The organism is Acidovorax sp. GW821-FHT10E03 (genome assembly GCF_059415205.1).
This window is the reverse complement of sequence record NZ_JBWKMU010000017.1, coordinates 56618-164553: the sequence shown is the minus strand read 5'-3', so window position 1 is coordinate 164553 and position 107936 is coordinate 56618. Positions and strand designations below refer to the sequence as shown.

Sequence of the window (107936 nt, the reverse complement as noted above, 5' to 3'; positions counted from 1 at the left end):
AGTAGATATGACATGGGGGCCTTTTTGCTCCGACCAAAAAGTGAGGAGGTAGGTTCGTGAGTGGCAGCTTCTGGCCGAATGACGACAATGAAAAAAGGCCCCGACATCACTGCCGGGGCCGTTCGTTTTTCAGCGCCAGGGCACGCGCCCGGCTGCGTTCATCGCGACATCAGGCGGCCGCGTCTGCCTCCGCCCGCTGCAACTGAAGCGCCTGCACCGGCGTGAGGTACGCGCGCCCCGCGAACGCCCCCAGCTCCAGCACGCCCAGCGCCTCCACCTCGGGCTGCTGCTGCGCCTCCGGTCGCTCCAGTGCCACGGCCGACAGACGCTGCCAGATGAACTTCATGCGGTAGGCCCGCGCATCGTCCGAACGACGGTCAACACCCAAGGGGTCGGGTACATGCACCATCAGCGCCATGGCCCGCGTGAGCGCCTCCTCGCACTCTGCCAGGGCCTTGCAGGCCTCCAGCCGAGCATAGGCCGCGTAGGCCGCATCGTGGGTATTCGCATACCGCTCCGCAGCGCGGGCTGCGGCGGCCTGAATGGGCAGCGCCGTGCGCTCCGAATCGGCCAGCGCCTCGCGCAATTCCTCGGCGATGGCCAGCGCATCGTTCTTCGCGAACAGCGCCTCCTTGACCGCCTTGGTCTTCCGGCGCGGCTGGGGGCATATCCGTGCCGAACTGGGGGCACATCGGGCCGCAGCGTGGTGGGTTCGATGGGTTTCAGGGGCCTGTTTTCGCCCGCTGGCGCGCGGAAAACCGCCCTGGGGCCGTCCTTGGCCATGGGGGCATCTGGCCCCCGGGTGGGGGCATAAAAGAAATGTGCCCCCACTTTTGAAAAATGTGCCCCCAAATGTGCCCCCAATTCGCGCGGATGGGGGTGGACGGGTCTGGACGGGTGCGGACAGCTAAGATGCTGATTTCAAAGGAGAAATAAAAAAGTCCGGAAGAGTTTGGACTCTTACGGACTGGTCACTGGTCCCCTCGACAGGAATCGAACCTGTATCTAGCGCTTAGGAGGCACTCGTTCTATCCATTGAACTACGAGGAGGCAGCCGCGCATTGTAGTGGGGCCGCGCGTGCCTTCCCGGAGGTGGGGTCTCAGTCGTACTTCACCGTGTAGATGATGTCCACCGCGCTCTTCTCGCCGGTCTGCCCGCGCAGCGTGAGGCGGCGCGAGAGGTCGTAGAAGATGTACAGCGTGCCCAGCGTGCCCGACAGGCTGCGTTCGTAGGTCACGTACAGGTCCTTGGACAGGCGCTTGCCGAAGGTGAGGGCGGCGGCGCTGGCGTCTTCGCCGGAGCCGGGGCCCTTGAAGCCGATCTCGTCCAGGCCGACCCGGCTGGCCATGTTGGCCGCCGTGTTGTTGTTGCCGCCCCTCCCCAGCAGCGCCAGCGCGGCCTGCTGCAGCACGGCGGCCTCGGCGCCGCCCGCGGCTGCGTTGCGACCCAGCACCACCCACGAGAGTTTTTCCGCGTCGGGCAGTTCGGGGTCGGAATACAGGCGCACGCGGGGGGCCTGGGCGCTGCCCGTGACCTGCACGCCCGCGCGCACGCTGATGTTGGGGCGCAGCGCGAGGATGTCCAGCGACGGGTTGTTGTACGGGCCGTTGAAGCGGATGAGCCCGGTCTCCACGTCCAGCATCTGTCCCCAGGCCCGGTAGCGGCCTTCCTCGGTGCGCACCTCGCCCGTCACGCGGGGTGGGGCGCCGGGCACGGCGCTGCTGCGGATGTCCACCTCGCCCGTCAGCCGGGTGGTGATGCCATGGCCGCTCAGCGCGAAGTCGCGGCCCAGGTTGAGAGTGACCGCGATGTCGGGTGGCTTGGCGGTTTCTGCCTGCGCCGCCACCTGGCTGGCCTTCGCGGCGGCCTGCGCCCTGGCCTGGTCCTCGCGGTCCTTGGCGGCCGAGCGCACGACGACGTCCGAGCCCAGGCTGGGGGCGTTTTCGTCGGGCAGGATGATGGTGGCCCGGTCGGTGGTGAGCTTGCCGCGCAGGCTGATCTGGCCCTGCTGCAGCTGGGCCTGCAGCTGGCCCGACACGCTGATCTGCCGGTCTGCGCGCACGAGCACCTGCAGGGCCTTGGCCTCCGCCTGAAATCCCATGGCAATGCCCGAGAGGCCGTTGGCGGCATCGCCCCAGGTGATGCGGCCCGTGCCGGTGAGGGTGCCGCCGTCCTGCGGCGCGGCCGTGCGGTTGCCGCTGAAGCCCGCGATGCGCGCGCCGCTGCCGCGCCCGCCCTGCAGGCGGAACTCGGTGATGTCGAGCTGGTTGCCTTGCAGCGTGGCACGCAGGCGGCCGCCCTGCAGGTCCACGCCGTCCACGGCGGACCGCACCGCCAGGTCGTCCGCGCCCAGGGTTCCCGACCAGCGCGGCGCGTTGCGGGTGCCCGACAGGGTGGCGCTCGCGTCCAGCGTGCCGCGCACGCGCCAGCCGGGCGGGGCCAGGGCCGACCACATGCCCACGTCGGGCAGGCGCGCGCGCAGCGTGCCAGCCAGTGGCGCATCCGGTGCCCAGGCAAGGCTTGCGGTGCCGGTGCGCTGTGGTGCGTCTGCCGCGCCCGGCCGTGCGGGTGCGGGGACCGAGGCGGCCGCGGCGGGGGTGCCCGCGGGCCCCGCGAGCGACAGGCGGGTGTTCACGTTGGCGTCGATCTCTCCGGCGCGCTCGCTCATCCACCGCACACGCGCTCGCAGGGCTTCGCCGTCCAGATCGAGGGTGGCCTCCGCCTCGCGCACACCCGCTGCCGTGCCCGCTCCCGCCGGTGCTGCCGAGGCCTCGGTGGCGATCGCGGTGGCGGCGCCCGCGCCCTTGCCCTGGCCGCTGCTCTGCACGGCCGTCACGGCGGTGGGGTCTCCGGCCAGGATGCGCAGGTCGCCGCTGGCCCTGCGCAGGCTGGCGCTGGCGCGTGGGTTGGCTGTGGTGGTGTCCACGTTCCACTGGCCGTCCAGCACGATGCTGTTGGCCAGGCCCATGCGGGCCAGCAGGGGCTGGGCCGGGCGGCCCGCGGCGGCAGGGGTGTCCCCCGCGCCCAGCGCGTCGACCCAGGCCATGGGCAGGCCTTGCAGCGTGCCCTGGGTCTGCACCCGCAGCGCGGGCCCGGAGGCCACGCGCACGGGCTGCCAGCGCAGGACCACGGTGCCCGGCAGCGGGCCGTTCAGGCGGGCCTGGCCTGCGGAGGTTTCCACCGACAACGGGGCGGTGCCCGGGGTTCGCGCGGTGATGTGCAGTGGTTCGGACAGCTGCAGGGTCCATGGCCCGGGGCGCTGTGTGTCCTGCGCCTGCAGGCGCATCTCGCCGACCTGTACCTGCCACTGCGCGGGGGCGGCCAGCCCGCCGGTCAGGCGGGTCTGCAGTGCAACGCGGTGGGCCTGTGCACCCTGAGACGCATCCATGCGGGCCTCTCCTTGCAGCGACAGCGCGGCCTGTGCGAAGGTGCCGGAAAGCTCGGCCTTCACGGCGCGCAGCTGTACCGCGGTGGCGCCCCGGCCGGTACCTGGGGCGGGCGGCAGCGACAGTTCCATGTGCGCGGTGCCAAGGGTGGCCTGCAGCTCGAAGGTGTCCTTGCCCGCTGGCGGCGCACTGCCGCCGCCGGCCGCCTGCAGCTGGCGCACCAGCGTCTGCCAGCCACCTTTCCAGCGGGCGGTGAGCTGTCCCGCGCCCTTGGCGGAGATGCCCTGCATGGCGCCTTGCAGCGTGCCGCCCGCCAGCGGCAGGCTGGCCAGCCAGCGCTGGGTGGTGTCGATGTCGCTCCACTGCACCTGCAGGTCGCCGCCACCGGCGAGCGGCGCGGCATGGCCCTGGGCACGGGCGGTGGCGCCGGGCACTGTCAGCACCATCTGGCCCTGCACGGAAGGCGGCCCGCCGAGCGCGATGCGCAGGTCGGTGGCCTCGGCGCGCGCCTGCAGGGCGTCGAGCAGCAGGCGTTCGAGCCGCAACGTGCCGCCAGTGCCGGCCTGCGGGGGCGGGGCGGGCTGCCAGTGGCCTTGCGCGGTGAAGGTGTTGATGCGCAGGGCGGAAGCCCGGCCGCCCGCCGCCCGGCTGCCCGCCGCGGCGGCGCGGATGTCCGCCGTGAAGCGCACGGTGTCGCCCTGCGCCGTCTGCGCGCTGAGGCGGCCTGCCAAAGGGGCGGCCGCGAAGGCGGTGTGCAGTGCATCGGGGCGCAGGTTGCGCACCTGGGCCTCGCCTTCCATCGCGTGGGTGGCCGGGGTGTAGTGGCCCTGCAGCGTCACCGTGCCATCGCCGGCCGAGGCCGTGGCGGCAGGCACGGTCCAGCGGGTGCCGTCATAGCGGGCATCGGCCCGCAGGGCCGTCAAGGGCAGGCGGGCCTGGTCCCAGGGGCCTGGGAGCTCGTTGTGCAGCTGCGCTTGCACCGACCAGTGGGTGCCGCCGCCTGCCGGTCCTGGCCCCGCCTGCACGGTGCCGTGCAACTGGGTCGCCGGCGCCTGGGGCCAGAGCGCCGCGAGGTCGATGGCGTGCAGCGTGGCGCTGGCAGCCTGCAGGGGCTGGGTCGCCCAGGGCGCGAGCGTGGCCTGCACATCGGCCTGCATGGGTTGCGCTGGGGCGGGGGCGGGCGCCTTGGTGGGCGACGCTGGAGCCCGGGGCCCCCGCGTGCCCGGGGCTGGCGCGGGCGTGGAGGTGCCGGGGGAGGGGCTTACACGCGCTTGCAATTGCAATCGCGCCGCAGCGGTGGCCAATGTGCCCTGCAGCGTGGCGTGCGCCTGCACCTGCATGGCGGGTTCGCCGCCAGGCACGGCGGTGTGCACGGTGCCATCCACGCTGGCATCCAGTGCCATGGGGGGCTGTGCGCCCAGGGTGGCCCGCGCGCTGTAGCGGCCCTGGGCCAGCTCCACGCTGTCGATGTTCAGGCGGTGCTCGCGGCCGTCAAACCGGTAGTCGCCCGCCAGGCCCAGCGCTTGCACGGCGGGCGATCCGGCCCATTGCAGCTGGTCGACACGAAACGGCACGCCGATGTGCAGCGGCAGCACAAGCTGCGTGAGGGGTGTGGCGGGTTCGGCATCGGGCTGGCTGCCCTGCGGCGTGATCTGCACGCGCGCGGCATGCACTTCGCCCAGTTCCAGCCGCCGCTGCAGCAGGGGGGCCAGCTGCCAGCCCAGGCGGATGTCGGTGACCTCGACGGCCAGGGCCGGGCTGCTCCAGCGCAGCCAGCCGATGTGCCCGCCCTGGCGCAGCGATCCGGTGACCTCGCGGCTTTCCAGCTGCTGGCCGGCCGGCAGGTAGCGGGCCGCCCGCGCGAGCGCCGTGGCCAGCGAGGTGCCGCTGCCCGTCCACCACCACACCGCCGCCACGGCGGCGATCATCAACGCCACCAGGGCCACCAGAAGCCAGCCCGCGGCCCGCGCGGCGCGGCGCGCGCGCCGGGCTGGCGGGCGCGGCCCGGAAGACGACGCCCCGGCGCTGAAGTCCGAGGAGCGGGCGTGGGGCTTGGGGGTGTCGGGGTGCATCCGCCCGGCCATCAGAAGCTGAAACCCAGCCGCAGGTGCAGCCGCAGTTCCTTGGTTTTCACGCCGTAGGCCAGATCGGCCTGCAAGGGGCCCACGGGGCTGCGCCAGCGCACGCCGGCACCCACGCCCACGCGCGGGTCCAGGTCCCCCATGCGGTCCGCCACGGCGCCCGCGTCCACGAACAGGGTGCTTTCCCAGTCGGTCATGGCGCCGCCGTAGACGATGGGCCGCTGCCATTCGACGCTGCCCACGGCCAGGTAGCGGCCTCCATAGAGCTGGCCGTTGTCCGTGCGCGCACCGATGCTGCGGTACCCGTAGCCGCGCACGGTGGTGTCGCCACCGGTCAGGAAAAGCTGGGTGACGGGAATCTGCGCGCCATCGCGCGCCACCACGGCGCCGGCTTCCGCCCGCAGCGCCACACGGGCGCTGCGGGCCACGCCCGCCGCGTCCTGCACGCGCCCCGCCGGGAGGAACGATTGCCACCGCACCAGCGTGCGCACGAACGGGTCGCGCTCGGGCCGCAGCGTGGTGCCCAGTCCCAGTTCCACGGCAATCCCGTGGCCCCGCGTGGGGGCCGTGGGGTTGTTGAAGTAGCGGCCCGTCCACCCGTAGTTCACGCTGACGGCCGTGCCCGATGGCGGGGCGTTCAGGCCTTGGCTGTTGGCGTAGTCGTACTGCAGGAAGTAGTTGCGGTCGATGTGCTTCGTGCTCTTGCTGCGCCCCGAGCGCAGGCGCCCGCTGTTGACTTCGTAGTCGCCCGTCGATTCACGCTGCAGCTGGCCGCCCGCGAACCAGCGCCAGCCCCGGTTGTCTGGCAGGTCGGTCCATTCGGTGCCCGCGAGCTTGGTCTCCCGGTCCAGCGACAGCTTGCTCACGGCGCGCCATCCCAAGCCGGGCAGCTGGTTGTGGATGTGCTCCAGGGACAGGCGTGCGCCGCTGTCGGTGGAGAAGCCGGGCCCGAACACGAGCTTTTGCAGCGGGGCTTCGCGCACCTGGGCAACGATGGGCGCGGCCTGGGGGTCGGTGCCCTCGGTGTCGAGCGTGAGGAACACCGCGTCGTAGTAGCCGCTGCTGGCCAGGCGCAGCTGGGCGTCCAGCAGTTCGGCCTCGTCATAGACCGCGCCCGTGGGCAGCCGCGCCAGGCGCCGGGCGCCGTCAGGGTCGTAGCGCTGGCTGCCATCGACCCGCAGTGGGCCGAAGCGGTAGACCGGCCCGGGGTCGTAGGTCACGCTGAGCCTGGCTTCGTGCTTGTCGGCATCCACCTGCGCGCGGCTGCTGGCAATGCGCGCGGTGGGGTGGCGGCGGGCCTGAAGCTGGCGCAGGCCGTCGGTCTTCGCCGAATCCCAGGCCGATTGGGTGAATGGCTGGCCGGGCGAGAGGGACCAGTCGCGCTGCACGCGCTGCTGCTGGCGCAGGCTGGCTTTCGTGTCGGCAGCGTCGTTTTCCTGCGCCTGCGTGCCGGCGATGGCGGGGCTGGCGGCGCCCGCGAAGTCGATGTCCGCGCTGGCGATGCGGGTCTGGGGCCCTGGCTCCACGGTCACCGTCACGGTGCGCGGCGCGGTCTTGCTGTCGGGGGTGTCGGTCAGCTCCACCGTGATGGTCGGGGCGAAGTAGCCCATGGTGCCCAGCAGTTCGCGCGCATTGGCGTCGGCCGCGCCCAGCAGGCGCTGCAGCTCGTTGGCGTGCAGGTCGGGCAGATTGCGAAAGCGCTGCAGCTCCAGGTGGCGCTCCAGCGTCTCGCGCACGCTGTCCGGGGCCTTGACCTGCACGTTGAACGACGGCGCATCCGATGCGGCGATGACCGGCGCGGGCGCCGAGGCGTCGCGTTCCTCCGCGCGGGGCAGCAGGCTGCAGCCCTGCAGGGCCAGCGCTCCGAAAAGCAGCAACGCCGGCCACGGGGCCGGCGTTGGAGATGTGGCGGTAGGGCGCGGGATGCTGAAATGCACGACAGGACGGTATTGGAGTGGAACGTGGCCCGCAGGCCTTGCCCCGCCACTATGCACCGAAAATAAGACCGCCTGTGTCAGACAGTTACGCGCGATGGACCGGTGCGCGCCGCGGGCGCCCCTGCCTACTTGGACAGCAGCCGCATCGTCTCTTCGAGCCCCTTGAGCGACAGCGGGTGCATGCGGTTGCCGACGAGCTGCTGGATGATGCTGATGCTCTGCCGGTATTGCCACACGCCCTGGGGCTCGGGGTTGATCCACGCGTGCTTGGGGAAGGCGTGCGTGAGGCGCTGGATCCACTCCGCCCCCGCCTCCTCGTTGTTGTATTCCACGCTACCGCCGGGCTGCAGGATCTCGTAGGGGCTCATGGTCGCGTCGCCCACGAAGATCAGCTTGTAGTCCTTGTTGTACTTGCGGATGATGTCCCAGGTGGGAAACTTCTCCGCGAAGCGGCGGCGGTTGTTCTTCCACATGAAGTCGTACACGCAGTTGTGGAAGTAGTAGAACTCCAGGTGCTTGAACTCCGTCTTCACGGCGGAAAAGAGTTCCTCCACGCGCTGGATGTGCTCGTCCATGGTGCCGCCCACGTCCATCAGCAGCAGCACCTTCACGTTGTTGTGGCGCTCGGGCACCATCTTGATGTCGAGGTAGCCCGCGTTGGCGGCCGTGCTGCGGATGGTGTCGGGCAGGTCCAGCTCCAGCTCGTGCCCCTCGCGCGCGAACTTGCGCAGGCGGCGCAGGGCCACCTTGATGTTGCGCGTGCCCAGCTCCTGCTGGTCGTCGTAGTCCTTGTAGGCGCGCTGCTCCCACACCTTCACGGCGCTCTTGTTCTTGCCCGCGCCGCCAATGCGCACGCCCTGCGGGTTGTAGCCGCCGTGGCCAAACGGGCTGGTGCCGCCCGTGCCGATCCACTTGCTGCCGCCCTCGTGGCGTTCCTTCTGCTCTTCGAGCCGCTTCTTGAGCGTCTCCATGAGTTCGTCCCAGCCCATCTTCTCGATGGCTGCTTTCTGTTCAGGCGTGAGCTCGTTCTCCAGGATCTTGCGCAGCCAGTCGGCCGGGATCTCCTTGGTGAAGTCGGCCACCATCTCCACGCCCTTGAAGTAGGCGCCGAAGGCCCGGTCGAACTTGTCGTAGTGCTTCTCGTCCTTCACGAGCGTGAGGCGCGAGAGGTTGTAGAAGTCGTCCAGGCTCCAGGCATCGTCGGACTTGGGGCCCACCACGCCAGCCTGCAGGGCTTCGAGCAGGGTGAGGTATTCCTTGACCGATACCGGCAGCTTGGCCGAGCGCAGGGTGTAGAAGAAGTCGATGAGCATGGTTCTGGCCTCCAGCGTTTACTGGGAAAGCGTGTGGCGCTCTAAAAGGTATAGCAGCTGCGCCTTGGCTTCGGGCCATTCGCCCGAGCGCATGCTGTACATCACCGTGTCGCGGACGGTGCCGTCGCGGCGCAGGGCGTGGCCGCGGATCACGCCGTCCTTCCTGGCGCCCAGGCGCTCGATGGCTTTTTGCGAGGCGAAGTTGTAGTTGTCCGTGCGCCAGCCCACCACATGGCTGCCCAGCGTGTCGAAGGCGTGGCCCATCATCATCAGCTTGCACGTGGTGTTGACGTGGGTGCGCTGCACGCTCTGGCGGTACCAGGTGTAGCCGATCTCCACGCGCTTCACCGCGGGCAGGATGTCGTGGTAGCTCGTGGAGCCCAGGACCTTGCCGCTGGCATCCTCCACCACGGCGAACGCGAAGCGGTTGCCGTCCTCGCGCATCCTGAGCGCCGTCTCGATGTAGGCACGCGTGTCCTGGGGCTCGGGCACCGAGGTGACGCGCAGCTTCCACAGTTCGCCATCGGCGGCTGCGGCGGCCAGGCCGTGTTCGTGGGACAGCGCCAGGGGTTCCAGGCGGATGCCGCGGTCGCGCAGGGTGACGGGTTCTACAAAGGCCATGTGTCGTTGCCCTTCATCAGTCCTTGGAAGGCTTGTTGCGCCGGTGCGTCTGCCAGCGCCGTGCCGCATGCAGGCCCAGGCCGCCGCCTAGGCCCACGAGGGCGATGCCCCCCAGCGCCTTGTTGCCGTAGCCCGGCGCGAAGATGTCCAGGCCCAGCCACTGGCCGAGCCAGAAACCGGCGAGGGCGCCGCCGACAAAGCCGATGGCGTCGGCAATGCCGTCCATGAGGGAGGGGGTGGTGGGTGCGGCCATGGCGGGGGGACTACCGGTTCCGCTGGTTCATGAACACCAGCTTTTCGAAAAGGCTCACGTCCTGCTCGTTCTTGAGCAGCGCGCCCACCAGCGGCGGCACGGCCACCTTATTGTCGGCGCTTTGCAGCGCGGTCAGCGGAATGTCTTCGGCCACCAGCAGCTTGAGCCAGTCGAGCAGTTCGCTGGTCGAGGGCTTCTTCTTCAGGCCGGGCAGGTTGCGCACGTCGTAGAACGTCTTCATCGCCACGCCCAGCAGCTCGCTCTTGAGCGTGGGGAAGTGCACGTTGACGATCTGGCGCATCGTGTCGGCTTCGGGGAACTTGATGAAGTGGAAGAAGCAGCGGCGCAGGAACGCGTCGGGCAGCTCCTTCTCGTTGTTGGAGGTGATGAACACCAGCGGGCGGTGCTTGGCCTTGATGAGCTCGCGCGTCTCGTAGCAGTAGAACTCCATGCGGTCGATCTCGCGCAGCAGGTCGTTCGGGAATTCGATGTCGGCCTTGTCGATCTCGTCGATCAGCAGCGCCACGGGGCGGTCGGCCGTGAAGGCCTGCCACAGCACGCCCTGGATGATGTAGTTGCGGATGTCCTTGACGCGCTCGGCGCTGTCGCCATCGCCCAGCTGGCTGTCCCGCAGGCGACTGACCGCGTCATACTCATACAGGCCCTGCTGCGCCTTCGTGGTGGACTTGATGTGCCATTGCAGCAGCGGCATGTCGAGCGCCTGGGCCACTTCCTCGGCCAGCATCGTCTTGCCGGTGCCCGGCTCCCCCTTGATGAGCAGCGGGCGTTGCAGGGTGATGGCCGCATTCACGGCGAGCATCAGGTCTTGGGTGGCGACGTAGTTCTGGGAGCCTTGGAATTTCATGGGGGCGAATCACCGGATCGTTGATGAATGGGCTTGACAGGCGCTGGCTATAATCGGCGGTTGATCAGAGCCCAGAGCTGAACTTCCACGAGATTGTGCGCGCAAAATGAACAAAACGCTGACCACGCTATTTGCCCTGGCTGTCGCTTCCGTGACCGCCCTGTCCCATGCCCAGGAAGCCAAAGGCGACGTGGAAGCCGGCAAGCAGAAGATTGCCATGTGCATTGGCTGCCACGGCATTCCGGGCTACCAGGCCAGCTTTCCCGAAGTGCACAAGGTGCCCATGATCTCGGGCCAGAGCGCCAAGTACATTGCCTCGGCGCTCGTCGCCTACCAGAAGGGCGAGCGCAAGCATCCCACCATGCGCGGCATCGCGGATTCGCTGAGCGAAAAGGACATCGCCGACGTGGCCGCCTACTATGAGCAGCATGGCAAGACGGGGGCCGAACTGCCCGCCAAGCCCGGCCGCGAACCCAGCGTGCAGGTGGCCGAGCTTCTGAAGAAGGGCGCCTGCGTTTCGTGCCACGGCGACAACTTCGCCAAGCCCATCGACCCCTCGTACCCCAAGATCGCGGGCCAGCACGCGGACTACCTCTTCGTGGCCCTCAAGTCCTACAAGGCCGAGAAGAACCCCAACGTGGGCCGCAGCAACGCCATCATGGGCGGTGTGGCCAAGCAGTTCACCAATGCGGAGCTGAAGGCGCTGTCGGGCTACATCAGCGGCATCGACGGCGACCTGCACGTGGTGCCGCAATCGCGCTTCCGCTGAGCGCTGCGGTGTGCCACCAAGAAGACGCCCCTCCTGCGAGGGGCGTTTTTGTTGGTGGCGGGGCATGACGGGCGGCTGAGGGTCAGCTTCGGCACGGGACGCTGGTATTTTTGAACGGTTGCATCGATCCAGGCGGAGACACGATGGGCTATCTCGACTCGCATTCTTTGCACCGGCTGAGCCACGCGACGCTGCTGGTGCATTCGACACGGGACCCGAACGACCTGTCGAGCAACCTGCTCCAGGCGCTGCGCAGCGTCGTGGGCGGAGACATCTTCGTTGTCGACTGGCGCAACTGCACGCCGACGCTGCGCACCCTGTATGCGCCGGAGCGCGCCGTGTCGCGCGAAATCAACGAGGCCGTCCATCAGCACCTTGGCGACAATCCCGGCTACGGCAAGCGCCGCGTGCCGATGAGCATTTCCGACCAACTCTCGCCGACGGCGTGGAGCCGGTGTGCGCTGAACGCGGAGGCCTATGGCCGTGTCGGCCAGAAGGATGGGCTGGGCCTGGACATCGACCTTGGCGAAGGGCGCATGCTCACGCTCAATGTCACGCGCGCAACGCGCGGCTTCGGCGACCCCGAGCGCACGTCGCTCGCGCTGCTGGAGGGCCACATCCGCCAGACGCTGGGCCGCCTGCAGGCCCGCAGCAGGCGCCGCCACATCGCGCACCGGCTGCACGATCGCGCCTTGAGCGAGCGCCAGCGCGAAGTGCTCGTGGCGGTGGCCCATGGCGCGACCAACGCCGAAGTCGCGGCAAGGCTCGGCATCCGCCCGGGTACCGTCAAGCGCCATCTCGAGGACATCTACGTCAAGACAGGCGTCGGCAGCCGGCACCAGCTCGCCGGTTGGCTGGCTGACGAATAGGCGCGCGCGGTCGTGTGCCGTCGGCACATGACCTGTGAATTTTCCTCCCCTACGATCCATCGCGATGCTGCGGCGGGCCGTGATCCGCCGCCAAAACCGAAGACAGGGGATGAGATGGGCAGGAGTGTCTGGCACCTGACGGGCGCGTTGTGCCTGTTCGCCGCCGTGTGCGCGGCGCTGGTCCTGGGGGGCTGTGCCATTGTCGTGCAGACGCAATGGATCGAGGCGCCGCTGGTCGCGGACGCGAGTCTGCGGGGATCGGATTACGCACCGAGCAATCCCGATGGCCTGCGGATCAATGAACAGCAGCAGGCGGTCGTCCGCTTCTCGCTCGATACGCTTCCCAACGGCAACATGGTCCTGGTGTCGCGGGCGGGCTCCGGTCAGCCGCTCCAGGTGGGGCCGTCCGCCTATGCGCTGACCGCGGACAAGATCGCCAGGGCCAGGATCGTCGTCTATGTCCAGAACGTCCGGGTGGCCGGCAGCGTTGCGTTGGTTCCCCTCGAAGGCAATGGCTGCTGGCCGCAGGAAAGCGTGGCGCCTGCATGCGTGGAGGGCCCGCCGACGCCTGGCGTCGACCCGGACTACCAGGCCGGAAGCAGCGTGCGCAAGCCGGTGGCCATTCGCCAACCGGGCTTTCGGAGCTTCGACGCCACCGACATCGTCAAGTCGTGGGTGGACGGCAGCCGCGCCAACAACGGCATCAAGATCGTCAGCGTCCCAGGTGCCGATGCGTCCCATGCCGACTTCGATGTCGCGGCGAAGGAATCGAGCCCGGGCAAGACGCTGGTGCCGCATTCCGTCCAGTTGTTGATCACGCTGTCGGATTTGACGGGGGTGTCATCGAATGCCGCATCGTCGTCCCAGATCCAGGAGAGCGCTCCCGGTGCGGCGGATGCGGGCCGTGCCGATCTGCGGCTGAGCGGCACGGCCGGAAGCCGCGGCGTCGCGCTGCTCAAGACGCCGGAGCTTCCTTTTGTGGTCCGCAGCATCATGCAGTATTCCTCCACGCCGCTGCAGGCCAGCCTCGTGACCTATGCCAGCAGCGTTTCGCAACCGGCCACGCTGCGGCTCTCCCCGGCCGAGGACTTCGACGCGGGCACCGTCTCCTGGAACACCCAGCCCGCGTGGGACGACGCCCGGGCGGCGACGGCGCCTGTGGCGGGCCCGGGCGCGGTCAGCGTGTTCGATTTCAGCCGCAACTACGCGGAGCTGCTGGCGGACGAACAGAATGCGAACCCCGGCACGACGGATTCCGCGCTGCCAGGCTATGCGGCCGCACTCGAGCCGGACGCCGGCGCTCTCGCCACCGTCGATGGTGTGCCGAACAGCACCACTGCGCGCGCGCCGCGGGCAACACTGGTGTACAAGACCCCCGAGGCGCTCCAGGGTCCGCTGGCTATTTTTCAGGGCGTGAGACTCTTCGATCCCGACGACGCGGGCCCCTGGGGCTGGGAGACCGCCTACATGCCGGCCTCGCAGTCGTTCAGCATGCGCATCGGCCAGCCCTCCTCTCCGTTTGGAGTGCGGCCGCAAACGGTGTGGAGCGACACCCACGCCATCGGCTTTCTTTCTGTGCCCGTCAACGTTGCGGCGCCCGGCACGGGCGCGAGCGCGACCTTCCCTTCCGGGAGGAATACCTTCGAGACGATGGGCTCCGACAACTGGACCCCCGTCGTGCCCACGGCCAATCGTGTCGTCGGAAGCTACCTCGTGCACATCACGATGCCGGGGCACAACGCGCGCTTTGATCTGCAGTTTCACAACCTGCCGCTTCCGGTGCCCGCATTGCAAGGGCCGTCCACCGTGCTGCTGCCCGCGGGACAAACGGCGGTTTCGCTGCCTGCGACGGCCCCGGCCGATCCTGCCGCAGGATTCGTATTGGCGGTGGACGATGCCGTCGTCAACGCCCATATCGACAACACGACGAAATGGAGGATCACGAGCTCGGTGGCGGGCGACGTCCTGCCTGGCGTGATCGCGCAGAGCGATGGCAGCGTGGGCTGGCCCATCGGCTTTGCCGCGGCCGGGCCGCGGACGCTGACCGTGACGAGCCAGGGCGATGCCTCGGTCCGGGCATCGATGCAGACGACGGTGCAACAGCAGTCGAGCGTGCGCCTGGCTCAGCCGCTGGCCGGAGCCACGTTCGTCTACGGCCAGGCGATCACGCTCCTGGCCGAAGTGACGGGGGGAGCGGGGCCGCCGGCCGGCAGCGTGCACTTTTCCGATGGCGCGGCGACGGACCTTGGCGATGCGGGGCTTGATGCCTCCGCCAGGGCGGCTCTCGCGCGCCAGTTGCCCGTTGGACGGCACGACGTCCAGGCGGCCTATGCAGGCGACACCGCCAGCTTCACGCTGCCTTCGGTGTCCAATCCGGTGGCCATCGAGGTCCTGCCAGCTTCGACGGGTATCGCCCTGGGGGCGGTGGGACCGGTCGGTCTGGGCGGTTCGGTGACGGTGCGGGCGGCGCTGGCGGTGGCCGCGCCGGGGGGCGGCACGCCGACGGGAACGATCACGATCACGAACACCACCGACGGCCTGAGCTGCAGCTACGCGGCGGCCGCGGCGGCGCCAGGCTGCTCACTGCGGCCGAAGGGCTCTGGCACGAAGGCGCTGACCGCGAGCTACTCCGGCGACGGCAATTTCCTGGCAAGCAGCGCGGCGGGGACCCTGGTCGTGAGCGCATCGCCCACCCCGGTGCCGGTGCCCCTGTTCTCGCGGGAAGGGCTCGGGCTGCTGGTGCTGCTGCTGGCCGGCACCGCGCTGGCGCACAAGGCGCGCAAGCCTGGGCGCTGAGCGGGGAGGGTTCAGCGCCGCATGCGAATTTGCATGCAGCCGGGCAACCAGGCGGGAAGCCCAGGACAGGGCTGCAGCATGGCGAGGCGAACCAACGACGCCATGCGGTTGGAGGCCAATCCGTCTCAGTCCCGCGTGGCCCGCCGCTGCACGCAGGCGATGTAGGCCTCGCCGTCCGGCGGGCGGCCGGCGCGCTGGCTTTCCCACAGCATCTCGCCCAGGCAGTCCATGGCGGCGTGGTGCGCATCGTGCAGCGAGTCGAGCCGCGCGGTCAGCAGCTCCACCGCCTGGCGGATGCCGCGCGGCTGGTCGATGCTGCACTGCTCGCTGATCGACAGGTGCATGGACAGGTGCAGGAAGGGGTTGGTCTGGCCCGGCGTCTCGTCGTAGTTGCGCGCCACGGCGGCATCGGCGTCGGACAGGTCGGTGTGGTACTCGGGGTGCTCGGCGATCCACAGGCTGGCCAGCGTCTCGATGGCTTCCATGGGCGCGCCGGCCTGGGTCTTGGCGTGCACCCCGCAGAGAAAGCGGCGCACGTCGGCTTGGGAGGGGCTGAACATGGGGCGTGAGCGTAGCACGCAGCCCTGGCGCACAGGGCGTGCAGGGTTGCACGCGGCGCCGGAGTGCGGCTGGCGCGCCGGGGCGGGTGCGCGACGCGCGGCAGCGGCGGTGTCCTACGCGGGCGCGGCGGGAGCTGCCCTACATTGGCGATGCGCAGGGACAGGGAGCCGGGCCCGCTCTGCCGCAGTCCCTGAATACCCGGTGTTGGGAGATCTGTCATGAATGCAATGCGAATCGTTGGTGTGCTTTTGTTGGTGCTGGGCTTGGCAGGTTTTCTGACGGGGGGCTTCAGCTTCACCAAGGACACCACGCAGGCCAAGCTGGGCCCGCTGGAGCTGACGGTCAAGGAAAAAGAGTCCGTCAACATTCCCCAGTGGATGAGCCTGGGGGCGATGGTACTGGGCGGCGTGGTGCTGGTGCTGGGCTTTCGCAAGAACTGAGCCTTCACCACCCCAGCGTGGGCGCCCTGTGCGCGCAATGCGCTTGCCGGTGCCAGGCTGGCACCGGGGTGAAGCCGCCCGGCGGCCGCCGGGCCCTGGGCTTCACTCTCCCCGGCCGCGCGGCGCACCCATCATGCGCGAGATGGTCTTCGCGGCGCGCAGCAGCGCGGGCAGCAGGCTCTCCTGCATCATGGCCGCGCTGGTGCGGTTGGCCTGCCCGCTGATGTTGAGCGCCGCCACCGTCCGCCCCATGCGATCGGCCAGCGGCGCGGCGATCGAGATCAATCCTTCCTCCAGCTCCTGGTTCACCAGGCACCAGCCCTGCTGGCGTGCCTCGCGGATGCGCGACAGCAGCGCGGGCAGTTCGGTGGTGGTGTGCGCGGTGAAGCGCTCCAGCGGATGCTGCGCCAGGCGGGCCTCCAGCTCCTCATCGGGCAGCCCGGCCAGCAGCACGCGGCCCATCGAGGTCCAGGGCGCGGGCAGGCGCGAGCCCACGCCCAGGTTCGTGCGCATGATCTTGTGCGTGGGCACGCGCAGCACGTAGACGATGTCGAGGCCGTCGAGCACGGCGGCCGAGGACGACTCGCGCACTTCTTCCACCAGGTCCTCCATCACCGGCTCGGCCAGGTTCCAGATCGGCAGCGATGAAAGGTACGCAAATCCCAGGTCCAGGATGCGCGGGCTCAGCCGAAAGAGCTTGCCGTCCGTCTCCACATAGCCCAGCGTCTGCAGCGTGAGCAGGATGCGGCGCGCACCCGCGCGCGTGAGGCCCGCACGGGCCGCCACTTCGCTCAGCGTCTGCTGCGGCGTGGCCGCGCTGAACGAGCGGATCACCTCCAGCCCGCGCGCGAACGACTGCACATAGCTGTCGCTGGGCTTGGGGTCTTTGGCGTCAGGGGTTTGGATATTCATACGTGCGCCTACTATAATTCTTTATGCGAACATTTGTTCTATAAGCGAACAAATTGAAACCGAAGATCAAGCAAATCACGAAAGCGTTTCGATGATCAACAAACTGGCGGACTCGGTGGCCCAGGCCCTGCAAGGGGTGAAGGATGGTGCCACGGTGTTGATAGGCGGATTTGGCACGGCGGGCATTCCGGGTGAGCTCATCGACGGGCTCATCGCCCAGGGCGCCCGGGACCTGACGGTGGTGAACAACAACGCCGGCAATGCCGACCAGGGCCTGGCCGCGCTGCTCAAAGCGGGGCAGGTGCGCAAGATCATCTGCAGCTTTCCGCGCCAGGTCGACAGCTATGTGTTCGACGACCTGTACCGCAGCGGCAAGCTGGAGCTCGAGCTCGTGCCCCAGGGCAACCTGGCCGAGCGCCTGCGGGCGGCGGGGGCGGGCATCGGCGCCTTCTTCTGCCCCACGGCTTACGGCACCGAGCTGGCCGCCGGCAAGGAAACGCGCGAGATCAACGGCAGGCACTACGTGCTCGAATTCCCCATCCACGGCGACGTGGCGCTGATCAAGGCCGAGCAGGGCGACCGCTGGGGGAACCTCACCTACCGCATGTCGGCCCGCAACTTCGGGCCGGTGATGGCCACCGCCGCCAAGACCACCATCGCCACCGTGCACGAGGTGGTGGAGCTGGGCGCGCTGGACCCCGAGGCCATCGTCACCCCCGGCATCTACGTGAGCCATGTGGTCAAGATCGACCGCACGGCCACGCAGGCGGGTGGTTTCAAGAAATCGGCATGAAATCGGCCTCTACCGCACAAGGATAAAGCGTGAGCAGCTATCAAAAGCGTAGTAAAGAAGAACTGGCGAAACGGGTGGCGCAAGACATCCACGACGGCGCCTACGTCAACCTGGGCATCGGCCAGCCCACCCTGGTGGCCAACCACATTCCCGCGGGCCGCGAGGTCATCCTGCAAAGCGAGAACGGCATCCTGGGCATGGGCCCGGCACCCGCCGCAGGCCTGGAGGACTACGACCTCATCAACGCCGGCAAGCAGCCGGTGACGCTGCTGCCCGGTGGCGCGTACTTCCACCACGCCGACAGCTTCGCGATGATGCGCGGCGGGCACCTCGATATCTGCGTGCTGGGCGCCTTCCAGGTCAGCGCCACGGGCGACCTGGCCAACTGGAGCACCGGCGAGCCCGGTGCCATCCCGGCCGTGGGCGGCGCGATGGACCTGGCCATCGGCGCCAAGCAGACCTGGGTGATGATGGACCTGCTGACCAAGCAGGGCGCGAGCAAGATCGTCGAGCGCTGCAGCTACCCGCTCACCGGTGTCGCTTGCGTGAAGCGCATCTACACCGATCTGTGCACACTGGCCTGCACGCCCACGGGGCTGCAGCTCATCGACACCGTGCCGGGCCTTTCCCACGCCGAACTCGAAAGCCTGGTGGGCCAGCCCATCCGTCCGGCGGCCTGAGCACCCGCGGGCGCCCCGAATCCCTTCCCTTTTCAACGAGCCGATCCACCGAGATCCGAGGAGACAAAAAACATGACCACCCAAGCCTTCATCTGCGACGCCATCCGCACCCCCTTCGGCCGCTACGGCGGCGCATTGAGCAGCGTGCGCACCGACGACCTGGGCGCCATCCCCATCAAGGCGCTGATGGACCGCAACCCCGGCGTGGACTGGGCCGCGGTGACCGACGTGCTCTACGGCTGCGCCAACCAGGCCGGCGAGGACAACCGCAACGTGGCCCACATGAGCAGCCTGCTGGCGGGCCTGCCCATCGACGTGCCCGGCGCCACCATCAACCGCCTGTGCGGCTCGGGGCTGGACGCCGTGGGCACCGCCGCGCGCGCCATCAAGGCGGGCGAGGCGGGCCTGATGATCGCGGGCGGCGTGGAGAGCATGAGCCGCGCGCCCTTCGTCATGCCCAAGGCAGAAAGCGCCTTCAGCCGCAACAACGCGGTGTACGACACCACCATCGGCTGGCGCTTCATCAACAAGCTGATGAAGGAAAAGTACGGCGTGGACTCCATGCCCGAAACCGCCGAGAACGTGGCCACCGACTTCGGCATCGAGCGCGAGGCGCAGGACCGCATGGCGCTGCGCAGCCAGCTCAACGCCGTGGCGGCCATCAAGGACGGCCACCTGGCGCGCGAGATCGTGCCGGTGCACATCCCGCAAAAGAAGGGCGACGCCATCGTCGTCAGCCAGGACGAACACCCCCGCGAGACCAGCCTGGAAGCGCTGGCCAGGCTCAAGGGCGTGGTGCGGCCCGATGGCACGGTGACAGCGGGCAACGCGTCGGGCGTGAACGACGGCGCCTGCGCGCTGCTGCTGGCCGATGAAGCCCATGCCGCCAAGTACGGCCTCAAGCCCCGCGCCCGCGTGGTGGGCATGGCCGTGGCCGGTGTGGCGCCGCGCATCATGGGCTTTGGCCCCACGCCCGCCACGCAGAAGGTGCTGGCGCAGACGGGCCTGACCATCGACCACATGGACGTGATCGAACTCAACGAAGCCTTTGCCGCGCAGGGCCTGGCCGTGCTGCGCGCCCTGGGCCTCAAGGACGACGACGCGCGGGTGAACGCCTGGGGCGGCGCGATTGCGCTGGGCCACCCGCTGGGTGCCAGCGGCGCGCGGCTGGTCACCACCGCCGTGAACCGCCTGCACGAGCATGCGGGCCAGTACGCGCTGTGCACCATGTGCATCGGCGTGGGCCAGGGCATCGCCATCATCCTGGAGCGCGTGTGACAGTGGCCTCTGCAGTGACTTCCTACACCCCCGTCACCGTCGTCACCGGTGCCAGCAACGGCATCGGCCGCGCCATTGCCGAAGCCGTGCTCGCCCAGGGCCGCGCAGTGGTCAATCTGGACTACGCGCTGCCCACGTGGAGCCACCCGCTGCTCACCTCGTACCAGGGCGACCTGACCGACGAGGCATCGACCCGCGAGCGCGCGGCAGAGATCGCCGCCAGGCACAACGTGACCGCCCTGGTGAATAACGCGGGCGCCACGCGCCCCGGCACCATCGACACCGCCACCACCGCGCAGCTGGACGACGTGGTGGGCCTGCACCTGCGCGCGCCCATGCTGCTGGTGCAGGCCTTTCTGTCCACGCTGCGGGCCTGCGGCCAGGGCCGCATCGTCAACATGTCGTCGCGCGCCGCGCTGGGCAAGAGCGACCGCGTCGTCTACTCGGCCACCAAGGCCGGGATGATCGGCATGACGCGCACGCTGGCCATGGAACTGGGGCGCGACGGCATCACCGTCAACGCCATCGGCCCGGGGCCGATCGCCACCGAACTGTTCCGCCAGAGCAACCCCGAGGGCGCGCCGCAGACCGAGCGCATCCTGAACAGCATCGCGGTGGGCCGCATGGGCACGCCCGACGACGTGGCGCGCGCGGCGCTGTTCTTCCTCTCGCCCGACAACGGTTTCGTGACCGGGCAGGTGTTGTACGTGTGCGGTGGTACCACGCTCGGCGTGGCACCTGTCTAGCCACCTGAACGCATTTTCACTGCAGCCCTGAAAGGGGCGCACCCCCTGTTCTCGCCCGGAGGCCTTGGCGCCCGGTTGAGGCCATGGCGCGGCGGATGCCGCGCTCGTGACACCCATTTCATCCACCTTCCTGAAGGAGACAAACCATGACCCGTTCCATCCACACCACCCGCCGCTTTGCGCTGTCGGCCGCTGCCTGCGCGGGCATCGCCGCCATCGCCGTTGGTGGCCTGCTGGGCAGCAGCGCAGCCACGGCCCAGGCCTATCCCACCAAGCCCGTCACCATCGTCGTGCCCTTCGCGGCCGGCGGCACCACCGACATCCTGGCGCGCATCATCGGCCAGGCGCTGACCACGGAAATTGGCCAGTCGGTCATCGTGGACAACCGCGCGGGCGCGGGCGGCAACATCGGCGGCGCGCTGGCGGCCAAGGCCCCGGCGGACGGCTACACGCTCTTCATGGGCACGGTGGGCACGCATGCCATCAACGCCGCGCTGTACAAGAAGATGCCCTTCGATCCGATCAAGGACTTCGCGCCGCTCACGCGCGTGGCCAATGTGCCCAACCTGCTGGTGGCCAACCCCGCACAGCCCTACAAGAGCGTGAAGGAGCTGATCGCCTACGCCAAGGCCAACCCCGGCAAGGTGAACTTCGGTTCCTCGGGCAACGGCAGCTCCATCCACCTGTCGGGCGAGCTGTTCAAGAGCCTGGCCAAGGTGGACATGGTGCACGTGCCCTACAAGGGCAGCGCACCGGCGGTGACCGACCTGCTGGGCAACCAGATCGGCATCATGTTCGACAACATGCCCTCGGCCATCCAGCATGTGCGCAGCGGCAAGCTGGTACCCATCGCGGTGACCACGGCCAAGCGCTCGCCCGAGCTGCCCAACGTGCCCACCATCGCCGAAGCCGGCGTGCCCGGCTACGAGGCCACGTCGTGGTTCGGCATGTTCGCGCCCGCCGGCACGCCCGCGCCGGTGCTGGCCCGGCTCAACACCGCGCTGGCCAAGGTGCTGAACCAGGCCGAGGTGAAGAAGAAGATCAACGAGCAGGGCGCCGAGACGTACAGCGAAACGCCCGAGCAGTTTGCCGCCTTCATCCAGGCCGAGTCCGTGAAGTGGGGCAAGGTCGTCAAGGAATCCGGCGCGAGTCTGGACTGATCTGCGCCTTCGATCATTGATGCTACTAAATTGATAGCTTCTGCCGCTTGCTGGACAAGCGGCAGCAGCTATTTTCTTTTCATGCCCAGACGGGTAGGGTGCAGGTGGCCGTGATCATTGCACGCGGTACACCCGCCCCGTCTGCGCGCCTTCCACGCTGCGCTGGTAGCCGCGCGCGGCGCGCTCGGCAGACACCGTGTCGAAGCCGGGGAAGAACGGCCCGTACACGCCCACCGATTCGGTGAGGATGGTGGGGCTCACGGCGTTGATGCGCAGGCCGCGCGGCAGCTCGATGGCGGCGGCGGCCACGAAGCCCTCGATGGCGGCGTTCACCGCCGTGGCGCTGGCGCCGTTGCGGATGGGCTCGATGGACAGGATGCCTGCGGTCAGCGTGATGGAGCCGCCATCGGCCAGGTACTTCTGGCCGATCAAAGCCAATTGCACCTGGCCCAGCAGCTTGTCCTGCAGCCCCAGGTTGAACTGCTCGGGCGTCATGTCGGCCAGCGGGCCGAAGTGCAGGTTGCCGGCGGTGCTGATGATGGCATCGACCTGGCCCACCGCCTCGAACAGCCTGGCGACCGAGCCCGGCTGGGAAAAGTCTGCGCGGTGCGTGCCGCTGCTGCGGCCCACGGTGATCACGTCGTGGCGCGCGCCCAGGTTGGCCAGCACGGCCTGGCCGATGGTGCCGCTCGCGCCGATGAGAAGAATCTTGGACATGGTGTTTTCCTTTGCTTGAAAAAGAACGGGTGGAGGAACAGACAGGCCCCGATTCTTTTGCGAATCAATCAATGCATAAAGTACATTGAAGTTCTTCTTGTGCTAACCATTGATTAGGAATCAGCCCATGGACAAACTGCGCAACATGGAAGTCATGGTGGCCGTGGTCGAAGCCGGCAGCTTCGCCGCCGCCGCGCGCCAGCTGCAGGTGTCGGCCGTGATGGTGGGCAAGCACATCCAGCAGCTCGAAACCCACCTGGGCGCACGCCTGTTCCAGCGCAGCACGCGCCAGAACAGCCTGACCGAGGTGGGCGCCGCGTTCTACGAAGACAGCAAGCGCGTGCTGGAGCAGGTGCGCTGGGCCGAGTCCGCCGTGGAGCGCAGCCGCGCCGTGCCGCAGGGCCTGCTGCGCGTGAGCGCGCCGTTCACGCTGGGCAACCACGTCATCGCGCCGCTGGTGGCCGACTTCCTGCAGCGCCATGACCAGGTGCGCGTGGACCTGCAGCTCACCGACAGCGTGGTGGACCTCACGGGCGAGGGCTTCGACGTGGCCGTGCGCATCGGCCAGGTGGTGGATGAGGGCCTGGTGGCGCGCCCGCTGCGCCCCTACCGCATGGTGATCGCGGCCGCGCCGGCCTACCTGCAGCGCCATGGCACGCCCGGGCGCGCCGACGATCTGGCCCGCCACCAGTGCCTGAGCCATTCGGTATGGCAGCGCCGTGTGGAATGGACGCTGCGCGATGGCGACGCGGAGTTCTTCTGGCCCGAGAACGCGCGTTTTGTGTGCAACCAGGGCGACGGCCTGCGCCAGGCCGCGCTGCGCGGCCTGGGCCTGATCATGCAGCCCGAGGTGCTGCTGGCCGACGACCTGGCCAGTGGCGCCCTGGTGCCGGTGATGCAGCACTGCCTGCCGGTGGCCCGCGCCGTGCAACTGGTCTATGCGCCGGACCGGCGGCAGCTGCCCAAGCTCGCGCGGTTCGTGGAGCATGTGGTGGGAGTGATGGGCATCGCGGGCGATGCTGCCGCGCCGCGGGCGTAGCCCTTCCCCATGCCATGGGCGGCTACCCGGCGTGGTCTGGCGATGCGGCCATGGCGAGGCGCCCGTGTTCGCCGCGCGCCGCCGGGGCCGAGGGCCTGCGCACCTGCAGGCCGTGACAGCGGCCACCACGGCGGCCCTGGCCGCCGGGCGGGCTAGGCAGGGCCCGTGGGGCCTATCTTGAACACCCCGCTCACCCGCGCGCAGGGCACGCCATCGGCCGTCACCAGGCCCTGCGCGAACACCAGCGAGCGGGTGATGCGCAGCGGCTCGGCCTCGCCCTCCACCCAGGCGCCCAGCGGCGCGGGGGCCAGGTAGTCGATCTGCAGGCTGATGGTGGGCAGGAAACGGCCGGCCACCTCGGTGCTCTTGCGGTGCACCGACAACGGCAGCAGCATGTCGCAGAAGCTGGCCATCATGCCGCCGTGCAGGTTGTTCATGGGGTTCAGATGGCGGTGCTCCACGCGAAAGCCGAATTTCACCACCGCACCTTCGTGCCGCAGGTACAGCGGGCCGTTGTGCTCGATGAACGGGCCGCCCGAGGGCAGGGCCGCGAAGCCATCAGGGACCTGGGGCGCGGTGCCCGGTGCCGCCAGCGGGGCCTGCGTCATCGCGCCGCCTCCTGCTCCACGTCGCTCGCAAAGCTCGCGCCGTGCAGCGCGCTCGTGGTGCCGCCACCGAGCCAGCCGCCGTACACGGCCTGGAAGTCGGCCACGATCCGCGCCAGCGGCATGTCGTCGAAAGCGCCGCGCTGCAGCACGTATTCCATGTGGCGCTGGCCGGTCTTGTCGAACGGGTGGTAGATCGAATCGTTCTCGCCATCGAACTCCAGCGGCAGCAGGCCAAAGCGGTCGCACAGCTCGATGTTGAAGGCGGGCGTCGCCTTGCGCCACTGGCCGTCGAGCCAGATGTCGGTGTAGCCGTGCCAGATGAAGAGGTCGGTCTTCATGGTCTCGCGCATGCGCTCGGTGCTGAGGTGGTTGCGCACATCGGCAAAACCCATGCGCGCGGGAATGCCCGCCGCGCGGCACGCGGCGGTGAGCAGCGCGGCCTTGGGCACGCACCAGCCATGGCCCTGGGCCAGCACGGTGCTGGCCGCCATGCCGTGCGGCGACAGGTCGATGCGGTACGGGTCGTAGCGAAAGCCGTCGCGCACGGCCAGGTACAGGGCGACGGCGCGCTCGCGGTCGGTGGCGCCGCGCGCATGCTTGGCCGCGAAGGCCTGGATGGCGGGGGCGTCGCTGTCGATGAGCGCGGTGGCGCGCAGGGCGGCGGGGGTGGGGTGGTCCGGGGTCATGGTCTCGATACTCCTCGCGGCCCAGTGTGCAGGCCGCGCCGGTGCAGGGCTGTCACGGTGGTGCCACGCGGCACAGTGTGCCGGATCGGCGGCCGGGATGGCGGCCTCTGGTTTCTTGTCACACCCGCCAGGCGGGCAACTGCCAGTTGCGCCACAGCGCCAGCCCGCGCAGCCCGGCCGTGAGCAGCACGCAGGCCACGAGCGGAGCCCAGTCCGGCGCCTGCATCTGGCGCAGCGCCACGTCGGCCCAGCCGCCCGCGAAGGCGCACAGCGCGTAGGGGCGGTGGTCGCTGAAGGCCTGGGGCACCTCGTTGCACAGCACGTCGCGCAGCACGCCGCCAAACACGCCCGTGGTCACGCCCATCATCACGGCAATGATCGGCGGCATGCCGATGGCGGTGGCGATGTCCACGCCCACCGCCGCGAACAGGCCCAGGCCAATCGCGTCGGGCAGCAGCATGGCGCGCTCGGTGGGCTGAAAGTGGCGCTGGCGCATGAACAGCATCGCGCCCACGCACAGGGCCAGGATGCCCCAGACAAAACCGGTGTGGCGTATCCAGAAGAAGGGCCGCTGGTCCAGCAGCAGGTCGCGCAGCGTGCCCCCGCCGAAGGCCGCGACGAACGCCACCACACACACGCCCACGGCGTCGAGCCGCTTGCGCGCGGCGGCGATCACGCCCGAGAGGGCAAACGCGATGGTGGCGGCCACTTCCAGGAAGAAGCGCAGGGTGTGCACCCAGGGGGCGTCGAGCAGCTGATCCATGGGCGCGATTGTGCCGTGGCGCTGCAGGCGCTGGCGGCGGCGTGCGGCGCCTGCCTGTGTGGCCTTTTGCTATTGAATGTATAGCTATTGGCGCTTGTTGGCAAAGCGCCGGGGCCTGTTTTCATCTGAAAAAAACAATGCACCGGCGCCCCAGGGTGCCGCGCGCCGGGGCTTCAGGGCGCCGCACCCCACGCCCGAAGCAGCTGCCAGGCCAGCGCCAGCCCACAGCCCGTGGCGCCCAGCGCGCCCAGGCGGCGGCTCCAGCGCAGGCTTGCGGCGGGCCACTGGTTCATCGCCAGCACCAGCAGCCAGCCCAGCACCATCCATGCCGCCACCACCAGCGCCAGCCCCGCGGCCAGCCCGGCCGCCGCCGTGGCCGCCAGGGCCTGCAGCGCCAGCGTGCCCAGGGCCACGGCCCAGCTGCGCAGCGATGTCGGCGCGGCGGCCGCGCCGTCCCCCCAGGCGCGGGTGGGGACCGCGCGCGCCCAGGTGGTCAGCGCCGTCAGCGAGGCCAGCGCGGCACACACACCGGTGAGTTCGTTCATGCGGCCTCCGGAGGGCGGTGGTCTGGGGCCGGGGCGGGCGCGTGGCGTGCCCCATGGCCCGCCCGCCGCCAGCGCAGCGCCCGCCGCACGCGCAGCAGCAGCAGCGGCGCGCCCGCAGCCAGGGCGCACAGCACAGACGCCACCGCCCACTGCGCGAGCCCGGCCTTGGCCGCCAGGCCGCCATAGGCCAGCGCGGCCAGCGCCCACAGCAGCGCGGTGGCGCGGGGCGCCCAGTGGCGCAGCGTGGCGGCGGGCAGGGCCACGAAGAAGGCGAGCAGCAGGCCCAGCATGCCCGAGGACCGCGCGGGTTCGGTGGCCACGATGTGGGCCAGGCGGAACGATTCCAGCGCCAGCAGGCCGCTCAGCCAGAAGGGCAGGTGCGCAGGCACACCGCATCGGGGCCATCCGCGCGGATGCCAGCGCGGGCGGGGGGCGATGGGGTGCGCCGCCGTGCCCGAGGTGGCCACGGCGGTGTGGCGCGCGGGTTTGCGCCGGTGCGCCTGCACCCGCTGCGGCCCGATGAAGGCGGCGATGCCCGCACACGCCAGGCCCACGGCCACCAGGCTGGCGCCCATGCCCAGGGCCTGCGCGCTGCCCAGCACCAGCCCCACGGTGCCGGCCACGGCCAGCATCGCGCCCGCACCGCACAGCGCCACCCGCCACAGCGCGAGCGCGCGCAGGGCCCAGGCGGCGGCCACCGACATCAGCAGCCACGCCCCGACGAGTACCCACACCGCCCACACCGGGCGCTGCGCCAGCGACGGCAGGCCCGCCGGCCCCCACAGGTGCACGAACAACGCCACGGTGAGCGCGGCGGGCGTGGTGGCGTGCAGGGCCAGGAAGAAGCGTTGCATGGTGCGGGCGGGAGAAACCAGAAAAGAAGGGGGAAACGAGGCGGGGCTCATCCCGCCGCCGCGATCCCGCTGGCCGATGCGCCCTGCGCGGCCTCGGCCTCGCGCCGGCGCTGCTGGCGCGCATCGAGCCAGATCAAGGTGCCCGAGATCGACAGGAACGCGGGCGTCATGCCCAGGAAGAAATACAGCCACTTGAGCGCCAGCCCGCCGAAGTCGCCAAAGTGCAGCGGCTCCATGAGGCCGTTGACCAGCGACCAGAATCCCGCCGTGCGCGGGTCGTGCACCTTCCTGGGCACGCCGGTGGCGGCGTGGATGTCCACCCGCGCGGTGCTGGCCAGGTGGCCGCCCAGGTTGCCGGTGAAGCTGGCCTCGGCGGTGTCGGTGCCCCAGCGGCGCATCGACACGTAGCGCGCCTCCAGCCCCGGCACGGCCTGCTGCGCGGTGGCGTACAGGGCATCCAGCGACTGCATGCGCACGGGCTCGGCGGCATCGCCAGCGGCCTTGCGCGCGGGCTTGGCGGTGGCTGCGGCTTCGGTGCTGCTGGTGGTCACGTATTTGTAGCCCTGCTCGAACAGCGGCGCCAGGCCCATCCAGGCCCCCGTGGTGGCGATCAGGATGTGAAAGCCCAGGCCCCAGATGCCCGCGGACTTGTGCAGGTCGGACATCACCACGCGAAAGCTGCGGCCCCAGCGCTGGGTGAACAGCTCGGCCAGGATCTTGCGGTGGATGACGATGCCCGTGACGATGAGCACCAGCATCGCGGCGCCCAGAAAGCCCACGATCCAGCGCGGCCCGAAGAACAGGAACACGTGCAGCATGCGCAGGTACTGGCCGAGCTGGCTGTCCACCGGGCCCACCACCGTGCCCGTGTCCGAGCGCAGGGCCACCTTGGTGCGCGTGCTGGCCGGCGCGCCGCGCTCGCGCACGAAGGCGAAGTAGCTCGGGTTGACCGCGTCGGGCAGCGCGATGGTCTCCACCGTGGCGCCGGGGTAGCGGGTGTGCAGCTGCGTCAGCACCGCATCGAGCGACGCGGGCGTCGCAGAGCGCGGCAGCTGCGCCAGCGACGGGTTGGCCCACAGGTCGATCTCGTTCTTGAACACCACCACCGCGCCCGAGAAGCACACGATGAACATCAGCAGCCCCGTGACGATGCCCGCCCAGGAGTGCAGGACGAAAAGGCGGTTCAGGGTGCGCTGGCTGGTCATGGTCGGCTCGCGGTGGCGGGGTGATGGCGCGGCGTCAGAAGAAGTACGTCACGCCCAGGTTGAAGCTGCGCGGCAACGCGGGCGAGACCACGTTGGCGTTGATCGCGCCGTCGTAGTACGCCTTGTTGAACACGTTCTTCACCCCCGCCGTCACGCGGTAGTTGTCGCCCGCGTAGCTGATGGACGCATCGGCCACCACATACGACGGCAGCGTGAAGGGATACGAGCCGATCTGCTCGCTGACGTAGCGCCCGCCCATGCCCAGCGTGATGCGCTGGTGCTGCGGCAGCTTGTAGGTGGCCCAGGCCGTGAGCGTGTGGCGCGGCGTGAGGTTCAGCGGCAGGCCCACGATGGCGGCGTTGTTGTCGCGCGTGACCTTGGTTTGCGTGTAGGTGTAGGCGCTGGTCAGCTTCCAGCCGTTCTTCATGTCCGCGCCCAGCTCCACCTCCAGGCCGCGCGCGCGCTGCTGGCCGGTCTGCACGCTGAAGCCGGTGTTCACCGGGTCGGCGGTGGTCACGTTCTCGCGCACCAGGTCGAAGACCGCCAGCGCGCCGGTGATCTGGCCGCCCGGCGCCTCGTATTTCACACCGGCTTCCCACTGCTTGCCGGTCTCGGGCACGAAGGGCGTGCCGTTGAAGGCCAGCCCCGAGGTCGGCAAGAAGGACTCGCCGTAGCTGCCGTACGCGGCCCAGCCGGGCTTGAACTCATACACCAGGCCGGCGGACAGCGTGGTGGCGCTGTCCTTCTGGCGTGTCTGCGTGTTGGCCACGCGGTTGTTCGTGTCGTTGGTGGGCCAGTCGCGGCGCAGGCCCACCAGGGCCGTCCAGCCCTGGCCGAACTTGATCTGGTCCTGCGCATACAGCCCGGCCACGGTGAGCTTGGCGGGCGCGTCGCTGGTCAGCGCCGTGGGGCAGGTGGCCTGCATGCCGTAGACGGGCGCGAACAAGTCCAGCGCGCCGATGCGGCAGGTGCGGCTGGCCAGCAGGCTGTGGCCGCTGCGCACGTCCAGGCCCGTGACGAGCTGGTGCTTGGCGCCCAGCGCCTCGAAGCGCGTGAGCATCGAGGTGTCGGTGGCCAGCAGGTCATAGTCCATGTACTGGCGCGACGCCTGGCGGTTCTGCAGCCGCTGGTTGGCCTGCAGCGCCTGGTTGGAGACGAAGTTGCCCGTGCCCTTCTCGGTCTCGTAGCGCACGTTCTGGCGGAACGTCATCGCGTCGGACACCTTGTGCTCCAGCGCATAGCCCAGCGTGGTGCTCTCCACGTCGTACACGCCAAAGGCAGGATCGCCCGTGAACAGCGTGCGCGACAGGGTGCCGTTGCGGTTGGGCAGCAGCGTGCCGTAGGGCGTGATGCCCTGCTGGCGCATCCACTCGCTGCGGCTGTAGGTGGCGAACAGCACCAGGTCGGTCTGCGCGCCCAGGTCGATGGACAGCGACGGGGCGAACCACCGGTCCTTGCGGTAGACGAACTGCGTGGGGTCGTCGGCGTTGGACACCTGGGCATTGATGCGCAGCGCCGTCTTGCCCGATTCGGACAGCGGCTTGTTCACGTCGGCCTGCAGCGTGCGCTGGCCGAAGCTGCCCACCTCCACGCCCACTTCGTTGATCGCGTCTTTCTTGGGCCGCTTGCTCACCGCGTTGACGATGCCGCCGGGCTGCACCTGGCCGTAGAGCACCGAGGCCGAGCCCTTGAGCACCTCGAAGCGCTCGTAGCCGTAGGGCTGCAGCTTGGCCCACATGCCGGGGCTTTGTACCAGGCCGTCGACCAGGATGGATTCGGTGGAGCGAAAGCCCCGGATGTTGATGTCGTCAAAACCCCGGCGCCCGAAGTTGACGGGGCTCACGCCCGCCACGGTCTGCAGCGCCTGCTGCACGTTGGTGATCTGGCGCGACTCCATCTGCTCGCGCGTGACCACGCTCACGGACTGCGGGGTCTCCAGCCGGCGCATGGGCGCCTTGCCGGCGGTCTGGGCCTCGACGGGCGCAAAGCCCATGTCCTTCTCGGTGCTGGCATTGATGCGCACTTCCTGGAGCTGCGGCGCGGCCACCTGGGCGGCGGCCGCCGGTGCATCGGCGTCCTGCTGTGCCACGGCGGCTTGGGCGAGGCACAGGGCCAGCGGGGTCAGGGCAAACACCCCGGCCTTGCGGGCCCAGGGGTACGGGGAGGAAGAGGGGGCGAGCGAAGAGCGCGGCGAGAAACGGGCCGCGCGCGAGGGCTGAAAAGACATGGGAGTCCCGATGGAGAGAAAGCCGAGGGCGGACAAACGCTGAAGGCGCTGGCTCGCGTGGCTTTTCGGGACGCTGGCTGGCAGGAGGGGGTATTCTAATGCGAATAGTTATCGTTTGAGAGGTGGCCATGCAAGCGGCGCCGCAGTGCGCGTTGCGCGGTTCCGCCGGACGGCCAGGCACCGCCGCAAAGACCGACCGCTTGCGGGCGCGCACGACCGTGCTCCCTCCCGCGCGGCAATCGTCGGTCTTTTGCTATTGAATAGATAGCATATGGCGCTTGATACATCAGCGTCAAGGCCTGTTTTTGTCCACATCCTGGGCGCTGACCGCCCCGTCGGCGCTCTGCGGGCTCCCGGGCTCGCCATACCCGGGGTACGCGCCCCCCGCCGCCCCCAGCGCCGCGCTCTCCTGCCGCTCCTTGGCCATCTGCTCGGCGAACTGGTTGCGCCCCTCGCGCGCCACCGCGATGAACTTGGCGCGGTCCTTGTAGTGCGGGTACATGCGGTCGGCCAGGGCGATGTTGTGGGTGCGAAAGCGCCGGGTGATGGCCGTGGCCTCGGCGGGCGCCAGGCCCATCAGTTCCAGCACCGTGTGCGCGCTTTGCAGGCTGGACTCGAACAGTTCGCGCTGCACCAGCGTCACACCCAGGTCGCGCAGCTTGTTCCAGTGCGTGACGTCGCGCGCGCGGGCCACCACCTGCAGCTGGGGGAAGTGTTCGCGGGCAAGCTTGGCGATCTTGAGGGACTGCTCGGCATCGTCCACGGCGATGACCAGGATGCGGGCGTGTTCGGCGCCCGCGATGCGCAGCAGGTCGAGCCGCGTGGCGTCGCCATAGAACACGCGGTAGCCGAAGGTGCGCGCCACTTCCAGCATCTCCACGCTGTGGTCCAGCACGGTGGTGCGCAGGCCCTGGGCCAGCAGCACGCGCGAGACGATCTGCCCGTAGCGGCCGAAGCCCGCGATGATGATGGGCGCCTCCTGGGGCTCGGAGATTTCCTCGGCCCGGGGCTCGGACTTGAGCTGGGCGTAGCGGCGCAGCAGCACGCGGTCCAGCAGCACCAGCAGCAGCGGGCTGATCAGCATCGACAGCGCCACCGCGCCGATGAGCAGCGAGGCCGTCTCGGCCGGGAACACGCTGGCACCGGCGGCGGCCTGGAACACCACGAAAGCGAATTCGCCGCCCTGGGCCAGCAGCAGCGTGAACACCGGGCGCTCCTGGTACGGGATGTTGACCAGCTTGGCCAGCGTGTAGATCACGATGGCCTTGGCCGCGAGGAAGCCGACCAGGATGGCGGCCATGAGGCCCGGCGAGCGCAGGATCACGCCGAAGTCGATGCTCATGCCCACGGCGATGAAGAACAGCCCCAGCAGCAGGCCCTTGAAGGGCTCGATGTCGGCCTCCAGCTCGCGCCGGTACTCGCTGTCGGCCAGCAGCACGCCGGCCAGGAAGGCGCCCAGCGCCATCGACAGGCCCACCATCACCATTAGGTAGGCGATGCCCACCACCAGCAGCAGCGCGGCGGCGGTGAAAATCTCGGGCGTGTTGCTCTTGGCGATCCAGCGCAGCACGGGGCGCAGCAGCAGGCGCCCGCCCAGGATGATGGCGGCGATCACGCCCACGATCTTGAGAACCTCGAGCGCCATCTCGCCCGGCGTGTGGCCCGCGCCGTCGCCCGCAGCGGCGCCCAGCACCGGCAGCAGGGCCAGGATGGGGATGGCCGCCACGTCCTGGAACAGCAAAATCGAAAAGCCCGCCTGCCCGCTCTGGGTGCGCATGAGGTTGCGCTCGGCCAGCGACTGCAGCGCGATCGCCGTGGAGGACAGCGCCAGGCCCAAAGCGCCCACCAGGCTCACGCGCCACGGCAGGCCGGCGAGGGCGCCCAGCGCGAACAGCACGGCCGCGCAGCCCAGCACCTGCGCGGTGCCGGTGCCGAAGATGGGGCGGCGCAGCGCCCACAGGCGGCTCGGTTGCAGCTCCAGCCCCACGAGGAACAGCATCAGCACCACGCCGAATTCGGCGAAGTGCAGGATGTCCTGCACGTTGCTCACCAGCCCCAGGCCCCAGGGCCCGATGGCGATGCCCGCCGCGAGGTAGCCGATGATGGCCCCGAGGCCCAGCGCCTTGGCGATGGGCACGGCCAGCACCGCGGCGGTGAGGTACAGGAAGCCGTAGGTGAGCCAGGTGGGGGCGTGTTCCATAGAGGGGGATGCGGGCGATGGCGTGGGGGAAGGGGCGTCGCGGGGATGCGGGCGTGGGCGTGTCAGGATTCTGGCACCGTCCCGGCGATGTGGAGAGGCTTGCGAGGCATGTTGTTGCGGCGCTTCACTTTTAATAGCATCTGGCGGTGGTGGGACAAGTGCTGGAGGCGCTCTTCGTGCATGCCATGGCGGCGGCGCGGGCGCGTTGTTAAGATGCGTGCCCTTCTCGGATTACAGGCGCGGTGTTTCATGGACTTGCAGACTTGGCTGGCTTTTTTCGCGGCGTCGTGCCTGATCGCGGTGTCGCCGGGCTCGGGGGCCGTGCTGTCGATGAGCCATGGCCTGTCGTTCGGCGTGCGCAAGACGGGCGCCACCATCTTCGGCCTGCAGCTGGGCCTGCTGCTGATCCTGCTGATTGCCGGGGCGGGCGTGGGGTCGCTGCTGCTGGCGTCCGAGGTGGCCTTCAGCGTCGTCAAGGTGCTGGGCGCGTGCTACCTGATCTATGTGGGCTTCAACCAGTGGCGCGCGGGCGACGCATCGCCCGTGCAGGGCGATGAGGAAGCACCGGCGGGCACCTGGCAAAAGCGCTGCCTCACGGGCTTCCTGACCAACGCCACCAACCCCAAGGGCATCATCTTCATGGTGGCCGTGCTGCCCCAGTTCATGACCGACACGCGCCCGCTGTGGGCGCAGCTCCTGGTGATGGCCGCCACCACGGTGACGGTGGACGTGGTGGTGATGCACGGCTACGCTTTCGGGGCCAGCGCCCTGCGCCGCCTGATGCGCAGCGCGCGTGCGGTGCGCGCGCAGAACCGCGTGTTTGGCGGCCTGCTGATGGCGGTGGGCGCGGGGCTGTTCTTCGTCAAGCGTGGCGGCCAGCACGCCTGAGGTGGCCCCAGCGTGTTGCTGATGCTTTGATTTTGATAGCTGCTGGCGCTTGTCCATCAAGCGCCAGGGGCTGATTTGGCTTGTATTTTCATGGATGCGCGGATTCCAAGGAGGTTGTCATGCCAGTAGTTGTTGTCGCCAACCCGAAGGGCGGCGTGGGCAAGTCCACGCTGTCCACCAACATCGCGGGCTACTTTGCCAGCCAGGGGCATCCCGTGATCCTGGGCGACACCGACCGGCAGGAGTCCGCCAGGCTCTGGCTGGGCCTGCGCCCGCCGGCCGCGCGCCCCATCGGCGCCTGGGACGGCCTCAGCTCGGACGTGATCAGCCGCCCGCCCAAGGGCACCACGCACGCGGTGCTTGATACGCCCGCCGGCCTGCACGGCTGGCGCCTGAACGACGTGCTCAAGCTGGCCGACAAGATCATCGTGCCGCTGCAGCCCAGCGTGTTCGACATCTTCGCCACGCGCAGCTTCCTGGACCAGCTGGCCGAGCACCGCCACGCGGCGGGCGTGCCCGTGGGCATCGTGGGCATGCGCGTGGACGCGCGCACCAAGGCCGCCGAGCAACTGCACCACTTCGTGGACAACCTGGGGTTTCCGGTGCTGGGCTACCTGCGCGACACGCAGAACTACATCCACCTGGCGGCGCATGGCCTCACGCTGTTCGACGTGGCGCCGGGCCGTGTGGCGCGCGACCTGGAGCAATGGCAAGGAATCTGTACGTGGCTAGACACATGACCCCCCCTGAGGCGCTGCGCGCCGTCCCCCGAGAGGGACGCCACCCCTGGACTGGCAAAGCCAGATCCACGGTGGCACTGGCCTGGGGAGTGCCAGTTGCTAGCGTTGTGTGCCAGATGGGCGCACGGTGTCCCGTGCCAGACAAGGCGCGCACGGCTGCGGCGCTACATTGGGGTGATGAAAATCTTTCGCTCCTACTCCGAAGTCAGCGCCTGCGTGGGCCAGGAGGTCGCCGTGACCGACTGGATCACCATCACGCAGGAACAGGTCAACCTGTTCGCCCAGGCCACGGGCGACCACCAGTGGATCCACGTGGACCCCGAGCGTGCGAAAGCGGGGCCGTTTGGCGCGCCCATTGCCCACGGGTTTCTCACGCTGTCGCTGATTCCGCAGTTCTTCGAGGCGGGCCTGACCATCGAGGGTGCGCGCATGGGCGTGAACTACGGGCTCAACAAGGTGCGCTTCACCGCGCCGGTGCCGGTGGGCAGCCGCCTGCGCGCGCGCCTCACGCTGCAGGCGGCCGAGCCGGTGGCGCCCGATGGCATGCAGATGACGTGGCTGGTGACCGTGGAACGCGAGGGCAGCGACAAACCCGTGTGCGTGGCCGAATCGCTTGCGAGAAATTTCGGGGCACCCGCCTGAGCCTGGCCGCTCGCGGGCAGGAGGTCTGACCCATGGACCGCCTGCAAGCCATGAAGGTGTTCGAGCGCGTGGTGGAGGAGGGCGGCTTTGCCGCCGCCGCCCGGGCCATGGACATGTCGCCCCCCGTGGTCACCCGCATGGTGGCCGAACTGGAGCAGCACCTGGGCACGCGCCTGCTGCAGCGCACCACCCGCAAGCTGGCCCTCACCGATGCGGGCGATGCCTACCTGCAGCGTGTGCGCACCATCCTGCACGAGATCGATGACGCCGAGGCGGCCGCCGCCGCGAACACGCGCGACCTGCGCGGCACCATCCGCATCGTCGCGGCCCCGGTGCTGGCCACCAACTTCCTGGCGCCCATGGTGGCGCTGTGGCATGCGGAGTTCCCCAAGCTGCTGCTCGACATCGACCTGGACGCCTATGCCTCGGCGCGGGTGGACGAATACGACGTGACCATCATGGTGGCGGGCGAGGACTTCGACGCCAACATCGTGGCGCGCCCGCTGCTGAAGGGCGAGGCCATCGTGGTGGCGTCGCCCGACTACCTGGAACGCAAGGGTATTCCGCGCGAGCCGCAGGACCTGCTGCAGCACGACTACCTGCGCGACTCGGGCATGGCCGCCCGTTCCCAGACGGGGCCTGGCCGCAAGCTGCGCCTGCAATCCCTCTCCGGCAATCTGCCGGCCCAGGAAATCGACATGCCGGCGGTGCTGCAGTCCGTCAGCACCGAGCTGCTGCTGCGCGCGGCGGTGGACGGCGCGGGGGTGGCGGTCACGTCGCGCCTGCTGGCCGAAGAACACCTGGCCCGCGGAGAGCTGGTGCACATCCTGCCCGCGTGGATCTTTTCGCGCTACACCATCTATGCCGCGCTGCCCTCGGGCCGCATGCTGCCCGCGCGCACCAAGGTGTTCCTGGACTTCCTGAGCGAGCAGGTGCCCCTGGCCATGGCCGAACAGCGCGGGCAGGCAGGCTAGCGGGCTGGCTGGGGCGGCGGTTTCCGCTCTGGTGGCCGGGTCATGTTCCCCCGGTCGGCCGCAGGCGGCGATGAACGGCCTGCGTCAGCCCAGCTGGGCGAATCCGCTGATGATGGTGCCTTCTGGCTCGACGGTGATCTCGCCATCGGGCATCGCAAAACTGTTCTGGCGCCAGGCCTCGAACACCGTCACCGCCACGGCGTTGGACAGGTTCAGGCTGCGCTGGCCTGCCACCATCGGCAGCCGCAGGCGCTGCGCGGGTGGGAAGCTGTCGCGCAGCTCGGGTGGAAGACCCCGCGTCTCGGCGCCAAACACCAGCCAGTCGCCCGGCAGGAAACAGGTGGAGTGCACCGGCTGCGAGCCGTGGGTCGTCATGGCGAACATGCGGGAGGGGTCGGGCTGGGCATCGCGCAGGAAGGCGGTCCAGCCGGGGTGGATCTGCACCTGGGCGTACTCGTGGTAGTCGAGCCCCGCACGCCGCATCTGCCTGTCCTCCATCGTGAACCCCAGGGGCTCGATCAGGTGCAGGGTGCACCCGGTGTTGGCCGCCAGGCGAATCACATTCCCGGTGTTGGGCGGGATCTCGGGTTCGACGAGGACGATATGGAACATGCTGGCTATTGTCATCGCCCGGCGTGTGAGTTGAGCAACCGCTCGTAATCAAAAGTATCCCGCTAGTCCAGCCCCGTGCGCGCGAGGACTGCGCAGGTGACATGCGCCACGCCCGCCTCGCGCAGTGCCAGCGTGGCGGCCTGCATCGTGGCGCCCGTGGTCATCACATCGTCGACCAGCACCACGCGCTGGCCCCGCAGGGCCGCCGCATGCGCGGGCTCGATGGCAAACGCACCCCGCAGGTTGCGCAGGCGCTGCGCCCGAGGCAGTCCGCTCTGTGCCTCGCTGGCGTGCAGGCGCAGCAGGGTACGGGTGTCGCTCCTGGGGCCTGCCAGATGCCTTGCGAGGAGCGCGGACTGGTTGAAGCCCCGCTCGCGCAGGCGCTCGGCCGACAGCGGTATCGGCAGCACGCGGTCCGCCGCGTCCAGGGCCGGTTCCATCCAGGGCGTGCTGCGCATCAGCGTGGCCAGGGCCCTGGCCCACCCGGGGTCACCCCGGAACTTGAAGTGCGCGAGCGCGTCGGCCCATGGGTAGGCGTAGTCCACGGCGGCCACGCAGGCATCGAAGCTGGGCGGGCTGTGCACGCAGGCGCCGCAGACGGCGACCCCCGGGGGGACCCGCAGGGCGCAGCGCTGGCAGCGTGTGGCGGGCTGGGCAAAGCGCGCCGCGCAGGCATTGCAGATCCGCTGCGACGGCCATGCGTGGCAGACGGCGCACTGGCTGGGCACCTTGTCCGCCCAGGTGCGAAGAGGGCGCGAAATCCCTAGCAAGCCCGTGAAAAGCATGAATCAATATACTCGCCCGTCCTGCCATGCCCTCCGAGCGTCCCCCCACCATTGATCCCGTTGCTGCGGCCCGCTGGCATGCGGCGGCCCCTGCGTTGTCCCCCTGGCTCCATGAGGAGGTGGCGCGCCGCATGGAGGACCGCCTGCAGTGGATCCGCCAGGCTCCCGAATCGTGGTGCCATTGGGATGCGGTGCGCGGAGGGCTGCACGCACATACGCTGGTGAGCGCACGCTTTCCCAAGGCACGCTGCCAGATCTACGAGACGGCCGCGCATTGCCAGGAGGTGGCGCGGCAGGCCCTGGCCAGGCCCTGGTGGAGTCCCGCCCGCTGGGGCGCCGGCAACCCGCAGCTGGGTGCGCCGGCGGATGCGAGCGTGCAGATGCTCTGGGCCAACATGGCGCTGCACACGGCAGCGGACCCGCAGGCGCTGATCGCGCAATGGCACCGTGCCCTGGCCGTGGATGGCTACCTGATGTTCTCGTGCCTGGGCCCCGACACGCTGCGCGAGCTGCATGCGGTGTACGCCGAGCTGGGCTGGCCTCCTGCCGGGCATGCGTTCACGGACATGCACGACTGGGGGGACATGCTGGTGCACGCGGGCTTTGCCGAGCCTGTGATGGACATGGAGCGCATCACGCTGACCTTCGCCACCCCGCAGCGGCTGGTGCAGGAGTTGCAGGAACTGGGCTGCAACCTGCACCCCGCGCGTTTTGGCGCGCTGCGCGGGCGGCGCTGGCGCGAGCGGCTGTACGAAGCGCTGGCGCACCGGCTGGCGGACCCCGGCAACGCAGGGCAACTGGCGCTGACCTTCGAGATCATCTACGGGCATGCGTTCAAGCCCGCGCCGCGCGTGCGCGTGAGCCCCAGCAGCGCCGTGTCGCTGCAGGACATGCGCACCATGCTGCGACAGGGCGGCAAGGAGAGCTAGTCTGTAACTCCGTGTCAATGACATGGAACAAGGCACGCTACAATTCCGGGTTATTGAGATTTCGGGCATCTTCCCGCGCAACCTTGCAGGCTGCGCCTGTCGCGGCAACGCATGGCAGGCACCTTTCAGCCGGCAGTCTTGTGAGCACTTCTGGTGACGGGCTTGGTTTTTCGTTTTGCCACGGTGTCGGGTCAGCGCATCGACTGGCGTCTCGTTCGCAATTGCTCGGTCACGCCGGCGCAACTGGGTTGGACGTACCTGTCGCTGTGCCTGGTGTCGCTGGGTATCGCGGCTTTCTTCTGGATGCTCGGTGCCCGTCTGGTCATGCCCTTCGCATGGCTCGAAATCGTGGCTGTAGGAATTGCATTCGCCATGTACGGTCGCCATGCGGCGGATGGCGAGAGGATTTCACTGCAGGGCTCGCGCCTCGTGGTGGAACTGGAGACAGCAGGCAAGCTGGAGCGTGCCGAGTTTGACCGGAGCCGGGTTCGCGTAGAACCCAAGACCGGAGACCGTTCGCTGATCATGCTGTCTGCGCAGGGCCGTTCGGTCGAAGTGGGGCGCTACGTGCGCCCCGAGCTTCGGCCGGTCCTGGCATCGGAGATCCGCATGGCCTTGCGCGCCGCCTGACCCCACGCAGGCGCGCGAAAGGGATTGGTTAAATTGAGGCTTAGAAGTAAGTGAGAACTATGAAGAGCATTTCCAACAAGCTGGCTTCTCTGCTGCTGATTGCCGGTGCATGGGTGGGTTCCGCAGCCCATGCCGTTCAGGACCTGCCTGGCGGCCCCGCAGTCAACCAGCTGAACCTGGCGCCGCCCGTCACCAAGATTGCAGAAGAGCAGCATTTTCTGCACTGGATGATGCTGATCATCTGCACGGTGATCTTTGTTGCAGTGTTCTCCGTGATGTTCTACTCGATCTGGAAGCACCGCCGTTCCAAGGGCGCCAAATCGGCCAATTTCCATGAGTCCGTGACGGTGGAAGTGGTGTGGACCATTGTTCCGTTCATCATCGTGATCCTGATGGCCCTGCCCGCCACGAAGGTGCTGGTGGCCCAGAAGGACACGACCAATGCCGACCTCACCATCAAGACCACGGGCTACCAGTGGAAGTGGGGCTACGACTACATCACCGGCGAAGGCGAGGGCCTGGCCTTCATCTCGACGCTGGACAGCAGCCACCGCGTGATGTCCGACAGCGGCAACGTCAAGGACGCCCCTGCCAACTACCTGCTGAAGGTGGACAATCCGATGGTGGTGCCCGTGGGCAAGAAGGTCCGCATCATCACCACCGCCAACGACGTGATCCATGCCTTCATGGTGCCCGCCTTCGGCATCAAGCAGGACGCGATCCCCGGCTTCGTGCGCGACACCTGGTTCCGCGCCGAGAAGATCGGTGACTACTATGGCCAGTGCGCCGAACTGTGCGGCAAGGAACACGCCTACATGCCCATCCACGTGAAGGTCGTGTCCGCCGAGGACTACACCGCCTGGGTGGGCGAGCAAAAGAAGAAGGCCGCGGCCAAGCTGGACGACCCCACCAAGGTGTGGACCCTGGACGACATCATGAAGCGCGGCGAGAAGGTGTATGCGGCCAACTGCGCGGCCTGCCACCAGGCCAACGGCAAGGGCGCCGGTCCCATCAAGCCGCTGGACGGCTCGGCCATCGTGCTGGATGCGGACCATGCCAAGCAGATCCAGGTCGTGCTCAAGGGCGCGGCCAATGGCGCGATGCCTGCATGGGCTCAGCTGAGCGATACCGACATCGCCGCAGTGGTGAGCTACACGAAGAACTCCTGGTCCAACAAGACCGGCCAGCTGGTGCAGCCTGCTGAAATCGTGGCCCAGCGTGGCAAGTAATCATCGCCCTATCGTATTGAGGAATCCAAAATGAGCGCAGTTCTCGACAATCACGGGCACGCGGGCGATCACGCACACGACGGCCACGACCACCACCACGGCCCCACCGGCTGGCGCCGCTGGGTGTTCGCCACCAACCACAAGGACATCGGCACCCTGTACCTGCTGTTCGCCTTCGCCATGCTGATGGTCGGCGGCGTCCTGGCACTGCTGATCCGCGCCGAGCTGTTCCAGCCCGGCCTGCAGCTGGTGAACCCCGAGCTGTTCAACCAGCTCACCACCATGCACGGCCTCATCATGGTGTTCGGCGCCATCATGCCGGCCTTCGTGGGCTTCGCGAACTGGATGATCCCGCTGCAGATCGGCGCATCCGACATGGCCTTCGCGCGCATGAACAACTTCAGCTTCTGGCTGATGATCCCCGCGGCCATCATGCTGGTGAGCTCGTTCTTCATGCCCGGTGGCGCACCCGCCGCCGGCTGGACGCTGTACGCGCCGCTGACGCTGCAGATGGGCCCCTCCATGGACGCCGGCATCTTCGCGATGCACATCCTGGGTGCCTCGTCCATCATGGGCTCGATCAACATCATCGTGACCATCCTGAACATGCGCGCGCCCGGCATGACGCTGATGAAGATGCCCATGTTCGCCTGGACCTGGCTGATCACCGCCTACCTGCTGATCGCCGTGATGCCCGTGCTGGCTGGCGCCATCACCATGACGCTGACGGACCGCCACTTCGGCACCAGCTTCTTCAACCCCGCCGGCGGCGGTGACCCGGTGATGTACCAGCACATCTTCTGGTTCTTCGGCCACCCCGAGGTGTACATCATGATCTTGCCGGCCTTCGGCATCATCAGCCAGATCGTGCCCGCGTTCGCACGCAAGAAGCTCTTCGGCTACGCCTCCATGGTGTACGCGACCTCCTCCATCGCCATCCTGTCGTTCATCGTGTGGGCACACCACATGTTCACGACCGGCATGCCCGTGACGGGCCAGCTGTTCTTCATGTACGCCACCATGCTGATCTCCGTGCCCACGGCCGTGAAGATCTTCAACTGGATCGCCACCATGTGGCGCGGCTCCATGACGTTCGAGACCCCCATGCTGTTCGCCGTGGGCTTCATCTTCGTGTTCACCATGGGTGGTTTCACCGGCCTGATCCTGGCCATGGCGCCCATCGACATCCAGCTGCAGGACACCTACTACGTGGTGGCCCACTTCCACTACGTGCTGGTGGCCGGCTCGCTGTTCTCGATGTTCGCGGGCGTGTACTACTGGCTGCCCAAGTGGACCGGCGTGATGTACTCCGAAACGCGCGGCCAGATCCACTTCTGGTCCTCGCTGATCTTCTTCAACATCACCTTCTTCCCGATGCACTTCCTGGGCCTGGCCGGCATGCCACGCCGTTATGCCGACTACCCGATGCAGTTCGCCGACTTCAACGCCATCGCTTCGGTGGGCGCGCTGGGCTTCGGTCTCGCGCAGGTGTACTTCTTCGTGGCGGTGATCATTCCCGCCATGCGCGGCAAGGGCGAGAAGGCTGCGGCCAAGCCCTGGGACGGCGCCGAAGGCCTGGAATGGGAAGTCCCGTCGCCAGCACCTTTCCATACGTTCGAGAATCCCCCCAAGCTGGACGCCACGGCCACCCGCGTGATCGGCTGAACACCATGCCCATGACACCCGAACAGAAAAAGAGCAACCTGCGGATGGCGCTGATCCTGGCGTCCGTCGCGGTGGTGTTCTTCGTCGGGTTCATGGTCAAGGTCGTTCTGCTGTCCCGCTGAGCCCGCACCTGCCATGAGCCTGCACCGCGAAAACGCCAAGATGGTCGGCAAGCTGGTCGTGATCGCGGCCGGCATGTTCGCCTTCGGCTATGTGCTGATCCCCATCTACAAGCACATCTGCGAGATGACGGGCATCAACATCCTGTCGCTGTCCGAGCGGCAGGTGCCCGGCAACGGCGTGGCCGGCAAGGATGTCAAGGTACCGGGCAACACGCAGGTGGACAAGACCCGCACGATCACGGTGGAGTTCGACGCCAACGCGCGCGGCCCGTGGGATTTCAAGCCCGCCCAGCGTTCGGTGCAGGTGCACCCGGGCGAGCTGACGACCGTGATGTACGAGTTCCAGAACGTGCAGAACCGCCGCATGGCTGCGCAAGCCATACCGAGCTATGCACCGCGCCAGGCCGCGGCGCACTTCAACAAGCTGGAGTGCTTTTGCTTCAACCAGTACACGCTGGAGCCTGGAGAAAAAAAGGAATGGCCCGTGGCATTTGTGATTGATCCGCGTATTTCCAAGGACGTGACGACCATCACGCTGTCCTACACGTTCTTCGAGGTGGGTGGCAAGACGCCGGCAGCACCGCAGTCCACTGCCGCCGTGGGCCTGTCCGCGCCCCTGGTCTCTCCAGCGGCGGGAGCGGGTTCATGAATACGCCAGTGGAGCAGCCGGTGGTGAAGCCCCACGAGCGCAAGGGATCGCTGCTGCGCACGGTGCGGGCGGTGGCCTGGTCGCTGATAGGTCTGCGCAAGGGCAGCGAATACCAGCAGGATGTCGAAAAGCTCAACCCGCTGCATATCATCGTGGTGGGGCTGGTGGCCGTCTTTCTGCTGGTGATCGGCCTGATCGTGTTGGTGAACTGGGTCGTGTGAATGGGTTGCTGGAACCGTATCCGCAACAACAAAGCCGAAAACAAAGATTTTGAGAGTCAGGAGCTGAAATGAGTGCATCAACCCACGGCGGAACCCCGTACTACTATGTACCCGCAGAGTCGCGTCATCCGGTGATGGCGGCAACCGGTCTGTTCTTCGTCATTCTGGGCGCGGGCCAGTGGATCAATGGCCACGACTGGGGCAAGTATTCCCTGGCACTGGGCCTGGTGTGGTGGCTGTTCACGCTGTACCAGTGGTTCGGCGATGCGGTGCGCGAGAGCGAAGGCGGCCTGTACGGCCACAAGATCGACCTGTCGTACCGCTGGAGCATGAGCTGGTTCATCTTCTCGGAAGTGATGTTCTTCGGCGCGTTCTTCACGGCACTGTGGTGGGCGCGTTCGCACTCGGTGCCCGCTCTGGGCAGCCTGGACAACGCGCTGCTGTGGCCCGATTTCAAGGCGGTCTGGCCCAGCCTTGCCGCCGGTGCCACCGCCTCGCCGGCCGGCATCGTCGAACCCTTCCAGACCGTGGGCCCCTTCTGGCTGCCCACCATCAACACGGCGCTGCTGCTGACGTCGGGCGTGACGCTGACCATTGCCCACCATGCATTGCGCGAAAACCACCGTGGCAAGACCATCGGCTTCATGTGGGCCACGGTGCTGCTGGGCTTCGTGTTCCTGCTGGTGCAAGGCTACGAGTACTTCCATCTCTACACCGACCTGAACCTCAAGCTCAGCTCCGGCGTGTTCGGCTCCACGTTCTTCATGCTCACGGGTTTCCACGGTTTTCACGTGTTCCTGGGCATGCTGATGCTGCTGGTGATCACGCTGCGCCTGCAGAAGGGGCATTTCACCGCGGACAAGCACTTCGGCTTCGAAGGCGCCGCGTGGTACTGGCACTTCGTGGACGTGGTGTGGCTGGGCCTGTACGTGCTGGTCTACTGGATGTAACCAGGCACGCTGCCAACAAAAAAGCGCCTCGCGGCGCTTTTTTTGTTGGCAGGGCCAGGGCGGGATGAGAAGGGGGTATGCGGGGGCTTGGGCCACTGCCGCTTCATGGCCCCGGTCAACGGGAGGCCGGCAGGCCGGTGGGCTGGATGTAGCCCAGCTTCCACGCCACCAGGATGCACAGGAAGAGCACGATGGAGAGCCCCACGCGCACCGCGAGTGCCTTGGCCATGTGGCTGCCCTTGGCCTTGTCGTTGCGGCCATTGCGCATCATGAAGAACAGGGCGGAGGCCAGGCTGGCCAGAATGGCGATGAACGCCACCACTACGAGGTATTTCATGGAGAACATTATCCTGTGACAGTGTCACGTCGTCCCCTGGGCCTGCGTTTCTGGCTGATCACCCTTGCTGCGGTGGCCGGCATGCTGTCCACGGCCTCGCTCGGCCGCTGGCAGCTGTCGCGCGCCGCGGAGAAGGAGGCCCTGCAAGCCATGCTGGAGGAGCGTGGCCGCATGCCCGCCGTCGACGCCAGAACGCTGCTCGCGGCCGCGGCGCAGCCGGATGCGGCAGCGCTCGTGCACCGTGCCGTGGTGCTGGAAGGCCGGTGGCTGCCGGAGCACACCGTGTACCTTGACAACCGCCAGATGCACGGCCGCCCCGGGTTTTTCGTGCTGACACCGCTGCAGCTGGCCGAAGGCAGCGGCGCGGTGGTGCTGGTGCAGCGTGGCTGGGCCGCTCGCAACTTCCAGGATCGCACGCAGCTGCCGCGGGTGCAGACCGTGCAGGACCAGGTGGTGCGCGTGCAGGGCCGCGTGGCGCTCCCGCCTTCGCGCCTGTATGACTTCCAGGGGGCCGATAGCGCACAGGGGTCTTCCCGCATCCGGCAAAATCTCGACCTGGCAGCGTTCCGCACCGAAACCGGTCTTGCGCTCGCCAACCTCACGGTGTTGCAGACGGGCGAAGCAGGCGAGGGGCTGCAACGCGACTGGCCCGTGGTCGGCGCGGGCGTCGACAAGCATTACGGTTACGCATTTCAATGGTTCGGGCTCTGCGGCCTGATTGCACTTCTCTATGTCTGGTTCCAAATCGTCCGACGCTTCATTCGCCCGCGCAGCCAGCCTGCCGCCTGAGGCCCATGGGGACCACCCTCTGGGCCTCACCGTGCACACGCTGCCCCCGGCGGACGGCGCCGTGGCCACGGCCCAGCGTGCCCGCCATGGGCGATGGAAGATGTTCGGCGTCCTGCTCATCTGCGCGGCCCCGGTTATCGCCTCGTATTTCACCTACTACGTGGTTCGCCCCGAGGGCCGCCGCAACTACGGCGAACTGATCGACCCCCAGCGCACCATGCCGCAGGTCGACGCCACGTCGCTGGACGGCAATGCCGTCTCGCTGGCGTCTCTGAAGGGGCAGTGGCTCCTGGTCAGCGTGGCGGGCGGTGCCTGCGACGCGGACTGCCAGAAGCACCTGTACCTGCAGCGCCAGCTGCGTGAAAGCCTGGGCAAGGAAAAAGACCGGGTGGACTGGGTCTGGCTGGTGAATGATGCCGCCAGCGTGCCGGCCGAGCTCGCGCCCGCCCTGCAGAAGGCGACGGTGCTGCGGGTGGACGGCGCCGCGCTGGGCGCCTGGCTGGCCCCCGCCGAAGGCCATCGGTCCGCCGAGCACCTGTATGTCGTGGACCCGATGGGCAACTGGATGATGCGGTTTCCTGCGGCGATGGACACGGCCGGCGCGGCCAAGGCCAAGCGGGATCTTGAACGCCTGTTGCGCGCGTCGTCTTCCTGGGATGAAGCCGGACGCCCCGGAAAGCCGTGATGGACGCCCAGCCGCTCTACGATCTGGCGCCCATCGCCCGGCTCATGCTGCTGGGCGTGCTGATAGCGCTCGGCCCCCTGGCCTGGGTCGGTCTGCGCAACCGTGGCAGCTCTCCCATGCGGCGCCTGCAGGCGCTGACCGTGCTCACCCTGTTCCTGACCTTCGACCTGGTGCTGTTCGGCGCCTTCACGCGCCTGACCGATTCGGGCCTGGGCTGTCCTGACTGGCCCGGCTGCTACGGCAGCGCCAGCCCCGTGGGCGCGCACACCGAGATCTCCGCCGCCCAGCAGGCCATGCCCACCGGCCCCGTGACCCATGGCAAGGCCTGGGTCGAGATGATCCACCGCTACCTGGCCACCGGCGTGGGCGTGCTCATCATCGTGCTCACCGTGTCGGCCTGGGTGCAGCACCGCAAGGCCCGCCGCGACGGGGGCGAGGGGCCTCCCGTCAGCCCGTGGTGGCCCACCTTCACGCTGTTCTGGGTCTGCCTGCAGGGGGCCTTTGGCGCCTTGACGGTGACGATGAAGCTGTTTCCAGCCATCGTCACGCTGCACCTCATCGGGGGGCTGGTGCTGCTGGCGCTGCTGTGCGTGCAGGCGGTTCGCCATACCCACCGCGCCCAGGGCCGCACGCCCGTGCGCCTCTCGACGGGGCTGCGCTGGGGCCTGGTCGCCACCAGCGTGCTCGTGGCCCTGCAAGTGGTGCTGGGCGGATGGGTCAGCACCAACTACGCGGTGCTGGCGTGCACCACCTTTCCCACCTGCCAGGGGAGCTGGTGGCCCGAGATGGACTTTGGCCAGGGTTTCCAGGTCTGGCGCGCGCTGGGCATGCTGCAGGATGGCAGCCACATCAGCTTCGCGGGCCTCACGGCCATCCACTATGCGCACCGGTTGATGGCCTATGCAGTGCTCGCAGCGTTGGGCATCGTGTGGTGGGGCCTTCGGCGGGCGCACGTGTTGCCCGCCCAGTGCCGCTGGCTGGCGGGGCTTGCGCTGCTGCAGCTGGCCACGGGCCTGTCCAACGTGGTTCTGGACTGGCCGCTGGTGGCCGCCGTGCTGCACACCGGCGGCGCCGCGGCGCTGGTGGTGGTATTGACCTGGGCCCTGGTGTCCAGCCGCGCGGCATCCGCGCCCCAAGAGTTTTCCGCGCCATCGGGCGCATCGAGAGTGTCCGCATGAGTGCTGCTGCCCCCGCCGTTGTTTCCCCGCCCTCGCGCCTGTCGCAGTTCTATGCGCTGACCAAGCCCCGTGTGGTCCAGCTCATCGTCTTTTGTGCGCTCATCGGCATGGTGCTGGCCGTGCCTGGGCTTCCTTCCGCACCGCAGCTGGGGCTGATGGCCCTGGCCTGCGCGGGCGTGTGGCTGGTGGCCGGCGCGGCAGCCGCTTTCAACTGCATCGTGGAGCAGGGCATCGACGCCAAGATGAAGCGCACCGCCTGGCGCCCCACGGCCAAGGGGGAACTGTCCAACGCGCAGACGCTGCTGTTCTCGGCCGTGCTGTGCGCGGCGGGGTCCGCGCTGCTGTATTTCTGGGTGAACCCGCTCACGATGTGGCTCACGTTCGCCACCTTCGTGGGCTATGCGGTCGTCTACACGGTGATCCTCAAGCCCCTCACGCCGCAGAACATCGTGATTGGCGGCGCGTCCGGCGCCATGCCCCCCGTGCTGGGCTGGGCGGCCATGACGAACGATGTGGGCCCGGAAGCGCTCATCCTGTTCCTCATCATCTTCCTGTGGACGCCTCCCCACTTCTGGGCGCTGGCCCTGTACCGGGTGGAGGACTACCGCAAGTCCGGCCTGCCCATGCTGCCGGTGACGCATGGCAACGAGTTCACCCGCCTGCAGGTATTCCTGTACACCCTGATCCTGTTCGCGGGCTGCCTGATGCCCTTCGTCTACGGCATGAGTTCGTGGATCTACCTGGCCGCCGCCGTGGTGCTGAGCGCAGGCTTTTGCGGCTACGGCTTCGCGCTGTGGCGCAACTACTCGGACGCGCTGGCGCGCAAGACCTTCCGCTTTTCCCTCATTCACCTGAGCGCTCTGTTTGCAGCCCTCCTGGTGGACCATTACGTGCTGTGAACCCGACCATGCCCATGCTCAAAAGAAGTGCTCTTAAAACGATAGCTGTTGCCGCTTTATCCATAAGCGCTGCGGGCATTTTCAGTGCCTGTTCCGAGAAAAAGGCAGAGTTTCGCGGCGTGGACATCACCGGCGCGGACTATGCCCGCGACATCCCCTTGACCGACCACAACGGCCAGGCGCGCCACATCAAGGACTTCGCGGGCAAGGTGGTGGTGGTCTTCTTCGGCTTCACGCAGTGCCCCGACGTGTGTCCCACTTCCATGCAGGAGCTGGCCGAGGTCAAGAAGATGCTGGGCAAGGACGGCGACCGCCTGCAGGGTATCTTCGTGACGGTGGATCCCGAGCGCGACACGCCGGAGGTGCTCAAGGCCTACATGGCCAACTTCGACCCCAGCTTCCTGGCGCTGTACGGCTCGCCCGAGCAGCTGGCAGCCGTCGCCAAGGACTTCAAGATCTACTACAAGAAGGTCGACGGCAAGACACCCACCAGCTACACCATGGACCATTCGGCGGGCAGCTATGTCTATGACCCGGCAGGGCGCTTGCGCGTCTACAACCGCTATGGCAGCGGAGCGCAGGCCCTGGCGTCCGACGTGAAGGCGCTGCTGGCGGAAGCAGGCTGACCGGATGTGCCGCCGGGCGCTGCTGGCGCCTGCTCCGGCTTTTTGTCGTGGATTTGCCTCACGCCGGGGGGCAGGAACGCGACATACGTCACATTCGCGGCAAGTTGCAGGCCCTGGTCGGGGCCATCTGGATGCCAATGCCCGCGTGATTCTCTAGAGTGGCCCCAGGGCCTGTGCCGCCGCTGGCGGATGGCTCCATGCGATGCGCCTTGCCCCCGTGCGCGGCAAGGTGCTCTGGTGACATCCATTTTTCAAAGGAATCTGGCATCGATGCGCTTGTACGTAGACGCCACCCGGCGCAACCGCCTGTCATTGTGGCGGGGCGGCGGGGACGGGCCTGGCCGGGCCCGACGCGATGAAGGATGAAGAATGAAGAAGGACCTGGGGTGATGGCCGCGGCACCCCTTTCACCGGCCGACGAGGGCGCGCTGATCCTGGCCGCCACGAACGCGGCCCCCGACGGCATCCTGCTGGTGGACCGCGGCGGCCGCATCGTCATGGCCAACGCGGCCATGGAGTCCATCTCCGGCTATGCGGCCGATGAGTTGTGCGGCAGCCCCGTCAGCCTCCTGCTGCAGCCCGCCTTGCGGGAAGCGCATGGACGCCATCTGGACAGCTACTTCCAGTCGCCGTCGCGCCGGCCCATGGGGATGGGGCGGGATCTGTGGATCGCCCGCAAGGACGGCCGGTCCGTGCCGGTGGATATCGCCCTGGGCTACACCGACGCGCAGGGCGGCACGGCCGTGGCCTTCGTGCGCGACATCTCGGAGGTGCGCAGGCTGCAGGCCCAGATGCACTTCCAGGCCACGCACGACACCCTGACCGGCCTGGTCAACCGCTGGCAGTTCGGCCAGCGGCTGGAGCAGGCCATTGCCGAAGCGGCGCTTGGCGGCCATTCCTTTGCGCTGCTGGTGCTGGACCTGGACGACTTCAAGGCCGTCAACGATGGCTATGGACACGCCGCGGGGGACCGGGTGCTTGTGGAAGTGGCGCGCAGGCTCAAGAGTGTCCTGCGCGGCGGCGATACGCTGGCACGGCTGGGTGGGGACGAATTCACCGTGCTGCTGCCGCAGATCGCGCAGGTCCGCGATGTGGAACAGGTGGCCGCCCAGGTCCTCGCGGCGCTGTGCCAGCCCTTTCAGATGCATGGCTTTGAACTCGATTTCGGCGCGAGCCTGGGAATTGCCGTGTACCCGCGGGACGCGCAGGATGCCCCCACCCTCATGCGCTATGCCGACATGGCGATGTACCACGCCAAGGAGTCCGGCCGCGCGAACTACGCGTTCTACGAGCCGCCGCTGGGCGCCCGCATGGCGGAGAAGCTGCAACTGCACGAGCGCCTCAAGCTGGCCCTGGCCTACGGCGGGCTCCATCTGCACTACCAGCCGCAGGTGGAGGTGGGCAGCGGCCGCATCCAGGCGGTGGAGGCGTTGCTGCGGTGGACCGATCCTCAGCTGGGCGAGGTTCCCCCGGCCCGTTTCATTCCCGTGGCGGAGGCGACGGGCCTGATCCTTGCCGTGGGTGCGTGGGTGATCGGCACGGCGTGCCAGCAGATCGCCGAATGGGACCGGGCGGGCCTGCCGCTGCGCGTGGCGATCAACCTGTCCGCGCAGCAGCTGCGCCAGACCGACCTGGTGGAGCAGATCGAACGCAGCCTGGCCCTTCATGGCGCGCGGCCCGACCTGCTGGAGATCGAGGTGACCGAATCCGAGGCCATGGCGGACCCCGCGCAGGCCCGCGATGTGCTGTGCCGCCTGCAGGCGCTGGGCGTGTGCATCGCCCTGGACGACTTCGGCACGGGCCATTCATCCCTGGCGTACCTGAAGCACTTGCCGGTCTCCCGGATCAAGATCGATCGCGAGTTCATCCACCCTCTGCTGCACAGCAACGGCGATGCGGTCCTCGTGCAGGCCATCATCGTGCTGGCCAAGACACTGGGCTTGCACGTCGTGGCCGAAGGGGTCGAAACTGCGGAACAGCTGGGCCTGCTGGCGCAGTACGGCTGCGATGCCTACCAGGGGTGGCTGTACTCCCGGGCGGTGGCGCCAGCCCACGTCGCGCAGCTTCTGCTGGCGCAACGGGCGAGCGAGGATTCCGCCGTTCTGTAAGGGCTGCGCGCGCGGAGGCTAGGTGCCGGTTTGTTGCGCCGGGCCGCCCGCCAGCCCGATCAGGACATCGCGCTGGATTTCACAATGCCAGCGGTCGCGGCGCACCAGCCCATGGCGCAGCGCGAGCTGGCGCAGCGTGCGCGCAATGGTTTCCCGGGTGGTGGAGAGAAGATCGGCCAGCACCTGGTGGCTGGGCAGCCGCACCAGGGAGCTGCGCTGCAGGTTGGCCAGCTGGAGCAGGGTGGCCGCCAGCTGCCCCGTCACCCCACGGATGCGGGCGATGCGTGCCCAGTCGGCCAGGCGGGCGTTCGTGTGGGCGTAGCTTTGCGCAAGCCCCCGCAGCAACTCGGAATCCAGCAGCCCCTGCTGGAGGACCGCTTCCACGGGCACCTCGCAGATGCGCCCTGCGGTCAGCGCCCGGCAGGACACGGCTGCCGGTTCCTGCACGAGCGCCGTCGAGCCCAGGGGCTGCCCGGCGCCGAACAGGCCGATCGGCCGCTCCACGCCGTCCTCGCCGCTGCACAGCACCACGACGATGCCGGTCTTGACGATCTTGAACGTCTTCTGCCCCGATTGCCCCTGCCGCAACAGCAACTCGCCCTTGCGCACCGGACGCTCCACCAGAAGGGGCTTCCAGCCAGCGCGCCGTTTTTCGTCTTGCCGGCCCAGCAGGCACTGCTGCTGTCCTGCGCAGAGGCAGCACCCGCCACCGGAAGGCAGGGATGGGGTGGTACGGCGATGGGGCATGCGGGCGTGGGGTTCCGGGGCGGCAGGGCCCGGAACAAAAAACCCGGGCAGGATCCATGGACCTTACCCGGGTTCATGGCGCGCTGCAACAAAATGTATGCCGCCCGCCGATGGCCTGTGGGACTCTACTCCGCCTTGATCCCGCGCATCGCAATCACGCCGCCCAGCAGGCTGGTGTCGGCCTTGATGCGGTTGGCCAGCCCCTCGGGCGAGGTGCCTGCCACCTGCCATCCCTGCTGAAAGAGCTTGTTGCGCATGTCTTCGCTGCGGGCGATCTCGCTGATCACGGCGGCCAGCTTGGCCTGCAGTGGCTTGGGCATCGTGGCCGGCGCGGCAAACGCATTCCAGATTTCCAGGTTGAAGCCCCGGATACCGGCTTCCGACAGGCTCGGGATATCGGGTGCCAGCGGGCTGCGGCCCGCCGAGGTGACGCCGATGGCGCGCAGCTTGCCGGCGCGCACCTGGGCCTGGGCGAGCGCCGGGGGCAGCAGCGCCATCTGCAGCTGGCCGCCCAGCATGGCATTGGCGACTTGCGGGTAGCCCGGATACGGGACGTGCACGGGGTTGATGTTGCTGCGCGACTTCAGCAGCTCGGTGCCGATGTGGCCCACGGTGCCCACGCCCGGTGTGCCATAGCTCCATTTGTCGCCGCCGTTGCGCGCCGCCACGAAGAAGTCGCGCGCGTCGCTGTTGGCGGGTACGCCCGGCTGCGTGACGGGCGCGGTCAGCACCAGGGGCGACGTGCCGATGAGGCTGAGCGGCGCCAAGTCCTTGAGCGGATCGTAGGGCACGGCAGGGTTGATCATCTTGGCGATGGTCATGTTGCCGTTGATCATCAGGCCGATGGTGTGGTCATCGCGCGCCTTGGCCACCGCGTCGGCGCCGATGTTGCCGCCTGCCCCCACCTTGTTTTCCACGATCACCGGCTGGCCCAGGGCCTTGGACAGGGGTTCCGAGAAAGCGCGCGCGGTGAGGTCGGGCGAGGTGCCGGCCGGAAAGCCCACGATGATCTTCAGCGGCTTGTTCGGCCAGGCCTGCGCGGCCGCGGCGGGGGCCGAAGGCCTGGCGGTGTTCTGGGCGAGTGCCCAGGGGGATGCGGCGGCCAGGGCGATCAGCAGCGATGCGCGGCGGGAAACGGGGCGTGACATGGGGTGGGTCTCCTCCAAAAAAAGTTCGGGGCCATAACGACAAGGGGCCCCAGAACTGGGGCCCCTCGAGGCAACTTCTGCACAAGCGGGATATTAACGCGCCCCCGCGGGCATTCAGGCGTAGTCGGCCAGCGCCTTCTTCATCTTCTTCATGGCGGCCACCTCGATCTGGCGGATGCGCTCGGCGCTCACGCCATAGACCGCGGCCAGTTCATGCAGCGTCATGCCGCCCGTGCCGTCGTCGTTGACCTTGAGCCAGCGCTCTTCCACGATGCGGCGGCTGCGCGCGTCCAGGCTGTCCAGCGCCGTGGCGATGCCGTCGGTGGCGAGCGCATCGCGCTGGCGCGACTCGATCATGGCAGTGGGCTCATGCGAGGCATCGGCCAGGAATGCAATGGGGCCAAACGCCTGTTCGCCATCGTCCGAAGGTGCAGGGTCGAGCAGCACATCGCCACCGGACATGCGGGTTTCCATCTCGATGACTTCTTCACGCTTCACGTTGAGCTGCGCGGCCACGGTGTCGATTTCCTGCTCGGACAGCGTGTCCCGGTGCGTCGCGGCATCCGCGGCGGAAGCTTCGGCCTTGAAACCCTGCTTCATCGAGCGCAGGTTGAAGAACAGCTTGCGCTGGGCCTTGGTCGTCGCGACCTTGACCATGCGCCAGTTCTTCAGGATGTATTCGTGGATCTCGGCCTTGATCCAGTGCATGGCATAGCTCACGAGGCGCACGCCCTGGTCGGGGTCGAAACGCTTCACGGCCTTCATCAGGCCGACGTTGCCTTCCTGGATCAGGTCGCCATGCGGCAGGCCGTAGCCCAGGTACTGGCGCGCAATCGACACCACGAGGCGCAGGTGCGACATCACCAGCCGTCCGGCGGCGTCCAGGTCGTTGTGGTCCTTGAGCTGGCGTGCATACGTCTGCTCTTCTTCGTGGGTGAGCAGCGGCAGGCGGTTGACAGCGGAAATGTAGGCATCCAGATTGCCCAGCGGGGGCACCAGCGCCCAGGGGTTGGCGGGCGCCAAAGTCGTCGTCGCGGTTCCAGATTGAATGTTCATTCCGGGAATCCTTTCCTCTAAGCCATGATGTTAGCACTCTCTATGAGTGAGTGCTAAACCCGGAGTTCCCCTCCGGTTGTTCGGGGTGGGAGGCACCTTTCTCGACGGTCGTGGTTGCCGATTTCTGTCACATCGACAGTAGTGGTGGCGTCAATCCCCCTGGGCTTGCGATGAACCCAGTCCAGGAATGTCAAGGACCGCCAAAACCCGCGCCTGCCCGTGCTGAGGAGCAGGTGAAGGTGAACAACCTTTTTGGTCTTTCATGAGGTGGATGTGCGGATGACTTCGGCGAGCGGTCGAGACTATTGGAGCAGCCCGTAGCCCAGTTGGAGCTTTCGTTTGCGCACCGGTTCCTCATTGATCGTGAAACGGCCGAAGTAACGGTCGCTCCATGTTCTATGAGAGACGAGATCAAAGGCGCTATCAAACGCCATATCATGTATGCATGCGGGATTGGGCGACCAAAAATTGGTGATATCTGCCGCAAGGGTATTGCTACGGTAATAGCGAGCCTGGGCTTCGTTCGTGGGCAGATCATTCGCCGCATGGCTTTCGAGGTACATCACCCCGTGGCAAAGGGATCGAACAATTCCAAGTGCCTTCACCATATCTGGTAAATGGTACAGGACACCGAGAAAAAGTACGTGATCAAATGTCCCCAGCTCTTTGACATTCAGGTCATAGACATTGGCACGGTGGTATTGGAAATCTCGCCCCGAGATTTCTTCCATCACTCCAAATCCATGGGCATCTTTGCTCCGATAGTCAATGGCGACAACTTCAGCACCCAGTCTGTGAGCTGCGAGAGAGAAAAATCCGTCTGAAGGGCCGATGTCAAGTACCCGCTGACCTCGAAGATCTGGGGGGAAGGAAATGTCATTGAGGAGAAAACGTGGATCATAGGTTCCAGGTGTGAAAAGACCTGGATAGATTTCAAAAGCATGATGCCAGTGCTTCACAGAAGCGACCAGTTGCTTCGCTTTTTCAATATTCAAAATTTACTCCCGTAAATGCCACAAGTCACCAGATTAATTTGGTAAAAATTTTCGGTCATGTGCTTGTTTGAAGCTTGTTTGCTCAATTCATTTCTCACAAAGATAGCGGGGTATGGCAGTCTTGTGCGCAAAAGGATCGATGAGGTCCTTTGAGTAGGTTCCGGAAATAAGCCTCTGCGGGGGAAGAAAATTAGAGCGAAAAAAACGACTGAAGCTTGCCAGGTGTTCCCCGCGTGAAGTGAGCCGTAGGCAATTTGTTTGATCAATAAAAACGGTGCCAGACTGCATTTGCTCGGTAATCCGAACATCCATCAGGCGGTGCTCGCGAAAATACTCTTCACGAAAAACCAAATCCAGGCGTTGATGTTGAATGCCACCACCACGCTGTTGGAGTTTTTCAAGAATATAAAATGACAGTGAGCGATCAATGACTGTTGGGAATGTCAAGGCCATTGCATAGCCTATCAGTGCGCAGATTGAAATATTCTGTGCCTTCTCGAGTGAGCTGAATTGGCTGGAAAATGGTAGTGCCAATATAATTGCGGCATAAACCAGAAGGGCCAAGCAACAAGCCCAGATTGCGGCATATAGCACGACATCAACTTTGACCGAGTGAATGTAAAGCCAATAAGTAATCACTGCGATCACTATATACAGTAAAACCCCCGACATTGACAGGATGAATCGACGCATCAGACTGGGAGTTGCTGCGGAAAAGAAGGCTGGGTACCTTTGGCAATTGAGCTTGGATCGGCCATCGATTGGGGGAGGCCGTATTCCTGTTGGTGGAACACCGGGGGGATATCGTCAATTGTCTCGACCGGTATCTTGGACGATTTTTCGAATTGGATGAGAGCCTTTAAAGGCCCGTGGTGTTTTGCCAGATGTGAGGCAATATTTAACGACGCGGCAGCCGCACATGCTGCAATGAAGATTGCGGTCGCCGTTGCAACCCCTAGCGAGAAGTTTCCTTGATCCAGTCCGACGATGAACGTGCCGAAGGCTAGGCCGCATCCTATCGCCAGCCCCCCGAATACAGCCGTGGCCACGGCGAGTCGGCGCCTTGCCACTATTGCAAAGACCGAGAACGAGGCAATGCCATGCTGCACCAGTCGCGGGAGATTCATCTTGGAGCGGCCCGCGTATCTGTGTCCACGATCCACGCGGATGCGTTGTACCCGCAGCTCCGACACGAGCACTGTTGCGGCAATGTGCCTCGCCAGCGTGGGCATGGTGCAGAGCCGTTTGACAGCGGATCCGCGCAGCAGCATGAAGTTGCCGAAGTTCATGCGCCTGCCTGTCAAACAGAGGAAAAGGACTTTGTAGCCCACATAAAGAAGTCGGAAGAGCCTTCCTTCGTTGCGGCTGCCCCTTGACGCGACGGCGACATCAGACGCGTCTTCTAGCCCTGCAATCAACCTCTCGATGGCTTCGGGCAGATCTTCTCCGTCAGAGTCCATGATCACCACCAATTGATCATCGTGTATATGCTCTGCTATGAACCGCAAACCCACCGAAATGGCTATTTGATGGCCGAAATTGTCGTGCAGACGCAATAGATGTCCATCCATGTGGGAATGCACCCCCCGCTCGAATTCAAACGGATAGCGGCGGGACCCGTCGTCCACGATCACTACAGAATACGGGCTGTGAACATGCTCGTCCAAGTGCTGCAACAGGAGCGAACATGCTTCCCGGTCTTCATAGACGGGCATGAGGACAACGAGATTGGGACACAGTTCAGACATACGAGCAGGCTCGACGGAGAAAAACGAGCGGCATTTCCATACAGTTTTGTACGAGCGAGAGCCATTTTTGCACCGGTAATTAGGATCTCCTCGGCTCTTTTTTTCATGGGGACCGATTGTCGAAAAATAGCAGTTCGAGTGCGCTCATCATGATGATTGCAACGTTCAGCCACCGGCATGGGAGCAGCCCATTTTCCCGTTATGCACGCTGCAGATTGTTACACTGAAGTCGCTTGCCCAAGCGTCCCGTTGGCATGTCGTGGTGCCCTGATTTTCACGAGGCTTGCCTGGTGTCCGCCGGATTGATGCTGTCAGTGCGGGCCACTCCTCGGGGCGAAGCCATGCACGCCAATGCGTTTCTGACAAGACGATGAACCTAGATATGCGCCATTTGGCAACTTTTGAGCGAACACCCCCCAAGCCTGGCCTTTGGTTGCGCTTGGGCAGAGATGGGGTGGTGGCGTTGCTGCTTTTTTGCGCCGGCTTGCTGATATTCAACATCAACTTGCGAACGATCGGAGCCGCAGACACTTACGCAGCCCGGTATTTGCCGCTGTCGATCTGGAAGCATGGCACCTTGACCCTTGATCCCGTTGCGCTGCATGTGGCCCAAGGTCTTCGTCCTCCACAGAAGCCGGGCCAGATCGGTGAGGCTTGGTGGATGCTCAGGACTGCTGATGGCCACCTCGTCTCGATGTATCCTCCGGTAACGCCCGTACTGGCCGCGCCGCTTTATCTACCTGCGGTCCTGTACCTGAATGCCACCGATTGGGCGGTGCAGCGCGTAGAGCGCGTAGGCCGCATCATGGAAAAGCTTGCCGCCTCGCTCATCGCCAGTATCAGTGTCGCCTTGATGTTCTTGCTGCTTCGGCGGCAATCCGACACCAAGACGGCCGCTTGGCTGGCACTGTTGTTTGGATGGGGTACATCCACGTGGGTCATCAGCAGCCAGGCATTGTGGATGCATGGCATCGGCCAGTTGCTGGTGATCGGGTTGCTGTGGCTATCCGTCTTGCCACGACGCACGCGTTCGTGCGCAGCCGTGACGGGCCTGCTGTGTGCCCTGTTGGCTTGCAACAGGCAACCCGATGCCATTCTTGCTGCAGGCTTTGCAATCCATGCGCTTCTCAAAGATCGGGGAAATTTCAAATTCTTTGTCGTGGGTGCTGTCGTTCCCGTGGTGGCAACGTTGGCCTACAACTTGGGGGTGGTAGGCAATTGGATCGGCGGCTATGGCTTGGCCCTGCAAGGACAAAAACTTGATATCTCTCTGCTGAATACCCTCAAGGGCGTGGGTGGACTTTTGTTCAGCCCGGTGCAAGGGTTGTTCGTATTCTCTCCGTTCCTGCTTTTTGCTCTGCCTGGCTTCCTTCATCAGGCCCGTCAACCGTCTTTGCGTTTGCTGTCGCTGTTGCTGGCGGGAGGGGTTGTGCTGCAAGTTGTTTTCTATGCCGCGGTGAACTGGAGTTCCGGTGTCAGCTGGGGCCCCCGGTTTCTGACCGATCTGCTGCCGATCCTGTTTTGGATGCTGCCCCCTGTCGTCGAGGGTTTGGGGGTCAATGCGCGGAGAGTGTTTGTGGCGCTCGGCCTGTTTGCCGTCGCCAGTTCGGCAATCGGGGCCTTTGGGTACACCGGCAGCGCCCACTCGGAATACCTCAGTGCCCATCCTCCGCAGGATGCCAGCCAGCGGGTGGCGATATCCGAACGTGCCGCGTGGATGACCGAACATTCTCCGTGGTTGGCCCGCCCCAAGTTTTTCAATGATCTGTTTCCTGGGTTGTCCGGATCAATCGACCGATTGAACATTTCTCACGAGGGACTCGCCACGGTGGAAGGATGGGCTCTTTTCGGAAGCCGCCAGCCTTTCGATGTGCACCTGCTGATCGACGGGGTGCGAGTGTCCGGTGGCACGTCCGATTTTGGGTACCGCCAAGACGAAGATGTGGGCGCCCGGAATACCGGAACCTGGAAGATATCTTTTCCGGCCGCGCTTTTGACCTCCAGTCGGCCTGTATTCAGTGCGCTGGTCCGCTCGAACCCCCAGGCAATGCCCTGGATCCTCCAGGCATTCGAACTGCCGGTTCCCGCTGCTCACGCCGCGGCTTTGATGGAGGTCCCGTGGCGAGGGGCCATTGATGCGATTCGCGTTCACCCGAACCGGGGTCTCGACGTGGTCGGTTGGATATCCTCGGGGAACAAGGTCCCGGGAAATCTTGAGCTCTGGCTGGATGACCGGCGAGAGGCGGGTATCAGCTCTTTCTTCAGACGCCCGGACGTTGAGAAGGTCCTGGGCGTCACCGCTGCCAGTGGATGGAGGGCGAGCATTGCGGTGCGCGGCCTGTCAGCAGGCGAACACAGAATCTCCGTGGTGTTGCCGTCCAAAAGCCCGGCGTCAGCCCCCCAGCGTCTCGTCTCCAAAGTCTTTTTGGTTGAACCCGCTGCAGCGCCTCCCCGGTGGTCCGATGAAATGTCCATCTCCGAGATGGCAAAGTTCGCCACCTCGACGCTCGAATACCAACAGGATAGTGGGGGGTATTGGCTGACTGACTACACCAGCGAGGTGCATTTCCGGCAGCCCCATTCGGAGCTGAACGTATTTTCGACTGCGGCGATCGTCGACCTTCTGGGCCCCGTAAGTTCCAGCCTGAAATTGTCTGGCACGCTGGACAAGGCCAAACGCTTTCTTTCCGAACAGATCGAGGAGACCGGTCTTGTGCGTTACCACGGCCGTCCCGATCTTCCTTCGCATGGTGTATTGGGCTGCAGAATCACTCCCGATGCTGACGACACGGCGCTGGTCTGGCGCCTTGCCCCCGCGCTGGACGGCAAGTTGCAGGAAAAGGCCCGTGCGACGCTAGAGGCATTCAAGACTCCAGAGGGTCTTTACCGTACTTGGCTGGCCGCCCAGGATCGCTACGAGTGCATCGATCCGGGCAAGAACCCCAATCCTGCGGACATAGGTATTCAGATCCATGTCCTGATGTGGTTGGACCAAGTCGATTCCCTGGCGGCGCGGAAACTGTGTGAAGTCTTGCAGTCGCACTCCCAGGATCCGTCACTGTGGGTCTATTACCAACGCGCACCTGCCGCGGTGATGTGGCGGTTGCCTGCCCTGCAGGCCATGGGCTGCCCGTTGAAGTTGCCAGAGTCATTACTCGCCGTGCAGGATCCGGATCAGCAGCTCTGGTTGAAGGTCATTGAAGGCATCCACCTGACGGAGGCGAGGCCGGGTCGGAGCCGGCTCAAGGACAACGACAAGCTCCTGCGGACAATCGCGGCCAAGGGATTTGAACGCGTGTGGCAATCACCGGTACTGTATTTCCACAATGATCTCACGGCGACCGTCAGCCGCTACTACTGGTCTCCAGAGCTGGGGCTTGCGCTGTGGCTTCGTTTGTTCGCCGCCAACGAGCAGGCGCGCAAGAACGTTGCTTCCTCTCATTGATGGGGTGTGGGATGCGGACACCTGCCTGGTTCCGATGGCTGCAGTGCGTGCGGATGGACGAAGTCGCAGTGCTTCAAGGCACGCCTTTGATGGGATTTGTGTTTGCGCTTGATCGCAGTGTCCAACGTTCCGGGACCGATACGCTGTGCACGCTGGTGGCATTGGTGTGTGCGAGCGCCTGCCTCGTGGCGCACATCATCGTGCTCAACGACTGGGCGGGTATTGACGGTGACCTCCAGGATCCGAATCGAAGTACGCGTACCTTCTTGTCGCTCGGCATATCCAGGCGGGCAATGTGGTGCATGGCGCAACTGTGGGCGGTTCTGGGGTTGGCATTCTCGGCGTATCTTGGATTGCATTCGTTGTGGGTCGCCGGCGGCATGCTGCTGACCAGCACGTTCTACTCTTCACCCCGGTGGCACCTCAAAGGCATCCCCATTGCCAGTTCGCTGCTGCATCTGGCCGGTGGCATCCTGCATTTCTTGCTGGGCTATCTGGCGATTGGCGAACTGAACCCTCAGAGCCTTGTTTTTGCGTGCTATTTCGGTGTCGTGTTTGCGGCTGGCCACCTGATGCATGAAGTGCGCGGACATGACGCGGATGCAGCAAATGGTATTTTGACCAACGCGGTGGCGTTCGGAAAAAATGCCACCTCCATCGCGGCCTTCGTGCTGTTTAGCGCTGCCTATGGGCTTGTCGCAGTCTGGGCCGCCATGGAGCAGCATCCACTGTTGCTGAGTCTGTCATTGGCGGCTTATCTGTTGCATGGTCTCAAGACGTGGCAGGTGTTTCAGTCACGGCTCGCACCCCATCCTTTGCTGCATCTGCAGCGGCACTACCGGTTCAACTTTGCCGTGATTGGCTTGGTGCTCTTGGGAACCTTTGCGCTGCCTTATGTTCACGGCAGGGTGTCAGGAGTGGCTGGATAGCAGGCTGTAGATCATGCGTATCGGCTTGGTAATGCGCCAGGAGCCAGACCGCACAAGCGCGTCCACTTGAGCTTGCAGGGAGTGCCGTGTCGCGCGCAATTGCTCCAGCTCTCGCTGATTCACCAGCAGGATCTGAACCTGTTGCCTTGCCGCCAGCAGGGCGCGATTGAGTGCCAGAATCTCGTCGTGCATTTCGGCGCCAGCGCGCGCGAGCCGTCTGCATTCCTCGCGTGTGTCGATCAGGTCTAGTTCAATCCGGCGATGCTCCAAAGCTGAGGCGCGCAGAGGCGCCTGCTCCATGTGGGCAGAATTTTTACCGGACGGAATGGAGCGTGCCGCGACCCCGGAGGTCTGCGGGGCGTTCGCCATGCATGCAGATTCGGCGCATGTGTTTTTTGCTAGTTCATCCATCACGTGTCCTGCTTCGAATTGCTATAGGCTGAGATGTGTCGTTGCGACGCGGGGCGGCGTTTGCATTCAGCGCACGCTATTTGGTGCACTGCAGTGCGAGTACTTCGGCAATTCGGCTGCGCAGCCGTTGCGCACATGCGGCCGGCCCATGCTGCTTGTGCAGCAAATCCCGGGCATTGCGCGCACGGCGCGCGGCTTCGTCCGCATGAAGATACACCGAGCGCATTTGCCACGCCGCATGCGTTTCGTCCGGTTCGGCCCACATCTGGCCGGCGTGAAATGGGTAGTGGCCTTCGGGTACTGCAACCAGCGTGTAATCAACAGGCCAGCCTGTCTGGTTGGATACCAGTTCGGTGGTGGCGGAATAGTCGGTGGCAACGACCGGCTTGCCCAGCTCCATCGCTTCTGCGATCAGCAAGCCCAGGCCTTCGCTGCGGTGCAACGACACGACCGCATCGCAGCAGCCGATGAGTTGCAAGGTGGCGCTCCGACTCAGGGTGTCTTCAATCAGCTGGACATCCGGATCGCCGCGCAACTCCTGCAACAGTGCGGCCTGCGGGCCACGCAATTTGTCCGCGTTCAGAGCCTTGATGACCAGCCGGACTTTCGCAACTGGCGCATCTTGGCGAAACGCACGGCGAAACGCCCGGACCACCGCCATCGGATTCTTGCGCTCCACAAATGACAGGCAATCGAAGGAAAAGAAGAATATGAAAGCACCATCGTCCAATCCGAACTGCATCCGTTCACCGGCTTTCGGGGTTTCGAAAGTGAGCATCAGCGGCATGTAGCGCACAGGCTTGTCGATTCTGCCTTCCAGCATGGCCTGGATGTACTGCGTGGGCGCCCACACCTCATCCACAAGATCGAATGCCTTGAGCCAAGGGGCGGGAAAATTCTCCAGTTCCCAAAAGGGCATCGTCGCCCGCCAAGCCCCGGAATTCAAGGAGGATTCGAGTGTTTTGACGACGAGGGGCAACTGGTCCGCATTGACGTTGAAGACCTCGATGGGGGAGGACGATTGGCCAACAAAAAGTCCTTCCAGAGACTGTTCCAGTTCACTGGACAACGCGCTGATGCGAACCGGCAGGCCGCATACCGGGATCTGGCCGTGGTCGAGCGCACGCAACATCTGTCGACCTGCTTCGCCAACGCCCAACGCCAGCCGCAGGTAACCCACCACCGTGACCGAGGGACCTTTGTTCGTGCACTGCAAAGGGAGGGCGTCCATAGCGGTTGTGGACGGTGCATCGATGGGCTGCCTGGGGGCCATGATGGCTCTGCCGTCGAACCAGGGTCGCCCGTGGGTTCTGAACCAGTCCAGGTATCTGTCGACACCTTGTGCTGTCGAGAGATCGAATGCATGTCGAAGCCCCGGCTCGCTGCGGTGTATTTCTGTCAGCAGGCGCGTGGCCTGACCCGAGGCCCCGCTGCATGCGTCGGGACTTGGCAAATGCAAGTAGTCCTCGTAAGTGGCGAATGGATCGCCGCCTAGCCAGCGCACATGGCGGTCACGGAACATGCGGCGTACAAATTTCGGAATGGGAGTGCCAGAGGCAAATCGCCCATAAGCGTATGCGCCGACAGGAATGTCTCCGTGGCCATTGGCGAGCACCCGGGACGCATAGCGATGCATCAGGTTTGCCAGCGGATGCGAGATGTCTGCGTCGCGAAATGCCTGGGTGTATTTCGACAACCGTTGCGGGTTGAGTGGATCAATGCCGCTGAAGTGGAAAAAACACAGAGGCTCGCCGTCCACCAGCCACGCACCCGCTTCGCCCGTCAATGTCCGCTGGTGGAGATTCCAGTAGGCCACGTTGTATGTGGTATCCCGCAGAATCTGCGCCTTGGCGGCAAAGCCGGGGATCAGATCCATGAATTTCTGATCGACAAATCGGCCGGAATCCGGCTCGTTGACGCAGTCATATTGCAGCCGGCGCGACCACCAACGCAGCAGCTCTTCTGTTTCCTGCGCGGCACCGACTCCCAGGAAACCAAGGTTGTAGACACCGGCGCGCATGATGCCGACGTCATCGGGAAAGTCGCTCCGCTCGGCGGGCTTCGTCATGTGCGGCGTCAGGACAAACGAGGCGCCGGCTTCCAGCAACGCGAACACCTTGTCCAGCGGCGCGTATACCTCGATGTCTGGGTCGAGATAGACGACGTGCTCATGACCCCGGTCCCGCAGCGCGCGGAACATGAAGGGCTTGACGGCCGTGTTGAATTCCATGATGTCGTAGCGAAATGCGAATCCGCGGAAATCATCGATATTCAGGTCTGTGGCCGCAATCACCTGGCATGCATCGGGATAGTCCACCATCTCCGGCTGCACGTCGTCGGCCAGGCACAGATATACATCGGCTTCTGGATGGTGCCGCTGGATGCTCTCCAGCAAGACCTTGGCCATCGGCACATAGTTGTTCGAGCAGATGGTGAAAAGTGCGCGTTGAGCCGTCATTTTTTCTTTGAGGATTTGTCTGCTGAATTGCTTTGACTCGCAAACAACGAGCGACAGGCCCAGCTAACGCATGAATAGTGAACAAAATCTAACACACCCTATGGCCTGGGCAGGGTGACGCGCAGCGCCTGCCATTGAAAGCGGCTAGAAGTTCTCCATTGGCAGATGGATACGGCGCACGGAGCCGTCAAGGGAGGGGCGTGGAGAACCACCGGCTGGCGCTTCCCAGGACGCTATGGCAGACTGCAGCGCCCAACTTCGGGAGACGCGCATGACCGAGCCGACCGCCCTTTGCGACATTCTCGTTGTCACCACCACGGTGGCCACCGAAGCGGAAGCGCGGCGGCTGGCGCAGCTGGTCTTGCAGGCGCGGCTGGCGGCCTGTGTGCAGGTGGAGCCGATCACGGCCTACTTCCGCTGGCAGGGCGCCTCGCAGGAGGACCGTGAATTCCGACTGGTCTGCAAGACCGTGGCGCGCGCGCTGCACCCGCTGTTGGCGCTTTTGCGGGCGCAACATCCTTATGCGCTGCCGCAACTGGTGGTGCAGGCGCTGCAGGGGTCCGCAGAATATGCCGGCTGGGTGGATGCGCAGGTGGCCCATGCCACGGTGCTGGCCTGACTGCGGGGGCATCCGCCGTTTTTCCAGCCTCCTGGGCGGCAGGTGCAGGTTCCTGCCTGGCCCCTGTGGCTGGGCTGGCTACACGCTCAGGTCGATCTGCTGCACCGTGCCCGCGCTGCCGTCGTCTCGCAGGTAGACGCTGGTGGAGCGCACGGCGCCCAGGCTGCCGTTGTCGGCGCTGCGCAGGGCAAAGGGCGTTGCCTGGGCGCTGAGCTGCACCGCGCCCACGCCCAGTTCCTGCAGGGTTTGCAGGCGGCCCGTGCCATCCGCATCCGGGGTCCACACGCGCAGTTGCTGGAAGACGGGGTCGGCCTCGTCGATCCAGCCGTTGCCGTCGCTGTCATGCCGGGCCAGCTCCGAAAAGCCGTTCCCCGTGCCCGGGCCGAAGAGTTCCAGGCCGTTGTCGATGCGTGCGTTCTGGTTGTTGTCCAGCGCCAGGTAGCCCCGGTTCCCGGCCAGCAGAGGCACCTGTTCGGTCTGCCCGTCGCCGTCCAGGTCGAAGGCGAAGCGCAGGTCCTGTAGCTGCGCGGCGGTGCCGTCGAAGTTGATGACCAGGGGGTCCACCGCCACGGCATCGCCCAGCCGCAGGCTGACGGAGGATTCCTCGCGGTAGCTGCGCTGCATGTCCAGCTGCAGCGTGAACTGGATCTCCCGGCCATCGGCGGTGCGCACGGTGCCCGCCGCCGCGAACTGGGTGCGTTCGGTTTCCTCCAGCACCTCGCGCTGTTCGTAGATCACGCCAAAGCCCGCGCGCTGGCGGGGGGCCTCCGTGGTGCCGCCCCCGGCGGGGGGCGCAGCGGGCACGGGCTCGGCGGGCGCCTCGGCGGCCTTGGGCCCGGCATACACGCGAACCAGCACGCCGGTCATGCGTTCGATGAGGTCGCGGATCATCGCGAGCTGGGGTGTCAGGCCTTCGTCGGGGTCGCGCGTGGGGCGCGGCTCGACGGAGGCCGAGGCCGCGTGGGCGGCCTGAGCCAGGCGGGCCGCGCTGGAGATCTGGGGCGGCGGGGCCTGGCGGGCGGCGGGCGTGCCCGGAGGGCGCTCGCCCACCCACATTTCCAGGCGGCTTGTCTGGCTGTGCATGCGCGTGGCGGCATGCCGGGCCTGCATCTGCAGGGTGGACGACTCGATTTTCATGGGGCACCTCCATGGTTTCCACGGAGGCGCGGCGCGGGGCCGACTGTCGTGGCCTTTGGTTATCGGCATTTGCGTGCGGCAACTTGAATGCCATCGCGGCGCCGGTCTGGCGCGAGGTCAGCCGGGGGCCTTTGCGGGGCCCAGTGCCTCCAGCGCCGCCCGTTCAAAGTCTTCCAGTGCCAGCGGCCTGCCAAACAGGTAGCCCTGAAACGCCTTGCAGCCGTGCGCCAGCAGGAACTGGTGGTGCGCCGCCGTTTCCACCCCCTCGGCGATCACGTCCAGGCCCAGGCTGCCCGCCAGGGCGATGATCGAGCGGGCGATGGCCGCGTCGCTCGGGTCCAGCAGCACGCCGCGCACGAAGCCCTGGTCGATCTTGATCTGGTCCAGCGGCAGGCGCTTGAGGTAGCTCAAGGACGAGTAGCCCGTGCCAAAGTCGTCGAGCGAAAAGCCCAGCCCATGGGCCTTGAGCGCGCGCATCGTCGCGATCACGTTGTCCACGTTGTCGAGCAGCAGGCTTTCGGTCAGTTCCAGCTTGATCCGTGCCGGATCGGCCCCCGTCCGCTGCAGCAGCGCAAGCACCTGGGCCACGAAATCGTCCTGCAGGAACTGGCGCGCGCTCACGTTGATGGCGACGTTCAGGTGGGCAAACTGCGGGTGCTGGCGCCACCGGGCCTGCTGGCGCAGGGCGGTTTCCATCACCCAGTGGCCCAGGGGCAGGATCAGGCCGGATTCTTCCGCCAGGGGGATGAACTCGGACGGCGGGACCATGCCCTGCACCGGGTGCCGCCAGCGCACCAGTGCCTCTGCGCCGGTCACCCGCCCCTGGTCGTCCACCTGGGGCTGGTACAGCAGCAGGAACTGCGACTGCCGCAGGCCGGTGTGCAGCTCCGCCTCCAGCAGCGCACGGCGGTTGACGGCCTGCTGCATGTCGGGGTCGAAAAAGCGCAGGGTGTTGCGGCCCGCGTCCTTGGCGCGGTACATGGCCATGTCCGCCTGCTTGAGGACTTCGTCCACGGAGTCGCGGTGGTCGCGCAGGAGCGTGACGCCGATGCTGGCCGTGAAATGGTGTTCGTGCCCCGCCAGCTGGTAGGGCTGGCGCAGCTGGGCCAGGATGAGTTCTCCCAGCGTGCGCGCCTGCGCCGCGGCTTCCGGCGGGTCGCTGCTGAGGTTCTGCAGCACCACCACGAATTCGTCGCCACCCAGGCGGGCCACGGTGTCCTGTTCCCGCACGCAGCCGGGCAGGCGCAGGGCGACTTCCTTGAGGAGCAGGTCCCCCACTTCATGCCCCCGGGTGTCGTTGAGCGTCTTGAAGTTGTCCAGGTCCACGAACAGCACGGCGGTGGTCAGGCCCGAGCGCGCGCCGTTGGCCAGCACCTGCTGCAGCCGGTCCACCAGCAGGCGCCGGTTCGGCAGCTGCGTGAGCGCGTCGTAGAACGCCAGGTAGCGGGCCTCGTCCTCCGCGGCCTTGCGCCCCGAGATGTCGATGTCGATGCAGAACATCTCGGGCGGATGCCCGGGCACCTGGATGTAGGCGTGGCTGGAGAACACGTCCACGGGCGAGCCGTCCTTGCGCCGCAGCTGCAGCTCGCCCGCCGGGATGACCTCGCCCGTGGCGAACATGTGGCGCATGTGCCCGCGCACGGTGTCGGCCATGGCCGGCGGGATGATGAGGTCCAGCAGGTTGCTGCCCAGTGCTTCCTCGGCGGTGTAGCCGTAGAGCTGCTCGGAAGCCCGGTTCCAGTAGCTGGTGGTGCCGTCCTCCAGATAGCCCTGCACGGAGATGGACGGAATGTTGCGCAGCAGCGAGCGAAAGCGCAGTTCCGATTCGCGCAGCGCGCCCTCGGCGAGCTTGCGCTTGGTGATGTCGCGCGCCAGGAAGACCACGGCCGCCTGGCCGCCCACCTGCACGCCCAGGGGCTGGGCGCGCCCTTCGAAATGCCGTGGGCCCGAGAGCGTCTGCATCTCGTACTCCATGCTGTGCGTCTGGCCCGACTGCAGGGTATTGCGGATCAGCTCCAGGAAGCTGTCGGCCTGTGGCGCGGGCAGCACGTCATGCAGCCGCTTGCCAATCAGCTGAGGCGGGCTGGCCGCCAGGGGTGCGTCGTCGGGCGAGAGCACCTCCACATACCGCCCACGGGCGTCCAGCACGAGCAGCACGTCGGGGATCGCCTGGGCGATGGCGCGCAGGCGCGCCGCCGTGCCATGCAGCGCGCGCTCGGTGGCCAGGCGTTCTTCCACATCGCGCAGCAGCAGGCCCAGCACCACCGTGGCGGGCGTGAAGGTCAGCAGGAAAGGCACGGCCAGGGTCTGGTTGATGCGCTGGACGGCCTCGGCGGGAAGCAGCTGGAACAGGGCGACGACTGCGGTGTGCAGCAGCAACCCGAACAGGGCCAGCGGAACGGGCTCCACCCCCAGGCGCCCGCGCGCGCGGCCTTCGCGGTAGACCAGGCCCAGCGTGGTGCACAGCGCAATCACCAGCAGGCCCACCTCGGCGCCGGCGCCCCCCTAGCCAGAGGCGGCCCGTGGCGGCCATGGCGGCGGCGATGCAGGCCACCAGCGGGCCCCCGAACAGGCCCGCCATGCTGAGCACGACCGAGCGCGCATCGAAGATCACGCCCGGCATCAGCACCACGGGGGTGAGCATGCCCACCACGCAGATGGAGCCAAAGAGGATGCCGGAGAAAACCTGCCCGGTGCGCGGGTGCCGGCGCCAGACGCGGATGTTGAACCCATGCAGGAAGCACAGCGCCAGCAGCAAGGCAACACCTTTGACCAGCTCAATGAACATGGGCGTCCGCGCCTTTCCTGGGGAAAGCCCATCATGGGGGAATTGCTGCCGTTCGTAAACGTGAAAATGGCCCCGAGGGGGCCATGGATCGCGGTTGCGGGCGGGTTTTCAGGTCAGCAGCGCCTGCGCGAATTCGCGCGCGTTGAAGGTCTCCAGGTCTTCGAGCTTCTCGCCCACGCCGATGAAATACACCGGAATGGGGCGTTCCTGCGCGATGGCCGCCAGCACGCCGCCCTTGGCCGTGCCATCGAGCTTGGTAACGATGAGGCCCGTGAGCTGCAGCGCATCGTCGAACGCGCGCACCTGGGCCAGGGCGTTCTGGCCGGTGTTGCCGTCGATCACCAGCAGCACCTCGTGCGGCGCCGTGGCATCGGCCTTGGTGACCACGCGGCGGATCTTTTTCAGCTCTTCCATCAGGTGCAGCTGCGTGGGCAGGCGCCCGGCGGTGTCCACCAGCACCACGTCCTTGCCGCGCGCCTTGCCGGCCGTGACCGCGTCAAAGCTCACGGCGGCCGGGTCGCCGCCTTCCTGGCTCACGATCTCGACCGTGTTGCGGTCGGCCCAGACGCCCAGTTGCTCGCGCGCGGCGGCGCGGAAGGTATCGGCGGCCGCCAGCAGCACGGCCGCACCTTCGCCGGCCAGGTGTTTGGTGAGCTTGCCGATGGAGGTGGTCTTGCCCGCGCCGTTGACGCCCGCCACCATGATCACGGTGGGGGTGTGCTCGCCAATGACCAGCGCTTTTTCGAGCGGGCGCAGCAGGTCGGCGAGGGAGTCGGCCAGCAGGCCCTTGACGGCGGCGGGGTCGGTGGTCTTGCTGTCCTTCACTCTGCGCTTGAGGTCGGCCAGCAGGTGCATGGTGGCCTTCACGCCGGTATCGGCCATGAGCAGGGCCTCTTCCAGCTCTTCATACAGCGCATCGTCGATCTGCGTGCCGGTGAACACCGTGGTGATGCTGCTGCCCGTCTTGCGCAGCCCGGCCTTGAGGCGGTCGAGCCAGCCCTTGCGTTCCACGGGGGCGGCCGGCGCAGGTGCCGGTGCGGCGATGGGGGGGGCTGCCACGGCCACGGGCGCCGGCGGCGGGGCCTGCACCGGCGCTGCCACGGCCACGGGGGCCAGCGGCGGAACCGTGGCCGGTGCTGGCACGGGCGTGGGGGCCGCCTCGGGCGCCTTGGGGGCGAACGGGTTGCGCAGCCAGCCAAAAGCGGCCGGCGCCGCGGCGGGAGCTTCTGCGGGCGCTGTCGCGGGCGTGGTCACCTGCGCGGGGGCAGGCGAAGGCCCTGGCGGCGGCTGATGCACCGCCGGAACTGCCGTGGCCGGCAGGACGGAAGTGGGGGGAGCGGCAGGTGCTGGAGCGCCGGACGACATGGCCGGGGAGGGCGCATCGGACGGTGCGGGCGTCGATGGCGGAGCGGCGGGCTTTTTCTTGAAAAAACTGAACATTGGTGGGTTCTTAGAATCATCCATTCTATGAAACGTGCTTTCACCCTACTGGGCCTGCTGGCCTGCCTCTCGTCCGGGGCTGCCTTCGCGGCAACCACCCCGGTGTCCCAACCCTCCGATGCGCCTTCTTCCACGCCGTCCACCACGGCCTCTGGCGCGCAGCAGTTCACCCTGAGGAACGGCATGCAGCTCATCGTGCAGCCCGACCGGCGCGCCCCCACGGCGGTGCACATGGTCTGGGTGCGCGTGGGCTCCATGGACGAAGTGGACGGCACCACGGGCGTGGCGCACGTGCTCGAGCACATGCTGTTCAAGGGCACCAAGACGTTGCCGCCGGGCGAGTTCTCGCGCCGCGTGGCCGCCCTGGGCGGGCGGGAGAACGCGTTCACCAGCCGCGACTACACGGGCTACTACCAGCAGATCCCGTCCAGCCGGCTCGAAGACGTGATGAAGCTCGAATCCGACCGGTTCGCCCACAACCACTGGCCGGATGAAGAGTTCAAGAAGGAGCTGGAGGTGGTGAAGGAAGAGCGCCGCCTGCGCACCGAGGACCAGCCCCGCGCCATGCTGGCCGAGCAGCTGTTTGCCGCCACCTTCACCGCGTCGCCCTACCGCCGCCCCATCGTGGGCTGGATGAGCGACCTCGATGCCATGACGCCGAACGACGCGCGCGCCTTCTACCGCCAGTGGTACACGCCCACCAATGCCGTGGTGGTGGTGGCGGGCGACGTGGACCCCGTGCAGGTGCGGGCCCTGGCCGAAAAATACTACGGCGGCATCCCCGCCCATGCGCTGCCCGAGCGCAAGCCGCGCGCCGAGCCCGCGCAGCAGGGCCTGCGCCGCATCGCCGTCAAGGCGCCGGCCGAGCAGGCGTATGTGGCGCTGGCCTTTCGCACCCCCAGCCTGGACCGCGTGGAAAACCTCACCGACACCGACCGCGACGCCCTCGCGCTGATGGTGCTGTCGGCGGTGTTCAGCGGCTACGACGGCGCGCGGCTCGACCGTGCGCTCACCCAGGGCGAGAACCGCGTGGCCGACAGCGCCAACAGCAGCGCCATGGTCACGGGGCGCGGCCCCAGCCTGTTCATGCTCAGCGGCGTGCCCGCCGCGGGCAAGACGGCCCAGCAAGTCGAAGACGCCCTGCGCGCCGAGGTGGCCCGCGTGGCCCAGGGTGGCGTGAGCGAGGCCGAACTCGCGCGCGTCAAGACGCAGTGGATCGCCTCCACCGTGTACGAGCGCGACTCGGTGATGAACCAGGCGCAGGAGCTGGGCGGCAACTGGGTGCAGGGTTTTCCGCTCGACGCCAATGAACGCCTGCTGGAGCTGCTGCGCACCGTGACGCCCGCCCAGGTGCAGGCCGTGGCCGCCAGGTATTTTGGCGACGACCAGCTCACCGTGGCCACCTTGCTGCCACAGCCCCTGGATGCCCCCCGCGCCCGCCCCACGCTGCCGCCCGGCGCCGTGATCCGTTGAACCCGCCCTGGGCCCCTTGCACATGATTACTATCAAAAATATAGCTGCTCGCGCTTTGTTGATAAGCGCTGGAGTGGTTTTTTATTCAAACTCTGCCTGGGCGTTGCTGCCCATCCAGCACTGGACGGAACCCAGCGGCGCCAAGGTCTACCTGGTCGAAAGCCCCGTCATCCCCATGGTGGACGTGCAGATCGACTTTGACGCCGGCAGCCGCCGCGACCCGGCGGGGCAGGCGGGCCTGGCCAGTGCCATGGCCGCCATGGCCAGCAAGGGCGTGAAGGCCCTGGGCAACGAGCCCGCGCTGGACGAGAACGGCCTGGGCGAGGCCTGGGCCGACCTGGGCGCGAACTTCGAGGCCGGCGCCGAGAACGATGCGCTGCACTACTCGCTGCGATCGCTCACCGACCCGCCGCTGCTCGACAAGGCCGCCCGCCTGGCCGCGCGCCAGATCGGCGAGCCCAGCTGGCCCGCCGACGTGTGGCCGCGCGACCGCGCCCGCTGGATCGCCAGCCTGAAGGAGGCCAACACACGCCCCGCCACCGTGGCGGGGTATGCATTCGCCTCGGCGGTGTACGGCAGCCACCCGTATGGCGTGCGCACCACCGAAGACACGCTGATGCGCATCAACGTGGCGGACATGCAGGCGTTCCATGCCCAGCACATCGCTGCCTGCCGCGCCAAGGTGAGCATCGTGGGCGCCGTGTCGCGCGCGCAGGCCCAGGCGCTGGTCGCCACGCTGCTGTCGCGCCTGCCCGCCGCGTCGGGCTGCGCGCCGCTGCCGCCCGTGGGCGAGATCAGCGCGCTGGCCGCGCCGGTGGAGCAGAACGTCCCCTTCACCTCGGCCCAGGCCCATGTGCTCATCGGCCAGCCGGGCTTCCAGCGCCGCGACCCGGACTTCCTCGCGCTGCTGGTGGGCAACCACATCCTGGGCGGCGGCGGTTTTGTCTCGCGCCTGACCAGCGAGGTGCGTGAAAAGCGCGGCCTCAGCTACAGCGTCTACAGCTACTTCGCCGCCGGCATGCATGCCGGTGCCTTCACCGTGGGCCTGCAGACCCGCCCCGACCAGGCGGCCCAGGCCGTGAAGGTCTCGCGCGACGTGATCGCGCGCTTCGTGGCCGAAGGCCCCACCGAGGCCGAGCTGCGCGCCGCCAAGGACAACCTCATCGGCGGCTTCGCGCTGCGCATCGACAGCAACAAGAAACTCCTGGGCAACGTGGCCAACATCGCCTGGAACGAACTGCCGCTGGACTACCTGGACCAGTGGTCCAGGAAGGTGGAGGCCCTGACCGTGGCCGACGTGCGCGCCGCCATGGCCAGGAAGCTGCAACCCGAGCGCATGGTGACCGTGGTGGTGGGGGGCAAGCCATGAGCCGCTCGACCCTGAAAACCACCGCCATCAACGCCGAGATCCGCAAGGCACAGGCCGCTGCGGCCACCCCCCCGGCGGCCGCCACCGGCAAAAAGGGCGCGCCCAAGGACAAGGCGGCCCCGGCCGCTGCGCCCAAGGGCGCGGGCGAAATCCGCATCATCGGCGGGCTGTGGAAGCGCACCCGCCTGCCCGTGGCCCAGCGCCCTGGCTTGCGCCCCACGCCCGACCGCGTGCGCGAGACCCTGTTCAACTGGCTCGGCCAGGACCTGGCGGGCTGGCGCTGCCTGGACGCCTTCGCGGGCACCGGCGCCCTGGGGCTGGAGGCCGCATCACGCGGTGCCAGCGCCGTGCAGCTGGTGGAAAGCGACGCCGCCCTGGTGGCCCAGCTGAACACCCTGCAGCAGCGCCTGCAGGCCACCGCCGTGCGCGTGCAGCGTGGCGACGGCATCGCCGCCCTCAAGCAGGCCGCGCCCGCCAGCATCGACCTGGTGCTGCTGGACCCGCCGTTCGACAGCGACCTGTTCGGCGCCGCCCTGCAGGCCGCCGCCAAGGCGGTGGCCGCCGATGGGTTCGTGTACCTCGAGGCACCGCGCGCCTGGGCCGATGAAGAGCTGGCGCCCTGGGGGCTGGCGTTGCACCGCCACCTCAAGGCGGGTGCGGTGCACGCCCACCTGCTGCGGCGCGGCGCCTGAAGCCTCCGCCTGGCCCCGCCAGGCCTTTCAGGCCGGAGCCCAGGCCGCACACCCGCGCGCCGCCGGGGCGCTGCCACGCCCGCCGGGGACAGGGGCGCGAACGTCCATGTTGCAGTGCACTGCATAATGCGCCCACGCGGCCCGCCAGGTGGGGCCAACGACCCTTCCGCCAGACAGGAGACAACCAGCCATGGCCCAGAACGTGCTCGCCGTATACCCCGGAACCTTCGACCCCATCACGCTGGGCCATGAAGACGTGGTACGCAGGGCCACCCAGTTGTTCGAACGCGTGATCGTGGCCGTGGCGGCGGGCCACCACAAGAAGACCCTGTTCACCCTGGAAGAGCGGATCGACATGGTCCGCGAGGCGGTCAAGGGCTACCCCCAGGTGCAGGTCGAGGCCTTCTCGGGCCTGCTGCGCGACTTCGTGGTGGAGCGCGGCGGCAAGGCCATGGTGCGCGGCCTGCGCGCCGTGACCGACTTCGACTACGAGTTCCAGCTCGCGGGCATGAACCGCAGCCTGATGCCGCAGGTGGAAACCGTGTTCCTCACCCCCAGCGACAAGTACCAGTTCATCAGCAGCACCTTCGTGCGCGAGATCGCCGTGCTGGGTGGCGAAGTGCACAAGTTCGTGTCGCCCTCGGTGCAGGAGCGGCTGGCCGAGAAGGTGCGCACCCTCACGCCACCGTGATCGCTCTGGGCCCATCAGGCCCTGGCGCTTGATGGACAAGCGCTGAGTGCTATTGATTGAATAGCACTATGTTCTGGCTGCGCCGCCCGTTCATGGCAGCGCCCGGAACTGGCGGGCCACATCCACCGCCTCGGCCTGGAGCGCCTCCAGCATGGGCGCCACCTCGGGCAGGGGCGGGCGGTACAGCGGCAGCACGCACGCCACGCTGAACGGGATCGAAAACGCCAGCCGCCGCACCACCAGCCGGCCGCCGGAGCCGGCCGCCGCCAGGGCGGTCAGCGGGTTGACGATGGCCAGTCCCAGGCCGTGTTCCACCATCGCGCACACGGCGGCGGCGCTGTGGGTTTCCATGCGCAGGGTGCGCGGCACGGCGGCTTGCGCAAAACGCGCGTCGATGAGGCGGCGGTAGGGGTCGTCGGCCGACAGGCTCACGAAGGGCTGGTCCGCAAAATCCTCCAGATGCAGCACGGGCCGGCGCGCCAGGAGGTGGTCCGCCGGCACCACGGCCACTTCATCCAGGGTCAGCAGCACCTCGGCGCGCGTGCCAGGCGGGGCGGCGGCCTGCTCGCACAGGCCCAGGTCAAAGCGCTGGGCGCTCATCCATTCCTCCAGCAGCGGGGACTCCTGCGGCGTGACCGACAGGCGTGCGTGCGGGTGTGCCTGCAACAGCCGCGCCGCCGCGCCCGGCAGCAGGGCGTGCGCCAGCGCGGGCAGGCACAGCACCGACAGCTGCACGGCATCGGGGCGGCCCAGCGCCACGGCGCGGTCCACCACGCGCTCCAGGCCCTGCCAGGAGCGCTGCACCTCGTCCCACAGCGCGAGCGCGCGCGCGTTGGCCCGCAGCCGCCCTTGCACGCGCTCGAACAGCGCATAGCCCAGCAGCGATTCCAGGCGCGCGAGTTCGCGGCTCACGGTGGGCTGCGAACTGTGCAGCAGGCTGGCCGCGCCGGTCGCGCTGCCCGCGGCCATCACGGCGCGGAACACTTCGATGTGCCTGTGGGTGATGCGGCGGGCCAGGGGGGAGATGGCGGCATCGGTCATGGGTAGAGCATATCCAGAATGAATGGATGCTGTAAATCAAGGCATTCGACCAAATGGCGGGAAGGGGGCATCATCCAGCCTTCACACCGCATCCTGCCTTGGGAATCCGCATGTCCAACCCTTTCTCCCCCGCCCAGCTCTGGGCCCTGGCCGACCAGTTCGGCACCCCGCTGTGGGTGTACGACGCGGCCACCATCCGCCAGCGCATCGCGCAGGTGTCCAATTTCGAGACCGTCCGCTTCGCGCAGAAGGCCTGTTCCAACATCCACATCCTGAAGCTCATGCGCGAGCAGGGCGTGAAGGTGGACGCCGTCTCGCGCGGCGAGATCCTGCGCGCGCTGGCGGCGGGCTATGTGGCCGGCGGAGAGCCGTCGGAGATCGTCTTCACCGCCGACCTGTTCGACGCCGCCACGCTCGACTGCGTGGTGGAGCACGGCGTGCCGGTCAACGCGGGCTCCATCGACATGCTGCACCAGCTGGGCGCGCGTTCGCCCGGCCATGGCGTGTGGCTGCGCATCAACCCCGGCTTCGGCCACGGCCACAGCAACAAGACCAACACGGGTGGCGAGCACAGCAAGCACGGCATCTGGCACACCGACCTGCCCGCGGCGCTGGCCGCCATCGCGCAGCACGGCCTCCAGCTCGTGGGCCTGCACATGCACATCGGCTCGGGCGTGGACTACAGCCACCTGGCGGAAGTCTGCGGCGCCATGGTGGGCCTGGTGCGCACCACCCACGCGGCCGGGCACGACCTGCATGCCATCTCGGCCGGCGGCGGCCTGTCCATTCCCTACCGCAGCGGGGACCCGGTGGTCGACACGCAGCACTACCACGGCCTGTGGGACGCCGCGCGCCAGCAGGCCGAGGCGGTGGTGGGCCACAAGCTGGGCCTGGAGATCGAACCGGGCCGCTACCTAGTGGCCGAATCCGGCGTGCTGCTGGGCGAGGTGCGGGCCGCCAAGAACGCGGGCAACAACCGCTTCGTGCTGGTCGATACGGGGTTCAATGAGTTGATGCGCCCCTCGATGTACGGCAGCTTCCACGCGATGGAGCTGCTGCGCCGCGATGGCACCACCGCCGCCGCCCAGCCCACCGTCGTGGCCGGGCCGCTGTGCGAATCGGGCGACGTGTTCACGCAGGGCGATGGCGGCGTGGTGCTGCCGCGCGACCTGCCGGCCGCGCAGGTCGGCGACCTGCTGGTGATCCACGACACGGGCGCGTATGGCGCCTCGATGTCCTCCAACTACAACACGCGCCCGCTGATCGCGGAGGTGCTGGTGGACGGCGGCCAGGCGCGCCTGATCCGCCGCCGCCAGACGGTGGACGAGCTGCTGGCGCTGGAGCTGGGACTGTAGAAGGCTGGCGCGGCCGCCGCGCGCAGCGGCCGGGACGGCGGTGCGAAGGAAGCGAATGAAAGACGGCGGCGCCTTTGCGGCGCGGCCCGCGCCGACACCTGGTAGGCACGGGACTACGGCCACGCGCAGCGCTGGCGCACAGGGCGGGGGGATGCGGGGCCCTAAGGTAGAGCCATCCACATTTCTTCATCCCTTCAAGGAGATCACCATGCCTATCATCTTGTGGCTGCTCGGCGTCCCGCTGTCGGTTGTTCTGTTGCTCATGCTGTTTGGCGTGTTCTGACCTCTGCGCAATCCATGTAAAAAGCCGCGTGCGCCCCAGGGCGCACGCGGCTTTTGTTTTGCGACAAGGGTGTGCGGCGCTGGGGGCGGTACGGCCGGCCCTTGCCGGGCAGGCGCCTGCCGCGCGCCGTTCGACTACACCAGTTCGGCCGCGGGCCCCCGGCCCATCAGCGCCGCCACGGCGTCTGCGGGCTGGATCTGGCCGTCCAGCAGCGCCACCGCGGCGCGGGTGATGGGCATGTCCACCCCCAGCATGGCGGCCCGCTGCGCCACGGTGCGGGCGCTGTAGACGCCTTCCGCCACGTGGCCCAGCGACTCCACCGCCTGCGCCAGGGTGCGGCCCTGCGCCAGCAGCATGCCCACGCGGCGGTTGCGCGACAGGTCGCCGGTGGCGGTCAGGACCAGGTCGCCCAGGCCCGACAGGCCCATGAACGTGTCCGGCCGCGCGCCGAGCGCCAGCCCCAGCCGGGTCATTTCGGCCAGGCCGCGCGTGATGAGGGCGGCACGGGCGTTGAGCCCGAGCGCCAGGCCGTCGCACAGGCCCGTGGCGATGGCCAGCACGTTCTTCACGGCGCCACCCACTTCCACGCCCACGATGTCCTCGTTGGCGTACACCCGCACGCTGGGGCTGTGGAACGCGCCGACCAGCGCGTCCCGCACCCGCGCATGCGGGCTGGCCGCCACCAGCGCGGTGGGCTGGCCCAGCGCCACTTCCTGCGCAAAGCTCGGACCGCTGAATACACCTGCTATTAAATCAGGAGCTACTTGCGCTTGTACTTCATGTGCCAGCAGCCCAAAGGATGCCGAACCGGCACCGGGAGGCATCGCCTCGAAGCCCTTGCACAGCCAGGCCACGGGCGCCGTGCATCCCCGCAGCACCTGCAGCATGCCGCGCAGCGCCGCCATGGGCGTGGCCACGATGACGAGGTCGGCATCCGGCAGCAATGCGCCAAAGTGGCCGTCGGCGATAGAGAGAGAAGGGGGAAAGTCGATGCCCGGCAGATAGCGCGCGTTCTGGCGCGCCGCGCGCATGGCGTCTGCCTGGCCCGCGTCGCGCGCCCAGAGCGTGACCGCATGGCCGCCAGGGTGCTGGGCCGCGCTCATGGCGAGGGCGGAACCCCAGGCACCGGCACCCAATACTATGATTTTCATAGCTGCTTGCGCTTATTCATCAGGCGCTGGAGGCCAAAAAGTCTTTGATTCGATGATCTCCGCGCTACGCCTCGCCCGCGGCCTGTGCCAGCGGCGCGGCCCAGGCGGGGTAGCCGCGGAACTGGCTTTGCCAGGCCGTTGGCCGCGTCCCCCTCCCGAGCGCGCAGCGCGACGAGAAAGGGGGAAGGCGCGAAGCGCCTCAGGGGGGGCTCTTCTTATTGCGTGATGATGGGCGAAGCCTGGCCGGCGGCCTGGGCTTGCTGCTGCTCGTACATGGCCTGGAAGTTGATTTCGGCCAGGTGCACGGGCGGGAAGCCGGCGCGGTTGATCAGGTCGGCCACGTTGCCGCGCAGGTAGGGGTACACGATCTGCGGGCAGGCGATGCCCATGATCGGGCCCATCTGGTCTTCCGGCACGTTGCGGATCTCGAAGATGCCGGCCTGCTTGGCTTCGACCAGGAACACGGTCTTGTCCTTGATCTTGGTCTGCACGGTGGCGGTCACGGCCACTTCGAAGATGCCTTCGGCCACGGGCGTGGCTTCCACGCCCAGCTGGATGTCGACGTTCGGCTGCTCTTGCTCCAGCAGGATGCCGGGGGAATTGGGCTGCTCGAGCGACATGTCCTTGAGGTAGACGCGCTGGATCTGGAACACGGGATTTTCTTGGTCGGCCATGGTGAAGTCTCTTTGCTCTAACGGAATTTCTAGCAAAACAAAACCCGCCCGGGAAAAGCTCCCGCAGCGGGCACATGGGGCTGCATTATGCAGCGCCCGCGGTGGGGGTCAGGCGGCGCCCAGCAAGGGCATGAGCTCGCCGCGGCTGTCCAGCGCCACCAGATCATCGTGGCCGCCCACATGGGTTTCACCGATGTAGATCTGCGGCACCGTGCGGCGGCCGGTGATCTCCATCATGTGGACGCGCGCGGCGGGGTCGGTGTCGATGCGGATTTCCTCGATCTGCTCCACGCCCTTGGACTTGAGGATCTGCTTGGCCCGGATGCAGTAGGGGCAGACGGCGGTGGTGTACATCTTCACGGGTTGCATGGCGGACCTTCCTCTTTCTTCCTGTGGGGCTAAAAATCAGTGGCAAGACTATCGCGGACCCAATAACTGGGGGCGGATCAGGCTTTTTCCACAGGCAGGCTGGCTTCGCGCCAGGCCTTCAGGCCACCAGCGAGCGACTGGGCGTTCTCGTAGCCCAGCTTCTTGGCAATGGCCACCGCGCGGTTGGCGCGGGCGCCGCTCGCGCAGACCAGCACCACGGGCAGCGCCTTGTTCTTGACCACCGTGGGCAGGCGCTCTTCGAGCTGGCCCAGGGGCACGTTCCTGGCGCCGTTCACATGGCCGGCGGCGAATTCCTCGGTTTCGCACACGTCGATGACGATGGCTTTTTCCCTGTTGATGAGCTGCACGGCCCGGGCGGGCGTCAGCGAGCCACCACTGGCGTTCTTGAGCACCGGCCACAGCAACATGCCGCCCGAAGCCAGTGCAACAAAGATCAGATACCAGTTGTCGATAATGAATTTCACGAAGATTCCTTGGGTTGGCGAACGGCGTAATTCTAGAATGCTGGGTTTTGGCCCGCATTTCTTTGACCCGCCTTTCCTGGGGAAACCATGTACAAACTCGTCCTGATCCGCCACGGCGAATCCACCTGGAACCTTGAAAACCGCTTTACCGGCTGGACCGATGTCGACCTCACGCCCACGGGAGTTTCCCAGGCCATGTCCGCTGGCAAGCTGCTCAAGGCCGAGGGCTACGAGTTCGATCTGGCCTTCACCAGCGTGCTCAAGCGTGCCATCCACACCCTCTGGTACACGCTGGACGAGATGGACTGCACCTGGCTGCCGGTCGTCAAGGACTGGCGCCTGAACGAGCGCCACTACGGCGCCCTGCAGGGCCTGAACAAGGCCGACATGGCCAAGCAGTATGGCGACGAGCAGGTGCTGGTCTGGCGCCGCAGCTACGACACGCCGCCGCCCGCACTGGAAGCCACCGACCCCCGCAGCGAGCGTGGCGACCGCCGCTACGCCGCGCTGGCCGAGGGCAGCGTGCCACTGACCGAATGCCTCAAGGACACCGTGGCGCGCGTGCTGCCCTTCTGGAACGACGCGATGGCGCCGGCCATCCGCTCGGGCAAGCGCGTGGTGCTGGCCGCGCACGGCAACTCCATCCGGGCGCTCGTCAAGTACCTCGACGGCATCTCCGAGTCCGACATCGTCGGCCTGAACATTCCCAACGGGATTCCACTGGTATATGAACTCGACGCCGACCTGAAACCCATCCGCCACTACTATCTGGGTGACGCGGAAGCGGCCGCCAGGGCCGCGGCCGCCGTGGCATCGCAGGGCAAGGCGTAAAGCTCGCGTAAAGACGGGGAAAACCCGCCATCTTCTCCTGCCAAAGTGAGTGCCCGTGCGGAACCGCGGCGGGTTCGGCCCTTCCAAGGTGTATATTGATTCGAAGCGGTAAAAGGTGTTGTATGGGCCACAAACTTAAAATTGCAGGATGGGTGTCGGTGGGGGTGGTGGCCGGAGCGCTCACCACGGTGTCCCTGCAGACGGTGGCGCGCGGCGCCATGACGCCACTGCCCCTGGAGGAAATCCAGCAGCTGTCGGCGGTGTTCGGCCTGGTGAAGACCGACTATGTCGAGCCGGTGGACGACAAGAAGCTCATCACCGACGCCATCTCGGGCATGGTCGCCAGCCTGGATCCGCACTCCCAGTATTTCGACAAGAAGTCCTTCAAGGAATTCCGCGAGGGCACGTCGGGCCGCTTCGTGGGCGTGGGCATCGAGATCACCCAGGAAGACGGGCTCATCAAGGTCGTCTCGCCCATCGAGGGGTCCCCGGCGTTTCGCGCCGGCCTCAAGACCAACGACCTGATCACCAAGATCGACGAAACGGCGGTCAAGGGGCTGTCGCTCAACGACGCCGTCAAGCGCATGCGCGGCGAGCCCAACACCAAGGTCACGCTCACCATCTTCCGCAAGGACGAGAACCGCTCGTTCCCGGTGACGATCACGCGCGAAGAGATCAAGACCCAGTCCGTCAAGGGCAAGGTGGTGGAGCCCGGATACGCCTGGATCCGCCTGTCGCAGTTCCAGGAGCGCACGGTCGATGACTTCGTGCGCAAGGTGGAGGAGGTCTACAAGCAGGACCCCAACCTCAAGGGCCTGGTGCTGGACCTGCGCAACGATCCCGGTGGCCTGCTGGACGCGGCCGTGGCCGTCTCGGCGGCGTTTTTGCCGGAGAACGTCACGGTGGTCACGACCAACGGCCAGCTGGCGGACAGCAAGGCGACCTACAAGGCATCGCCGGACTACTACCAGCGCCGTGGCGGCGGCGACCCGCTGCGCCGCCTTCCCCCGGCCCTCAAGTCCGTGCCCCTCGTGGTGCTGGTGAACGAAGGCTCGGCATCCGCCAGCGAGATCGTGGCCGGCGCGCTGCAGGACCACAAGCGCGCCACCATCATGGGCAGCCAGACGTTCGGCAAGGGGTCGGTGCAGACGGTGCGTCCCCTGGGGCCTGATACCGGCATCAAGCTGACCACGGCACGCTACTACACGCCGAGCGGCAAATCGATCCAGGCCAAGGGCATCGTGCCCGACGTGATGATCGACGAGTCCGAGGAGGGCAACATCTTTGCGGCCCTGCGCATGCGCGAGGCCGACCTCGACAAGCACCTGGGCAGCGGCCAGGGCGAGGAAAAGAAGGACGAGGCCCGTGAAAAGGCCCGCGAGGATGCGCGCAAGCGCATGGAGGACGAGGCCAAGAAGCCCGCTTCCGACCGCAAGGCGCCCGAATTCGGTTCGGACAAGGACTTCCAGCTGGTGCAGGCGCTGAACCAGCTCAAGGGCCGCTCCGTGCTGGTCAGCAAGACCTTGACGGAACGCAAGGAAGAAAAGAAAGAGAATTGAGCTTTCTTTCGCTCGTGGTCTGATCGGCTCCAAGCCGGATTCCAGCGGAATCCGGCTTTTCCTTTTGTGCCTTTGACTTTGCCCTTGGCTGTGTTCACTTTTCTGCTTGGGATTCCTTCATGACCGACGACCAGCTCCTGCGGTACTCGCGCCACATCCTGCTCGATGAGATGGGCATCGAAGGGCAGGAGCGGGTGCTGGCGGCGCATGCCCTCATCATCGGCGCGGGCGGCCTGGGTTCGCCCGCCGCGCTGTACCTTGCCTCCGCTGGCGTCGGGCACATCACGCTGGTGGACGACGATGTGGTCGACCTCACCAACCTGCAGCGGCAGATCGCCCACACCACGGCGCGGGTCGGGCAGCCCAAGGTGGCCTCCGCGGCCGCCGCCATGGCTGCCATCAACCCCGGGGTACGGGTCACGGCGCTCCAGGCGCGGGCCGATGCCGGCGTGCTCGATGCGCTCGTGCGCGAAGCCACCGTGGTGCTCGATTGCAGCGACAACTACGCCACGCGCCACGCCATCAACGCGGCGTGCGTCGCCCATGACAAGCCGCTGGTCGCGGGGGCGGTGATCCGGTTCGACGGGCAGATCACGGTGGTCGATCCACGTGCCGCGCAATCCCCCTGCTATGCCTGCATCTTCCCCCCGGAGGCCGAATTCGAGGAGGTGGCCTGTTCGACCATGGGCGTGTTCGCTCCGCTGGTGGGGGTGGTCGGGGCGATGCAGGCGGCGGAGGCGCTCAAGCTGCTGGCCGGCATCGGCACTTCGCTGGCTGGCCGCCTGCTCATGCTGGACGGCCGGTCCATGGAGTGGAACACCATGCATGTAGGGCGCGCACCCGGCTGCCCCGTGTGTGTTGCGCGGTAGGATTCCTCCTACAACCGCCGCGTGTGGCGGCTGGCAGAATCACGGCATCACAGCATCTAAATTCGAGGCTCGATCAGCGCAACTGTGCACCGGTCGCGAAACTGGACCCCTTCCGTGAAACTCCGCACCTATATCGTTGAAGACAACGCGACCATCCGTGAGAACCTGATTGGTACTCTCGAAGAGTTGGCGTCCGTAGAGGCGGTAGGAGTGGCGGAGACGGAAGACGAAGGCAAGAGCTGGCTGGCCGCGAACAGCGGGCAGTGGGACCTGGCCATCGTGGACCTGTTCCTGCGCCAGGGCAGCGGCCTGGGGGTGCTGGCGGCCTGCCGCGACCGCAAGCCTGGCCAAAAGATGGTGGTGCTCAGCAACTATGCGACACCCGACGTGCGCATGCGCTGTGCGCAGCTGGGCGTGGACGCGGTGTTCGACAAATCCAATGAAATCGACGCGCTGGTGGACTACTGCATCCAGCACAGCGGCCCCGTGCCCCTGGACTCCAACCCCCCCATGCCGGCATCTGGCCAAGCTGCGTGAACCCGCCGCGGCGGGGCTGCACGCCGGGTCCAGGCTTCACACCTGAACCTCCATGCCCCGTCGGACCCGAATCATGACCCCGGACTGAGGCCACTGTTCCATGTCAGTCAATCAGGCGGTTCTTGAGCGCGTAGTAGGTCAGATCGCTGTTGGAGGACAGGCTCATCTTTTCCATCAGACGCGTCCGGTAGGTGCTCACCGTCTTGACGCTCAACGACAAGGCCTTGGCGATGTCGCCCGCCGTCTCGCCCTTGGCAAGCTTGAGGAACACCTGGAACTCGCGCTCCGACAGCTGCTCGTGCGGCGGGGCGTCGTCCTTGCGGTTGAGCTGCTGGGCCAGCAGTTCGGCCACGGCGGGTGTGAGGTAGCGCCGGCCCAGCGCGATGGTGCGGATCGCTTCCACGATTTCCGAGGGCTCGCATTCCTTGTTCAGGTAGCCGCTCGCGCCCTGGCGGATCAGGTTGATCGCGTAGTGTTCTTCGGGATAGCCGCTCAGGATCAGGATGCCCATGTCCGGCGCCTTGGCGCGCAGCATGGCCAGCGCATCCAGCCCGCTCTGGCCGGGCATCGACAGGTCCATCAGCAGCACGTCGATTTCCTTGTTGCGCACGAGGTCGATGGCTTCGCGGCCGTTGGCGGCCTCGCCCTCCACCCGCAGATCCACGTGCTCCGACAGAAATTGCCGCAGCCCGGAACGAACAATCGCGTGGTCATCCACAATGCCAATCTTGATCATCGATCTTTCTTTCGCAGGGCGGTGGTGCCGCGCCTGATGTTTGTTGGTTGCACAGGTTCTTCGGCATGCCACGCCCTGATGGGGTGTGGCGGCGGCCGGGTCCTCAGACATTATCCAGAATACCGCGTATGAGCCTCAAAGAAAACACCCGCATCTGGCTTCCCAAGGTTCGCAAGATGGCGTTGAGCCTGCCGATGGCGCTGCTGGCGGCCATGGTGCTGGTGGGGATCAATGAAACGGGGCATATGCGTTCGCAGGATGCGGTCGAGCAGATGACGCACGGCCAGAACACGCGCAAGGCCGTCAATACCCTGCTGCAGAGCATGCTGGACGCGGAGACAGGCCAGCGCGGCTACCTGCTCACCGGCAACGAGACCTACCTGGAGCCCTACGACAAGGCCGTGGCCAGCGTGCAGACCAATCTGGACGGGTTGCGCGAACTGTTCATGGATGCCCCCGACGACATGCAGGAGTTCGCACTGCTGTCGCGGCAGATCTCCCGCAAGCTGGCGGAGATGGAGCTGAGCCTGCGCCTGCGCCGGCAGGGCAATGAGGACGCCTGGAAATTCATCCTGCACACCGACGTGGGCAAGGAGCACATGGAGGCGATCCGCAAGCATGCGCTGGAGCTGATCGCGCGCAGCGACCGGCATGTCAAGCAGGGCCAGGAGCAGATCGAGCAATCGCTCATGCTGTCGCGCATCGGCATCGCCACGGTCACCGTCATCGGGCTGCTCGCGTTCTACATGTACCTGCGCCAGGCGCAGGCGCTGCAGGTGGTCAACCTGCGCGAGCAGGCCCTGCTCGAGCGCGAGCGGGATCGCCTGGAGGGACTCGTGAGGGACCGCACCGCAACGCTTTCCGAACTGGCCAACCACCTGCAGCAGGTGCGCGAAGAGGAGCGCGGGCACCTCGCGCGCGAGCTGCACGATGAACTCGGCGCGCTGCTCACGGCGGCCAAGCTGGACGTCGCGCGGCTCAAGTCCAAGATCGATGCCACCGTGCCCGAGGTGGCGGAGCGGCTCAAGCACCTGACCGAAACGCTCAACAGCGGCATCGCGCTCAAGCGGCGCATCATCGAGGACCTGCGGCCTTCATCGCTCTCCAACCTCGGGCTGACCGCGGCCATTGAAATCCTCACGCGCGAATATGCCGAGCGCGCCGGCATCGAGGTGGAGACCAGCCTGGAGGCGGTGCAGTTGCCCGATGCCTCGCAGCTCACGGTGTATCGCATGGTCCAGGAGGCCCTGACCAACATCGGAAAGTACGCGAAGGCCAGCAAGATCCTGGTGTCGGTGCACGGCTATCCCACCCATGTGGCGGTGCAGGTGCGCGACGACGGGGTCGGCTTCGACCCGGCGACGGTGCGCCCCACGTCGCATGGCCTGTCCGGCATGCGCCACCGCGTGGAGTCCGCGGGCGGCCGGCTGTCGATCACCTCGCGCGCGGGCAGCGGCACCCTGGTCTCCGCGGTGCTGCCGCTGCAGCACCGCTCCGCGGACGCGCCCAAGCCCCCCGCCCTGGACGTGTGACGCACCCGCAGCGCGGTGCATCCGCGGGGGCGCGGTGCCCTCGCCAGGCCTTCTTCCAGCCCTTCTTCCATCCGATTGGCCTCGCGCACGCGGCACCGCCGACGTGCCCCGCCTCTTGGGGCCTCTAGCCCTTTTCGTTTTTTGCATCCGCTGCCCGGGCGTGCCCAGGCGGGGGATGCGCGCTGCATGTCACCCGTGCGCGGGCGGCAGGGCTTCGTCCTACAGCGGGCGCGCTGCACCGCCGACAGGCCCGCGCGCCAGGGACCGGCATCTTTGAAGCGACAGGCTTCCTACAGTGGACCCCAGGCGCTGAATTTCTTGTGCCCTGACCCGCCGGCACACACCGGCCCCTACAAAAGGAGAAGGAAATGTTGCATTACGCAGTTGTTTTTCTGGTGATCGCGTTGATTGCAGCCCTTTTCGGCTTCGGCGGCATTGCTGCCGGGGCCGTGGGCATCGCCAAGATTCTGTTCTTTGTCTTCGTGATCATGGCTGTCGTGACCTTTGTCCTGGGGCTGCTCAAGAAGGGCTGATGCCCGTTGCCGTGAAACCAGCCATTCCCGCATACACCATCCAAGGAGTTCCCCAATGAGTATCCAGACCGCCACCGACAAAGTTGCCAGCAGCGCCCGCCATATCGCCGACGATGTGCTGCAGAGTGCGCAAGACGTCGTACAGTCCACGCGCAATGCCGCCAACAACTCCCTGGAAAAAGCCGAAGAGGGCGTGCGCAACCTGCGCAGCCAGGCCGACCCGGTCATTGACGATCTCGCGGCCCGCGCCCAGGAACTCGCGGCACGCAGCATCGACTATTGCGCCGAAACGAGCGCGCGGGCCCGCCGCCAGATGCAGCAGGCCGCGGAGGCCACCAACAAGTACGTGGCCGAGCAGCCCGGCAAGTCGCTGGTGATCGCCGCCGCCTCGGGCGCCGCGCTGGCCACGCTGGTGCTGTGGATGTCGCGCCGCCGGCACGCCGCATACTGACCTGTCAGCCCGGCTTGCAGGTCGGCCGTTGAAGGGTGACACTTTGTCCCCATGGCGGCCGCCCCGCCAGCATCATCCATCAGGCACCAGAAATCGAACCGTACAGTCCGCCGGTCGCGGAGGGTGCAACAGACCGGCAGATTGCAATTTTCCAGCACCCGCGTTCCCAAACCATTCTTCTAGAAGGACAACACCATGAAATACGCACGTGCCCTCGCTTTTGCCGCAGTCGCCGGCATCACCATCGTCACGGCCACCGGCTGTTCGGTGGCCCGCAACCAGCAGACCATGGGCTCCTATGTCGATGATGCCGGTATCACCACCGCCGTGAAGGCCAAGATGGCGGAGGACAAATCCGTCTCCGCCACCTCCATCAGCGTGGAAACGCTGAACGGCACGGTACAGCTGTCGGGCTTTGCCAAGTCGCAGACCGAGAAGAACCAGGCCGAGGCCATCGCGCGCAACACCAAGCATGTGCGCGAAGTGCGCAACAGCATTGTCGTGCGCCCCTGATCGTTGAACGGACGGCATGAACCCGGGGCAGGCGGCTCGCGCCACCTGCCGGCCGGGGCCAGGGAGCAGGTTCCAGGAATGACCTGGAACCTGCTCTTTTTCATTGGGAATCCCGATCCGGGCCCGGCGCCGCCTGCGGCGCGCGGCGAACCTGGCGGCCATGCCCCCACACGGACGCCCCACTGGGTATAAGCTCGGCACCATGCGCGTATTCAATTGCGACCATTGCGGTCACCTGGTGTTTTTTGACAGCGTGCAATGCCTGCACTGCGGCAGCACGCTGGCATTCCTGCCAGACCAGCTCGCCATGGCCGCCCTGGCGCCCGCGCCGCAGGACGGCCCGGGCCTGTGGCGCCGCATGGGCGAGCGCGGCACCGCGAACTACAGCGGGCGGCTGTACCGCATGTGCCACAACCACACGGAGTACCAGGCGTGCAACTTCGCGGTGCCCGCCAACGACTATGCCGACCTGTGCGCCTCGTGCCGCCAGACGCGCATCCTTCCCGACCTCTCGGAAGCCGCCAACCTGGGGCGCTGGAAGCAGATCGAGGCGGCCAAGCGCCAGCTGTTCTACACGCTGGCGCGCCTGGGGCTGGAACCCGTCCCCGGCCGGTACGGGCCGGTCTTCGAATTCCTGGCCGACCTGCCCGGCGGTCCCGCGATCCTCACCGGCCATCTGGGCGGCACCATCACGCTCAACGTGGCCGAGGCGGACGACGACGAGCGTGCACGCCGCCGCATCGCGCTGGGCGAGCCCTACCGCACCTTGATTGGCCACCTGCGGCATGAATCCGGCCATTTCTACTGGGACCAGCTGGTGCGCGACGGCGGCCGCATCGACGCCTTCCGCAACGTATTTGGCGACGAGCGGCAGGACTACGCCGCCGCGCTGGACGCGCACTACGCCCGGGGCAACGAGCTGGGCGACTGGGCCGCGCGCCATGTGAGCGCCTATGCCGCGGCCCATCCGTGGGAGGACTGGGCCGAAACCTGGGCCCACTACCTGCACATGATCGACCTGCTGGAGACGGCGGCCAGCTACCAGGCGGGCGTGACGGTGCCCGACCCGCATGCCGCCATCCGCCACCATGTCACCGACCCCTTTGCCACGCCGCGCCCCGCGTTCCAGGACATGGTGCGCCAGTGGGTGCCGCTGACCCTCATGCTCAACAGCCTGAACCGCAGCCTGGGCCAGCACGATGCCTACCCGTTCGCGCTGTCCTCCGGCGCCATGGTCAAGCTGCGTTTCGTGCACGATCTGGTGCAGGCGCAGGCCCCCCAGGGCGGCGTGCAGGCGGTGCCGTCCGAGGCGCTGTAAGCCCCTCCGCGCAGCCGGTCCTGGCGTCCGCGCGGCCTCCCCGCCAGCGCCGCGGCCTGCACGCCCGCGTGTTTCTTGCGACACTCCGGAGCCATGAACAACACCCCCTTGCATGCCGTCGACCCTCCCCAGCTCGTTCTGATACCCGGCCTGGCCGGTGATGCCACCATGTGGCAGGCACAGCTGCCGGCCCTGCCGGCCGCGCTGCGCCCCGTGGTGGCCACGGCCCACGCGCGGCCCGACGCGCAGCGCATTGAAGACATGGCCGCGCTGGTGCTGGCCGAGCATCCTGGGGCCTTGCTGCTGTGCGGCGCCTCGATGGGCGGGATGATCGCCATGGAGGCCGCGTGCCAGGCGCCCGGGCGCGTGGCCGGCCTGGCGCTGCTGGGCACCACGGCCCGGCCGGAGACGCCCGACATGCGCGCGCTGCGCGAAGCCGCGATGGAACTGTTCGCCCAGGGCCGCTTGCGCGAGGTGATCGAGCCCAACGTGGCGTTTGCCTTTCACCCGGCCAATGCGGCACGGCCCGCGCTGGTGCAGGCCTACCTCGACTTCGTGCTGCGCGCCGGCGCGCAGCAGCTGGTGCGCCAGAACCGCGCGGTCATCCACCGGCCCGATGCCCGGCTGCACCTGCCGCGCGTGGCCTGCCCCACGCTGGTGGCGTGTGGCGCCGCCGACCAGCTCACACCGCCCGAATGCTCCGAGGAGATCGCGGCGCTCATCCCTGGCGCCCACCATGCCGTGCTGGCCGAATGCGGCCACATGCTCACCATGGAGCAGCCCGAGGCCGTCAACCGCCTGCTGCTGGAATGGATCGCGCGGGGTGGTTGGGGGCATTGATTTCTCATGAAATTGGCCTCTGGCGCTTGATGGGAAAGCGCTGGTTGCTATGAATTCAGGAGCTAATCAGAACTCCAGGTTGTCGATGAGCCGCGTGCCGCCCAGGCGCGCCGCCCCCAGGGCGACAAGCATGCCCGGCCCGTCCTGCGCCGTGGGCGGCTGCAGGTCGGCGCGGCGGCGCACGGTGAGGTAGTCGGGCTGCCAGCCGCGTGCGCGCAGGGCATCGACGGCCTGTTGCTCCAGCGCCGCGCCTGCGGCTGGCGGCCGGGCAGTCCATTGCCCCGCCAGCTGCCGGAGCGCCTGCGGCAGGGCCACGGCCTCCTGGCGTTCCTCGCGGCCGAGGTAGCCGTTGCGCGAACTCAGCGCCAGCCCATCCGCCGCGCGGCAGGTCTCGCCCGCCACGATGTCGATGGGCAATGCGAACTGCCGCACCATTTGGCGGATCACCATGAGCTGCTGGTAGTCCTTCTTGCCAAACACCGCCGTGCCGCCGCTCTGGCCCAGCACGCAGGCGAACAGCTTCATCACCACCGTGCCCACGCCCACGAAGAAGCCGGGGCGGAACTGGCCTTCGAGCATGTCGGCCAATGCGGGATCGGGGTGCACCTTGAAGGTCTGGGGCTCGGGGTACAGGTCGGCCTCGCGCGGGGCGAACAGCACGTCGCAGCCCGCGGCCCGCAGTTGCGCGCAGTCGGCCTCCCAGGTGCGGGGGTAGCTGTCGAAGTCCTCGTGCGGCAGGAACTGCAGGCGGTTCACGAAGATGCTGGCCACGGTCACGTCGCCCAGGGGCCGGGCCTGGCGCACCAGGGCGATGTGCCCGTCGTGCAGGTTGCCCATGGTGGGCACGAAGGCGGGGTGGCAGCGGGCGGCGAGGGCCTGGCGCAGGTCGGCGATGGAGTGGGCGATCAGCATGGGGCGGGAGTGCGTCTGTTGAAAAATCCGAGGGGGTCGCTTACCAGGCGTGTACCGCGTTGTCCGGGAAACGCCCCTGCTTGACGGCCTGCACATACGCCTCCATGGCGCCGCGCACGCTGCCCGCGTCCGACATGAAGTTGTGCACGAACTTCGGCATTTTTCCGAGGTTCATGCCCAGCATGTCGTGCAACACCAGCACCTGGCCGGCCGTGCCGTTGCCCGCGCCGATGCCGATGGTGTGGCAGCGCGGCAGCTCGGCCGTGAGGGCCGCGGCCAGCGCGGCGGGCACCATCTCCAGCACCAGCATGGCGGCGCCTGCGTCCTGCAGTTCGTGTGCTTCTTGGCGCAGCGTGCGGGCGTCGTCGTCGGTCTTGCCCTGCACGCGGTAGCCGCCCAGGGCATGCACGGTCTGCGGCGTGAGGCCCAGGTGGGCGCACACCGGCACGCCGCGCTGCACCAGGAACTCCACCGTGGGCGCGGTCCAGCCTCCGCCTTCGAGCTTGACCATGTGCGCACCCGCCTGCATCAGCACGCAGGCGCTGCGCAGGGCCTGCTCGCGGCTTTCGGCATAGGTGCCATACGGCAGGTCGGCCACCAGCCAGGCCGTGCCCTGCACGCGGTGCAGGCCGCGCGCCACGCTGGCCGTGTGGTAGGCCATGGTGTCCAGGCCCACGCCCACCGTGCTGGGCAGGCCCTGGCACACCATGCCCAGCGAGTCGCCCACCAGGATGCATTCCACCCCCGCCGCATCGGCCACGGCCGCGAAGGTGGCGTCATAGGCGGTCAGCATCGTGATCTTCTCGCCCGCCGCGCGCATCTGCGCCAGGCGCGGCAGGCTCACGGGGCGGCGCTGGGGCAGGGGCGATGCGGGCGGCAGGGTACCGTAGGGCGTGGCGGAAACGGTGCTGGTGGCAGTCATGGGGCATGCATGGACAAAAATTGCCGCGAGTCTATGCGACCAATAATGGGTGTACTTATTGGTTGCCGGCGCGGTGGGAAACGGCCTGCGCTGGCGCAGTGGCCTTTGGGTTCCCGGTATGCTCCCGCCCCATGACGCTTTCGAACCAACAGTCCATGGACCATGATGTGGCGGCCCTGGCCCAGGCCGATGTGGCCCGCGCCCTGGCGGAAGACGTGGGCGCAGGTGACCTGACCGCCGGCCTGATCGACCCCGCCCGCCGCGCCCGCGCGTGCATCCTGGCGCGCGAGTCCGCCGTGATCTGCGGCGCGCCCTGGGCCGAAGCCGCCTTGCGCGCGCTCGACCCCACCATGGGGATCATCTGGCATGTGGCCGAGGGCCAGCGCTGCGCGCCCGACCAGGTGGTGCTGGAACTCACGGGCAATGCCCGCGCGCTGCTCAGCGCCGAGCGCACGGCGCTCAACTTTCTGCAGCTGCTGTCGGCCGTGGCCACCAAGACCCGCACCTATGTGGATGTGGTGGCCGGCACGCGCGCCCAGATCGTGGACACGCGCAAGACCCTCCCCGGCCTGCGCCTGGCACAGAAGTACGCCGTGCGCGTGGGCGGTGGCACCAACCACCGCATCGGCCTGCACGACGCGGTGCTCATCAAGGAAAACCACATCGCCGCCGCCGGTGGCGTGATCGCCGTGCTGAAAGCCGCGCAGGCTGTGGCCGCGCAAGCCACGTTCATCGAGATCGAAGTGGAAACGCTGGCGCAGCTGGCCGAGGCGCTGGAAGCCGGCGCCAGGATGGTGCTGCTCGACAACATGCCCCTGCCCACGCTGCGCGAGGCCGTGCGCATCAATGCCGGACGCGCGATTCTGGAAATCTCCGGCGGCGTCACGCTCGATGGCCTGCGCGCGCTGGCAGAGACCGGCGTGGACCGCATCTCCATCGGCACGCTGACCAAGGACGTGAAGGCCACCGATTTTTCGATGCGCCTGCAGGAGCTGTCATGACCACCACCACCGCCGTGCTGAACCGCATCGATGTGGAGTACGAACAGCCGCTCGGTACCCAGGAGGGCTCCGTCTGCTCCACGAAACACGCCTGGGCCCGCGTTCCGCCCGAGCCCGCTGCGCCTGAGCGCGCCGCGCTCAAGGAGAGGATCCGCCGCCTGCTCAAGGAGAAGAACGCGGTCATGGTGTCGCACTACTACGTGCACCCCGACCTGCAGGACCTGGCGGAGGAAACCGGTGGCCTGGTGAGCGACTCGCTGGAGATGGCGCGCTTTGGCCGCGACCACGCCGCGCAGACGCTGGTGGTGAGTGGCGTGCGCTTCATGGGCGAGACGGCCAAGATTCTGAGCCCCGAAAAGACGGTGCTCATGCCGGACCTCGATGCGACCTGTTCGCTCGACCTGGGCTGCCCCATCGACGCATTCAGTGCGTTCTGCGATGCCCATCCCGACCGCACCGTGGTGGTCTACGCCAACACCAGCGCGGCCGTGAAGGCGCGCGCCGACTGGCTGGTGACTTCGAGCTGCGCGCTCGACATCGTGGGGGCCCTTAAGGCCGCGGGCCAGAAGATCCTGTGGGCGCCCGATCGCCACCTGGGCGCCTATATCCAGCGCGAGACCGGCGCCGACATGGTGTTCTGGAACGGCGCCTGCATCGTGCACGACGAGTTCAAGGCCTTCGAGCTGGAGGCGCTCAAGAAGGAGCACCCCCGCGCCAAGGTGCTGGTCCACCCCGAGAGCCCTGCGGACGTGATCGCCCTGGCCGATGCCGTGGGCTCCACCAGCGCCATCCTCAAGGCCGCGCGCGAGATGGATGCCACCGAATTCATCGTGGCCACCGACAACGGCATGATGCACAAGCTGCGCACGCTCAACCCCGGCAAGGTGTTCATTGAGGCGCCCACCGCCGGCAACAGCGCCACCTGCAAGAGCTGCGCGCACTGCCCCTGGATGGCGATGAACGGCCTGGCTGACGTGGCGCGGGTGCTGGAGACCGGTGCCAACGCGGTCCATGTGGACCCCGCCCTGATTCCGCGCGCGCGCCAGCCGATTGACCGCATGCTGGCCTTCACCGCCGCGCTCAAGAACGGGCAGCCGGCCAGCGCCCTGGTGCCGCACCTGGGCGCTGCCTGACAGTACCACCCGCAGGGCCTGATCTGCTTTGATTTTGATAGCTGTCAGCGCATGAAATACCTGCGCTAGCGCCTGTTTTGACCATCACTTCCCGCATCGACTTCACCCAGCCGCTGGATGCACGCGCCCCGCGCCTGCGCCACGCCTTCGGCACACCCCGCGAGGTGCTCGTGGCCCACGCGCTGCCCCAGGTGCGCGGCGTGCTCGACGCCGTGCACGCCGCCGCGCGGCAGGGCCGCTGGTGCGTGGGCCACGTGCGCTACGAGGCGGCCGCCGCGTTCGATGCGGCCTTGCAGACCCACGCGGCCGACGGACCGCTGGCCTGGTTTGCCGTGCACGACGCGCCGCTGCCCTGGCCCGAAGGCGCGCAGGGCCCCACGGCGCAGCCTCCTGCGCAGGTGGCATGGACCGGCAGCCCTGACCGCACCTCGTTCGATGCCGCGCTGGCGCGGATCCAGCAGGCGATCGCGGCGGGCGAGCTGTACCAGGTCAACTACACCGCGCCCCTTCATGGCACGCTTCAGGGGTCGGCGCAGGCACTGTTTGCCGCGCTGTTGCGCGCCCAGCCCGGCGGGTATGCGGCGCACATCGACGCGGGGCCCGAGCAGGTGCTGTCGGTGTCGCCCGAGCTGTTCTTCGACTGGCGGGATGCCCCCGATGGTGGAGCCCTCCTGGCCCGGCCCATGAAGGGCACGGCCCCGCGCGGAGCCACCCCCGAAGAGGACGCGGCCCAGGCCGAGCACCTGCGCACGGCGCCCAAGGAGCGGGCCGAGAACGTGATGATCGTGGACCTGCTGCGCAACGACGTGTCGCGCATTGCGCTGCCGCACAGCGTGCGCGTGCCCGCGCTGTTCGCCACCCAGGCCCTGCCCACGGTGTGGCAGATGACCTCGGACGTGACGGCCCGCACGCGGCCCGGCACCACGCTGGCCGATGTGTTTGCGGCGCTGTTCCCGTGCGGCTCGGTCACCGGCGCACCCAAGGTGCGCGCCATGCGGATGATCCGCGCGCTGGAGCCCGCGCCGCGCGGCGTGTACTGCGGCGCGGTGGGCGTGGTGCGCCCGGCCGGCCCGCCCGACGCGCAGGGCCGGCACGCGGTGGCCGCCACGTTCAACGTGCCCATCCGCACCGTGGTGCTGCGCAGCGGGAGCGGCGGCGACGGCGAGGAAGGCCCGGCCGTCCACGCCACCTGCGGCATTGGCAGCGGCATCACCTCGGGCGCGCTGGCCGATGCCGAGTGGAGCGAGTGGCAGCACAAGCGGGCCTTTGCCGAGCGCGCCAGCCAGCCCTTTGACCTGCTTGAAACCCTGGCGCTGGAGGCCGGCGCCTTCCGGCACCTGGCCGACCACCTGGCGCGCCTGGAGAAGACCGCCGCGCACTTTGGCGTGCCCTGGGATGCGAAAGCCGTGTCGCAATGCCTGCGGGCGCTGGCCGCCGCACACGCTGCGGGGGCCTGGCGGGCGCGCCTGCTGCTGGACGCCACCGGCACGCCCCGGGCCGAGGCCTTTGCGCTGCAGCCCACGGCCGCACCCGTGCGCCTGCAGCTGGCCACGCGCCCTCTGGCGGAGGCGCACGGCGAATTCGTGCGCCACAAGACCACGCGCCGCGCGCACTATGCGGCGTTGGCGCCCACCACGCCCGGCGTGTTCGACACGGTGCTGTGGAACACGGCGGGCGAGATCACCGAAAGCACCTTCGGCAACATCGCCGCGCTCATCGATGGGCGGTGGGTGACGCCGCCCCTGTCCTGCGGCCTGCTGCCCGGCGTGGGCCGTGCCGTGGCATTGCGCGAGGGGCGCGTGGTGGAGGCCGTGCTGCGCGTGTCTGACGTGCCCCGGGTGCAGGCCTGGGCCTTCCTCAACAGCCTGCGGGGCTGGCTGCCGGCCACGCTCGAGGGCTGATCGGCGCCGGCGCCCCGCGTGGGTGGTGGGGGCCGGGCTGGCGGAGGATTCAGCGCCGGTTCAAAGCCGCTCTTTGGCGTAGGAGCCCCGGTCCATGTCCACCACCTCCACGCTCAGCTGCACCATCACGCCCTGGGGGCGGGGTGTGCGTTCGCGCAGCACGGCGGCGATGCGCCCGGAGAGTTCTTTCTTGGCCTCGGGCGTGCGGCCCGAGAGCAGGCGCAGCTGCGCGTGCACGAACGCGCGCTGGGCCGGTGCGGTGCCGATCTCGAAGCTGTCGGCCACGATGAATCGGGTCTTCAGATCGGCCTCGTCCTGCACCTCGGGGTGGGCGCACAGGGTGGCGTTGAGCGCAGCCAGGGTGTCCGCCTCGGGATAGTGGGGCAGGTTGCTGGAGTATTCGACGGTGAGATGGGGCATGGGATTCGTGATTCCGTTCTGGGCGGGGCACGCACTGTGCGCGCCGCGCCAGTTTAAGGGCGCGGGTTCACCGCCGGGCGCGCGGGGGCTTGCGCCGGTCAGGTTCCCAGGCCGGCCCCGGCCCGGGGGCGACGTTCCAGCCCTCGCGGGCGTCCGCGTGCGCTTGAAGGCCGGTGGCGAATGCGGGGCGGCCGCTCCTTGTTGACACGGCACCAGGGCCATGCGCGATTTGTGTTGCCGCGGAGCGGCCCGCCTGCTCAGAATCCGGGCGGCCCCGCGCTCACTGTGCGGGGCCCGCGCCGTGTGCCGGTTCGCAGGTTCCTGCCGTGCCGCCAGGAACATTGCCAGGGTGCTGCAACCCGTGGCGAACCGTGGCGCATGCGGCGGACGTGCAGGTGGGCAGCGGCTTTTCCTCAACCGTGTTCAGTAAAACCATGACATACCAAAAAATGATCCGACACACCGCTCTCGCCGTCCTGGCGCTGTGCGCCGCCACCGGGGCTGGCGCGCAATCGCCACCGCACTGGGAGTACAAGGGCAAGCACGGCGCCACGCACTGGGGCGCGCTGGAGGCGGGCTTTGAAGCCTGCGCGCGGGGTGCGGCGCAAAGCCCCGTGGACATCCGCAAGACCGTGAAGGAGGCGCTGCCGGCGCTCGAGTTCCAGTACACGCCCGGGGCGCCCACGCTGGTCAACAACGGCCACACGGTGCAGGTCAACATGCCCGCCGGCAGCAGGCTCGTGGTCAACGGCAGGGCCATGGAGCTGCTGCAGTTCCACTTCCACACCCCCAGCGAGGAAGCCATTGGCGGCAAGCGCGCGGCCATGGTGGCGCACTTCGTGCACAAGGGCGAGGACGGCGGGCTGGGCGTGGTGGCCGCGCTGATACAGCCCGGCAAGACCAATGCCGCGTGGGCTCCCATCTTTGCGCACCTGCCGCGCACCGGCGAGCAGGTGACGGTGCAGGGGCTCACCCTGGACGCCAGCGCCCTGTTGCCCGCCAGGAAAGGCTACTACAGCTTTGACGGCTCGCTGACCACGCCGCCGTGTTCCGAAGGCGTGCAGTGGATGGTGCTCAAGGAGCCCGTGAAGCTCGGCGCCCAGCAGATCAAGGCGTTTCGCCAGCTGTACAACGCCAACGCGCGGCCATTGCAGCCGCTCAACGGGCGCGTGGTCAAGGAAAGCGCCTGACGGCCACTCCGGGGGACGGCGCTCCAGGGGGGCGCGGGGAGCACCGGCGGCGCCTGCCCTCAGCCGCTGACGGCCGCGCGCGCGCCGCTGGTGCCAGTGGCTGGCGGCTGCCGGGCGGCCACGTGGCGGGCCGCCGGGACCGCGTGGGCCGCATGCGCGGCCAGGGCGGCCAGCAACCGGTCCACATCGTGGGCCGTGTGGGCGGCCGACAGCGCAATGCGCAGCCGGGCCGTGCCCGCGGGCACGGTGGGCGGGCGGATGGCGGGCACCCACAGGCCCTCGCGGCGCAGGCTTTCCATCGCGGCCAGGGCGGCTTCGTTGCTGCCGATCACGAGTGCCTGCACCGCCGTGTGGGATGGCAGCAGTTGCCAGCCCAGTCCTGGGGGCAGCGTGGCCAGGCCTTCGCTCAGTTGCGCAATGCGCTGGCGCAGCCCCTCCCGCAGCTCGTCGGCGGCCGCCATCAGCTCCAGGCTCTTGCGCAAGGCGCTCGCCAGCAGGGGCGGCGCGGCGGTGGCGAAGATGTAGGTGCGCGTCTTCTGCAGCAGCCATTCGATGAGTGCCGCGTCGCCCGCCACGAAGGCGCCGGCGACGCCCGCCGCCTTGCCCAGCGTGGCCATGTAGAGCACGCGGCGCGACGCGGCGGCACCCGCCAGCCCCGCGTGCGCCAGGCTGCCGCGCCCCTGCGGCCCGAGCACGCCAAAGCCATGGGCGTCGTCCAGCAGCAGCAGGGCGTCGTAGCGCTCGCACAGCGCCAGCAGCGCCGGGATGTCGATCAGGTCGCCATCCATGCTGAAGACGGCATCGCTGACCACCAGCTTGCGCCGCGCGGGGCTGGCGGCCAGCGCGGCTTGCAGTGCCGCCAGGTCGGCATGCGGGTAGCGGTGGATGGTGGCGCGTGACAGCCGCGCGCCATCGATCAGGCAGGCATGGTTGAGCGCATCGGAAAACAGTGCGTCGCCCGCGCCCACCAGGGCGGGGATGATGCCGGTATTGGTGGCATAGCCCGCGTAGAAGTACAGCGCCCGGGGCAATTGCACGAAGGCGGCCAGTTCCTGCTCCAGCGCTGCGTTGGCGGCGCTGTGCCCGCTGACCAGGGGCGAGCCGCCCGAGCCCACGCCAAAGGTGTGCGTGGCCTCGCGCGCGGCCTCGGCCAGCGCGGGGTGGCCGGCCAGGCCCAGGTAGTCGTTGCTGCAGAAGGCCAGCATGGATTGCCCGTCCACCAGCAGGTGGGCACCCCCTGCGGGCTGCACCACGCGGCGGCGGCGCAGCAGGTGGGCGCGCTCGAGGTCGGCGATTTGCCCTGGGATCTCGTCCAGCCAGGACGCGCAGGAGGTCGGCGCGGTCATAGCCACTCCCCGGGAAGCTCGAACACCAGGCCGCGCGCGTCGGGCAGTTCCTGGTAGGGCACCTCGGCCAGCAGCGGCGCGCCCAGGCGGTCCCGCAGGTAGGCGATGTTCTCTTCGGCCGCGTCCATGCCAGGGTCCACGCGGTTGGCCACCCAGCCGGCCAGCGCGAGGCCGCGCGCGCGGATCGCCTCGGCCGTGAGCAGCGCGTGGTTCAGGCAGCCCAGCCGCAGGCCCACCACCAGCACCACGGGCAGGGCCAGGGCCTGGGCCAGGTCGGCGCCGGTCTCGGTGTCCGACAGCGGCACGTGGAAGCCCCCCGCGCCTTCGACCACCACCGCATCGGCCTGGGCCGCCAGGGCCTGGTAGCTGCGCACGATGGCCGCGATGTCGATCCGCACCCCGGCGCGCGCGGCGGCGATGTGGGGCGAGAGCGGATCGAGCAGCAGCACGGGGTTGTCCAGCTCGGGCGCCACGGCCAGCGTGGAGGCCGAACGCAGCGCGATCGCGTCCTCGCTGGCCCAGTCCTCGCCCCAGGGCACCACGCCCGCGGCCACCGGCTTCATGCCGACCACGCGGCGGTGGTGTGGCGCCAGGGCGTGCAGCAGGCCGGTGGACACCAGCGTCTTGCCGACGCCCGTGTCGGTGCCGGTGACAAAACATCCAATCATGGGGTCTCCTCCTGCAGGGTGGCGTTCAGTGCGCCCAGCGCGCCCTCGGCGAGGCGCTGCACGGCCTCTTCGTCGAGCACATAGGGTGGCATCGCGTACAGCGTGTGGCCGATGGGGCGCAGCACCAGCCCCCGCGTCATGGCGTGCTGGTGGTAACGGCGTGCGAAGTCGGGCAGCGTGGTGTCGATGTCCCAGGCCCAGATCATTCCCAGGCGCCGCGCGTGGCGCACGCGCGGATGGCGGGTGAGCGGCATGCAGGCCGCGTCGATGCGCAGGGCCAGGGCCGCGTTGGCGTTGAGGGTGTCGAGCTGGCCGAACAGCTCCAGCGTGGCCAGCGCCGCGCGGCAGGCCAGCGGGTTGCCGGTGTACGAATGCGAGTGCAGAAAGCCGCGCGCCACATCGTCGTCGTAGAACGCGGCATACACCGCGTCGGTGGTGAGCACGGCCGACAGCGGCAGCGTGCCGCCCGTGAGGCCCTTGGACAGGCAGATGAAGTCCGGCCGGATGCCCGCCTGCTGGTGGGCGAACATCGTGCCCGTGCGGCCAAAGCCCACGGCGATTTCGTCCACCACCAGGTGCACCTCGTAGCGGTCGCACAGCGCGCGCGCCAGGCGCAGGTACTCGGGGCTGTGCATGGCCATGCCGGCGGCGCACTGCACCAGCGGTTCGACGATGAGCGCGGCGGTGCTCGCGTGGTGCTCGGCCAGCCAGGCATCGAGCGCCTGGGCACTGCGACGCGCCACGTCCTCGGCGCTTTCGCCGGGCGCCGCGCCGCGCGCATCGGGGCTGGGCACGGTGGCGGCCAGGCGCACCAGCGGCGCGTAGGCCTCGCGGAAGATCGCGATGTCGGTCACGGACAGCGCGCCCACGGTCTCGCCGTGGTAGCCACCGGCCAGACCCACAAAGCGGCTCTTGGCGGGGCGACCCATGTTGCGCCAGTAGTGCGCACTCATCTTCAGGGCGATCTCGGTGGCCGCCGCGCCGTCGCTGCCGTAGAACGCATGGCCCAGGCCCGTGAGCGCGGAGAGGCTTTCCGACAGCTCCACCACCGGCGCATGCGTGAAGCCGGCGAGCATCACGTGGTCGAGCCGCTCCAGCTGGTCCGCGAGGGCCGCCTTGATGTGCGGGTGGCTGTGGCCAAAGAGGTTGACCCACCAGGAGCTGATGCCGTCGAGGTAGCGCCGGCCTTGCGTGTCGTAGAGCCAAGGCCCCTGTGCGCGCGCGATGGCCACGGGCGGCTGGGCCTCGTGCCGCTTCATCTGCGTGCAGGGGTGCCAGACGCTGGCGAGGCTGCGGGCCACCAGGCCGTCGTGCAGGGGCTGCATGTTCATCACAGGGCCTGTGTGGGCACGGCGTGGCGCAGTCCGGTCTGGCGGTTGTGTTCGTCCACGAACACCAGTTGCGGCTGGTGCGTGGGCACCTGGTCCTCATGCACCTGGGCGAAGGCCGCGATGATGATGAGGTCGCCCACGGCGGCGCGGCGCGCGGCCGAGCCGTTCACCGAGATCATGCCGCTGCCGCGCTGGCCCTTGATGGCGTAGGTGGTGAAACGCTCGCCGTTGTTGATGTTCCAGACGTGGATCTGCTCGTTCTCGGCGATGTTGGCTGCTTTCAGCAGGTTTTCGTCGATGGCGCAGGAGCCCTCGTAGTGCAGCTCGCACTGGGTCACGGCGACGCGGTGGATCTTGGATTTGAGCAAGGTACGGAACATCGGGCTTCCTTGGGTGAAGTCGGTGGCGGCGCGGGCGGGGTCTGCCGGTGGGGCAGGTGGTGTGTCAGCGCGCGGGCAGGTCGAGCAAGCAGCTGTCGCCCAGCGCGTCGCGCCACACGCGCACGCGGCTCACGCGCGGCTGCAGTTCGGCGGGCAGCGCCTGGGCGATGAAGACGCACAGGTTCTCGAGCGTGGGCGTGCCCAGGCCCGGCACGTCATCCAGCATGTGGTGGTCGAGTTGCCCGCGCACCACCTCCAGGCCCCGGCGCAGCAGGCCCAGGTCCAGCACCATGCCAGTGGCGGGGTCGCGCGGGCCGCTGAGCGAGACCTCGGCGTGGTAGGTGTGGCCGTGCACGCGGCGGCTGCCTTCGGCCTCGATCTCGCGGCGCAGGGTGTGGGCGGCGTCGAAGAAGAAGCGCTGGGAAATGGTGAACAACATACGGAAATCAACAACAAAAATGCCGCATCACCGGATGCCGGTGAGCTTGTGGGTCTGCAGGCTCAGGCGCCATGCGGGGTGCGCCAGGCAGGCGTCGATGCAGGCGGCGGTGTTCTGGCGCTGCAGCAGGCCGTCCATGGGCTGCAGGAAGCGGTGGGTGAACTGGGTGTCCTGCTCCAGCGCCCGCAGGTCGAACCCGGGCTGGGGCCACACGAGTTTCAGCTCCTGTCCGCTGCGCTGGACCCACGGTGCACCGGCCTTGGGGCTGATGCACAGCCAGTCGATGCCCTCGGGCGCTTTCACGGTGCCGTTGCTCTCCACGGCGATGCGGAACTGCTGGGCGTGCAGTGCGTCGATGAGTTCAGCGTCCACCTGCAGCAGGGGCTCGCCACCGGTCAGCACCACCAGCCGGTGGCCTGCGCCGGCAGGCCACTGCGCGGCGATGGTGTCGGCCAGCAGCGTGGCGGTGTCGAACTTGCCGCCCAAAGTGCCGTCGGTGCCCACGAAGTCGGTGTCGCAGAACTGGCAGATGGCCTGCGCGCGGTCCTGCTCGCGGCCCGTCCAGAGGTTGCAGCCCGCAAAGCGGCAGAACACGGCAGGCGTGCCTGCCTGGCCGCCTTCACCTTGCAGGGTGTAGAAAATTTCCTTGACGCTGTAGGTCATCGGAGCACCGGAGGGACGAGGATGGTGGGCGCTGCGGGCGCGGCGACTTCCGGGTAGTCGCGGCTGAAATGCAGGCCCCGGCTTTCGCGGCGCAACTGGGCGCTTTTCACGATCAGGTCGGCCACCTGCACCAGGTTGCGCAGCTCCAGCAGGTCGCGCGTGATGTGGAAGTGCGCGTAGAACTCCTGGATCTCGCCCTGCAGCATGGCGATGCGGTGCGCGGCGCGCTCCAGGCGCTTGTTGGTGCGCACGATGCCCACGTAGTCCCACATGAAGCGGCGCAGTTCGTCCCAGTTGTGCGAGATGACGACGGACTCGTCGGCGTCGGTCACGCGGCTGTCGTCCCAGGCGGGCACGGCGGGCAGATCGGCGGTGGGGGCCGTGGCAATGGCCTGGGCGGCAGCGCGTGCGAACACCATGCATTCGAGCAGCGAGTTGCTGGCCAGCCGGTTGGCGCCGTGCAGGCCGGTGCAGGCCACCTCGCCCACGGCGTACAGGCCGGGCAGGTCGGTGCGGCCGGCCAGGTCGGTCAGCACTCCGCCGCAAGTGAAGTGGGCCGTGGGCACCACGGGGATGGGCTCTTTGGTGATGTCGATGCCCAGCGCGGCGCAGTGGGCCAGGATGTTCGGAAAGTGTTCCTGCAAGAACGCGGGGCTCTGGTGCGAGATGTCCAGGTGCACGCAATCGAGGCCGTGTTTCTTCATCTCGAAGTCGATGGCGCGGGCCACCACGTCGCGCGGGGCCAGTTCGGCGCGCGGGTCATGGTCCAGCATGAAGCGCGTGCCGCCCGCCGAGGGGGGTAGCAGCAGCCTGCCGCCTTCGCCGCGCACCGCCTCGCTGATGAGGAAGGACTTTTCGTGCGGGTGGTACAGCCCCGTGGGGTGGAACTGGATGAACTCCATGTTCGCCACGCGGCAGCCCGCGCGCCAGGCGGCGGCGATGCCGTCGCCCGTGGCGGTGTCGGGGTTGGTGGTGTACAGGTACACCTTGCCCGCGCCGCCCGTGGCCAGGATGGTCTGCGGCGCGCGGAAGGTCACCACCTCATCGGTGTCGCTGTCCAGCGCATGCAGGCCGAGGCACCGGTGGCCGGGCAGGCCCAGCTTGCGCGTGGTGATCAGGTCCACCAGCGTGTGCTGCTCGAACAGCGTGATGCCGGGCGTGGCGCGCACCACGTCGATCAGCGTGCGCTGCACCGCCGCGCCGGTGGCGTCGGTCACATGGGCAATGCGGCGCGCGCTGTGGCCGCCTTCGCGCGTGAGGTGCAGCTGGTCGCCTTCGAGCGTGAAGGGAACGCCCAGCTGGCGCAGCCAGGCGATGGAGGCGGGGGCGTTCTCGACCACGAAGCGCGTGGTGGCCAGGTCGCACAGGCCCGCGCCCGCCACCAGCGTGTCTTCGATGTGGGCGGCAAAACTGTCGTCATCGGCCAGCACGGCGGCAATGCCGCCCTGGGCCCAGCCGCTCGATCCATCCTGCAGCGTGCGCTTGGTGATCACGGCCACGCGGTGCGTGGGGGCCAGGTGCAGCGCGGCCGAGAGGCCTGCGAGGCCGCTGCCTACGATGAGAACGTCGAAGTCGTGGGATGCCATGGAAGGTGTCAGTTGCCGTTGAAGTGGGCGCGGCTCCCGGCCGGGGCCACCGTGAAGCCGGCTTTGCCAGGCCACCGGTGGCGTCCCCCTCCCGCGCAGCGAGAGAGGGGGAAGCGGCGCAGCCGCTCAGGGGGTGTCATGCCGGTACATAGGCGAGGCGCACGTAGATGGGTGCGAAGGCCTCGGCCTGCGTGATCTCGATCAGCGTCTCCTTGGCCAGCTCCAGCAGGGCGATGAAGGTCACGACCAGCACGGTGCTGCCTTTTTCGGGCTCGAAGAGTTCTTCAAACTCCACGAAGCGGCGGCCCTGCAGCGTCTTGAGCACCATGCTCATGTATTCGCGCACGCTCAGCTCTTCGCGCGTGATCCTGTGGTGCTGGACGAGCTTGGCGCGTTTCAGGATGTCGCGCCAGGCGTCCTGCAACTCCACCACGTGCACGTCGGGAAAGCGCGGCTGCAGGCTTTGTTCGATGTAGACCTGCGCCTTGAGGAAGTCGCGCCCGTACTGCGGCAACTGCCCCAGGCGGGCGGCGGCCATCTTCATCTGTTCGTATTCGAGCAGGCGGCGCACCAGCTCGGCGCGCGGGTCTTCGGGCTCCTCGCCCTCGGCCTGCTTCTTGGGCGGCAGCAGCATGCGCGACTTGATTTCGATCAGCATCGCCGCCATCAGCAAATACTCGGCCGCCAGCTCCAGGTTGCGGCTGCGGATCTCGTCCACATACGCCAGGTACTGCTTGGTGACCCCCACCATGGGGATGTCGAGGATGTTGAAGTTCTGCTTGCGGATCAGGTACAGCAGCAGATCGAGCGGGCCTTCGAAGGCTTCAAGGAAGACTTCGAGCGCATCGGGCGGGATGTACAGGTCCGTGGGCAGGGCGAACAGCGGCTCGCCATACAGGCGCGCCAGCGCGACCTGATCGACCACGTCGGGCATGCCGCCCGCGTTCAGCGCGGCCGTGCCCGCCGGATCATCGGACGCCTCGGGCACGCGCGCGGTGGTCATGGATATTTGCTATTGAAAATATAGCTATCAGCGCTTATTGATCAAGCGCTGGGGGCCAATTTGATGCCCGGGTCGGCTCAGTCGGCGTTCGTCTGGTAGACGTAGGGCTTTTGCTCGACCTGGGCTTCGCGGTACTCCCCCCAGATCTTGCGGTCCACCTGCTTGTCCCACAGCAGCGCGCGGCCGGCCAGCTGCTGGCTTTCCAGCTCGGGCTTGCTGGCCTTGAGCTGGTTGATGAACTGGGTGGCATCGGATTGGTAATCGGGGCGGCGGAAAATGGACATGGACTGTTAACCTCTTTGCCGTGGATTTTACCGGGACCGACTCATGCCCTTGATATATCGCGCCGCCGCCCTGGCGGCCGCCACTTTTTCGTTGCTGGCGCTTGCCGCCTGCGACCCGCAACGCATCAGCGAACTCAAGGAGGGCGTCTCCACCGAGGCCGACGTGCGCGACCGCTTCGGCGTCCCCGAGAACGTGTGGGACGAGCCCGGCGGCGCGCGCACGTTCGAATACAACCGCCAGCCCGCCGGCCGGGTCAACTACATGATCACCATCGGCGCCGACGGCCGCATGACGGCGCTGCGCCAGGTGCTCACCCCCGAGAACTTCGCGCGCGTGGTGCCCGGCATGCGCATGGACGAGGTGCGCCGCCTGCTGGGCAAGCCCGCCAAGGTCACGCCCTACGAACTGAAGCGGGAAACCCATGCCGACTGGCGCTACCTGGAGGCACCCAACCAGGCCAAGGTGTTCACCGTGGTCCATGGGCCCGACCAGTTCGTGCTGCGCACCCAGACGGGGGCCGACCTGGAGGCGCCGGAGTTCAAGGGCGGCAAGTAGCCGCGCGGCGGGTCACACCGGCAGGTCCTCCAGCCCCTGCGCCGCCAGCCGGGCGGCAAAGCCCGAGCGCTCGATCAGCGAGCGCGGCTGCTCGTGCAGGTGCACCAGGCGCAGCCGCCCGCCGCGCGCGGCCACGGCCTTGAGGATCTGCGCCAGCGCGTCCAGCCCCGTGGTGTCCAGCGCCACCAGCTCGCTGGCGTCCAGCACCACGTCCATGCCGGGCGGGCCGGTCTCCACGGCCTGGAGGATGGGGTCGATCTTGGCGGCGGCGCCGAAGAACAGCGCGCCATGCAGGCGCCAGGTGGCCGTGGCCCGCCCCTGGGGAAAACTGCCTTCGGCCTCCGGCTGGCGCACCACGCGAAAGAGCCCGCTCATGCGCCGCACGAACAGCGCGCAGGCCATGAAGAGGCCCACCTCCACCGCCACCGTGAGGTCGAACACCACGGTGAGGAAGAACGTGCCCAGCATCAGCAGCCGGTAGTGGTTGCTGAAGTGCTTGAGGCGCACGAACTCGTGCCACTCACCCATGTTCCAGGCCACGTACAACAGGATGCCCGCCAGCACCGCCAGCGGAATGTGCAGCGCCAGCGGGGCGGCCACCAGCACGATCACCAGCAGCGTGAGCGCATGCACCATGCCCGCCACGGGCGAGGTGGCGCCCGCGCGGATGTTGGTGACGGTGCGCGCAATGGTGCCGGTGGCGGGCATGCCGCCGAAGAACGGCACCACCAGATTGGCCAGCCCCTGGGCCACCAGCTCCTGGTTGGGGTCGTGTTTCTTGTGGTGCGGGTCGGTGGCCAGCTGGTCGGCCACGCGGGCGCACAGCAGCGATTCGATGGCGCCCAGCAGCGCGATGGTGAGCGTGGGCGTGACCAGCAGGCGCACCGTGTCCCACGAAAAATCGGGCAGCGCGAACACCGGCAGCGCCTGCGGAATGCCTCCAAACCGCGAGCCGATGGTCTCCACCGGAAACTCCATCGCCCAGGCCAGCAGGCTCAGCGTGACCAGCGCCACGACGGGCGCGGGCACGCGCGCGAAGCTGCGCACGGTGTGGCGCTCCAGCACCTGCATCACGGGCGAGCCCTTCATCATCAGCCTGGGCCAGACGAACAACCCGGCCACGCAGGCCGCGCCCAGCCCGAAGGCATGGGGGTTGAGGCTGTCCGCGTGCCGCGCCAGCGCATCGATCTGCGAGAAGAAATTGCCCGGCATGCGGTCGATGGACAGCCCCAGCCAGTCCTTCACCTGCGACAGCGCGATCAGCACCGCAATGCCGTTGGTGAAGCCGATCACGATGCTCACCGGCACGAAACGCACCAGCGTGCCCAGCCTGAAGAGCCCCAGCAGCACCAGCAGCACGCCCGCGCAGGCGGTGGAGATGAGCAGGTTGGCCACGCCGTAGCGCTCGACGATGCCGTAGACGATGACGATGAATGCGCCCGCCGGTCCGCCGATCTGCACGTTGGTGCCCCCCAGGGCGGAGATCAGGAAGCCCGCGATGATCGCCGTCCACAGCCCCGCCTCGGGCTTGAGGCCGCTGGCGATCGCGAACGCCATGGCCAGCGGCAGCGCCACGATGCCCACCGTCACCCCCGCACCCACGTCGGCCAGCCAGCGGCCCTTGTCGTAGCCGCGCAGCGCATCGAGCAGGCGGGGGTGGAAGGCGAGTGAAAACTGCATGGTGGCGGGCACTTTCTTTTCGGCGGCTCTGCGGCGGCCCAGGGCCCCGGCACCGCCGGGATGCAGCCACCACCGCCATCAACGCGGGGCAGACTTCAGTGTAGTGAGCCGGGTGCGCAGCGCAATGGGGCGAAGCCGGTGCGGTCGCCAAGCACATTGCGTGCCGAATGTGCCCGTTGCCAGGGGCCACGCGGGGGGGGCGGGCTGTGGATGGAACTTTAAAATTGATAGCAAACTATTGAATGCCAACCAGCGGTAGCAGCCGGAAATTCTTCGAATTCTGCCCGCTCAGGGATGGACATCGGGCGTGGAGCCCGCGCTCCCTGGCATATTGCTTGCTGTTCTTGCACGGCCATCCCGGCCCCCGCTCCGTGCGGATTGATGTGACGCCAGCGTGATCCCCTCCATGACCGACACCCCCGCCAATGACTCCAGCGCCGCTGGCGATGCCCATGCCGACGCATCCACCCTGCGCCATGGTGCGTTCGAGGATGTACAGGCCCTGTTCGCCGGCACGCTGTTCGTGGCCATGGCGCTCATGCTGTTCAACCAGGCGGGGCTGCTGGTGGGCGGCACGGCGGGCGCGGCGTTTCTGCTGCACTACGTCACGGGCATCTCGTTCGGCAAGCTGTTCTTCGCGGTCAACCTGCCGTTCTACTGGTTCGCCTGGACGCGCATGGGGCGCGAGTTCACGGTCAAGACCTTTGTCTGCGTCGCCCTGCTGTCGCTGCTGACCGAGCTGTTCCCCCATGTGATGCACGTGGACTACCTGAACCCGCTGTTCGCATCCTTGCTGGGCGGGCTGCTGCTGGGCACGGGCTGCCTGTTCCTGGCGCGCCACCGCTCCAGCCTGGGCGGGGCCACCGTGGTGTCGCTGTACCTGCAGGCCCGCTACGGCATGCGTGCGGGCAAGGTGCAGATGATGATCGACGGCACCGTGGTGCTGCTGGCGCTCTTCGTGGTGCCGGTGGACCGCGTGGCGTATTCGGTGCTGGCCGTGCTGGTGATGAGCGGGTTCCTGTGGATCAGCCACCGGCCAGGGCGGTACGTGGGGCATTGAAGGCGGCGCTCAGAACCGGTAAAGCCAGCCCGCCGTCACCGCCGGCTGGCTCGATCTGTTGACCAGCGGGCTGTTCTTGATCGCGCTGGCCAGCCGCGTGCTGCTCACGTCCACGAACATCCACTGCCGCGGCGCCAGCGCGTAGCCCACGCGCAGGCCGGCCTGCAGGTTCACGGCGGAGCTGCCTTCATGGGCCGGGCGGCCTGCGCGGGCCTCCGCGCCTTCCACGCCGTAGTAGTAGTCCACATACTTGCGGTCCTGCCGCTGCACCGACACACGGGGGGTGATGTCCCACGCACCGAGCTGGAAGCGGCGCTCGGCCTTCAGCGTGAACTGGCGCCCCTTGCTGTGGCCGGAGGCATCGGCCAGCAGCTCGGCCGAAAGCTGCACCGGCCCCGTGTCCCAGCTGGCGGCCGCGCCCAGCCAGAGGCTGCCCTTGCGCTCCTGCATGCCGGTCAGAAAAGGCGAGTCCTTGGCCTCGTAGCCCTCGAAACCGAAGCGCGACCGCAGCCGCAGGCCCACGGGGCCGGCCGGCGGCAGCTTGACATCCACGCCCGGGCCGGCAATGTGGACCCAGCGGTTTTCGTAGGTGAGCAGGGGCAGCGGCTGCGCCTTGTCGTCGAAGTCGCGGTAGGGCTTGCGGTCGGCGCTGACGGCCAGGCCCGCCCCCCAGGTGGAGGTGGGGGCGTCCTGCTGCGCCCAGGCGGCGGGCGCCAGCGCCGCCAGGGTGGCCGCGATGACCGCCGCGCGGCCCCGCAGGGTGTGGTGGGTGGGGGAGGGCAGGCGAAGGCAGTGCGTCATGGGTTCGGGTTCCAGAAAGAAGAAAAAGAAAAGGGGCGGGCCAGGCCGGGCGTGCCTGCGGGCCGCACGCCGCAGGCAGGGGGCCGGTGCACTGTAGGAATGCTTTCTTAGCGCCGGGTTAGCCCTGCGCCACCCTGGGTGGGCGCCGCGCTCATGGCGGGCTAAGAATTCCGCGCTACGCTGTGCACCGCCCTGAAGGCCCCAAGGAGAACCCTGTTGCGCGCACTGCTGGTGGAAGACGACGACATGATCGGGCGCAGCCTGTCGCATGCGCTCAAGGGGGCGGGCTGGTCCGTGGACTGGGTGCGCAACGGCGAACTGGCCCACAGCGCCCTCGCCGATGGCGACTACAGCTGCGTGCTGCTGGACCTGGGCCTGCCGGGGCTCGACGGCACCGAGGTGCTGCGCCGCGCCCGTGTGCGCGGCGACCTCACGCCGGTGGTGGTGCTTACCGCGCGCGACGGTGTCGAGGAC

The 107936-nt window shown here is 67.6% G+C and carries 105 protein-coding genes, 1 tRNA gene and 1 pseudogene (1 of these 107 cut by a window edge); 53 read left to right on the top strand and 54 right to left on the bottom strand.

The annotated features are described in order from the left end of the window. Positions 1–169: 169 nt before the first annotated feature. From AC07OD_RS26265 to AC07OD_RS26230, 8 genes are all read right to left on the bottom strand, one after another. Entirely contained in the window at positions 170–586 is a 417-nt protein-coding gene (locus tag AC07OD_RS26265) for a hypothetical protein (RefSeq protein WP_494598380.1), read from the bottom strand. A gap of 389 nt (positions 587–975) precedes the next feature. Continuing rightward, positions 976–1050 (bottom strand) — tRNA-Arg (locus tag AC07OD_RS26260). A 50-nt stretch (positions 1051–1100) separates the two neighbouring features. Further along, a complete protein-coding gene (locus AC07OD_RS26255; RefSeq protein WP_494598379.1) occupies positions 1101–5459 on the bottom strand; it encodes a translocation/assembly module TamB domain-containing protein in 4359 nt (1452 codons plus the stop codon). Between the two features lie 11 nt (positions 5460–5470). After that, complete coding sequence (locus AC07OD_RS26250; protein WP_492253812.1) at positions 5471–7405, bottom strand: autotransporter assembly complex protein TamA; 1935 nt, start codon at positions 7403–7405, stop codon at positions 5471–5473. Between the two features lie 125 nt (positions 7406–7530). Beyond that, positions 7531–8718 carry a vWA domain-containing protein gene (locus AC07OD_RS26245; RefSeq protein WP_218295980.1) on the bottom strand — a complete coding sequence of 396 codons (1188 nt, stop codon included), beginning with the start codon at positions 8716–8718 and terminating at the stop codon, positions 7531–7533. A gap of 18 nt (positions 8719–8736) precedes the next feature. Further along, positions 8737–9339 carry a GNAT family N-acetyltransferase gene (locus tag AC07OD_RS26240; RefSeq protein ID WP_218295979.1) on the bottom strand — a complete coding sequence of 201 codons (603 nt, stop codon included), beginning with the start codon at positions 9337–9339 and terminating at the stop codon, positions 8737–8739. Between the two features lie 16 nt (positions 9340–9355). Continuing rightward, positions 9356–9592, bottom strand: a complete 237-nt coding sequence (locus tag AC07OD_RS26235; RefSeq protein ID WP_218339591.1) for a hypothetical protein — start codon at positions 9590–9592, stop codon at positions 9356–9358. Positions 9593–9602: 10 nt separating this feature from the next. Continuing rightward, a complete protein-coding gene (locus AC07OD_RS26230; protein WP_218295977.1) occupies positions 9603–10457 on the bottom strand; it encodes an AAA family ATPase in 855 nt (284 codons plus the stop codon). Between the two features lie 106 nt (positions 10458–10563). Between AC07OD_RS26230 and AC07OD_RS26225 the strand changes: the two genes are divergently transcribed. The 3 genes from AC07OD_RS26225 (at position 10564) to AC07OD_RS26215 (ending at position 14891) form a co-directional block, all read left to right on the top strand. After that, complete coding sequence (locus AC07OD_RS26225) at positions 10564–11226, top strand: c-type cytochrome (protein ID WP_218295976.1); 663 nt, start codon at positions 10564–10566, stop codon at positions 11224–11226. A 143-nt stretch (positions 11227–11369) separates the two neighbouring features. Further along, on the top strand, positions 11370–12095 hold the full coding sequence (locus tag AC07OD_RS26220; protein ID WP_369643213.1) for a helix-turn-helix transcriptional regulator: 726 nt from the start codon (positions 11370–11372) through the stop codon (positions 12093–12095). Positions 12096–12209: 114 nt separating this feature from the next. Beyond that, positions 12210–14891, top strand: coding sequence for an Ig-like domain repeat protein (locus AC07OD_RS26215; RefSeq protein ID WP_494598378.1), 2682 nt, complete (start codon positions 12210–12212; stop codon positions 14889–14891). 125 nt (positions 14892–15016) lie between these two features. Here the strand turns inward: AC07OD_RS26215 and AC07OD_RS26210 are convergent, their stop codons facing one another. Continuing rightward, complete coding sequence (locus AC07OD_RS26210) at positions 15017–15451, bottom strand: DUF1841 family protein (protein ID WP_218295973.1); 435 nt, start codon at positions 15449–15451, stop codon at positions 15017–15019. Between the two features lie 219 nt (positions 15452–15670). On the opposite strand from AC07OD_RS26210, the gene AC07OD_RS26205 reads away from it, so the two are divergent. Then, the gene (locus AC07OD_RS26205; RefSeq protein WP_029413244.1) at positions 15671–15892 is read left to right on the top strand and encodes a hypothetical protein; all 222 of its coding nucleotides are present in this window, start codon (positions 15671–15673) and stop codon (positions 15890–15892) included. Between the two features lie 102 nt (positions 15893–15994). Here the strand turns inward: AC07OD_RS26205 and AC07OD_RS26200 are convergent, their stop codons facing one another. Beyond that, positions 15995–16804: an IclR family transcriptional regulator domain-containing protein gene (locus AC07OD_RS26200; protein WP_218339586.1), complete on the bottom strand. Its 810-nt coding sequence runs from the start codon at positions 16802–16804 to the stop codon at positions 15995–15997. A gap of 91 nt (positions 16805–16895) precedes the next feature. On the opposite strand from AC07OD_RS26200, the gene AC07OD_RS26195 reads away from it, so the two are divergent. The 5 genes from AC07OD_RS26195 to AC07OD_RS26175 all read left to right on the top strand — a co-directional run bounded on the left by AC07OD_RS26195 (position 16896) and on the right by AC07OD_RS26175 (position 21461). Continuing rightward, the gene (locus AC07OD_RS26195) at positions 16896–17597 is read left to right on the top strand and encodes a 3-oxoacid CoA-transferase subunit A (protein WP_218295971.1); all 702 of its coding nucleotides are present in this window, start codon (positions 16896–16898) and stop codon (positions 17595–17597) included. A gap of 29 nt (positions 17598–17626) precedes the next feature. Next, positions 17627–18277 (top strand): 3-oxoacid CoA-transferase subunit B, encoded by a 651-nt coding sequence (locus AC07OD_RS26190; protein ID WP_218339585.1) that lies wholly within the window; start codon positions 17627–17629, stop codon positions 18275–18277. 72 nt (positions 18278–18349) lie between these two features. Further along, positions 18350–19555 carry a 3-oxoadipyl-CoA thiolase gene (gene pcaF / locus AC07OD_RS26185; protein ID WP_492246401.1) on the top strand — a complete coding sequence of 402 codons (1206 nt, stop codon included), beginning with the start codon at positions 18350–18352 and terminating at the stop codon, positions 19553–19555. A gap of 14 nt (positions 19556–19569) precedes the next feature. Further along, the gene (locus AC07OD_RS26180; protein WP_494598377.1) at positions 19570–20301 is read left to right on the top strand and encodes an SDR family NAD(P)-dependent oxidoreductase; all 732 of its coding nucleotides are present in this window, start codon (positions 19570–19572) and stop codon (positions 20299–20301) included. A 146-nt stretch (positions 20302–20447) separates the two neighbouring features. After that, complete coding sequence (locus tag AC07OD_RS26175) at positions 20448–21461, top strand: Bug family tripartite tricarboxylate transporter substrate binding protein (protein WP_494598376.1); 1014 nt, start codon at positions 20448–20450, stop codon at positions 21459–21461. Positions 21462–21575: 114 nt separating this feature from the next. On the opposite strand, the gene AC07OD_RS26170 is transcribed toward AC07OD_RS26175, so the two are convergent. Continuing rightward, positions 21576–22178, bottom strand: a complete 603-nt coding sequence (locus AC07OD_RS26170) for a short chain dehydrogenase (protein WP_218339581.1) — start codon at positions 22176–22178, stop codon at positions 21576–21578. Positions 22179–22305: 127 nt separating this feature from the next. Between AC07OD_RS26170 and AC07OD_RS26165 the strand changes: the two genes are divergently transcribed. After that, the gene (locus tag AC07OD_RS26165) at positions 22306–23217 is read left to right on the top strand and encodes a LysR family transcriptional regulator (RefSeq protein ID WP_494598375.1); all 912 of its coding nucleotides are present in this window, start codon (positions 22306–22308) and stop codon (positions 23215–23217) included. 152 nt (positions 23218–23369) lie between these two features. Here the strand turns inward: AC07OD_RS26165 and AC07OD_RS26160 are convergent, their stop codons facing one another. The 8 genes from AC07OD_RS26160 to kefC all read right to left on the bottom strand — a co-directional run bounded on the left by AC07OD_RS26160 (position 23370) and on the right by kefC (position 32305). Continuing rightward, a complete protein-coding gene (locus tag AC07OD_RS26160) occupies positions 23370–23825 on the bottom strand; it encodes a PaaI family thioesterase (RefSeq protein ID WP_494598374.1) in 456 nt (151 codons plus the stop codon). Beyond that, entirely contained in the window at positions 23822–24511 is a 690-nt protein-coding gene (locus tag AC07OD_RS26155; RefSeq protein WP_369643205.1) for a transglutaminase-like domain-containing protein, read from the bottom strand. Before AC07OD_RS26155 ends, AC07OD_RS26160 begins: the two co-directional genes overlap by 4 nt. A 118-nt stretch (positions 24512–24629) precedes the next feature. Next, complete coding sequence (locus AC07OD_RS26150; RefSeq protein WP_494598373.1) at positions 24630–25274, bottom strand: trimeric intracellular cation channel family protein; 645 nt, start codon at positions 25272–25274, stop codon at positions 24630–24632. A gap of 173 nt (positions 25275–25447) precedes the next feature. Continuing rightward, the gene (locus tag AC07OD_RS26145; protein WP_494598372.1) at positions 25448–25819 is read right to left on the bottom strand and encodes a hypothetical protein; all 372 of its coding nucleotides are present in this window, start codon (positions 25817–25819) and stop codon (positions 25448–25450) included. Continuing rightward, positions 25816–26673 (bottom strand): hypothetical protein, encoded by an 858-nt coding sequence (locus AC07OD_RS26140; RefSeq protein ID WP_494598371.1) that lies wholly within the window; start codon positions 26671–26673, stop codon positions 25816–25818. Before AC07OD_RS26140 ends, AC07OD_RS26145 begins: the two co-directional genes overlap by 4 nt. 47 nt (positions 26674–26720) lie before the next feature. Next, the gene (locus AC07OD_RS26135) at positions 26721–27878 is read right to left on the bottom strand and encodes a PepSY-associated TM helix domain-containing protein (RefSeq protein ID WP_494598370.1); all 1158 of its coding nucleotides are present in this window, start codon (positions 27876–27878) and stop codon (positions 26721–26723) included. A 34-nt stretch (positions 27879–27912) separates the two neighbouring features. Then, positions 27913–30105, bottom strand: a complete 2193-nt coding sequence (locus AC07OD_RS26130) for a TonB-dependent siderophore receptor (protein ID WP_494598369.1) — start codon at positions 30103–30105, stop codon at positions 27913–27915. Positions 30106–30397: 292 nt separating this feature from the next. Next, positions 30398–32305: a glutathione-regulated potassium-efflux system protein KefC gene (gene kefC / locus AC07OD_RS26125; protein ID WP_492253802.1), complete on the bottom strand. Its 1908-nt coding sequence runs from the start codon at positions 32303–32305 to the stop codon at positions 30398–30400. A gap of 249 nt (positions 32306–32554) precedes the next feature. On the opposite strand from kefC, the gene AC07OD_RS26120 reads away from it, so the two are divergent. From AC07OD_RS26120 to AC07OD_RS26105, 4 genes are all read left to right on the top strand, one after another. Then, positions 32555–33193 carry a LysE family translocator gene (locus AC07OD_RS26120; RefSeq protein WP_494598368.1) on the top strand — a complete coding sequence of 213 codons (639 nt, stop codon included), beginning with the start codon at positions 32555–32557 and terminating at the stop codon, positions 33191–33193. 119 nt (positions 33194–33312) lie between these two features. Next, positions 33313–33933: a nucleotide-binding protein gene (locus AC07OD_RS26115; RefSeq protein WP_218295956.1), complete on the top strand. Its 621-nt coding sequence runs from the start codon at positions 33313–33315 to the stop codon at positions 33931–33933. Positions 33934–34110: 177 nt separating this feature from the next. Continuing rightward, entirely contained in the window at positions 34111–34575 is a 465-nt protein-coding gene (locus AC07OD_RS26110) for a MaoC family dehydratase (protein WP_094291360.1), read from the top strand. A gap of 32 nt (positions 34576–34607) precedes the next feature. Then, positions 34608–35549, top strand: a complete 942-nt coding sequence (locus AC07OD_RS26105) for a LysR family transcriptional regulator (protein WP_218295955.1) — start codon at positions 34608–34610, stop codon at positions 35547–35549. An 84-nt stretch (positions 35550–35633) separates the two neighbouring features. On the opposite strand, the gene AC07OD_RS26100 is transcribed toward AC07OD_RS26105, so the two are convergent. Together AC07OD_RS26100 and AC07OD_RS26095 are read right to left on the bottom strand one after the other, a co-directional pair. Further along, positions 35634–36161: a tRNA (cytidine(34)-2'-O)-methyltransferase gene (locus AC07OD_RS26100; RefSeq protein WP_494598367.1), complete on the bottom strand. Its 528-nt coding sequence runs from the start codon at positions 36159–36161 to the stop codon at positions 35634–35636. A gap of 62 nt (positions 36162–36223) precedes the next feature. After that, positions 36224–36946, bottom strand: coding sequence for a ComF family protein (locus AC07OD_RS26095; protein ID WP_218295953.1), 723 nt, complete (start codon positions 36944–36946; stop codon positions 36224–36226). A gap of 26 nt (positions 36947–36972) precedes the next feature. Here AC07OD_RS26095 and AC07OD_RS26090 point away from each other — a divergent pair, with 26 nt between their 5' ends. The 8 genes from AC07OD_RS26090 to AC07OD_RS26055 all read left to right on the top strand — a co-directional run bounded on the left by AC07OD_RS26090 (position 36973) and on the right by AC07OD_RS26055 (position 43341). After that, positions 36973–37875, top strand: coding sequence for a biotin synthase (locus AC07OD_RS26090; RefSeq protein WP_494598366.1), 903 nt, complete (start codon positions 36973–36975; stop codon positions 37873–37875). Between the two features lie 153 nt (positions 37876–38028). Then, positions 38029–38505: a DUF2244 domain-containing protein gene (locus AC07OD_RS26085; protein WP_218295951.1), complete on the top strand. Its 477-nt coding sequence runs from the start codon at positions 38029–38031 to the stop codon at positions 38503–38505. Positions 38506–38564: 59 nt separating this feature from the next. Then, on the top strand, positions 38565–39734 hold the full coding sequence (gene coxB / locus AC07OD_RS26080; RefSeq protein ID WP_218295950.1) for a cytochrome c oxidase subunit II: 1170 nt from the start codon (positions 38565–38567) through the stop codon (positions 39732–39734). 30 nt (positions 39735–39764) lie between these two features. Next, positions 39765–41399 (top strand): cytochrome c oxidase subunit I, encoded by a 1635-nt coding sequence (gene ctaD, locus AC07OD_RS26075; protein WP_218295949.1) that lies wholly within the window; start codon positions 39765–39767, stop codon positions 41397–41399. Between the two features lie 11 nt (positions 41400–41410). Then, positions 41411–41521, top strand: a complete 111-nt coding sequence (locus tag AC07OD_RS26070) for a cytochrome oxidase small assembly protein (protein WP_218296306.1) — start codon at positions 41411–41413, stop codon at positions 41519–41521. 13 nt (positions 41522–41534) lie between these two features. Continuing rightward, complete coding sequence (locus tag AC07OD_RS26065) at positions 41535–42170, top strand: cytochrome c oxidase assembly protein (RefSeq protein ID WP_218295948.1); 636 nt, start codon at positions 41535–41537, stop codon at positions 42168–42170. After that, complete coding sequence (locus tag AC07OD_RS26060; protein WP_218295947.1) at positions 42167–42391, top strand: DUF2970 domain-containing protein; 225 nt, start codon at positions 42167–42169, stop codon at positions 42389–42391. Before AC07OD_RS26065 ends, AC07OD_RS26060 begins: the two co-directional genes overlap by 4 nt. 68 nt (positions 42392–42459) lie before the next feature. Next, entirely contained in the window at positions 42460–43341 is an 882-nt protein-coding gene (locus tag AC07OD_RS26055) for a cytochrome c oxidase subunit 3 (RefSeq protein WP_218339571.1), read from the top strand. A gap of 115 nt (positions 43342–43456) precedes the next feature. On the opposite strand, the gene AC07OD_RS26050 is transcribed toward AC07OD_RS26055, so the two are convergent. Continuing rightward, positions 43457–43678, bottom strand: coding sequence for a twin transmembrane helix small protein (locus AC07OD_RS26050; RefSeq protein WP_218295945.1), 222 nt, complete (start codon positions 43676–43678; stop codon positions 43457–43459). A gap of 15 nt (positions 43679–43693) precedes the next feature. On the opposite strand from AC07OD_RS26050, the gene AC07OD_RS26045 reads away from it, so the two are divergent. The 6 genes from AC07OD_RS26045 (at position 43694) to AC07OD_RS26020 (ending at position 49963) form a co-directional block, all read left to right on the top strand. After that, positions 43694–44467, top strand: a complete 774-nt coding sequence (locus AC07OD_RS26045) for an SURF1 family protein (RefSeq protein ID WP_494598365.1) — start codon at positions 43694–43696, stop codon at positions 44465–44467. Continuing rightward, positions 44409–45152: a redox-active disulfide-containing membrane protein gene (locus AC07OD_RS26040; protein WP_218295943.1), complete on the top strand. Its 744-nt coding sequence runs from the start codon at positions 44409–44411 to the stop codon at positions 45150–45152. The genes AC07OD_RS26045 and AC07OD_RS26040 overlap by 59 nt, the downstream gene beginning before the upstream one ends. Then, positions 45152–46330, top strand: coding sequence for a COX15/CtaA family protein (locus AC07OD_RS26035; RefSeq protein ID WP_218295942.1), 1179 nt, complete (start codon positions 45152–45154; stop codon positions 46328–46330). Before AC07OD_RS26040 ends, AC07OD_RS26035 begins: the two co-directional genes overlap by 1 nt. Further along, on the top strand, positions 46327–47229 hold the full coding sequence (cyoE, locus tag AC07OD_RS26030) for a heme o synthase (RefSeq protein WP_218295941.1): 903 nt from the start codon (positions 46327–46329) through the stop codon (positions 47227–47229). The genes AC07OD_RS26035 and cyoE overlap by 4 nt, the downstream gene beginning before the upstream one ends. A gap of 8 nt (positions 47230–47237) precedes the next feature. After that, the gene (locus AC07OD_RS26025; protein ID WP_492807002.1) at positions 47238–47855 is read left to right on the top strand and encodes an SCO family protein; all 618 of its coding nucleotides are present in this window, start codon (positions 47238–47240) and stop codon (positions 47853–47855) included. Positions 47856–48244: 389 nt separating this feature from the next. Continuing rightward, positions 48245–49963 (top strand): putative bifunctional diguanylate cyclase/phosphodiesterase, encoded by a 1719-nt coding sequence (locus tag AC07OD_RS26020; RefSeq protein ID WP_369643192.1) that lies wholly within the window; start codon positions 48245–48247, stop codon positions 49961–49963. Positions 49964–49981: 18 nt separating this feature from the next. Here AC07OD_RS26020 and AC07OD_RS26015 read toward each other — a convergent pair whose 3' ends face one another. The 6 genes from AC07OD_RS26015 to AC07OD_RS25990 all read right to left on the bottom strand — a co-directional run bounded on the left by AC07OD_RS26015 (position 49982) and on the right by AC07OD_RS25990 (position 55624). Next, a complete protein-coding gene (locus AC07OD_RS26015; RefSeq protein WP_494598364.1) occupies positions 49982–50710 on the bottom strand; it encodes a Crp/Fnr family transcriptional regulator in 729 nt (242 codons plus the stop codon). Positions 50711–50835: 125 nt separating this feature from the next. Continuing rightward, the gene (locus AC07OD_RS26010; protein ID WP_218295937.1) at positions 50836–51858 is read right to left on the bottom strand and encodes a Bug family tripartite tricarboxylate transporter substrate binding protein; all 1023 of its coding nucleotides are present in this window, start codon (positions 51856–51858) and stop codon (positions 50836–50838) included. A gap of 114 nt (positions 51859–51972) precedes the next feature. After that, the gene (gene rpoH / locus AC07OD_RS26005) at positions 51973–52914 is read right to left on the bottom strand and encodes an RNA polymerase sigma factor RpoH (protein WP_494598363.1); all 942 of its coding nucleotides are present in this window, start codon (positions 52912–52914) and stop codon (positions 51973–51975) included. A 302-nt stretch (positions 52915–53216) separates the two neighbouring features. Beyond that, positions 53217–53909 carry a class I SAM-dependent methyltransferase gene (locus AC07OD_RS26000; protein WP_218295935.1) on the bottom strand — a complete coding sequence of 231 codons (693 nt, stop codon included), beginning with the start codon at positions 53907–53909 and terminating at the stop codon, positions 53217–53219. Positions 53910–53996: 87 nt separating this feature from the next. After that, positions 53997–54602, bottom strand: a complete 606-nt coding sequence (locus AC07OD_RS25995; protein WP_218295934.1) for a hypothetical protein — start codon at positions 54600–54602, stop codon at positions 53997–53999. Then, on the bottom strand, positions 54602–55624 hold the full coding sequence (locus AC07OD_RS25990; protein WP_494598362.1) for a glycosyltransferase: 1023 nt from the start codon (positions 55622–55624) through the stop codon (positions 54602–54604). Before AC07OD_RS25990 ends, AC07OD_RS25995 begins: the two co-directional genes overlap by 1 nt. Positions 55625–56027: 403 nt before the next feature. Between AC07OD_RS25990 and AC07OD_RS25985 the strand changes: the two genes are divergently transcribed. Both AC07OD_RS25985 and AC07OD_RS25980 read left to right on the top strand, forming a co-directional pair. Next, complete coding sequence (locus AC07OD_RS25985) at positions 56028–59102, top strand: hypothetical protein (RefSeq protein ID WP_494598361.1); 3075 nt, start codon at positions 56028–56030, stop codon at positions 59100–59102. A 53-nt stretch (positions 59103–59155) separates the two neighbouring features. Beyond that, entirely contained in the window at positions 59156–60031 is an 876-nt protein-coding gene (locus tag AC07OD_RS25980) for a UbiA family prenyltransferase (protein WP_218339566.1), read from the top strand. Here the strand turns inward: AC07OD_RS25980 and AC07OD_RS25975 are convergent. Together AC07OD_RS25975 and AC07OD_RS25970 are read right to left on the bottom strand one after the other, a co-directional pair. Continuing rightward, the gene (locus AC07OD_RS25975) at positions 60014–60442 is read right to left on the bottom strand and encodes a hypothetical protein (RefSeq protein ID WP_218295930.1); all 429 of its coding nucleotides are present in this window, start codon (positions 60440–60442) and stop codon (positions 60014–60016) included. The genes AC07OD_RS25980 and AC07OD_RS25975 overlap by 18 nt on opposite strands. A gap of 76 nt (positions 60443–60518) precedes the next feature. Beyond that, complete coding sequence (locus AC07OD_RS25970) at positions 60519–62900, bottom strand: glycosyltransferase (RefSeq protein ID WP_494598360.1); 2382 nt, start codon at positions 62898–62900, stop codon at positions 60519–60521. A gap of 271 nt (positions 62901–63171) precedes the next feature. Here AC07OD_RS25970 and cutA point away from each other — a divergent pair, with 271 nt between their 5' ends. Continuing rightward, complete coding sequence (gene cutA, locus AC07OD_RS25965; RefSeq protein WP_494598359.1) at positions 63172–63519, top strand: divalent-cation tolerance protein CutA; 348 nt, start codon at positions 63172–63174, stop codon at positions 63517–63519. A gap of 78 nt (positions 63520–63597) precedes the next feature. Here cutA and AC07OD_RS25960 read toward each other — a convergent pair whose 3' ends face one another. From AC07OD_RS25960 to ftsY, 4 genes and pseudogenes are all read right to left on the bottom strand, one after another. Continuing rightward, complete coding sequence (locus AC07OD_RS25960) at positions 63598–64656, bottom strand: SPM autocatalytic domain-containing protein (protein ID WP_218295927.1); 1059 nt, start codon at positions 64654–64656, stop codon at positions 63598–63600. A gap of 117 nt (positions 64657–64773) precedes the next feature. Beyond that, positions 64774–67143 (bottom strand): putative bifunctional diguanylate cyclase/phosphodiesterase, encoded by a 2370-nt coding sequence (locus AC07OD_RS25955; protein ID WP_494598358.1) that lies wholly within the window; start codon positions 67141–67143, stop codon positions 64774–64776. Between the two features lie 73 nt (positions 67144–67216). Continuing rightward, a pseudogene (locus AC07OD_RS25950) lies at positions 67217–67444 on the bottom strand (LytS/YhcK type 5TM receptor domain-containing protein); the annotation flags it as partial. A gap of 108 nt (positions 67445–67552) precedes the next feature. Beyond that, positions 67553–68884, bottom strand: coding sequence for a signal recognition particle-docking protein FtsY (ftsY, locus tag AC07OD_RS25945; protein WP_494598357.1), 1332 nt, complete (start codon positions 68882–68884; stop codon positions 67553–67555). Positions 68885–68911: 27 nt separating this feature from the next. Here ftsY and AC07OD_RS25940 point away from each other — a divergent pair, with 27 nt between their 5' ends. From AC07OD_RS25940 to coaD, 4 genes are all read left to right on the top strand, one after another. Continuing rightward, entirely contained in the window at positions 68912–70357 is a 1446-nt protein-coding gene (locus AC07OD_RS25940) for a M16 family metallopeptidase (protein ID WP_369643186.1), read from the top strand. 22 nt (positions 70358–70379) lie between these two features. Then, on the top strand, positions 70380–71726 hold the full coding sequence (locus tag AC07OD_RS25935; protein ID WP_218295923.1) for a M16 family metallopeptidase: 1347 nt from the start codon (positions 70380–70382) through the stop codon (positions 71724–71726). Further along, positions 71723–72418: a 16S rRNA (guanine(966)-N(2))-methyltransferase RsmD gene (gene rsmD, locus AC07OD_RS25930; RefSeq protein ID WP_369643185.1), complete on the top strand. Its 696-nt coding sequence runs from the start codon at positions 71723–71725 to the stop codon at positions 72416–72418. The genes AC07OD_RS25935 and rsmD overlap by 4 nt, the downstream gene beginning before the upstream one ends. A 190-nt stretch (positions 72419–72608) precedes the next feature. Beyond that, entirely contained in the window at positions 72609–73109 is a 501-nt protein-coding gene (gene coaD, locus AC07OD_RS25925) for a pantetheine-phosphate adenylyltransferase (RefSeq protein ID WP_218295921.1), read from the top strand. A 90-nt stretch (positions 73110–73199) separates the two neighbouring features. Here the strand turns inward: coaD and AC07OD_RS25920 are convergent, their stop codons facing one another. Continuing rightward, entirely contained in the window at positions 73200–74150 is a 951-nt protein-coding gene (locus tag AC07OD_RS25920; RefSeq protein WP_218339560.1) for a LysR family transcriptional regulator, read from the bottom strand. Positions 74151–74260: 110 nt separating this feature from the next. Between AC07OD_RS25920 and lysA the strand changes: the two genes are divergently transcribed. Continuing rightward, positions 74261–75505 (top strand): diaminopimelate decarboxylase, encoded by a 1245-nt coding sequence (gene lysA / locus AC07OD_RS25915; protein WP_492253774.1) that lies wholly within the window; start codon positions 74261–74263, stop codon positions 75503–75505. Positions 75506–75922: 417 nt separating this feature from the next. Here lysA and AC07OD_RS25910 read toward each other — a convergent pair whose 3' ends face one another. The 4 genes from AC07OD_RS25910 to AC07OD_RS25895 all read right to left on the bottom strand — a co-directional run bounded on the left by AC07OD_RS25910 (position 75923) and on the right by AC07OD_RS25895 (position 78467). Continuing rightward, on the bottom strand, positions 75923–76939 hold the full coding sequence (locus AC07OD_RS25910; protein WP_494598356.1) for an NAD(P)H-dependent glycerol-3-phosphate dehydrogenase: 1017 nt from the start codon (positions 76937–76939) through the stop codon (positions 75923–75925). Positions 76940–77154: 215 nt separating this feature from the next. Further along, positions 77155–77613: a protein-export chaperone SecB gene (gene secB, locus AC07OD_RS25905; protein ID WP_218295917.1), complete on the bottom strand. Its 459-nt coding sequence runs from the start codon at positions 77611–77613 to the stop codon at positions 77155–77157. A 108-nt stretch (positions 77614–77721) separates the two neighbouring features. Next, entirely contained in the window at positions 77722–77982 is a 261-nt protein-coding gene (gene grxC, locus AC07OD_RS25900; RefSeq protein WP_218295916.1) for a glutaredoxin 3, read from the bottom strand. A 77-nt stretch (positions 77983–78059) separates the two neighbouring features. Next, on the bottom strand, positions 78060–78467 hold the full coding sequence (locus AC07OD_RS25895) for a rhodanese-like domain-containing protein (RefSeq protein WP_218295915.1): 408 nt from the start codon (positions 78465–78467) through the stop codon (positions 78060–78062). Between the two features lie 87 nt (positions 78468–78554). Here AC07OD_RS25895 and gpmA point away from each other — a divergent pair, with 87 nt between their 5' ends. The 4 genes from gpmA to AC07OD_RS25875 all read left to right on the top strand — a co-directional run bounded on the left by gpmA (position 78555) and on the right by AC07OD_RS25875 (position 82263). Then, positions 78555–79298 carry a 2,3-diphosphoglycerate-dependent phosphoglycerate mutase gene (gpmA, locus tag AC07OD_RS25890; RefSeq protein ID WP_218295914.1) on the top strand — a complete coding sequence of 248 codons (744 nt, stop codon included), beginning with the start codon at positions 78555–78557 and terminating at the stop codon, positions 79296–79298. A gap of 122 nt (positions 79299–79420) precedes the next feature. Beyond that, positions 79421–80857, top strand: a complete 1437-nt coding sequence (locus tag AC07OD_RS25885; protein ID WP_218295913.1) for a S41 family peptidase — start codon at positions 79421–79423, stop codon at positions 80855–80857. A gap of 119 nt (positions 80858–80976) precedes the next feature. Then, a complete protein-coding gene (locus tag AC07OD_RS25880; RefSeq protein ID WP_494598355.1) occupies positions 80977–81726 on the top strand; it encodes a HesA/MoeB/ThiF family protein in 750 nt (249 codons plus the stop codon). Positions 81727–81840: 114 nt separating this feature from the next. After that, entirely contained in the window at positions 81841–82263 is a 423-nt protein-coding gene (locus AC07OD_RS25875) for a response regulator (protein ID WP_218295911.1), read from the top strand. Positions 82264–82366: 103 nt separating this feature from the next. Here AC07OD_RS25875 and AC07OD_RS25870 read toward each other — a convergent pair whose 3' ends face one another. Further along, entirely contained in the window at positions 82367–82999 is a 633-nt protein-coding gene (locus tag AC07OD_RS25870) for a response regulator (protein ID WP_100409415.1), read from the bottom strand. Positions 83000–83127: 128 nt separating this feature from the next. Here AC07OD_RS25870 and AC07OD_RS25865 point away from each other — a divergent pair, with 128 nt between their 5' ends. From AC07OD_RS25865 to AC07OD_RS25840, 6 genes are all read left to right on the top strand, one after another. Further along, positions 83128–84531, top strand: a complete 1404-nt coding sequence (locus AC07OD_RS25865; protein WP_218295910.1) for a sensor histidine kinase — start codon at positions 83128–83130, stop codon at positions 84529–84531. Between the two features lie 368 nt (positions 84532–84899). Next, positions 84900–85064, top strand: coding sequence for a DUF1328 domain-containing protein (locus AC07OD_RS25860; protein ID WP_010463174.1), 165 nt, complete (start codon positions 84900–84902; stop codon positions 85062–85064). Positions 85065–85119: 55 nt separating this feature from the next. Next, positions 85120–85515: a hypothetical protein gene (locus AC07OD_RS25855; protein WP_494598354.1), complete on the top strand. Its 396-nt coding sequence runs from the start codon at positions 85120–85122 to the stop codon at positions 85513–85515. 195 nt (positions 85516–85710) lie between these two features. Continuing rightward, positions 85711–86028, top strand: a complete 318-nt coding sequence (locus tag AC07OD_RS25850; protein ID WP_218295908.1) for a BON domain-containing protein — start codon at positions 85711–85713, stop codon at positions 86026–86028. 202 nt (positions 86029–86230) lie between these two features. Continuing rightward, complete coding sequence (locus tag AC07OD_RS25845) at positions 86231–87346, top strand: zinc-binding metallopeptidase family protein (RefSeq protein ID WP_218295907.1); 1116 nt, start codon at positions 86231–86233, stop codon at positions 87344–87346. Positions 87347–87439: 93 nt separating this feature from the next. Continuing rightward, entirely contained in the window at positions 87440–88186 is a 747-nt protein-coding gene (locus tag AC07OD_RS25840) for an alpha/beta fold hydrolase (RefSeq protein ID WP_494598353.1), read from the top strand. A gap of 66 nt (positions 88187–88252) precedes the next feature. Here AC07OD_RS25840 and panC read toward each other — a convergent pair whose 3' ends face one another. Together panC and panB are read right to left on the bottom strand one after the other, a co-directional pair. Further along, complete coding sequence (gene panC, locus AC07OD_RS25835) at positions 88253–89098, bottom strand: pantoate--beta-alanine ligase (RefSeq protein WP_369643178.1); 846 nt, start codon at positions 89096–89098, stop codon at positions 88253–88255. Between the two features lie 40 nt (positions 89099–89138). After that, positions 89139–90020: a 3-methyl-2-oxobutanoate hydroxymethyltransferase gene (gene panB / locus AC07OD_RS25830; protein ID WP_218295904.1), complete on the bottom strand. Its 882-nt coding sequence runs from the start codon at positions 90018–90020 to the stop codon at positions 89139–89141. 131 nt (positions 90021–90151) lie between these two features. On the opposite strand from panB, the gene nadC reads away from it, so the two are divergent. The 3 genes from nadC (at position 90152) to AC07OD_RS25815 (ending at position 94055) form a co-directional block, all read left to right on the top strand. Further along, positions 90152–91021: a carboxylating nicotinate-nucleotide diphosphorylase gene (gene nadC, locus AC07OD_RS25825; RefSeq protein WP_494598352.1), complete on the top strand. Its 870-nt coding sequence runs from the start codon at positions 90152–90154 to the stop codon at positions 91019–91021. Then, the gene (nadA, locus tag AC07OD_RS25820; protein ID WP_218339553.1) at positions 91018–92154 is read left to right on the top strand and encodes a quinolinate synthase NadA; all 1137 of its coding nucleotides are present in this window, start codon (positions 91018–91020) and stop codon (positions 92152–92154) included. The genes nadC and nadA overlap by 4 nt, the downstream gene beginning before the upstream one ends. Positions 92155–92231: 77 nt before the next feature. Beyond that, entirely contained in the window at positions 92232–94055 is a 1824-nt protein-coding gene (locus tag AC07OD_RS25815) for a chorismate-binding protein (protein ID WP_494598351.1), read from the top strand. Positions 94056–94115: 60 nt separating this feature from the next. Here AC07OD_RS25815 and AC07OD_RS25810 read toward each other — a convergent pair whose 3' ends face one another. Beyond that, the gene (locus AC07OD_RS25810; RefSeq protein ID WP_218295901.1) at positions 94116–94475 is read right to left on the bottom strand and encodes a 5-carboxymethyl-2-hydroxymuconate Delta-isomerase; all 360 of its coding nucleotides are present in this window, start codon (positions 94473–94475) and stop codon (positions 94116–94118) included. Between the two features lie 449 nt (positions 94476–94924). Here AC07OD_RS25810 and AC07OD_RS25805 point away from each other — a divergent pair, with 449 nt between their 5' ends. Further along, a complete protein-coding gene (locus AC07OD_RS25805) occupies positions 94925–95665 on the top strand; it encodes a carbonic anhydrase (protein WP_369643175.1) in 741 nt (246 codons plus the stop codon). Positions 95666–95724: 59 nt separating this feature from the next. On the opposite strand, the gene bioF is transcribed toward AC07OD_RS25805, so the two are convergent. From bioF to AC07OD_RS25760, 9 genes are all read right to left on the bottom strand, one after another. Continuing rightward, a complete protein-coding gene (bioF, locus tag AC07OD_RS25800) occupies positions 95725–97011 on the bottom strand; it encodes an 8-amino-7-oxononanoate synthase (RefSeq protein WP_369643174.1) in 1287 nt (428 codons plus the stop codon). Beyond that, a complete protein-coding gene (gene bioD / locus AC07OD_RS25795) occupies positions 97008–97679 on the bottom strand; it encodes a dethiobiotin synthase (RefSeq protein WP_218295899.1) in 672 nt (223 codons plus the stop codon). The genes bioF and bioD overlap by 4 nt, the downstream gene beginning before the upstream one ends. Then, entirely contained in the window at positions 97676–99004 is a 1329-nt protein-coding gene (gene bioA / locus AC07OD_RS25790) for an adenosylmethionine--8-amino-7-oxononanoate transaminase (RefSeq protein ID WP_494598382.1), read from the bottom strand. Before bioA ends, bioD begins: the two co-directional genes overlap by 4 nt. A gap of 5 nt (positions 99005–99009) precedes the next feature. Beyond that, positions 99010–99390 (bottom strand): aspartate 1-decarboxylase, encoded by a 381-nt coding sequence (gene panD, locus AC07OD_RS25785; RefSeq protein ID WP_494598350.1) that lies wholly within the window; start codon positions 99388–99390, stop codon positions 99010–99012. A 64-nt stretch (positions 99391–99454) separates the two neighbouring features. Beyond that, a complete protein-coding gene (locus AC07OD_RS25780) occupies positions 99455–99829 on the bottom strand; it encodes a 6-carboxytetrahydropterin synthase (protein ID WP_218295897.1) in 375 nt (124 codons plus the stop codon). Between the two features lie 27 nt (positions 99830–99856). Then, a complete protein-coding gene (gene queE / locus AC07OD_RS25775; RefSeq protein ID WP_218295896.1) occupies positions 99857–100492 on the bottom strand; it encodes a 7-carboxy-7-deazaguanine synthase in 636 nt (211 codons plus the stop codon). After that, on the bottom strand, positions 100489–102078 hold the full coding sequence (nadB, locus tag AC07OD_RS25770; RefSeq protein ID WP_492807035.1) for an L-aspartate oxidase: 1590 nt from the start codon (positions 102076–102078) through the stop codon (positions 100489–100491). Before nadB ends, queE begins: the two co-directional genes overlap by 4 nt. Positions 102079–102214: 136 nt before the next feature. Then, entirely contained in the window at positions 102215–103081 is an 867-nt protein-coding gene (locus tag AC07OD_RS25765) for a segregation and condensation protein A (protein WP_218295894.1), read from the bottom strand. A 77-nt stretch (positions 103082–103158) separates the two neighbouring features. Continuing rightward, on the bottom strand, positions 103159–103365 hold the full coding sequence (locus AC07OD_RS25760) for a DUF3460 family protein (RefSeq protein WP_218295893.1): 207 nt from the start codon (positions 103363–103365) through the stop codon (positions 103159–103161). Between the two features lie 43 nt (positions 103366–103408). Here AC07OD_RS25760 and AC07OD_RS25755 point away from each other — a divergent pair, with 43 nt between their 5' ends. Then, positions 103409–103921 carry an outer membrane protein assembly factor BamE gene (locus tag AC07OD_RS25755; protein WP_494598349.1) on the top strand — a complete coding sequence of 171 codons (513 nt, stop codon included), beginning with the start codon at positions 103409–103411 and terminating at the stop codon, positions 103919–103921. Between the two features lie 12 nt (positions 103922–103933). Here AC07OD_RS25755 and AC07OD_RS25750 read toward each other — a convergent pair whose 3' ends face one another. Further along, complete coding sequence (locus AC07OD_RS25750) at positions 103934–105601, bottom strand: SulP family inorganic anion transporter (RefSeq protein ID WP_218295891.1); 1668 nt, start codon at positions 105599–105601, stop codon at positions 103934–103936. Between the two features lie 406 nt (positions 105602–106007). Between AC07OD_RS25750 and AC07OD_RS25745 the strand changes: the two genes are divergently transcribed. Continuing rightward, positions 106008–106661 carry a YitT family protein gene (locus AC07OD_RS25745; RefSeq protein ID WP_218295890.1) on the top strand — a complete coding sequence of 218 codons (654 nt, stop codon included), beginning with the start codon at positions 106008–106010 and terminating at the stop codon, positions 106659–106661. 9 nt (positions 106662–106670) lie between these two features. Here AC07OD_RS25745 and AC07OD_RS25740 read toward each other — a convergent pair whose 3' ends face one another. Next, positions 106671–107462 (bottom strand): MipA/OmpV family protein, encoded by a 792-nt coding sequence (locus AC07OD_RS25740; RefSeq protein ID WP_494598348.1) that lies wholly within the window; start codon positions 107460–107462, stop codon positions 106671–106673. A gap of 216 nt (positions 107463–107678) precedes the next feature. On the opposite strand from AC07OD_RS25740, the gene AC07OD_RS25735 reads away from it, so the two are divergent. Beyond that, positions 107679–107936, top strand: partial view of a response regulator gene (locus AC07OD_RS25735; RefSeq protein ID WP_494598347.1) — the start only. The gene runs 402 nt beyond the window's last position; the window shows 258 of its 660 coding nt (coding positions 1–258); it begins with the start codon at positions 107679–107681; the stop codon falls past the right edge of the window.

Coding starts and splice junctions, on each gene's coding strand:
- AC07OD_RS25755 (WP_494598349.1), top strand. CDS start 103,409: ATGCCCTTGATATATCGCGCCGCCGCCCTGGCGGCCGCCACTTTTTCG.
- AC07OD_RS25760 (WP_218295893.1), bottom strand. CDS start 103,365: ATGTCCATTTTCCGCCGCCCCGATTACCAATCCGATGCCACCCAGTTC.
- AC07OD_RS26175 (WP_494598376.1), top strand. CDS start 20,448: ATGACCCGTTCCATCCACACCACCCGCCGCTTTGCGCTGTCGGCCGCT.
- AC07OD_RS26050 (WP_218295945.1), bottom strand. CDS start 43,678: ATGAAATACCTCGTAGTGGTGGCGTTCATCGCCATTCTGGCCAGCCTG.
- AC07OD_RS25975 (WP_218295930.1), bottom strand. CDS start 60,442: ATGGATGAACTAGCAAAAAACACATGCGCCGAATCTGCATGCATGGCG.
- AC07OD_RS25980 (WP_218339566.1), top strand. CDS start 59,156: ATGGACGAAGTCGCAGTGCTTCAAGGCACGCCTTTGATGGGATTTGTG.
- AC07OD_RS26130 (WP_494598369.1), bottom strand. CDS start 30,105: ATGTCTTTTCAGCCCTCGCGCGCGGCCCGTTTCTCGCCGCGCTCTTCG.
- AC07OD_RS26140 (WP_494598371.1), bottom strand. CDS start 26,673: ATGCAACGCTTCTTCCTGGCCCTGCACGCCACCACGCCCGCCGCGCTC.
- AC07OD_RS25960 (WP_218295927.1), bottom strand. CDS start 64,656: ATGAAAATCGAGTCGTCCACCCTGCAGATGCAGGCCCGGCATGCCGCC.
- AC07OD_RS25880 (WP_494598355.1), top strand. CDS start 80,977: ATGACCGACGACCAGCTCCTGCGGTACTCGCGCCACATCCTGCTCGAT.
- AC07OD_RS25860 (WP_010463174.1), top strand. CDS start 84,900: ATGTTGCATTACGCAGTTGTTTTTCTGGTGATCGCGTTGATTGCAGCC.
- AC07OD_RS25995 (WP_218295934.1), bottom strand. CDS start 54,602: ATGCGTCGATTCATCCTGTCAATGTCGGGGGTTTTACTGTATATAGTG.
- AC07OD_RS26025 (WP_492807002.1), top strand. CDS start 47,238: ATGCCCATGCTCAAAAGAAGTGCTCTTAAAACGATAGCTGTTGCCGCT.
- AC07OD_RS26170 (WP_218339581.1), bottom strand. CDS start 22,178: ATGTCCAAGATTCTTCTCATCGGCGCGAGCGGCACCATCGGCCAGGCC.
- lysA (WP_492253774.1), top strand. CDS start 74,261: ATGTCCAACCCTTTCTCCCCCGCCCAGCTCTGGGCCCTGGCCGACCAG.
- AC07OD_RS25990 (WP_494598362.1), bottom strand. CDS start 55,624: ATGCCCGTCTATGAAGACCGGGAAGCATGTTCGCTCCTGTTGCAGCAC.
- grxC (WP_218295916.1), bottom strand. CDS start 77,982: ATGCAACCCGTGAAGATGTACACCACCGCCGTCTGCCCCTACTGCATC.
- bioA (WP_494598382.1), bottom strand. CDS start 99,004: ATGCAGCCCCTGCACGACGGCCTGGTGGCCCGCAGCCTCGCCAGCGTC.
- rpoH (WP_494598363.1), bottom strand. CDS start 52,914: ATGAACATTCAATCTGGAACCGCGACGACGACTTTGGCGCCCGCCAAC.
- AC07OD_RS26010 (WP_218295937.1), bottom strand. CDS start 51,858: ATGTCACGCCCCGTTTCCCGCCGCGCATCGCTGCTGATCGCCCTGGCC.
- nadA (WP_218339553.1), top strand. CDS start 91,018: ATGACCACCACCACCGCCGTGCTGAACCGCATCGATGTGGAGTACGAA.
- panC (WP_369643178.1), bottom strand. CDS start 89,098: ATGCTGATCGCCCACTCCATCGCCGACCTGCGCCAGGCCCTCGCCGCC.
- gpmA (WP_218295914.1), top strand. CDS start 78,555: ATGTACAAACTCGTCCTGATCCGCCACGGCGAATCCACCTGGAACCTT.
- AC07OD_RS25865 (WP_218295910.1), top strand. CDS start 83,128: ATGAGCCTCAAAGAAAACACCCGCATCTGGCTTCCCAAGGTTCGCAAG.
- AC07OD_RS26210 (WP_218295973.1), bottom strand. CDS start 15,451: ATGTTCAGCCCCTCCCAAGCCGACGTGCGCCGCTTTCTCTGCGGGGTG.
- AC07OD_RS26195 (WP_218295971.1), top strand. CDS start 16,896: ATGATCAACAAACTGGCGGACTCGGTGGCCCAGGCCCTGCAAGGGGTG.
- AC07OD_RS25870 (WP_100409415.1), bottom strand. CDS start 82,999: ATGATCAAGATTGGCATTGTGGATGACCACGCGATTGTTCGTTCCGGG.
- AC07OD_RS26220 (WP_369643213.1), top strand. CDS start 11,370: ATGGGCTATCTCGACTCGCATTCTTTGCACCGGCTGAGCCACGCGACG.
- AC07OD_RS25935 (WP_218295923.1), top strand. CDS start 70,380: ATGATTACTATCAAAAATATAGCTGCTCGCGCTTTGTTGATAAGCGCT.
- AC07OD_RS26155 (WP_369643205.1), bottom strand. CDS start 24,511: ATGACCCCGGACCACCCCACCCCCGCCGCCCTGCGCGCCACCGCGCTC.
- rsmD (WP_369643185.1), top strand. CDS start 71,723: ATGAGCCGCTCGACCCTGAAAACCACCGCCATCAACGCCGAGATCCGC.
- AC07OD_RS26240 (WP_218295979.1), bottom strand. CDS start 9,339: ATGGCCTTTGTAGAACCCGTCACCCTGCGCGACCGCGGCATCCGCCTG.
- nadB (WP_492807035.1), bottom strand. CDS start 102,078: ATGGCATCCCACGACTTCGACGTTCTCATCGTAGGCAGCGGCCTCGCA.
- kefC (WP_492253802.1), bottom strand. CDS start 32,305: ATGGAACACGCCCCCACCTGGCTCACCTACGGCTTCCTGTACCTCACC.
- AC07OD_RS26020 (WP_369643192.1), top strand. CDS start 48,245: ATGGCCGCGGCACCCCTTTCACCGGCCGACGAGGGCGCGCTGATCCTG.
- AC07OD_RS25780 (WP_218295897.1), bottom strand. CDS start 99,829: ATGTTGTTCACCATTTCCCAGCGCTTCTTCTTCGACGCCGCCCACACC.
- queE (WP_218295896.1), bottom strand. CDS start 100,492: ATGACCTACAGCGTCAAGGAAATTTTCTACACCCTGCAAGGTGAAGGC.
- AC07OD_RS26255 (WP_494598379.1), bottom strand. CDS start 5,459: ATGCACCCCGACACCCCCAAGCCCCACGCCCGCTCCTCGGACTTCAGC.
- AC07OD_RS25740 (WP_494598348.1), bottom strand. CDS start 107,462: ATGACGCACTGCCTTCGCCTGCCCTCCCCCACCCACCACACCCTGCGG.
- AC07OD_RS26065 (WP_218295948.1), top strand. CDS start 41,535: ATGAGCCTGCACCGCGAAAACGCCAAGATGGTCGGCAAGCTGGTCGTG.
- AC07OD_RS26035 (WP_218295942.1), top strand. CDS start 45,152: ATGGACGCCCAGCCGCTCTACGATCTGGCGCCCATCGCCCGGCTCATG.
- AC07OD_RS26090 (WP_494598366.1), top strand. CDS start 36,973: ATGCCCTCCGAGCGTCCCCCCACCATTGATCCCGTTGCTGCGGCCCGC.
- AC07OD_RS25750 (WP_218295891.1), bottom strand. CDS start 105,601: ATGCAGTTTTCACTCGCCTTCCACCCCCGCCTGCTCGATGCGCTGCGC.
- coaD (WP_218295921.1), top strand. CDS start 72,609: ATGGCCCAGAACGTGCTCGCCGTATACCCCGGAACCTTCGACCCCATC.
- AC07OD_RS26040 (WP_218295943.1), top strand. CDS start 44,409: ATGTCTGGTTCCAAATCGTCCGACGCTTCATTCGCCCGCGCAGCCAGC.
- panB (WP_218295904.1), bottom strand. CDS start 90,020: ATGACTGCCACCAGCACCGTTTCCGCCACGCCCTACGGTACCCTGCCG.
- AC07OD_RS25810 (WP_218295901.1), bottom strand. CDS start 94,475: ATGCCCCATCTCACCGTCGAATACTCCAGCAACCTGCCCCACTATCCC.
- AC07OD_RS25970 (WP_494598360.1), bottom strand. CDS start 62,900: ATGACGGCTCAACGCGCACTTTTCACCATCTGCTCGAACAACTATGTG.
- AC07OD_RS26145 (WP_494598372.1), bottom strand. CDS start 25,819: ATGAACGAACTCACCGGTGTGTGTGCCGCGCTGGCCTCGCTGACGGCG.
- ftsY (WP_494598357.1), bottom strand. CDS start 68,884: ATGTTCAGTTTTTTCAAGAAAAAGCCCGCCGCTCCGCCATCGACGCCC.
- AC07OD_RS26055 (WP_218339571.1), top strand. CDS start 42,460: ATGAGTGCATCAACCCACGGCGGAACCCCGTACTACTATGTACCCGCA.
- ctaD (WP_218295949.1), top strand. CDS start 39,765: ATGAGCGCAGTTCTCGACAATCACGGGCACGCGGGCGATCACGCACAC.
- AC07OD_RS26015 (WP_494598364.1), bottom strand. CDS start 50,710: ATGCCCCATCGCCGTACCACCCCATCCCTGCCTTCCGGTGGCGGGTGC.
- AC07OD_RS26160 (WP_494598374.1), bottom strand. CDS start 23,825: ATGACGCAGGCCCCGCTGGCGGCACCGGGCACCGCGCCCCAGGTCCCT.
- AC07OD_RS26120 (WP_494598368.1), top strand. CDS start 32,555: ATGGACTTGCAGACTTGGCTGGCTTTTTTCGCGGCGTCGTGCCTGATC.
- AC07OD_RS25920 (WP_218339560.1), bottom strand. CDS start 74,150: ATGACCGATGCCGCCATCTCCCCCCTGGCCCGCCGCATCACCCACAGG.
- AC07OD_RS26200 (WP_218339586.1), bottom strand. CDS start 16,804: ATGAATATCCAAACCCCTGACGCCAAAGACCCCAAGCCCAGCGACAGC.
- AC07OD_RS26150 (WP_494598373.1), bottom strand. CDS start 25,274: ATGGATCAGCTGCTCGACGCCCCCTGGGTGCACACCCTGCGCTTCTTC.
- panD (WP_494598350.1), bottom strand. CDS start 99,390: ATGTTCCGTACCTTGCTCAAATCCAAGATCCACCGCGTCGCCGTGACC.
- AC07OD_RS25840 (WP_494598353.1), top strand. CDS start 87,440: ATGAACAACACCCCCTTGCATGCCGTCGACCCTCCCCAGCTCGTTCTG.
- cutA (WP_494598359.1), top strand. CDS start 63,172: ATGACCGAGCCGACCGCCCTTTGCGACATTCTCGTTGTCACCACCACG.
- AC07OD_RS26230 (WP_218295977.1), bottom strand. CDS start 10,457: ATGAAATTCCAAGGCTCCCAGAACTACGTCGCCACCCAAGACCTGATG.
- AC07OD_RS26115 (WP_218295956.1), top strand. CDS start 33,313: ATGCCAGTAGTTGTTGTCGCCAACCCGAAGGGCGGCGTGGGCAAGTCC.
- AC07OD_RS26225 (WP_218295976.1), top strand. CDS start 10,564: ATGAACAAAACGCTGACCACGCTATTTGCCCTGGCTGTCGCTTCCGTG.
- AC07OD_RS26100 (WP_494598367.1), bottom strand. CDS start 36,161: ATGTTCCATATCGTCCTCGTCGAACCCGAGATCCCGCCCAACACCGGG.
- AC07OD_RS25850 (WP_218295908.1), top strand. CDS start 85,711: ATGAAATACGCACGTGCCCTCGCTTTTGCCGCAGTCGCCGGCATCACC.
- AC07OD_RS25855 (WP_494598354.1), top strand. CDS start 85,120: ATGAGTATCCAGACCGCCACCGACAAAGTTGCCAGCAGCGCCCGCCAT.
- AC07OD_RS26060 (WP_218295947.1), top strand. CDS start 42,167: ATGAATACGCCAGTGGAGCAGCCGGTGGTGAAGCCCCACGAGCGCAAG.
- AC07OD_RS25985 (WP_494598361.1), top strand. CDS start 56,028: ATGAACCTAGATATGCGCCATTTGGCAACTTTTGAGCGAACACCCCCC.
- AC07OD_RS25805 (WP_369643175.1), top strand. CDS start 94,925: ATGATCCGACACACCGCTCTCGCCGTCCTGGCGCTGTGCGCCGCCACC.
- AC07OD_RS26110 (WP_094291360.1), top strand. CDS start 34,111: ATGAAAATCTTTCGCTCCTACTCCGAAGTCAGCGCCTGCGTGGGCCAG.
- AC07OD_RS26205 (WP_029413244.1), top strand. CDS start 15,671: ATGAATGCAATGCGAATCGTTGGTGTGCTTTTGTTGGTGCTGGGCTTG.
- secB (WP_218295917.1), bottom strand. CDS start 77,613: ATGGCCGACCAAGAAAATCCCGTGTTCCAGATCCAGCGCGTCTACCTC.
- cyoE (WP_218295941.1), top strand. CDS start 46,327: ATGAGTGCTGCTGCCCCCGCCGTTGTTTCCCCGCCCTCGCGCCTGTCG.
- AC07OD_RS26165 (WP_494598375.1), top strand. CDS start 22,306: ATGGACAAACTGCGCAACATGGAAGTCATGGTGGCCGTGGTCGAAGCC.
- AC07OD_RS26215 (WP_494598378.1), top strand. CDS start 12,210: ATGGGCAGGAGTGTCTGGCACCTGACGGGCGCGTTGTGCCTGTTCGCC.
- AC07OD_RS26095 (WP_218295953.1), bottom strand. CDS start 36,946: ATGCTTTTCACGGGCTTGCTAGGGATTTCGCGCCCTCTTCGCACCTGG.
- AC07OD_RS25885 (WP_218295913.1), top strand. CDS start 79,421: ATGGGCCACAAACTTAAAATTGCAGGATGGGTGTCGGTGGGGGTGGTG.
- AC07OD_RS25845 (WP_218295907.1), top strand. CDS start 86,231: ATGCGCGTATTCAATTGCGACCATTGCGGTCACCTGGTGTTTTTTGAC.
- bioF (WP_369643174.1), bottom strand. CDS start 97,011: ATGACCGCGCCGACCTCCTGCGCGTCCTGGCTGGACGAGATCCCAGGG.
- bioD (WP_218295899.1), bottom strand. CDS start 97,679: ATGATTGGATGTTTTGTCACCGGCACCGACACGGGCGTCGGCAAGACG.
- AC07OD_RS26245 (WP_218295980.1), bottom strand. CDS start 8,718: ATGCTCATCGACTTCTTCTACACCCTGCGCTCGGCCAAGCTGCCGGTA.
- coxB (WP_218295950.1), top strand. CDS start 38,565: ATGAAGAGCATTTCCAACAAGCTGGCTTCTCTGCTGCTGATTGCCGGT.
- AC07OD_RS25765 (WP_218295894.1), bottom strand. CDS start 103,081: ATGACCACCGCGCGCGTGCCCGAGGCGTCCGATGATCCGGCGGGCACG.
- AC07OD_RS26235 (WP_218339591.1), bottom strand. CDS start 9,592: ATGGCCGCACCCACCACCCCCTCCCTCATGGACGGCATTGCCGACGCC.
- AC07OD_RS26135 (WP_494598370.1), bottom strand. CDS start 27,878: ATGACCAGCCAGCGCACCCTGAACCGCCTTTTCGTCCTGCACTCCTGG.
- AC07OD_RS25910 (WP_494598356.1), bottom strand. CDS start 76,939: ATGAAAATCATAGTATTGGGTGCCGGTGCCTGGGGTTCCGCCCTCGCC.
- AC07OD_RS26105 (WP_218295955.1), top strand. CDS start 34,608: ATGGACCGCCTGCAAGCCATGAAGGTGTTCGAGCGCGTGGTGGAGGAG.
- nadC (WP_494598352.1), top strand. CDS start 90,152: ATGACGCTTTCGAACCAACAGTCCATGGACCATGATGTGGCGGCCCTG.
- AC07OD_RS26070 (WP_218296306.1), top strand. CDS start 41,411: ATGACACCCGAACAGAAAAAGAGCAACCTGCGGATGGCGCTGATCCTG.
- AC07OD_RS25940 (WP_369643186.1), top strand. CDS start 68,912: ATGAAACGTGCTTTCACCCTACTGGGCCTGCTGGCCTGCCTCTCGTCC.
- AC07OD_RS25745 (WP_218295890.1), top strand. CDS start 106,008: ATGACCGACACCCCCGCCAATGACTCCAGCGCCGCTGGCGATGCCCAT.
- pcaF (WP_492246401.1), top strand. CDS start 18,350: ATGACCACCCAAGCCTTCATCTGCGACGCCATCCGCACCCCCTTCGGC.